This is a genomic window from Halorussus salinus (assembly GCF_004765815.2).
In the GTDB taxonomy this organism is placed as follows: Archaea; Halobacteriota; Halobacteria; order Halobacteriales; family Haladaptataceae; genus Halorussus; species Halorussus salinus.
Window position 1 is genome coordinate 1 of record NZ_SBIS02000007.1, and the last position, 109746, is coordinate 109746.

The 109746-nt window shown below is 67.0% G+C and carries 114 protein-coding genes (1 of these 114 only partly in view); 54 read left to right on the plus strand and 60 right to left on the minus strand.

Annotation, left to right across the window (positions count from 1 at the left end; translation table 11 throughout):
- Positions 1 to 721: RNA-guided endonuclease TnpB family protein (locus EPL00_RS13515; protein ID WP_162224221.1), on the plus strand; the 721-nt coding region annotated here is incomplete at its 5' end.
- A 50-nt stretch (positions 722 to 771) separates the two neighbouring features.
- Here EPL00_RS13515 and EPL00_RS13520 read toward each other — a convergent pair.
- A complete protein-coding gene (locus tag EPL00_RS13520; RefSeq protein WP_135853869.1) occupies positions 772 to 1080 on the minus strand; it encodes a hypothetical protein in 309 nt (102 codons plus the stop codon).
- A 98-nt stretch (positions 1081 to 1178) separates the two neighbouring features.
- Between EPL00_RS13520 and EPL00_RS13525 the strand changes: the two genes are divergently transcribed.
- Positions 1179 to 1952 carry an SDR family oxidoreductase gene (locus tag EPL00_RS13525; RefSeq protein ID WP_135853870.1) on the plus strand — a complete coding sequence of 258 codons (774 nt, stop codon included), beginning with the start codon at positions 1179 to 1181 and terminating at the stop codon, positions 1950 to 1952.
- 61 nt (positions 1953 to 2013) lie between these two features.
- Here the strand turns inward: EPL00_RS13525 and EPL00_RS13530 are convergent, their stop codons facing one another.
- Together EPL00_RS13530 and carA are read right to left on the minus strand one after the other, a co-directional pair.
- Positions 2014 to 2877, minus strand: coding sequence for an N-acetylmuramoyl-L-alanine amidase (locus EPL00_RS13530; protein WP_135853871.1), 864 nt, complete (start codon positions 2875 to 2877; stop codon positions 2014 to 2016).
- A 220-nt stretch (positions 2878 to 3097) separates the two neighbouring features.
- On the minus strand, positions 3098 to 4177 hold the full coding sequence (carA, locus tag EPL00_RS13535) for a glutamine-hydrolyzing carbamoyl-phosphate synthase small subunit (protein WP_135853872.1): 1080 nt from the start codon (positions 4175 to 4177) through the stop codon (positions 3098 to 3100).
- 102 nt (positions 4178 to 4279) lie between these two features.
- Between carA and EPL00_RS13540 the strand changes: the two genes are divergently transcribed.
- Together EPL00_RS13540 and EPL00_RS24060 are read left to right on the plus strand one after the other, a co-directional pair.
- Complete coding sequence (locus EPL00_RS13540; RefSeq protein ID WP_135853873.1) at positions 4280 to 4693, plus strand: Lrp/AsnC family transcriptional regulator; 414 nt, start codon at positions 4280 to 4282, stop codon at positions 4691 to 4693.
- A gap of 161 nt (positions 4694 to 4854) precedes the next feature.
- Entirely contained in the window at positions 4855 to 4983 is a 129-nt protein-coding gene (locus EPL00_RS24060) for a hypothetical protein (protein ID WP_274380998.1), read from the plus strand.
- Between the two features lie 160 nt (positions 4984 to 5143).
- Here EPL00_RS24060 and EPL00_RS13545 read toward each other — a convergent pair whose 3' ends face one another.
- Positions 5144 to 5929 (minus strand): PHP-associated domain-containing protein, encoded by a 786-nt coding sequence (locus EPL00_RS13545; protein WP_135853923.1) that lies wholly within the window; start codon positions 5927 to 5929, stop codon positions 5144 to 5146.
- A 55-nt stretch (positions 5930 to 5984) separates the two neighbouring features.
- Between EPL00_RS13545 and EPL00_RS13550 the strand changes: the two genes are divergently transcribed.
- Positions 5985 to 7064, plus strand: a complete 1080-nt coding sequence (locus EPL00_RS13550; RefSeq protein ID WP_135853874.1) for a diacylglycerol/lipid kinase family protein — start codon at positions 5985 to 5987, stop codon at positions 7062 to 7064.
- A gap of 109 nt (positions 7065 to 7173) precedes the next feature.
- Here the strand turns inward: EPL00_RS13550 and EPL00_RS13555 are convergent, their stop codons facing one another.
- Positions 7174 to 7395: a hypothetical protein gene (locus EPL00_RS13555; protein WP_135853875.1), complete on the minus strand. Its 222-nt coding sequence runs from the start codon at positions 7393 to 7395 to the stop codon at positions 7174 to 7176.
- Positions 7396 to 7532: 137 nt separating this feature from the next.
- Complete coding sequence (locus EPL00_RS13560) at positions 7533 to 8066, minus strand: DUF5815 family protein (protein WP_135853876.1); 534 nt, start codon at positions 8064 to 8066, stop codon at positions 7533 to 7535.
- Between the two features lie 350 nt (positions 8067 to 8416).
- On the opposite strand from EPL00_RS13560, the gene EPL00_RS13565 reads away from it, so the two are divergent.
- Together EPL00_RS13565 and EPL00_RS13570 are read left to right on the plus strand one after the other, a co-directional pair.
- Positions 8417 to 8668 (plus strand): antitoxin VapB family protein, encoded by a 252-nt coding sequence (locus tag EPL00_RS13565; protein WP_135853877.1) that lies wholly within the window; start codon positions 8417 to 8419, stop codon positions 8666 to 8668.
- Position 8669: 1 nt separating this feature from the next.
- Positions 8670 to 9062, plus strand: a complete 393-nt coding sequence (locus tag EPL00_RS13570) for a type II toxin-antitoxin system VapC family toxin (protein ID WP_135853878.1) — start codon at positions 8670 to 8672, stop codon at positions 9060 to 9062.
- A 1-nt stretch (position 9063) separates the two neighbouring features.
- Here EPL00_RS13570 and EPL00_RS13575 read toward each other — a convergent pair whose 3' ends face one another.
- The 3 genes from EPL00_RS13575 to EPL00_RS13585 form a co-directional block, all read right to left on the minus strand.
- On the minus strand, positions 9064 to 9477 hold the full coding sequence (locus tag EPL00_RS13575) for a DUF7124 domain-containing protein (protein WP_135853879.1): 414 nt from the start codon (positions 9475 to 9477) through the stop codon (positions 9064 to 9066).
- A 73-nt stretch (positions 9478 to 9550) separates the two neighbouring features.
- The gene (locus EPL00_RS13580) at positions 9551 to 9793 is read right to left on the minus strand and encodes a hypothetical protein (protein ID WP_135853880.1); all 243 of its coding nucleotides are present in this window, start codon (positions 9791 to 9793) and stop codon (positions 9551 to 9553) included.
- Between the two features lie 147 nt (positions 9794 to 9940).
- Complete coding sequence (locus tag EPL00_RS13585; RefSeq protein ID WP_135853881.1) at positions 9941 to 10177, minus strand: DUF7120 family protein; 237 nt, start codon at positions 10175 to 10177, stop codon at positions 9941 to 9943.
- 183 nt (positions 10178 to 10360) lie between these two features.
- Here EPL00_RS13585 and EPL00_RS13590 point away from each other — a divergent pair, with 183 nt between their 5' ends.
- Complete coding sequence (locus tag EPL00_RS13590) at positions 10361 to 10645, plus strand: hypothetical protein (RefSeq protein ID WP_135853882.1); 285 nt, start codon at positions 10361 to 10363, stop codon at positions 10643 to 10645.
- 75 nt (positions 10646 to 10720) lie between these two features.
- Here EPL00_RS13590 and EPL00_RS13595 read toward each other — a convergent pair whose 3' ends face one another.
- A complete protein-coding gene (locus EPL00_RS13595) occupies positions 10721 to 11962 on the minus strand; it encodes an NAD(P)/FAD-dependent oxidoreductase (protein ID WP_135853883.1) in 1242 nt (413 codons plus the stop codon).
- Positions 11963 to 12093: 131 nt separating this feature from the next.
- Between EPL00_RS13595 and EPL00_RS13600 the strand changes: the two genes are divergently transcribed.
- Together EPL00_RS13600 and EPL00_RS13605 are read left to right on the plus strand one after the other, a co-directional pair.
- Positions 12094 to 12684, plus strand: coding sequence for a DUF6149 family protein (locus EPL00_RS13600; RefSeq protein ID WP_135853884.1), 591 nt, complete (start codon positions 12094 to 12096; stop codon positions 12682 to 12684).
- Positions 12685 to 12813: 129 nt separating this feature from the next.
- Positions 12814 to 13209 (plus strand): hypothetical protein, encoded by a 396-nt coding sequence (locus EPL00_RS13605; protein ID WP_135853885.1) that lies wholly within the window; start codon positions 12814 to 12816, stop codon positions 13207 to 13209.
- A 101-nt stretch (positions 13210 to 13310) separates the two neighbouring features.
- On the opposite strand, the gene EPL00_RS13610 is transcribed toward EPL00_RS13605, so the two are convergent.
- Positions 13311 to 14147, minus strand: a complete 837-nt coding sequence (locus EPL00_RS13610) for a hypothetical protein (RefSeq protein WP_135853886.1) — start codon at positions 14145 to 14147, stop codon at positions 13311 to 13313.
- A gap of 115 nt (positions 14148 to 14262) precedes the next feature.
- Positions 14263 to 15645, minus strand: a complete 1383-nt coding sequence (locus EPL00_RS13615; protein ID WP_135853887.1) for an NAD(P)/FAD-dependent oxidoreductase — start codon at positions 15643 to 15645, stop codon at positions 14263 to 14265.
- A gap of 141 nt (positions 15646 to 15786) precedes the next feature.
- Here EPL00_RS13615 and EPL00_RS13620 point away from each other — a divergent pair, with 141 nt between their 5' ends.
- Together EPL00_RS13620 and EPL00_RS13625 are read left to right on the plus strand one after the other, a co-directional pair.
- A complete protein-coding gene (locus EPL00_RS13620) occupies positions 15787 to 16230 on the plus strand; it encodes a hypothetical protein (protein ID WP_135853888.1) in 444 nt (147 codons plus the stop codon).
- A 46-nt stretch (positions 16231 to 16276) separates the two neighbouring features.
- Positions 16277 to 16678 carry a hypothetical protein gene (locus tag EPL00_RS13625; protein WP_135853889.1) on the plus strand — a complete coding sequence of 134 codons (402 nt, stop codon included), beginning with the start codon at positions 16277 to 16279 and terminating at the stop codon, positions 16676 to 16678.
- Between the two features lie 143 nt (positions 16679 to 16821).
- Here EPL00_RS13625 and EPL00_RS13630 read toward each other — a convergent pair whose 3' ends face one another.
- Entirely contained in the window at positions 16822 to 17052 is a 231-nt protein-coding gene (locus EPL00_RS13630) for an Lrp/AsnC ligand binding domain-containing protein (RefSeq protein WP_135853890.1), read from the minus strand.
- Between the two features lie 119 nt (positions 17053 to 17171).
- On the opposite strand from EPL00_RS13630, the gene EPL00_RS13635 reads away from it, so the two are divergent.
- Positions 17172 to 17822: a helix-turn-helix domain-containing protein gene (locus tag EPL00_RS13635; RefSeq protein ID WP_135853891.1), complete on the plus strand. Its 651-nt coding sequence runs from the start codon at positions 17172 to 17174 to the stop codon at positions 17820 to 17822.
- 137 nt (positions 17823 to 17959) lie between these two features.
- Entirely contained in the window at positions 17960 to 18625 is a 666-nt protein-coding gene (locus EPL00_RS13640; protein WP_135853892.1) for a helix-turn-helix domain-containing protein, read from the plus strand.
- A 30-nt stretch (positions 18626 to 18655) separates the two neighbouring features.
- Here the strand turns inward: EPL00_RS13640 and EPL00_RS13645 are convergent, their stop codons facing one another.
- From EPL00_RS13645 to EPL00_RS13670, 6 genes are all read right to left on the minus strand, one after another.
- The gene (locus EPL00_RS13645) at positions 18656 to 20182 is read right to left on the minus strand and encodes a TrkH family potassium uptake protein (protein WP_135853893.1); all 1527 of its coding nucleotides are present in this window, start codon (positions 20180 to 20182) and stop codon (positions 18656 to 18658) included.
- A 71-nt stretch (positions 20183 to 20253) separates the two neighbouring features.
- A complete protein-coding gene (gene trkA, locus EPL00_RS13650; RefSeq protein WP_135853894.1) occupies positions 20254 to 21597 on the minus strand; it encodes a Trk system potassium transporter TrkA in 1344 nt (447 codons plus the stop codon).
- Between the two features lie 217 nt (positions 21598 to 21814).
- Positions 21815 to 22609 (minus strand): hypothetical protein, encoded by a 795-nt coding sequence (locus tag EPL00_RS13655; protein WP_135853895.1) that lies wholly within the window; start codon positions 22607 to 22609, stop codon positions 21815 to 21817.
- Between the two features lie 115 nt (positions 22610 to 22724).
- Positions 22725 to 23360 (minus strand): hypothetical protein, encoded by a 636-nt coding sequence (locus EPL00_RS13660; RefSeq protein WP_135853896.1) that lies wholly within the window; start codon positions 23358 to 23360, stop codon positions 22725 to 22727.
- Between the two features lie 221 nt (positions 23361 to 23581).
- Positions 23582 to 25162, minus strand: coding sequence for a TrkH family potassium uptake protein (locus EPL00_RS13665; protein ID WP_135853897.1), 1581 nt, complete (start codon positions 25160 to 25162; stop codon positions 23582 to 23584).
- 138 nt (positions 25163 to 25300) lie between these two features.
- A complete protein-coding gene (locus EPL00_RS13670) occupies positions 25301 to 26113 on the minus strand; it encodes a TrmB family transcriptional regulator (protein WP_135853898.1) in 813 nt (270 codons plus the stop codon).
- A gap of 186 nt (positions 26114 to 26299) precedes the next feature.
- Between EPL00_RS13670 and EPL00_RS13675 the strand changes: the two genes are divergently transcribed.
- Positions 26300 to 27061: a class I SAM-dependent methyltransferase gene (locus EPL00_RS13675; protein ID WP_135853899.1), complete on the plus strand. Its 762-nt coding sequence runs from the start codon at positions 26300 to 26302 to the stop codon at positions 27059 to 27061.
- Positions 27062 to 27111: 50 nt separating this feature from the next.
- Here the strand turns inward: EPL00_RS13675 and EPL00_RS13680 are convergent, their stop codons facing one another.
- The 5 genes from EPL00_RS13680 to EPL00_RS13700 all read right to left on the minus strand — a co-directional run bounded on the left by EPL00_RS13680 (position 27112) and on the right by EPL00_RS13700 (position 35384).
- Positions 27112 to 28767 carry an Hvo_1808 family surface protein gene (locus tag EPL00_RS13680; protein WP_135853900.1) on the minus strand — a complete coding sequence of 552 codons (1656 nt, stop codon included), beginning with the start codon at positions 28765 to 28767 and terminating at the stop codon, positions 27112 to 27114.
- 111 nt (positions 28768 to 28878) lie between these two features.
- Positions 28879 to 30171: an erythromycin esterase family protein gene (locus tag EPL00_RS13685; protein ID WP_162224222.1), complete on the minus strand. Its 1293-nt coding sequence runs from the start codon at positions 30169 to 30171 to the stop codon at positions 28879 to 28881.
- Between the two features lie 79 nt (positions 30172 to 30250).
- A complete protein-coding gene (locus EPL00_RS13690) occupies positions 30251 to 31024 on the minus strand; it encodes an ABC transporter permease (RefSeq protein ID WP_135853902.1) in 774 nt (257 codons plus the stop codon).
- Positions 31017 to 32048 (minus strand): ABC transporter ATP-binding protein, encoded by a 1032-nt coding sequence (locus tag EPL00_RS13695; protein ID WP_238398206.1) that lies wholly within the window; start codon positions 32046 to 32048, stop codon positions 31017 to 31019. Before EPL00_RS13695 ends, EPL00_RS13690 begins: the two co-directional genes overlap by 8 nt.
- Positions 32049 to 32162: 114 nt before the next feature.
- On the minus strand, positions 32163 to 35384 hold the full coding sequence (locus EPL00_RS13700) for a type 2 lanthipeptide synthetase LanM family protein (RefSeq protein WP_135853903.1): 3222 nt from the start codon (positions 35382 to 35384) through the stop codon (positions 32163 to 32165).
- Positions 35385 to 35692: 308 nt separating this feature from the next.
- On the opposite strand from EPL00_RS13700, the gene EPL00_RS24065 reads away from it, so the two are divergent.
- The gene (locus EPL00_RS24065) at positions 35693 to 35827 is read left to right on the plus strand and encodes a hypothetical protein (protein ID WP_274380999.1); all 135 of its coding nucleotides are present in this window, start codon (positions 35693 to 35695) and stop codon (positions 35825 to 35827) included.
- Between the two features lie 193 nt (positions 35828 to 36020).
- A complete protein-coding gene (locus EPL00_RS13705; RefSeq protein ID WP_135853904.1) occupies positions 36021 to 37448 on the plus strand; it encodes a right-handed parallel beta-helix repeat-containing protein in 1428 nt (475 codons plus the stop codon).
- A gap of 57 nt (positions 37449 to 37505) precedes the next feature.
- Here EPL00_RS13705 and EPL00_RS13710 read toward each other — a convergent pair whose 3' ends face one another.
- The 3 genes from EPL00_RS13710 to EPL00_RS13720 form a co-directional block, all read right to left on the minus strand.
- Positions 37506 to 37721, minus strand: coding sequence for a helix-turn-helix transcriptional regulator (locus EPL00_RS13710; RefSeq protein ID WP_135853905.1), 216 nt, complete (start codon positions 37719 to 37721; stop codon positions 37506 to 37508).
- Entirely contained in the window at positions 37718 to 38137 is a 420-nt protein-coding gene (locus tag EPL00_RS13715; RefSeq protein WP_238398207.1) for a DUF2178 domain-containing protein, read from the minus strand. Before EPL00_RS13715 ends, EPL00_RS13710 begins: the two co-directional genes overlap by 4 nt.
- A gap of 177 nt (positions 38138 to 38314) precedes the next feature.
- Positions 38315 to 40144 carry a DUF255 domain-containing protein gene (locus tag EPL00_RS13720; RefSeq protein ID WP_135853906.1) on the minus strand — a complete coding sequence of 610 codons (1830 nt, stop codon included), beginning with the start codon at positions 40142 to 40144 and terminating at the stop codon, positions 38315 to 38317.
- A gap of 403 nt (positions 40145 to 40547) precedes the next feature.
- On the opposite strand from EPL00_RS13720, the gene EPL00_RS13725 reads away from it, so the two are divergent.
- The 5 genes from EPL00_RS13725 (at position 40548) to EPL00_RS13745 (ending at position 45942) form a co-directional block, all read left to right on the plus strand.
- On the plus strand, positions 40548 to 41117 hold the full coding sequence (locus EPL00_RS13725; protein WP_135853907.1) for a DnaJ domain-containing protein: 570 nt from the start codon (positions 40548 to 40550) through the stop codon (positions 41115 to 41117).
- Between the two features lie 119 nt (positions 41118 to 41236).
- Positions 41237 to 42730 carry a BGTF surface domain-containing protein gene (locus tag EPL00_RS13730; RefSeq protein ID WP_135853908.1) on the plus strand — a complete coding sequence of 498 codons (1494 nt, stop codon included), beginning with the start codon at positions 41237 to 41239 and terminating at the stop codon, positions 42728 to 42730.
- A 63-nt stretch (positions 42731 to 42793) separates the two neighbouring features.
- Positions 42794 to 43822 carry a restriction endonuclease gene (locus EPL00_RS13735; RefSeq protein WP_135853909.1) on the plus strand — a complete coding sequence of 343 codons (1029 nt, stop codon included), beginning with the start codon at positions 42794 to 42796 and terminating at the stop codon, positions 43820 to 43822.
- 124 nt (positions 43823 to 43946) lie between these two features.
- The gene (locus tag EPL00_RS13740) at positions 43947 to 45617 is read left to right on the plus strand and encodes a GTPBP1 family GTP-binding protein (RefSeq protein ID WP_135853910.1); all 1671 of its coding nucleotides are present in this window, start codon (positions 43947 to 43949) and stop codon (positions 45615 to 45617) included.
- Positions 45604 to 45942 carry a hypothetical protein gene (locus EPL00_RS13745; protein WP_135853911.1) on the plus strand — a complete coding sequence of 113 codons (339 nt, stop codon included), beginning with the start codon at positions 45604 to 45606 and terminating at the stop codon, positions 45940 to 45942. The genes EPL00_RS13740 and EPL00_RS13745 overlap by 14 nt, the downstream gene beginning before the upstream one ends.
- Here EPL00_RS13745 and EPL00_RS13750 read toward each other — a convergent pair whose 3' ends face one another.
- On the minus strand, positions 45943 to 46323 hold the full coding sequence (locus EPL00_RS13750; protein ID WP_135853912.1) for a MarR family transcriptional regulator: 381 nt from the start codon (positions 46321 to 46323) through the stop codon (positions 45943 to 45945).
- A 115-nt stretch (positions 46324 to 46438) separates the two neighbouring features.
- Here EPL00_RS13750 and EPL00_RS13755 point away from each other — a divergent pair, with 115 nt between their 5' ends.
- Positions 46439 to 46789, plus strand: coding sequence for a hypothetical protein (locus EPL00_RS13755; protein WP_135853913.1), 351 nt, complete (start codon positions 46439 to 46441; stop codon positions 46787 to 46789).
- Positions 46790 to 46827: 38 nt separating this feature from the next.
- On the opposite strand, the gene EPL00_RS13760 is transcribed toward EPL00_RS13755, so the two are convergent.
- On the minus strand, positions 46828 to 47571 hold the full coding sequence (locus EPL00_RS13760; RefSeq protein ID WP_135853914.1) for an HAD family hydrolase: 744 nt from the start codon (positions 47569 to 47571) through the stop codon (positions 46828 to 46830).
- Positions 47572 to 47741: 170 nt separating this feature from the next.
- Here EPL00_RS13760 and EPL00_RS13765 point away from each other — a divergent pair, with 170 nt between their 5' ends.
- From EPL00_RS13765 to EPL00_RS13780, 4 genes are all read left to right on the plus strand, one after another.
- Positions 47742 to 48659 carry a coiled-coil domain-containing protein gene (locus EPL00_RS13765; protein WP_135853915.1) on the plus strand — a complete coding sequence of 306 codons (918 nt, stop codon included), beginning with the start codon at positions 47742 to 47744 and terminating at the stop codon, positions 48657 to 48659.
- A complete protein-coding gene (locus tag EPL00_RS23825; RefSeq protein WP_238398208.1) occupies positions 48656 to 49432 on the plus strand; it encodes a hypothetical protein in 777 nt (258 codons plus the stop codon). The genes EPL00_RS13765 and EPL00_RS23825 overlap by 4 nt, the downstream gene beginning before the upstream one ends.
- A 52-nt stretch (positions 49433 to 49484) precedes the next feature.
- Positions 49485 to 50000, plus strand: a complete 516-nt coding sequence (locus EPL00_RS13775) for a DedA family protein (RefSeq protein ID WP_135853916.1) — start codon at positions 49485 to 49487, stop codon at positions 49998 to 50000.
- Positions 50001 to 50081: 81 nt separating this feature from the next.
- Positions 50082 to 50411, plus strand: coding sequence for a transcription factor S (locus EPL00_RS13780; RefSeq protein WP_135853917.1), 330 nt, complete (start codon positions 50082 to 50084; stop codon positions 50409 to 50411).
- 36 nt (positions 50412 to 50447) lie between these two features.
- Here the strand turns inward: EPL00_RS13780 and EPL00_RS13785 are convergent, their stop codons facing one another.
- The gene (locus EPL00_RS13785) at positions 50448 to 50834 is read right to left on the minus strand and encodes a DCC1-like thiol-disulfide oxidoreductase family protein (protein ID WP_135853918.1); all 387 of its coding nucleotides are present in this window, start codon (positions 50832 to 50834) and stop codon (positions 50448 to 50450) included.
- Between the two features lie 203 nt (positions 50835 to 51037).
- Between EPL00_RS13785 and EPL00_RS13790 the strand changes: the two genes are divergently transcribed.
- Positions 51038 to 52048 (plus strand): hypothetical protein, encoded by a 1011-nt coding sequence (locus tag EPL00_RS13790; RefSeq protein WP_162224223.1) that lies wholly within the window; start codon positions 51038 to 51040, stop codon positions 52046 to 52048.
- Here the strand turns inward: EPL00_RS13790 and EPL00_RS13795 are convergent, their stop codons facing one another.
- Complete coding sequence (locus EPL00_RS13795; protein WP_135853920.1) at positions 52049 to 53572, minus strand: RAD55 family ATPase; 1524 nt, start codon at positions 53570 to 53572, stop codon at positions 52049 to 52051.
- 217 nt (positions 53573 to 53789) lie between these two features.
- On the opposite strand from EPL00_RS13795, the gene ppc reads away from it, so the two are divergent.
- A complete protein-coding gene (gene ppc, locus EPL00_RS13800) occupies positions 53790 to 56483 on the plus strand; it encodes a phosphoenolpyruvate carboxylase (protein WP_135853921.1) in 2694 nt (897 codons plus the stop codon).
- 295 nt (positions 56484 to 56778) lie between these two features.
- Here ppc and EPL00_RS13805 read toward each other — a convergent pair whose 3' ends face one another.
- Positions 56779 to 58371, minus strand: coding sequence for a methyl-accepting chemotaxis protein (locus EPL00_RS13805; RefSeq protein ID WP_135853831.1), 1593 nt, complete (start codon positions 58369 to 58371; stop codon positions 56779 to 56781).
- A 237-nt stretch (positions 58372 to 58608) separates the two neighbouring features.
- On the opposite strand from EPL00_RS13805, the gene EPL00_RS13810 reads away from it, so the two are divergent.
- Positions 58609 to 59229 (plus strand): hypothetical protein, encoded by a 621-nt coding sequence (locus tag EPL00_RS13810; RefSeq protein ID WP_135853830.1) that lies wholly within the window; start codon positions 58609 to 58611, stop codon positions 59227 to 59229.
- A 125-nt stretch (positions 59230 to 59354) separates the two neighbouring features.
- Here EPL00_RS13810 and EPL00_RS13815 read toward each other — a convergent pair whose 3' ends face one another.
- The 3 genes from EPL00_RS13815 to EPL00_RS13825 all read right to left on the minus strand — a co-directional run bounded on the left by EPL00_RS13815 (position 59355) and on the right by EPL00_RS13825 (position 61705).
- Positions 59355 to 59813: a phosphate-starvation-inducible PsiE family protein gene (locus EPL00_RS13815; protein ID WP_135853829.1), complete on the minus strand. Its 459-nt coding sequence runs from the start codon at positions 59811 to 59813 to the stop codon at positions 59355 to 59357.
- A gap of 752 nt (positions 59814 to 60565) precedes the next feature.
- Complete coding sequence (locus EPL00_RS13820) at positions 60566 to 60883, minus strand: cupin domain-containing protein (protein WP_135853828.1); 318 nt, start codon at positions 60881 to 60883, stop codon at positions 60566 to 60568.
- Between the two features lie 603 nt (positions 60884 to 61486).
- Positions 61487 to 61705, minus strand: a complete 219-nt coding sequence (locus EPL00_RS13825) for a hypothetical protein (protein ID WP_135853827.1) — start codon at positions 61703 to 61705, stop codon at positions 61487 to 61489.
- Positions 61706 to 61822: 117 nt separating this feature from the next.
- Here EPL00_RS13825 and EPL00_RS13830 point away from each other — a divergent pair, with 117 nt between their 5' ends.
- Complete coding sequence (locus EPL00_RS13830; RefSeq protein ID WP_135853826.1) at positions 61823 to 62518, plus strand: MBL fold metallo-hydrolase; 696 nt, start codon at positions 61823 to 61825, stop codon at positions 62516 to 62518.
- Between the two features lie 108 nt (positions 62519 to 62626).
- Positions 62627 to 63250 (plus strand): class I SAM-dependent methyltransferase, encoded by a 624-nt coding sequence (locus EPL00_RS13835; RefSeq protein ID WP_135853825.1) that lies wholly within the window; start codon positions 62627 to 62629, stop codon positions 63248 to 63250.
- A gap of 8 nt (positions 63251 to 63258) precedes the next feature.
- On the opposite strand, the gene EPL00_RS13840 is transcribed toward EPL00_RS13835, so the two are convergent.
- From EPL00_RS13840 to EPL00_RS13850, 3 genes are read right to left on the minus strand one after another with little or no spacing between them, the layout of a single operon-like run.
- Positions 63259 to 63579, minus strand: a complete 321-nt coding sequence (locus EPL00_RS13840; protein WP_135853824.1) for a DUF7126 family protein — start codon at positions 63577 to 63579, stop codon at positions 63259 to 63261.
- 1 nt (position 63580) lies between these two features.
- A complete protein-coding gene (guaA, locus tag EPL00_RS13845) occupies positions 63581 to 64498 on the minus strand; it encodes a glutamine-hydrolyzing GMP synthase (RefSeq protein ID WP_135853823.1) in 918 nt (305 codons plus the stop codon).
- Positions 64498 to 66180, minus strand: coding sequence for a glutamine hydrolyzing CTP synthase (locus EPL00_RS13850; RefSeq protein WP_135853822.1), 1683 nt, complete (start codon positions 66178 to 66180; stop codon positions 64498 to 64500). Before EPL00_RS13850 ends, guaA begins: the two co-directional genes overlap by 1 nt.
- A gap of 214 nt (positions 66181 to 66394) precedes the next feature.
- Between EPL00_RS13850 and EPL00_RS13855 the strand changes: the two genes are divergently transcribed.
- Positions 66395 to 67501: a S1C family serine protease gene (locus tag EPL00_RS13855; RefSeq protein ID WP_135853821.1), complete on the plus strand. Its 1107-nt coding sequence runs from the start codon at positions 66395 to 66397 to the stop codon at positions 67499 to 67501.
- A 7-nt stretch (positions 67502 to 67508) separates the two neighbouring features.
- On the opposite strand, the gene EPL00_RS13860 is transcribed toward EPL00_RS13855, so the two are convergent.
- Positions 67509 to 68135: an alpha/beta hydrolase gene (locus EPL00_RS13860; protein ID WP_135853820.1), complete on the minus strand. Its 627-nt coding sequence runs from the start codon at positions 68133 to 68135 to the stop codon at positions 67509 to 67511.
- 150 nt (positions 68136 to 68285) lie between these two features.
- On the opposite strand from EPL00_RS13860, the gene EPL00_RS13865 reads away from it, so the two are divergent.
- Positions 68286 to 69125: a PspA/IM30 family protein gene (locus tag EPL00_RS13865; protein WP_135853819.1), complete on the plus strand. Its 840-nt coding sequence runs from the start codon at positions 68286 to 68288 to the stop codon at positions 69123 to 69125.
- On the opposite strand, the gene EPL00_RS13870 is transcribed toward EPL00_RS13865, so the two are convergent.
- A complete protein-coding gene (locus tag EPL00_RS13870; protein WP_135853818.1) occupies positions 69122 to 70471 on the minus strand; it encodes a hypothetical protein in 1350 nt (449 codons plus the stop codon). The genes EPL00_RS13865 and EPL00_RS13870 overlap by 4 nt on opposite strands.
- 201 nt (positions 70472 to 70672) lie before the next feature.
- Between EPL00_RS13870 and EPL00_RS13875 the strand changes: the two genes are divergently transcribed.
- The 5 genes from EPL00_RS13875 to EPL00_RS13895 all read left to right on the plus strand — a co-directional run bounded on the left by EPL00_RS13875 (position 70673) and on the right by EPL00_RS13895 (position 74787).
- Positions 70673 to 71677 (plus strand): hypothetical protein, encoded by a 1005-nt coding sequence (locus tag EPL00_RS13875; RefSeq protein WP_135853866.1) that lies wholly within the window; start codon positions 70673 to 70675, stop codon positions 71675 to 71677.
- Between the two features lie 349 nt (positions 71678 to 72026).
- Positions 72027 to 72470, plus strand: a complete 444-nt coding sequence (locus EPL00_RS13880; protein WP_135853817.1) for a desampylase — start codon at positions 72027 to 72029, stop codon at positions 72468 to 72470.
- Between the two features lie 61 nt (positions 72471 to 72531).
- Positions 72532 to 73578, plus strand: coding sequence for a zinc-binding dehydrogenase (locus EPL00_RS13885; RefSeq protein WP_135853816.1), 1047 nt, complete (start codon positions 72532 to 72534; stop codon positions 73576 to 73578).
- Positions 73575 to 73922: a hypothetical protein gene (locus EPL00_RS13890; RefSeq protein WP_135853815.1), complete on the plus strand. Its 348-nt coding sequence runs from the start codon at positions 73575 to 73577 to the stop codon at positions 73920 to 73922. The genes EPL00_RS13885 and EPL00_RS13890 overlap by 4 nt, the downstream gene beginning before the upstream one ends.
- A 214-nt stretch (positions 73923 to 74136) precedes the next feature.
- Entirely contained in the window at positions 74137 to 74787 is a 651-nt protein-coding gene (locus tag EPL00_RS13895) for a MogA/MoaB family molybdenum cofactor biosynthesis protein (RefSeq protein ID WP_135853814.1), read from the plus strand.
- A gap of 18 nt (positions 74788 to 74805) precedes the next feature.
- Here EPL00_RS13895 and EPL00_RS13900 read toward each other — a convergent pair whose 3' ends face one another.
- Together EPL00_RS13900 and EPL00_RS13905 are read right to left on the minus strand one after the other, a co-directional pair.
- Positions 74806 to 75393: an NUDIX hydrolase gene (locus EPL00_RS13900; protein WP_135853813.1), complete on the minus strand. Its 588-nt coding sequence runs from the start codon at positions 75391 to 75393 to the stop codon at positions 74806 to 74808.
- A 51-nt stretch (positions 75394 to 75444) separates the two neighbouring features.
- Positions 75445 to 75735 (minus strand): hypothetical protein, encoded by a 291-nt coding sequence (locus EPL00_RS13905; protein WP_135853812.1) that lies wholly within the window; start codon positions 75733 to 75735, stop codon positions 75445 to 75447.
- A gap of 209 nt (positions 75736 to 75944) precedes the next feature.
- Here EPL00_RS13905 and carB point away from each other — a divergent pair, with 209 nt between their 5' ends.
- Positions 75945 to 79295, plus strand: coding sequence for a carbamoyl-phosphate synthase large subunit (carB, locus tag EPL00_RS13910; protein ID WP_135853811.1), 3351 nt, complete (start codon positions 75945 to 75947; stop codon positions 79293 to 79295).
- Between the two features lie 33 nt (positions 79296 to 79328).
- Here carB and EPL00_RS13915 read toward each other — a convergent pair whose 3' ends face one another.
- Together EPL00_RS13915 and EPL00_RS13920 are read right to left on the minus strand one after the other, a co-directional pair.
- Entirely contained in the window at positions 79329 to 79604 is a 276-nt protein-coding gene (locus EPL00_RS13915) for a hypothetical protein (protein ID WP_135853810.1), read from the minus strand.
- A gap of 56 nt (positions 79605 to 79660) precedes the next feature.
- Complete coding sequence (locus EPL00_RS13920; RefSeq protein WP_135853809.1) at positions 79661 to 80017, minus strand: DUF5802 family protein; 357 nt, start codon at positions 80015 to 80017, stop codon at positions 79661 to 79663.
- 200 nt (positions 80018 to 80217) lie between these two features.
- On the opposite strand from EPL00_RS13920, the gene EPL00_RS13925 reads away from it, so the two are divergent.
- From EPL00_RS13925 to EPL00_RS13935, 3 genes are all read left to right on the plus strand, one after another.
- Positions 80218 to 80865 carry a DUF1405 domain-containing protein gene (locus EPL00_RS13925; protein WP_135853808.1) on the plus strand — a complete coding sequence of 216 codons (648 nt, stop codon included), beginning with the start codon at positions 80218 to 80220 and terminating at the stop codon, positions 80863 to 80865.
- 115 nt (positions 80866 to 80980) lie between these two features.
- Complete coding sequence (locus EPL00_RS13930; protein WP_135853807.1) at positions 80981 to 82153, plus strand: DUF7096 domain-containing protein; 1173 nt, start codon at positions 80981 to 80983, stop codon at positions 82151 to 82153.
- Between the two features lie 118 nt (positions 82154 to 82271).
- Positions 82272 to 83081: an ArsR/SmtB family transcription factor gene (locus tag EPL00_RS13935; RefSeq protein WP_135853806.1), complete on the plus strand. Its 810-nt coding sequence runs from the start codon at positions 82272 to 82274 to the stop codon at positions 83079 to 83081.
- Positions 83082 to 83185: 104 nt separating this feature from the next.
- On the opposite strand, the gene EPL00_RS13940 is transcribed toward EPL00_RS13935, so the two are convergent.
- Positions 83186 to 83668, minus strand: coding sequence for a hypothetical protein (locus EPL00_RS13940; protein WP_135853805.1), 483 nt, complete (start codon positions 83666 to 83668; stop codon positions 83186 to 83188).
- A 121-nt stretch (positions 83669 to 83789) separates the two neighbouring features.
- Between EPL00_RS13940 and gatD the strand changes: the two genes are divergently transcribed.
- The gene (gene gatD / locus EPL00_RS13945) at positions 83790 to 85037 is read left to right on the plus strand and encodes a Glu-tRNA(Gln) amidotransferase subunit GatD (RefSeq protein ID WP_135853804.1); all 1248 of its coding nucleotides are present in this window, start codon (positions 83790 to 83792) and stop codon (positions 85035 to 85037) included.
- 1 nt (position 85038) lies between these two features.
- Complete coding sequence (locus tag EPL00_RS13950) at positions 85039 to 86019, plus strand: GNAT family N-acetyltransferase (protein WP_135853803.1); 981 nt, start codon at positions 85039 to 85041, stop codon at positions 86017 to 86019.
- Between the two features lie 32 nt (positions 86020 to 86051).
- Here EPL00_RS13950 and EPL00_RS13955 read toward each other — a convergent pair whose 3' ends face one another.
- The 4 genes from EPL00_RS13955 to EPL00_RS13970 form a co-directional block, all read right to left on the minus strand.
- A complete protein-coding gene (locus EPL00_RS13955) occupies positions 86052 to 87329 on the minus strand; it encodes a hypothetical protein (RefSeq protein ID WP_135853802.1) in 1278 nt (425 codons plus the stop codon).
- A gap of 114 nt (positions 87330 to 87443) precedes the next feature.
- On the minus strand, positions 87444 to 87716 hold the full coding sequence (locus EPL00_RS13960) for a ubiquitin-like small modifier protein 1 (protein ID WP_135853865.1): 273 nt from the start codon (positions 87714 to 87716) through the stop codon (positions 87444 to 87446).
- Positions 87717 to 87991: 275 nt separating this feature from the next.
- The gene (locus EPL00_RS13965; RefSeq protein ID WP_135853801.1) at positions 87992 to 89263 is read right to left on the minus strand and encodes a cation:proton antiporter regulatory subunit; all 1272 of its coding nucleotides are present in this window, start codon (positions 89261 to 89263) and stop codon (positions 87992 to 87994) included.
- Positions 89260 to 90510: a potassium channel family protein gene (locus EPL00_RS13970; RefSeq protein WP_135853800.1), complete on the minus strand. Its 1251-nt coding sequence runs from the start codon at positions 90508 to 90510 to the stop codon at positions 89260 to 89262. The genes EPL00_RS13965 and EPL00_RS13970 overlap by 4 nt, the downstream gene beginning before the upstream one ends.
- Before the next feature lie 162 nt (positions 90511 to 90672).
- On the opposite strand from EPL00_RS13970, the gene EPL00_RS13975 reads away from it, so the two are divergent.
- A complete protein-coding gene (locus tag EPL00_RS13975) occupies positions 90673 to 91842 on the plus strand; it encodes an NAD-binding protein (RefSeq protein ID WP_135853799.1) in 1170 nt (389 codons plus the stop codon).
- Between the two features lies 1 nt (position 91843).
- On the opposite strand, the gene EPL00_RS13980 is transcribed toward EPL00_RS13975, so the two are convergent.
- The 5 genes from EPL00_RS13980 to EPL00_RS14000 all read right to left on the minus strand — a co-directional run bounded on the left by EPL00_RS13980 (position 91844) and on the right by EPL00_RS14000 (position 96765).
- Positions 91844 to 93355 (minus strand): HPP family protein, encoded by a 1512-nt coding sequence (locus tag EPL00_RS13980; RefSeq protein ID WP_135853798.1) that lies wholly within the window; start codon positions 93353 to 93355, stop codon positions 91844 to 91846.
- Between the two features lie 328 nt (positions 93356 to 93683).
- Positions 93684 to 94415: a nucleoside phosphorylase gene (locus EPL00_RS13985; protein ID WP_135853797.1), complete on the minus strand. Its 732-nt coding sequence runs from the start codon at positions 94413 to 94415 to the stop codon at positions 93684 to 93686.
- 58 nt (positions 94416 to 94473) lie between these two features.
- Positions 94474 to 94896, minus strand: coding sequence for a winged helix-turn-helix domain-containing protein (locus EPL00_RS13990; RefSeq protein WP_135853796.1), 423 nt, complete (start codon positions 94894 to 94896; stop codon positions 94474 to 94476).
- Between the two features lie 14 nt (positions 94897 to 94910).
- Complete coding sequence (locus EPL00_RS13995) at positions 94911 to 95819, minus strand: carbohydrate kinase family protein (protein WP_135853795.1); 909 nt, start codon at positions 95817 to 95819, stop codon at positions 94911 to 94913.
- 139 nt (positions 95820 to 95958) lie between these two features.
- Positions 95959 to 96765, minus strand: coding sequence for a DUF63 family protein (locus tag EPL00_RS14000; RefSeq protein ID WP_135853794.1), 807 nt, complete (start codon positions 96763 to 96765; stop codon positions 95959 to 95961).
- 94 nt (positions 96766 to 96859) lie between these two features.
- On the opposite strand from EPL00_RS14000, the gene EPL00_RS14005 reads away from it, so the two are divergent.
- Positions 96860 to 97774 (plus strand): hypothetical protein, encoded by a 915-nt coding sequence (locus tag EPL00_RS14005; RefSeq protein ID WP_135853793.1) that lies wholly within the window; start codon positions 96860 to 96862, stop codon positions 97772 to 97774.
- Here the strand turns inward: EPL00_RS14005 and EPL00_RS14010 are convergent.
- Complete coding sequence (locus tag EPL00_RS14010) at positions 97744 to 98373, minus strand: DUF7553 family protein (protein ID WP_135853792.1); 630 nt, start codon at positions 98371 to 98373, stop codon at positions 97744 to 97746. The genes EPL00_RS14005 and EPL00_RS14010 overlap by 31 nt on opposite strands.
- Positions 98374 to 98438: 65 nt before the next feature.
- On the opposite strand from EPL00_RS14010, the gene EPL00_RS14015 reads away from it, so the two are divergent.
- Together EPL00_RS14015 and tgtA are read left to right on the plus strand one after the other, a co-directional pair.
- Complete coding sequence (locus tag EPL00_RS14015; protein ID WP_135853791.1) at positions 98439 to 98999, plus strand: NUDIX hydrolase; 561 nt, start codon at positions 98439 to 98441, stop codon at positions 98997 to 98999.
- A 361-nt stretch (positions 99000 to 99360) separates the two neighbouring features.
- Positions 99361 to 100836, plus strand: coding sequence for a tRNA guanosine(15) transglycosylase TgtA (gene tgtA, locus EPL00_RS14020; RefSeq protein WP_135853790.1), 1476 nt, complete (start codon positions 99361 to 99363; stop codon positions 100834 to 100836).
- Between the two features lie 4 nt (positions 100837 to 100840).
- On the opposite strand, the gene EPL00_RS14025 is transcribed toward tgtA, so the two are convergent.
- On the minus strand, positions 100841 to 101212 hold the full coding sequence (locus EPL00_RS14025; RefSeq protein ID WP_135853789.1) for a hypothetical protein: 372 nt from the start codon (positions 101210 to 101212) through the stop codon (positions 100841 to 100843).
- A gap of 121 nt (positions 101213 to 101333) precedes the next feature.
- Between EPL00_RS14025 and EPL00_RS14030 the strand changes: the two genes are divergently transcribed.
- Together EPL00_RS14030 and arcS are read left to right on the plus strand one after the other, a co-directional pair.
- Positions 101334 to 102017, plus strand: a complete 684-nt coding sequence (locus tag EPL00_RS14030) for a helix-turn-helix domain-containing protein (protein WP_135853788.1) — start codon at positions 101334 to 101336, stop codon at positions 102015 to 102017.
- Between the two features lie 45 nt (positions 102018 to 102062).
- Entirely contained in the window at positions 102063 to 103814 is a 1752-nt protein-coding gene (arcS, locus tag EPL00_RS14035; RefSeq protein ID WP_135853787.1) for an archaeosine synthase subunit alpha, read from the plus strand.
- Between the two features lies 1 nt (position 103815).
- Here arcS and EPL00_RS14040 read toward each other — a convergent pair whose 3' ends face one another.
- Positions 103816 to 104694, minus strand: a complete 879-nt coding sequence (locus tag EPL00_RS14040) for a GIDE domain-containing protein (RefSeq protein WP_135853786.1) — start codon at positions 104692 to 104694, stop codon at positions 103816 to 103818.
- A 100-nt stretch (positions 104695 to 104794) separates the two neighbouring features.
- Positions 104795 to 105859: an iron transporter gene (locus EPL00_RS14045; protein WP_135853785.1), complete on the minus strand. Its 1065-nt coding sequence runs from the start codon at positions 105857 to 105859 to the stop codon at positions 104795 to 104797.
- Between the two features lie 310 nt (positions 105860 to 106169).
- Between EPL00_RS14045 and EPL00_RS14050 the strand changes: the two genes are divergently transcribed.
- On the plus strand, positions 106170 to 107012 hold the full coding sequence (locus EPL00_RS14050) for a GNAT family N-acetyltransferase (protein WP_135853784.1): 843 nt from the start codon (positions 106170 to 106172) through the stop codon (positions 107010 to 107012).
- Between the two features lie 36 nt (positions 107013 to 107048).
- On the opposite strand, the gene EPL00_RS14055 is transcribed toward EPL00_RS14050, so the two are convergent.
- Entirely contained in the window at positions 107049 to 108305 is a 1257-nt protein-coding gene (locus tag EPL00_RS14055; RefSeq protein ID WP_135853783.1) for a hypothetical protein, read from the minus strand.
- Positions 108306 to 108767, minus strand: a complete 462-nt coding sequence (locus tag EPL00_RS14060; protein ID WP_135853782.1) for a MoaD/ThiS family protein — start codon at positions 108765 to 108767, stop codon at positions 108306 to 108308. It lies immediately after the preceding gene.
- Between the two features lie 154 nt (positions 108768 to 108921).
- Here EPL00_RS14060 and EPL00_RS14065 point away from each other — a divergent pair, with 154 nt between their 5' ends.
- Together EPL00_RS14065 and EPL00_RS14070 are read left to right on the plus strand one after the other, a co-directional pair.
- The gene (locus tag EPL00_RS14065; protein ID WP_135853781.1) at positions 108922 to 109302 is read left to right on the plus strand and encodes a hypothetical protein; all 381 of its coding nucleotides are present in this window, start codon (positions 108922 to 108924) and stop codon (positions 109300 to 109302) included.
- Positions 109299 to 109746: the 5' portion of a hypothetical protein gene (locus tag EPL00_RS14070; RefSeq protein ID WP_162224224.1), read on the plus strand. 98 nt of this gene lie beyond the right edge of the window; only the first 448 of its 546 coding nucleotides appear in the window; the start codon lies at positions 109299 to 109301; its stop codon lies beyond the right edge, outside the window. Before EPL00_RS14065 ends, EPL00_RS14070 begins: the two co-directional genes overlap by 4 nt.

A 109746-nucleotide genomic window follows, 5' to 3' on the forward strand; every position in this document is an offset into this window, starting at 1 on the left:
AGACATCGGAGAAACCGCCCTCATCACGGGCTGTGCCCTCAAGGATGGTTCTCCGACTGACCCGTTCGTGTGTAGCGGAAGCAGAGCGAAGCATCTCCGCAAAGAGATGCACACAACCCTGAAACGACTCCAAGAGCGTGACGCATCCGAGTGGCGGATTGAAGACCGCTTCTCGCACTACCAGAACGCGCTCACCGACATCGTGGAGAAAGCGTCTCGGCACGCCGTCGAGTACGCCAAACGGTTCGATAACCCGGTGTTGGTGATGGAGGATTTGACGTACATCCGTGAACGGCTCGACTACGGGAAGTACATGAACCGTCGGCTTCACTCGTGGGCGTTCGCCCGACTGCAAGGACGCATCGAGGACAAGGCGGCGGAAGCAGGTATCCCGGTCGAGTACGTGAATCCGGCGTACACGTCCCAGACGTGCCACTCGTGCCACCGTATCGGTCGGCGGGACTCGCAGGCCGAGTTCCGGTGTCCAAACGACGACTGCCACGTTTCGACGTTTCAGGCCGACATCAACGCTTCCGCGAACATCGCACGACGGATTGACCCGTGGGGAGAGAGCGTCCCGCTTGACAAGGCGGAACGCGATGACTCACCTCGGGATGGGAGCGGTTGTGACACCGCCACGACTCACCGTGAGAAGAGCGCACCCGCGCAGATGACGCTCACGGCCTACGAAGAGTCGAAACCCTCTGCCAGCGACGACTAACTGGTATTCCCCATGCGTGGGAAGCCTCGCCGTTTACGGCGAGGAGGATGTCACTCGCCGCGGCCGGATACGTCGCTGGCCCTCGGCACGTCGTCGGTTCGATTCTCGTCGTCTCGCTTCCGTGGGTCCCGGCTATCGGTCGTCCGCGCGTCACGGCCATCTGTCGTTCGCCCGCGGCCGTCGGTTTCCGGTGGGCCACCGTCGTCCGGCGTGCTACCGTTGTCCGGCGGGCCGTCGCCGCCGGACTCGAAGCGACCGTCGTATCGCTCCCGGCCGAAGAAGCCCCGGAGCGCCATCGTCGTGCCGACGTAGGAGGCCGCGACGAGGACGAGGAACCCGAACAGCAGTTCGAGGAGCATCGTCTCACCCCTCCACCTCCGCGAATGTAAATTCGACGGAGGGCGGCCGCGAGACGAACGCCGGAGCGCCTTTGGCGACGCGGGCCGTCGCCGTTCGCATGGGGGAGACAGATTCGTTCGCCGACCGCATCGACCGCGTGCTGGTCGCTGGCGCGACCGGGGGTACCGGCCGGGAGATTCTGCGCGTGCTGAAAGCGACCGACCTCGAAGTCGTCGGCCTGACGCGCTCGCTGGACAGTCGCGGGGAACTCCTCGCTCGCGGGGCCGACGAGGCAGTCGTCGGCGACCTGCTGGAGGCCCGCGACGCCGCGCGCGCCGTGCGGAGCTGTGACGCCGTGCTGTGTGCGGTCGGGACCGGACCGTCGCTCGACCCGTTGTTGGGCAAACCGCTCGTGGACGGTGAAGGCGTCCGGAACCTCGTGAACGCGGCCGTCGCGGCCGACTGCGAGGAGTTCGTCTTCGAGAGTTCCATCGGCGTCGGCGACTCGGCGTCGGGGATGCCCGCGCCGTTCCGGTTCGCGATAGCGCCCATCCTGCGCGCGAAGAACGACGCCGAGGCCGCGCTCCGGTCGTCGGGCCTGCGATACACGATTCTACGACCCGGCGGGCTGACCGACGGACCGGCGACCGGCGACGTGCTGGTCGGCGAGGGCGGCGCGACCGTCGGCGGGTCGATTCCTCGCGCCGACGTGGCCCGACTGATGGTCGCGGCGCTCTCGACGCCCGACGCCGCGAACCGGACCTTCGAGGTCGTCGCGCGCTCGGGGGTCCGCGGGACTCCTCGTGGACTGGTCGAACTCGACTGGACGTATCCCGACGACCTCGAACCCGTGGAGATAGACATCGACGACGAGGCCCGAGACGAAGCGTAGTAGCGTCTCAAGCGGTAGAAAACGGAGTGCAATCGAAGCCCGAGGAGCCGACCCGTCGGCCTCAGATGGCGTTCGAGGCGTGGAAGCGGTCGACCGACCAGCCGGTGACGCCATTGTCGTACTCTATCTTCCACCACGTGTAGCCGTCTTCCGTGATGTAGCCGTCCTGCACGTAGCCGACTTCGCCGACCGGGTTGGTGTGGACGACGTTGTCGCCGATGGCGGGGTCGCTCCGGACGTTGACGCTGGCAGTGGTGACGACGCCCTCGCCGATGCCGAAGCGCGTGCCGAGCGTGGTGCCCTGCACGTAGTTCATGTAGGTGCCCCAGTCCCACGTCGAACCGGGGTCGGTGTGGCTGTTCCAGCCGCAGTCGTTGGGGTCTGGCACCTGATGATGGCCGATGATGCCGCCGACGCCGTCGTAGGGGTCGCAGGGCGCGACGCCCGACGGGCGAGTGAGGGGGATGTTGAACTTGTCCGCGAGGTAGCGCACCGTCTTCGCCGACGAGCGGTAGAGCGCGTCGGTGAACGTCGTCTGGTCGGTGTACCCCTCGTGTTCGAAGCCCAGCGACGTGTCGTTGTACCCGCCGTTCCCGGCGTGCCAACCGATGTCGTCGCGGTTGAGCATCTTCGTAATCTCGCCCGTGCCGTCGTTCTCGATGACGTAGTGAGTACTCACGTTCGAGGCGGGGTCCTTGAACCAGCTGATGGTCCCCTCGTAACTGCCTTCGGTGACGTGGAGGATTATCCAGCGTACGTCCGAGGGACCGCGGTTGGCCGCGCTGTAGTTGCTGGGGTCCGCGGCCTCCCACCGCATGTCGGGTTGGGGAGAGTACGCGCTCGCGGAGTTCGATGCGCCGAGGAGACCTCCCGTCGCCGCCGCGGAACCGGCGAGCTTCAGGAAGCGTCGTCGTGACGGTGCCATTGCGTTCACGTATATTTACTACGAACAAAAATAATTTTTGGCTAGACGTAGTCGAAAAATACGGAGAGCTTCGTTCTTCGGCGACGCGTCGCCGAACGCCCGTGGCAGGCGACGCTACCCGGAGCCTATCGGTCGAGGAGTCGAGCGTCGAGAGAACGGCGGAAACGACGAGAATAGCACAAACGGCGAAAGCGATGGAACCGGCGGAGGCTCCCGAGCGTCAGTCGGCCGCGACGGGGGTTCGACGCTCGTCGGTCGCCATCTCGACGACGTTATCGAAGAACCCGAGCGTGTCGTGCGGACCGGGGTTGGCCTCGGGGTGGTACTGGCGAGTCAGGACTTGCAGGTCGTCGCTCTCCAGTCCCTCGGCGGTGTCGTCGTTGACGTTGACCTGCGTCACGTCGAGTTCCGGGCCGGGGTCGGCGACGGTGTAGCCGTGGTTCTGGGTCGTCATGACCACCTTGTCCGAGCGCAGGTCCCGGACCGGTTGGTTGACCCCGCGGTGGCCGAACGCCATCTTCTCGGTGGTGCCGCCGAGCGCGCGGGCGACGATTTGCTGGCCGAGACAGATGCCAGCCAGCGGGACCTCGCCGACGAACTCCGAGACGAGCGACTGGGCGGCCTCGAAGTTCGCGGGGTCGCCCGGACCGTTCGACACGAAGAGTACGTCGGGTTCGAGGTCGGCGACCTCCTCGGGCGTCACGTCGTAAGGCAGAACGTGGACCGTCGCGTCGCGTTCGAGCAGCGACTCCACGATGGAGCCTTTCGCGCCACAGTCCACCAGCGCCACGTCGGGACCGTCGCCCGCTCCGTCGGGAGAGTGGGTCTCGTGTTGGGTGACGCTGACCTGCGAGCCGATGTCCGTGTGGTCGCTCATGCCCGGACAGTCCGCGAGCGCCTCCTTGGCCTTCTCGGGGGAAGCGTCGGGACCCGCCGAGATGCCGCACTTCATCGCGCCGCCCTCTCGAATCTGGCCCACGAGGTCGCGGGTGTCGAGTTCGTCCACCGCGGGGACGCCCTCGCTTTCGAGCCATTGGGCCACGTCGTCGGTGAGTTCGCGCGCGACGACGGCGCGGGGGTGGACCCGCTCGTCCTCGAAGCGTTCCTCTCGGACGCCGTAGTTTCCGATGAGCGGGTACGAGAACGTGAGGACCTGCTCCTCGTAAGAGGGGTCGGTCAGGCTCTCCTCGTAGCCGGTGTACGCGGTCGTGAATACCAGTTCGCCGTGGGACGTGCCCGGAGCGCGACAGCGCGCCTCCACGACGCTGCCGCCTTCCAGTGCGACGTATGCGGCCGACATTACGAGATTCATACGGAATCCCCCGTGATAAACCTTGCTTTCGTAGCGAGATTACGAATTTCGTAATCTCCAAGTGGGTCCCCCGTCTACCTTCGCATCTCTATGGACGAACTCGACCGTGAAATCCTCTCCATCCTGCGACGAGACGCCAGAAAACCGTACACGGAGATCGCCGAGGAGGTCGGTACCAGCGAGGGAACCGTCCGCAACCGCGTCGAGCGCATGACCGACGAGGGCGTCATCGAGCGGTTCACCGTCGCCACCCGGACCGGAAACGTGAAGGCGATGATAGAACTCGACGTGGCGGTGGACGTGAACACCTCCGACCTCGGCGCGCGCGTCGCCGACTGGGAGCAGGTGGACTTCGTGTGGCAGGTCTCGGGCGAGGAGGACATCGTGCTGGTCGTGGACGCGGCCGACACCCAGAGCGTCAACCAACTCATCACGAAGGCCCGCGAGTTGGAGGAGGTCGTCAACACGAAGACGCGCCTGATTCTGGACGAGAAACTGGGATAATCGAAAGAGCGGCCTCGTTGAAATCCGCTGCTGCGGAGAGGATGGAATGCCGATGCGCAATTTAGAGCGTGTATTGGGCAACACAGTGAATCGACCTACTGCTTTCGTTGAGACGGACAAACGACCGAATTGTTTTGCAGACAAACGACGAAGCGACTGATATGAACGACCCGACCCCACCCGTCCCCGAACGATTCGACGATATGCACTGGAGTATGATGATATTCTGCCTCCTCCTCTTCGCCGTACTCGTGGTATTTTGGGCATCTGTTCTTCTCGCAATGATTTAATGGCGACTGACCCTCTCCCCCTAAGTTCGCACCACGAATTGCGCTCGCCATCTCCTAACAGAACTAAACGGCTTCAACAGAGCCGAACGAGTACAAACCGGGTTCGACGGTCGAATCGCCCCGTTACGAAAATCGGATTCGGGAACGCGCCAGCGGTCGGTCACTTCGGCGGCTTACCGACGCCCGGCGTCTCCAGCCATTCGGGACTCTGGAGATACCCCTTCTCCTCGTGAACTCGCCGATAGAGCGACCGGAGCGCGCGATTGAACGGTCCGCGGTGGACCTTCGGGCTGACCCGGCCGTCGCGGATGGCCGCGGCGACCGATTCGGGCGTTAGGTCCTCGGCCTCGATTTCGGTGTAGGCCCGACCGACCTCGACGGGGTAGTGGGCGTCGCTCCCGCCGACCAGCGGCAGGTCGTGGCGGTCGGCGAGTTTCCGGACCCACTCCTCGGTTCGGGGGTGCTTGCCGTTGACCTCGATGGCGTCGAAGTCGGCATCGACCTCCCGGACGGTGCTGTTGCGATACGGGTGGGCGACGATGGCCGCACACCCCCTGTCGTGGGCGAGTTCGACGGCCTCCTCGGGCGAGAGGTCGCCCGGTTCGGTCCGAGCTGGCGGGTCGGGACCGACCACGAGGACGTGGCCGTGGGTCGTCGTCACCTCGATGCCGGGTATCGTCGCGGCGAACAGTCCGCCCTCGCCTCGTCGCCCTTCGTCCGGTTCGCTCCGTCCCGGTTTACCTCCGCGCGGTCCGGCCTTTCCCGGTTCACCCCCGTCGAAGTCGAACGCCCGGTAGTAGTCGTGGTTGGTCGTCGCTACCCCGTCCAAGCCTCGCAACGCGGCGGCCCCCGACAACAGTCTGACCCCCACCGGGTCGTAGTAGTCGGCGAGCCGCTCGTGCCCGTGGAAGAACCGCGTGTGGGCGTGTAAATCGACTTCGTACACGACGGTCATTAATAGCCGGTAGACCTTTGACTTTCTGCCCCCAATAACGTGTCGTATGGCCGAGATTTGGGGGGTACTCGCAGGCCGAGACGCCAGTTCCGACACCCGTCGAGGAGGGCGCGTCGTCGCCGACGACCGAGCGGAGCGGGGCCGACTCCTCGCGGACGGCGGCATCCGGGGCGACCGGATACTCGTACTCAACCCCGTCAGCGGGAACGGCGACCACCGCGAGGAGGTCCGGCGGTTGGCCGACCGGGCGGGGTTCACCGTGCTGGAGACCCACGCGAGCGGCGAGGCCGTCGCCTTCGGCCGACTCGCGGCGGCGGCCGGGGCCGAGTTCGTGGTCGCGGCGGGCGGCGACGGGACCGTCAACGAGGTGGCCCGCGGACTCGACGCCGCCGACGCGCTGGGCGAGGTGACGTTCGGCGTCGTCCCGACCGGTACGGGCAACAACTTCGCCGGGAACCTCGGCATCGAGAGCGTCGAACACGCCTTCGAACTCCTCGCGGACGGCGAACGGCGGCGCATCGACGTGGCGACCGCGACGGAGGGTGAGACGGGACCAGAAAACGAGACCGAACCCGAGGACGAGGAGGCCGCGGAACTCTTTTTGAACTCCTGCATCGCGGGGCTAACCGCCGAGGCCAGCGCCTCGACCTCGCCGGAACTCAAGGACAGACTCGGCGTGCTGGCCTACGTCGTCACCGGACTCCGGACGGTCCGGGAGTTCGACGCGCTTCCGCTCGCGGTCGAGGCGGACTGTCCCGGCACCGAGAAGACGTGGACCGGCGACGCAGTGATGGTCCTCGTCGGTAACGCCCGCCGGTTCCCCACCGAAGGCCGCTCGCAGGCCAACTGCGAGGACGGCCTGCTGGAGGTGACCATCATCGAGCGGATGCCGCCCGCCGACCTGCTACAGGAGGCCGCGGTCCACCGCCTGTTCGGCGACGAGACCGAACACGTCACTACCTTGCTCGCGTCGGAACTGCGGGTGGACGTGCGCCGGGACGACCCGGTCGGGTTCAGTTTCGACGGCGAGACCGCCGAGTACGACTCGTTGACGATGGAGACCCGTGAGCGGGCGGTCGAGATTCCGGTCGGCGAGGGCTACGAACCCGACCCGGAACCGAAGTGACGCGTGGCGGCCGAAGTGACGCGTGGCGGCCGAAGTGACGCGTGGCGGCCGAAGTGACGCGTGGCGGCCGAAGTGACGCGTGGCGGCCGAAGTGACGGGGTCGTCGGAGTCAGGCGTCGAGTCGATACCGATACGGCGACGACTCGACGACGGTCACGTCGCCGCGCCGGGCGCGTCGCCCGAGGACGGTGGCGACGCGGTGGGCGCTCTCGAACGATTCGCCGCGGGCGTCGAGCAACTGGAGGATTTCGCGCGCCGTCAACGGCTCGTCGGTGTCGGTCTCGGCGAGGACGGTCCGAATCCGGTCGTACTCCCTCGCGGACTGGGCCATGTGTCTGTCCGTTCGTGGGGGAGACACGCACTTAACGCTCAGTCAGACGAGCGTCCGACGATTGGGCGTCCGATGAATGGATATCGGCTAAGTAGGCGTCTGCCGATTTGCGAGTCGGGGTCCGGGCGAACGCCTAGTCAGGCCGCCGTGTCGTGCGGGCCGGAGAAGTCGCGTTCGCGGCGGTACTGCTCGACGAACTCCGACACGTCGAAATCGAGCATGTCGTCTTCGAACTGGGCCATCGCCGAGTCGTCGTCGGCGTGGCTGACGGCGTGTTCCATCAGTTCCACGACGAGTTCCACGACGATTTCGTGGAGTCGCCGGGAGTCGAAGTCGGTCACCCAGACCAGTGCGTAGCCCACGTCTTGGTCGTCCTCGACGTTCTCGCTGACGACCTCGCCGGGGAACTCCTCCAACACGACGCCCATCACGTGGGCGGTGCCGAACTCGCCGAGGTCGTCGTCGGTGTCGATGGTCGCCCGGAGAACGTCAACGAGGAACTCGGGGACGAACCGGGAGGGCGGATGCACGTCGGTCACGACGGCGTGACTCGCCCCGCAGTCACAGTCGTACTCCCGCATCCCCATGTCGAGGTCGTGGACGTAGACCGACTCGCCGCACGGGAGGTCGAGTTCCGCTCCGCGACCGCCCGGAACGCGCGGTTCTGCCATGCGATTGCGTTGGAGTTTCGCGCGTTTAAACGCCGCGACTCGGCGCTCGCTCCGTTTCGCGACCGCGATTCGTGTCCGGCAAAGATTCAAGTACGAGTCCGGGACAACCTCGGCCCGACAACAGCATGGCGAAACGAATCTGCATCTCCCGGAAAGCCCACGAACGACTAAAGGCGTACAGGGACGACGGCGAGACGTTCTCGGAGGCGATTCTCCGGGTTACGACGGACTAACCGAAGGTTGAAATACAAACGGGCGACCAACTCGGCCTGCGATGAACGGAGCCGATACACGCCGATGGCATTCGAACCGGGAAAAGACTGAAAGTTCGCGCACACGACTCTTCAGCCGTGTCTAAGAGCGTCCGTCTCTCCGAGGAGGCCTACGAGCGGTTAGAGACACTGCGACGGGAGGACGAAACGGTCTCGGATGTCGTCCTCCGCCTCGCTGGCGAACAGTCGCTCCTCGAACTCGCGGGTATCCTATCCGACGAACAAGCCGACGCGCTCGAAACCGCCGTCGAAGAGCGCCGACGCCGACGACGCGGCGAGCTCGAATCCATCACCGACGAGATGCGGACCGACGAGACGAGGACGCGATAGCGTGCTGTTCGATACCGCGTTTCTCATCGACCTCATGCGGGGCGACGAGGCCGCCGTCGAACGAATGTGTGAACTGGAATCGCAGTTCGTTCGCCAGCGTATCTCGGCGATGACGCTGTTCGAGTTGTACTACGGCGTCGCACGCTCGAACCAACCCGACGACGAGCGCGAGACGGTCGAGAAGGTCCTCGAAACGAAACCGGTACAGCCAGCCGACACCGCCGTCATGCGGCGCGCGGGTCGCGTCTCCGGCGAACTAGAAAACGACGGGACACCGGTCGCGGACGGAGACGTAATCATCGGTGCGACCGCACTGACGGTAGACGAAGCCGTGTTGACGAGAAATCTCGCCGATTTCGAGCGAATGCCCGGAGTGACCGTCGAGACGTACTGACTCAGGGCCAGTCGTCGCGCTGGTCCTCGTCGGGTTCGTCGTCCTCCTCGTCCGCCTCGCTGGCCAGTTGCCACTCGGCGGCCTCGGCGGCGTCGCCGATGTCGAGGAACTCCCACTCGTGGTCGTCGGCGAGGTCGCGGTCCTCGTCGGTCGTGCCGACGAAGACGTGGCGGTCGGTGTCGAACTGCTCGCGGACGCTCTCTAAGCTCTCGCCTTTCCCCTTCGGGCCGGAGAAGAAGTCCTGTCGGATGCGGTTCTTCCGGGTGAAGTTGGTGACGACGTAGGTCGGCTTGTCCGAGACCACGCCGACGTACTTGCTCCACCTGCGCGCGTCGTCGAACACCGCGCCGGGTTCGGCCAGTCGCTCCAGCGCCGAGAGTTCGAAGGCGAGGGTCATCTCGCCGCTTCCGTTCATATCTCCTACTCGGCCGGTGGCGGGCAAAACGGCTTCGGTACGGAGTCGCGCACTGCCATCCGAAAGAATCAGCTCACGCGAGTTCGATTCGCAGGTATTCCGAGAACACGACGACCGGTTCGTCGGCGAGTTCGGTCGCGACTTCGGGCGTGACGGCGGCCGAGCCACTCCTGTCGTGTTCGGCGAGCAACTGCTGGACCTCCTCGGAGAGTTCGTCGAAGTGCCGGACAGGGGCACCCGCCGGGAGCGTCGTCGCGGGGCGAACGCGGACGGTCCGCCCGTCGCTGTCGGTTCCGGAAATCGTGTTCGAGGACATTGTGTTACACGATACCAAATGCCGTGGAGTATGTTAAACCTTCTGGTGGTCGGAACTTACAGGTCCGACGGGTAGATATTCCACGTGCGGAGCAGATACGAAGGCAGCTCGAAAAATACGGCGCGCTCGACGGCCGACGGCGGGGTTTCAGAAGCGGTAGCCTTCGTCTTCGTCGCCGAGCGAGCGCTCGGTGGTCTCCATCATCTCGTCGGCGAACTCCATCTCGTCGCGGGTGTCGCTCTCCATCGTGGTCTGGTACTCCTTGATGCCGAGCGAGAGTACCTCTTCGAGGGCCTCTTGGCGGTCCACGAACTCGTCTTGGGTGACGAGCTGGTCGATCTGCATGTCCACGTCGTCCGACAGAGAGATTTCGAGTTGGGGCATGTACGTCCGGTAGCGGTTCCAGCCACTACAACGTTTGGTTGCCCCGACGTTCGGCCGCGAACTGCCGCGAACGGGGCGACGAGGCCGTCTCGGTCAACGAGAATCGGTACACTCGACCGACGAGGAGCGACGCGCTCGACGGACGGCGACCAAGGCTTTGGGCGTCCGGAGCCTGTTTCGTGTATGGCCAGCGTTGACGCGCATCTCCGGGACCTCGCGTCGCTCGCAGACGAACGACTCGACGAACGGACCGGTTCCGCGCCCGAGGAACACGAGTATCGCGAGGCGTTCGAGGAGCTACGCGCGCTCGGCGGCGAGTCGGCGGTGGACCGACTCGCCGACGACCTGAAGCGGTCGCTCCGGAAGTCAGAAACCCTACCACAGGAGCAGTCGGTGCGGTCGCTGGGCCGGGATATCTGCGAGGAGAACGGTATCGAAATTCCCGACGACTCGTGGTTCGCGCGGTGAGCGAACTCGTCCGGCCGGGGCGAGTCGGGGAAGCGACGAGACGAGCGGTGTCGAGTCCGAGTGTGGCGAAGCGCGCTACTGTTCCTGCGGAATCGCCAGCTCTTCGGGGTCGAAGTCCTTCTCCAGCAGGGTCTCCTTCTGGTCGGCGACTTCGGCCTCTTGGCGGATGAGGTCCTTGTACTTGCCCTGCGGGGCGATGTCGCCGATGAGGACGCCGCCCACGAGCTTGCCGTCCTTGAACGCGAGGCGACGCCACTCGGTGTCGCTGTACTTGCGTTCGCACTCGTCGTCGCCCAGCGTCGGGAAGCCGAAGCTGAGGAACGGGAAGTCGAAGTGGGTGATGGAGTACGACGACACCCAGCGGAACGACTCGGTTTCGTCGTCGGCGACCATGTTCTTCGCGGCGATCTGGCCCTGCTCTTTCGCACTGCCCCACGAGCCGTTCTGGGCGTACTCGTCGAGGATGGTGTCGTAGTAGCGGGTGATGTCACCGGCCGCGTAGATGTCCTCGACGTTGGTCTGCATGTACTCGTCCACGACGATGCCGCTGTCCTCCTCGATGCCGGTGCCTTGGAGGTACTCGGTGTTGAAGTTCAGGCCGATGGCGACGCCGACGAACTCGCTGTCGTACTCCTCGCCGTTGGCGTCCACCGTCGAGACGACCTGTCCGTCGTCGTCGGTCCGGAACTCCTCGACGCCGCTTTCGAGGACGGGTTCGACGCCCTTCTCTTCGAGCGCGTCGTGGATGATTTCCGCGCCGTCGAGGCTCAGGCCGTAGCGCCACCAGCGGTTGCCCCGCATGATGTACTTGGCGTCCACGTCTTGGGCGGCACAGACCGCCGCGAGGTCGATACCGAGGAGACCCGCACCGACGACGACGCCGGTGTCGGCCGCGTCGGCGTTCTCCTGAATCTTCCGGGCGTCTTGGAACGTCCAGAAGTGGTGGACGCCCTCGGCGTCGCTGTTCTCGACCGGAAGCTGGGTCGGCGTCCCGCCCGTGGCGACCAGCAACTTGTCGTACTCGAACGTGCCGCTGTCGTGGGTGTGGACCTCGTGTGCGTCGGGGTCCACGTCGGTCACGAACGTGTTGAGTTCGAGGTCGATGTCCCGCTCGGCGTACCAGTCTTCCTCGTGGATGGAGATGGGCGCTTCGGGCAGCTTTCCTTTGGCGAACTCTTTGATGAGGATGCGGTTGTACAGCGCCTCACCTTCGTCTGTGATTACGGATACGTCGGCGTCGGGGGCCTCCTCGCGGATGGTCTCGGCCGCGGAACTGCCCGCGATACCGTCACCGATTATCACGTACGACTCGCTCATAGCCGAATCTTCATCTTCGGGGTTAAAGTCGGTTGCTATCTCGGTATTGTGCCAGACATTCACGAACAACGTCTGTGGGAGTCACTAGCAGACAGACGAGCTTTTGAACGAGGCGTCCTAACCACCGTTCGATGAAGATAAACCAGAACGTCCGCCATTTCGCCTCGCGGAAGGCGCTGGAGTTGCCGGTCGTCTCCGACATCGTGAAGGAGAAGCTCGTGGACCTGCACACGCGCATCTTCCTCGAAAAAGCCGACGAGGCCCACCGCGAGGAGCGCCGGGAGCGACTCGACGCCTTCTTCGACGCGACGATGGACACCTATCTCGCCGCGCTCCAGCAGGGCGCACCCGAGGCCGAGGCCCGCGAGATAACCCACATCCAAGCCAACTTCGATTTCTACAACCACGGCTGGACCGAGATGATGGAGTTCCCCAGCGACGAGTTGGACGACCACTACGACCGCTACCGGGAGTTCTTCGATCGCCACGGCATCGCCATCGAGGACCCGCTCGGCGAGTTCCTACCCGCGGGCGGCATCCCGGACGCGCCCTCAACGCCCGAGAAGTTGGACGAACCGGAACACCCCTACGCCGAGGGCGGCTTCGCCGACGACGTGTACGTGCAGGGTCCCGACGGAGAGATTCAAGTCGGCGGACAGGACGAACCCGCCGACGTAGACGTGACGGACGCGCCCGGCGTGGACGAGGACGCCGAAGCGTAGTCCGACCGACTGCCGACGGAGATTCCCGATTTTTGTTCACCCCACCGATATTGAAAGAACGCTACATTTCACGTCCTTTAGATTTTGTTTCGTCTTCTCGGAGAAGATGTAGAGAAACGATTATAACAGGTGAGTAAATTGTGGGAATCGAACCCGATGGCTGGATTCGAAATCGAAGCCGACCGAACGGAGAACCGACTGCACATGGAGCTACGCGGGTCGCTGGACCAAGCGCAGGCCGAGGAGGCCGTCGAAACCGTCGAACGGGAGGCCGCCAAACTCTCGCCGGGGTTCGACGTTGTGAACGACATCTCGGAGTTCAAGCCCCTCTCCCAAGACGTGGCCGACACTATCGCGGACGGTAAGGAGATTCTGGCGGCCAACGACGCCGCGGCGCTCGTGCGCGTCACGGGCGATTCCGCGCTGGGCGACATGCAGTTCAGTCGCGTCGGCGGCGACGAGGGTTACGAAGTCACGAAGGCCGAGACCGTCGAGGAAGCGGAAGCGAAGCTCGGCGACCGGTAAGTTGCCGCTCGAACCGACGATACTTTTTGCTCGACCGTCTGCACGTCACTACCGACTACTTCCACGAAAATTCGGCGGGTCGGACTTCCTTCGAGAAGGCCTCACGCTTCGCTTTCTTCGTCGTCTTCCCCCTCGCCCGTCGCCTCGTCGGCCGCATCTCTGGCGGTCGATTCGGCCTCCTCGACTCTCTCCTCTGCCTCGTCCGCGGTGTCGGCGGCCTGCTGCATGTCGTCGGAGACTTCCTGCCCGCTCTCCTGTACGCGGTCGGCGGCCGTCTCGCCGCGCTCTCGGACCTGCTCCGCGGCGGCTTCGCCGCCTTCCTGCACGCGGTCGGCGGCCGTCTCGCTCCCCTCCTCGATTCGGTCCGCGGCCTCTCCGGCGGCGGCCTCGGTTCGCTGGGCGGCCTCGCCCGAGCGGACGGCCGTCCGGTCGGCGACCTCCCGGACCCGGTCGGTCGCGCGGCCCACGGTTTCGCCGACCGACCCGGACTGTCTTCGCACCGCGTAGCCGACTCCGAGGGCGATACCGAGCAGGAACAGTTTCGAGAGGGTGCCCCGACCGTCGCTCTCGCCCGCGCGCTCTGTGCGGTCGCCGGTCGTCAGTCGCTCGCCGTCGCGGTCTCCCCGCTCTCGGGCCTCTCGGTCGGTGGTCGCCCGGAGCGTCGCGCCGACCAGACTGCCGACGGCTTCCGTCGCTCGCCCGCGAGTCTCGGACCCACCGACTCCGTTCCCACGCGCCCCGCCGAGATAGTCGAGTACGGCACTCAGATCGACGAGAAGGAACGGTCGGACGGCCGGGCGGCCGTCCGAGGAGGTTCCGTCGGACTCCTCGGTCGCTTCCAGCAGGACTTCTACGACACGCACCAGCGGGTCGCGCACGCTGTCGTCGGTCGATTCCGTTCGCGCCGCTTCGGTCACGTCTGATAATCTGTTGCTCATCCTTGTCCCCTCCCGTTGGTAGGCGAAAATCGCTGAAAAGTATTCTGGGCGCTTTCCGGCCGCTGGGGCGCTTATCGGGCGATTTCGTCCCTCAGAGCGCCCTCCGATGCGGCAACTACTCCGGGCTGACGACTTCTTTGCGACCCGCGATTCTGTCGGCACACTCGTAGCCCGCGACGATGCCACCGTTCAGACTCCGCTCGGGGTACTGCGCTCTGCTGGCCATCCCGGCGTAGTAGAGTCCGTCGGCGACTTCTGCCGAGAGGTCGTAGGGGATGACCATGTCGAGGTAGCCCCGCTCGTAGATGGGCGCGGCGCGGGGGTTCTTCGCGAGGCGGAACTCCTCGACGTGCGAGCGGTCCCAGTCGGGGAACATCTCCTCGACGTGGCCGAGCCAGAGGTCCTCGACTTCCTCCTCGTCCATCTGCCAGAGGTCCTCGTCGTAGTCTTGGATGTAGCTGGCGACGTACAGCAGGTGGTCGCCGCCGTAGTTCTCGGGCGGCATGTAGTTGGTGTGTTCGATGAGCGCGCCGAAGGGCGCGTCGTGGGCGACGTTCAGCCAGTACGTGTCGGTTAGCTCCTCGTCCATCGTCACGAGCGCACAGACCGCGCCTTGGAAGTCGATGTCGCACTGGTAGCCACAGAGGTCTTCGAGGACGTTGGGCATCGCCGCGACGACCACGTCGTCTACCGCGTGGGTCTCGGTGGTCGCGCCACCGTCGGCCTCGGCGGCCTGAGTGTCGCCGGTCGCCTCCGGAGTATCCTCGACGGCCACGGTCATCTCGCTCACTCGGTCGTCTTCGAGGTCCAGACCCGTGACGCGGGCGTTGGTAGTGATGTTCTCCCGGCCCACCGCATCTACCAAGGCGTCGAGCAACTGGCCGAACCCGCCTTCGAGGTAGCCCAGCGGTTCGCCCCGCAACAGGTCGCGCTCGCCGCGGAACTTGATGCGTCCGAGGAGCCACGCCGCGCTCACGTCGTCTTTCCGGTCGCCGAACTTGGCGTCCAGCAGTGGCTCGAAGAATCCCTCGTAGACGCCGTGGGAGGTGTGTTCGCGCAGGAACTGCTCGATGGGCACGTCCTCGAAGTCCTCCAAGTTCTCGTACGTGTCGAACTTCGGAACCCCGCCGCGCACGTCTATCTCTTGGGTGAGCATCGTCAGCCGGAACTTGTCGTAGACGCTCATGTGGGGGTAGGCCAGAATCTCCCACGGCTTGTCCATCGGGTAGACGGTGCCGTCCCAGTAGTAAGCGTTCTTGCCGATGGGCCACTCCAACTGCTCGCCGAGTCCCAACTCGTCGATGAGGTCGATGATGGTCTCCTCGGAGGCCGAGAGGTGGTGGTAGAACTTCTCGACGGGGTCGCCCGCGGTCTCGTAGACCGCGGCGAGGCCGCCGATCTGGTCGCTCGCTTCGAATACCTGCACGTCGTGTCCGTGCTGCTGGAGGCGGTAGGCGGCCGCGAGACCCGCGATTCCCCCACCGACGACACCTTTCATACCTCCTCGTTCGCCGTGGCCGGGCAAAGGTCTTGTTGAAGCCGACGGGGTGTCGGTCGCCGGATAGCTCTCGAACGCGGTGAACTTCTCGCCTAGTCGCGTTCTGGCACCCTTTTTCAGCCCCGACCGCGTACCCCCGGTATGACCCGATTCGACGCCGCGACGCCCGAGGAGCGCCAGAAACTGTTCGCGGAGGGCGTCGTCGCCCACCGCGAGCGCGCGAGTCCCTTCGTCACGTTCGAGGCTCACGTCGGCGCGAGCGACGCCAGCGACGACGGCGAGACCCCCGAGTCGGACGCCGAGAGCGACGAGGACCCCGACGAGGCTCCGCCGTGGGTGCAGTTCGGCGACGGCACGCTCAACTTGGACTGCACCGACGCGGAGTTGGACGACCTCAAATCGCTCCTCGGCGAGTTCCCGGCGTTCAAGATAGACGACCTGACGCGCCCCGAGGAGGCCGAGGGCGTCAACGTTCGGGTGTCCGCGCTGGCGGACTCCAACCGAGTCGCCCAGTGCGTCGAGCGAATCTTCCGCGAGGTGTACGACCGACCCGACGAGTACCGGGTCTGGGTCGCTGCGGTCTGAGAGTTCTCCAGTACTTTTATTCTACGTGGCAAATTTTCGTAAACCAATGACCGTCGCCGATGACATGTGTTCGATTACGGTGGACCACGCAGACGAAAAACTCCGATACTTCGTCCGCGCGGACCCCGACGACGGCGACCCCGGTGAGGTCGATGTCCTGCATCTCCGCGAGGACCTCGATTGGACCGACCGCCGCCAGCGCGAGGTCGAGTCCGAACTCCTCGAACTCGTGGCCAGCGAGAGCTACGAGGAGTTGATGGGTGCCGAGAACGTCAACCAGATAATCAAGGTCGCCGACACGAAGATTCTGTTCACGGGGTTCGTGGACGACGAGGTGGTCATCGCCGCCTTCGAGCGGGGCATCCTCCCCGTCCTGCCGACGGTCGTGGCCGACTTCCGGGAGTACATGCGAAACAACGACGTGTCGTTCATCGCGCTGGACGCCTGAGGAGCCGGTAATCGTCACCGTCGGTCGAGGGTCGCCCAAATGCCCGCCGTCGGGACTCGCGCGGGATGGTACTCAGCTCATCGGGATGGAATTTCTATCCGGATGGAGCTTCGAGTGTAATCCGTCTGGATGTGCGTTCGATTTCAATCCATCTGGATGTACGTCCGCGTCGTCCCCACGTCTTCGATTTCGTGGACGCCAGCGGTAACGACTCTCTGGAGGTCGCGGACCGTCTCGCCCTCGATTTCGGCGATTACGTCGAAGTCTCCGGCGACGACGTGGGCCTCCGTGACGCCCGACAACTCGCGGAGGGCCGCGGTCACGTCTTCCGATGCTCCCGTCCCCGTGATGATAGCTACGTACGCACGGACCATGACCACCCGATACGACGACTGCCCTCAAAGCGTTGTCCCCGAGTCGAGCGACGAACCCGCCCGCCGTGTCCGATAATATCTGCCACACGAGGTTTCCGTGCGGAGGTCCAACCGGTCACATGAGCCTCGTCGCGGAGTTCTCGGTGCCGACGGACGACTTCGCACTCGACAGTGCGCTCGACGCCGTGCCCGAGATGCGAGTCGAAGTCGAGCGACTCGCGACTCACAGCAGGGAGTGGGTGATGCCGTTCGTCTGGGCGACGGGCGGCGACGTAGACGCCTTCGAGGAGGCGCTGGCCGACGACGAGACGGTCGCCGACGCGAGGACGCTCGACCGATTCGACGACGGGTCGCTCCTCGCCGTTCGGTGGGCCGAGACGGTCGAGTCGCTCGTGGACGCGATGACGGACCAGCACGCCGCAATCCAAGAGGCGATGGCCGACGACGAGTGGTTCCTCAGACTCCGGTTCGCCGAGGCGCGACACCTCTCGTCGTTCCGCGACCACTTCGGGTCGGACTTCGAACTCCACCGGAAGTACCGGACCAGCGAACCCAGAAGCGACGAGTTCGGCCTGACGACCCGACAGCGCGAGGTGCTGGTGGTCGCGTCCCAACTGGGCTACTTCGCGGTTCCGCGCTCGGCGACCGTCGAGGACATCGCCGACCGACTCGACATCTCGGCGAACTCCGTCTCCCAGCGACTCCGGCGCGCACACGACGCGTTGGTCCGCAACACGCTCCTCATCGACGGCCGAAAACGCCCCGACTGATACGTGGCATTAATATTAAAGCCGTGGTCTTACCTTGACGTTCTGTCAATCAACGAGACGATGACAGCGCTGTCACAGGCACGACGCGTAGGGACGACGAGGAGTCGCACGACACGGCGGGACAGCGGTTCGGGATTATGGGGGTAGTTACCGCGTTCGAGATAGCGGTCCCGGCGTCGGCGCTCGCGCTCGGCAGGACGTTCGAGCGCGCGCCCGACGCCACGGTCCGGTTGGAGCAGACGGTCGGCGGCCCCGACGACCGGGCCGCCACCTCGGCGTGGGTCTCCGGCGTCGAGGAGGACTCGCCCGCCGACCTCCTCGACGCCGACCCGACCGTCGCCGAGGTCCACCGCCTCGGAGCGGACGGCGACGCCGAACTCCTCGAACTCCGGTTCGAGGGTCCCATCTGCCGGTTCGCCGAGACCGTCTTCGACCGGGGCGGGGTGATACTCCGCGCGACCGCCGAGGGCGGCGTCTGGCAGATGCAGTTGCGGTTCGCCGACAGCGACGACGTGGCCGAGGTGTTCGACGACGAGTTCACCCGCGAGTTCGACGCGACCGTCACGCGACTGTACGGCTCGAACGACGCCCCGGCGGCGGATACCGGCCTGACCGAAAAGCAGGAGCAGGCGCTCGACGCGGCGTTCGACATGGGGTACTACAACATCCCGCGGACGGTGGACCTCCGGGGCGTCGGCGACCGACTCGGTATCTCCCGGCAGGCGGTCTCCGAGCGTCTGCGCCGGGGCCACGAGCTACTGGTCGCGGACCTCCTCGGTGAGAACGACGACGAGAGACAGTAAGCGGACGCGACGCTCGGACGGACTTCTATTTTACGACCGCCAGTACGCTGGCGTCAGCAAGACCAGCACGGGTAGGATTTCCAGACGGCCGATCCACATCAGGAACACCATGAACAGCTTCGAGGTCGCCGGGAACGGGATGTAGTTGTTCATCGGGCCGACGATACCGAAGCCCGGCCCGACGTTGCCGAGGGTGGCTGCGACCGCGCTCATCGCGTCGAGGGCCACCAAGTCCATCCCGGTGCGGGCCGCGTCGAAGTAGACGACCGCCCCCGCGACGAAGAAGATAAGCAGGTACAGCAGGGTGAACGCGTAGATACCGCGGACCGCGCGCTCGTCCAACGACCGGCCGCCGAGTCGGACCGGCCGGACCGCCTCGGGGTGGACCGTGGTGAACAACTCGCGCTTGATGGACTTGAGGATGACCAGCCAGCGCACGATTTTGACCGCGCCGCCGGTCGAACCCGCCGACCCGCCGACGAACAGCGCGACGAACAGGACGTACTGGGCGGGTTGGCCCCACGTGTTGAAGTCCATGCTGGCGTACCCCGTCGTCGTCACGAGCGAGACGACCTGAAACATCGCGTGGCGGGCCGACCGCTCCACCTCTCCGGCGACGGGACCGACGACGGCCTGCTCGGCGAGTCCGTCCGCGAACAGCAGGACCGCCACGACCGCCGAGAACACCGCCAGCACGCCGACGTAGAACCGGAACTCGTTGTCCTCGGCGAACATCTCGGCCTCGCCGTTGAGCGCGTGCCAGAACAGCGCGAAGTTGGTCCCGGCCGCGACCATGAACGGGATTATCAGCCACTGGACCGCCGCCGAGAAGAACTCGATGCTCCTCGCGGCGGGCGAGAACCCGCCGGTCGCCATCGTCGTGAACCCGTGGGCGACCGACTGATAGAGGGTCATGTTCGGCGCGAACCCGAGGAGGTGGAGGCCGAACAGGAGGCTCATCTCAAGCGCCGTGATGCCCAGATACGCCCGCCAGAGCGCCCGCGCGGTCTCGGCGATGCGCGGCGTGAGCTTCGTGATGCCGGGACCCGGAGCCTCGGCGTCCATCAGTTGCGCGCCACCGACCGACAACTCGGGCAGGATGGCCACCGCCAGCACGACGATGCCCATGCCGCCGAGCCACTGGGTCTGTTGTCGCCACATCATCAGCGCCCGCGAGTGGTCCTCGAAGCCGATGTTGCGCATCACAGTCGCTCCCGTGGTCGTGAAGCCGCTCATCGACTCGAAGAGAGCGTTGACCGGGTGGGCGACCGTTCCTTGTCCCGCGATGACGTACGGTGAGGCCCCGATAATCGACACCGCGAGCCACGTCAGCGCGACCATCAGGAAGCCCTCGCGCGCCCCGAGGTCGGGGTCGTCGTCTAACTGTTCGAGGCTCCACCCGACGCCGACCGCCAGCGCCATCGACGCGGCGAACGTCGTCACGCCCTCACCGTAGAAGACGGCCAGCGCGAGCGGGAACGCCATCGCCACCGCCAGCCACTTGACGACGGTGCCGACGAGGCTCGTACTCGCTCGCCAGTCTACCCGGACGTTCATCGCCGACTCACCCGTCGTGACATGGCTACGTTCTCGCTCCCGTCATGGCTATCTCGGTCGTCGTCTCCCCGTCATAATTTCTCCGATACCGCTTCGAGCGCCTCTCGGCCGACGAACGCGACGACGTGGTCGCCGGGTTCGATGACGGTGTCGCCTCGCGGGACGACGAACTGCTCGTCGCGCGTGATGGCACCGACGACGAACCCCTCGGGCAGGTCGGCGACCGCCTCGCTGATGGGTCGGCCGACGAGAATCGACTCGGCGTCCACCTCGACTTCGAGGACTTCCGCCTTGTCGTTCTCGATGAGCGCGACGTTCTCGGTGTGGAGTTCCCGCGTGAACCGCGTAATCTCCTCGGCGGTCACTTCGCGGGGGTTGACGCCCACGTCCACGCCGACCGTCTCGAAGACATCGACGTAGTCGCCACTCTCGACCACCGCGACGGTCCGGCGCGCGCCCAACTGCTTGGCCAGCACCGAGACCAACAGATTCTGCTCGTCGCTGTCGAGGGCCGCGACCACGGCGTCGGCCTCGTCCACGTGTTCGCGCGCGAGGAACTCGGCGTCGGTCGGGTCGTTCTCCATGACGACCGTGTCGGGCAACTCCTCGGCGAGTTGCCGGGCGCGGTCGGGGTCCTGCTCGATGAGCCGCGGGTGGAGTCCGCGCTCCTCGAGCAGTCTGGCGGTGTGGTAGCCGATTTCGCTCCCGCCGATGATGACCAAGTCCTCGTTTCCGGAGGGCGTCTCGCTCGGTGCGATTTCGCGGGCGAATCCTTGGACGCTCTCGGGACTCCCGATGACGACCACCCGGTCGTCTGCACGGATGAGCGTCTCTCCTCGGGGTATCTCCACGTCGCCGTTACGCAGGAGCGCGGCGAACGTCAGCGAGTCGAAGCGGTCGGCCTCCCGGACGGTCTGGTCGGCGACCGGACTGTCGGGACCGACCTCGAACTCCGCCATCTGGACGCGCCCGCCAGCGAACGGGTCCACGTCGCGGGCCGCCGGGAGTCCGATGACCCGGACGATGTCTTGGGCGGTCAGCAGGTTCGTACAGACCATGAAATCCACGCCGAAAGCCCGCCGGTCCTCGGCGTGTTGCCACGTTTCGAGGTAGTCTACGTTCTTGACCCGCGCGATGGTGAACGGGTCGTCTACGGTCTTGGCCGTCCCGCAGGCGACCAGATTCGTCTCGTCGCGGTCCGTACTCGCGATTATCATGTCGGTCCGCTCGACGCCCGCCTCTTCGAGCGTGTCGAGCGAGGTGCCGTCGCCCTCGATGGCCAGAACGTCGTGGGAGTAAGTCAGGGCGTCCACTCGTTCGCCGTCCACGTCCACCACGACGACTTCGTGGGCGTCCGCTAGACTCGCCGCGATGGACGAGCCGACCTCACCCGCTCCGATGATGATAACGTGCATCAGTAGCCTCCCTCATTCTTGCCGGTTTTTGCGAGGCCCACCGTATCACTATTTCCATTCAGTGACGAGCGCGGTCGGGTCACGGCCGAGTCGCGGCCGGTCGCGTGACCACCGAGAAATCTAGAAAAACGTTTCACAACGATATGTGATTCTTTTAGGGAGATATAGATACGGAAGAGCCGTCGGTCGTCCCGGTGCGGTCCGCGGGCGGGCCGCCCTACGCGACTCGCTCGACCACCGAGGTCGGAAGCCGAAGCGACTGACCGTCCACGACGAGGTTGTCGTAGTACAGGTCCAGCGTCGCCGGGTTCACCGCGTCGCCGTGGCCGACGCCGACCAGCACGAGGAGTGCGCCCTCCCCGAAGCGCCCGACCACGTCCCGGAAACTCCGGCCGTCGTAGCCCGATTCGAGGTCGGTGTACTCGAACCAGTCGCCGCCGGTGAGCCGAGCGCCCACGTCGAAGGTCCGCCACGACTCGCTCGGCGGGTCGCTCCCGTCGTCGCTGGTCAGGTACATCCCGTGTCGCCCGTCGTCGTTCTCGACCACCAGAAACGTCTCGTCGGGGGCGAGGCCGCCGCCGTCGTCCGGGTTGACGTTGTTCGCGCCCTCGTAGTAGTCGTAGCGGAGGTCGCCGACGCTCCCGAGGGTCGGCTCGCCGCTCGGCGCGGCTATCGACGCCGCGTAATCGACCGTCGAGTTCCCGTTCGACGTGACGTGAATCGGATTCTGATGGGACCCGTCCCGTACCTCGGACCCGCTCTCGACGGTCGCGGTGTACGACCCGTCGCCGTTCAGGTCGAACAGCGTGACCCCCGGCCGTAGCTCCGTATCGACCTGTTGAAGCGCCGCCGCCGCTCTCGACGGTCGCGCCACGGAGTTCGCGCCGTTCGCGTCCCGAACGTCTGCGTCGCCGCGCTTCGCCGCCCCGCTCCCGACGACCGCCCCGCCTCCGACCGCACCCACCGTCGCGGCGGCCGTCCAGCGGAGGACCGCCCGTCGCTCCCGGTTCATGACGATTGACACGACTCCCATCCGTTTATGTCTACTTCCCGATTCTCCCCGCGTCTCGACGCCGACGAGCGCGATACCGACGAGTGCGACGCCGAGGAGCGACGGGGAGTCACGGTTACTCCCCGTCCAGTCGGAGCGTCACTTCGAGCGGCCCGTCCGACCGGTCGAACGCGAGCGACCCGGAGTACCGGAAGTCGTCGCGCGCCTCGCCACCGGCCGCTCCTCGGACCGTGTTGCCGTCGATGTCGTCGCCGTCGTCCGCGAAGTCGCCCTTCTCGACGTGGCCGCTCACGCGGAACTTGTAGCGGACCGTCTCGCCCCTCGCTCGAATCGTGATGGTGTTGGGGAGGTCCCGGTCGTCGTTCGTCGTCTCCTCGAACAGGTCCCCGTCCACGAACACCTTCCCCGGCCCGTCGAGTCGCAGGTCGGTCGGGTCGCCGGTGAACAGCCAGCTGTCGCAACGCTCGTCGCTGACCGCGCCGCGCGCGGTGTTCTCGTCCACGATTTCGTCCCCGTCGTCGCTCTCGTAGGTCCCGCCGCGCTTCACCCGGCCGCTGACGCTGACCTCGTAGGAGAAGGTCTTCTCGCCCGCCGCACAGAAGGTAATCTCGCGCCAGCCGGTCGCGCCCGCGGTCCCGGCGACCCCGCCGCCCGCGAGACCCGCGGCCGCCGTCCCCTTCAACAGCGTCCGGCGGTCGAGACCGCCGGTCGAACTCGTCCGTCGGTTTTGCTCCTCGGATTGCTTGGTCATTGCTCGCACACCCCAGTCAATTCTCTGGAGCGCGACCCGTATCAACCCGGTCGCTCGTCAAGTCGGATTCGGTCGCCTTGCGGACGAGTTAACGGGGATTCACCGCGATTCGCGCGAGAAACGCGGTGTTTCTGAAATCAAGTCCGGGTGGACCGCGCGACACGCCCGATTTCTCGGAGCGGGGCGGTCGGGACGAGCGCCGCAGAGTCAACGTCGTCGAATCAGCGCCGCCAGTACGCGGGCGAGAGGACGACGAGGACCGAGAGAATCTCCAACCGGCCGATCCACATCAGAAACACCATGTAGAGTTTCGCGGCCGACGAGAACTTGAGGAAGCTGTTCATCGGGCCGACGATGCCCACGCCCGGTCCGACGTTGCCCAGCGTCGCGATGGACGCGCTCACCGCCTCGATAGCCGAGATGTCGAGCCCGATTCGGAGACTGTCGAGGTACAACAGCACTGCCGAGGCCGCGAAGATGGAGATGAATATCATCACGAACACCAAGACGCTGCTCACCAAGTCGTCGTCGGCCACGTCGTCGGCCACCCTGATGGGACGGACCGCTTCGGGGTGAACCGACGTGAAGACCTCGCGGGACATCGCCTTCCGAATCAGGTACCAGCGGATTATCTTGACCGACCCGGCCGCCGACCCGGCCGACCCGCCGAGGAACATCGCGAACAGGAGCGCGAGCTGGGTCGATTCGCCCCACGTGTTGAAGTCCATGCTGGCGTACCCGGTGGTCGTGACGATGGCCGCGGTCTGGAACGCCGCCTGCCGGAGCGCGTTCTCGAAGTCGCCCGCGAGCGGCGCGATTGCGGTCGGCACCTCCGCGAGTCCGGCACCGGTGAACAGCAACACCGTGAACAGCGCGGTGATAGCGCCCATCACGGCGAGATACGTTCGGAACTCCGCGTTGTGAGTCAGTCGCCGCGGCTCCCCCTCCGAGACGTACCAGAACAGTGCGAAGTTCGTCCCGGCGACGACCATGAAGAACGTAATCGCCCACTGGACGGCTGGCGAGAACGCTTCGGCGCTCCTCGCCTCGGGGGAGAATCCCCCGGTCGGGAGCGTGGTCAGCCCGTGAGCGACGGCGTTGTACAGGTCCATGTTCGGTGCCACTCCGGCGAGGTAGAGCCCGTAGTACACGCCCACTGCGGCAAGCGTGAACCACGCGTAGATGCCCCACAGCGCGCGGGCCGTGTCCTGAATCCGCGGCGTGAGCTTGTCGATGGACAGGCCGGGGGACTCCTCTCTGATGATTTGGGCACCGCCGACCGACAGCTCCGGGAGAATCGCCACCATCAGCACCAGTATCCCCATCCCGCCGAGCCACTGGGTCAACTGCCGCCACATGAGTATCGACCGCGAGTGGCGCTCGAACGATATCTCCCCGAGGACGGTCGAACCCGTGGTCGTGAACCCGCTCATGCTCTCGAACAGCGCGTTCACCGGGTGGGCGACCGTTCCCTGCCCCGCGATGAGGTACGGGAGCGTTCCGACGAGCGGGACGACGAACCACGTGAGACTCACGAACAGAAACGCCTCTCGGTGGCCGAGGTCCGGTTCCGAGTGCAACCCTTCGAGGGCCGCCCCCAGTCCGACCATCACGGCGGACGTTACCAGAAAGGGAACCGGACTCTCGCCGTAGTAGAGCGCGACGGCGGTCGGCAAGAGGGGCGTCACCGCGAGATACTTCAGTACCCGTCCGAGGAGCGCCAGACTAGACAGGTACCCGACAACATCGTCCAAATTCGATGTCCGGGTACCACCTACTGTCTCTAGAAGGTCGCGACTCATCTACGCGAAACCTCCGTTGGCTCGGTAATAAGAAGTTTGGCTTCCGAACGCGGTACTCGTCGCGGCGAGACCCGCTGACACGCCCCGAGGAGACCGTTCGCCGAACAGTCGCGCCGCGAGAAATCGACCCGCGAGTCGTCACGACCCGTCGAACGAGAGCGGTTCGGCGGCCTCCCAGCGGGGCGCGAACGTCTCGCGGACGCCCGCCGCGAACTCGGGGTCTTTCATGTCTATCATCGCGAACGCCTCGCCCGGATTCAGGGGATTCGCGACCTCGATGCAGACTTCCACGTCGTCGATGAGGTTGAACGTGCCCTGCAACTCCTCGGCGGTCCGGACCGCGAACTTCGGATGGTCCGAGAGCGTCTCGGTGTACCGCTGGCCGACGCTCGGGGGCAGGGTCTCCACCAGACTGGGCGTCATCAACAGCGAAATCTCGACGCCGCGGTCGAGCGCCGATTCGAGGTGCTGGGAGACGAGTTCGCCCACGTCGCCGATGTCGAACTGCGCCGACGAGTCGCCCGCGACCATCACGATTTGGTCGTCGGCCGCGTCGAGGCGTTCGACCAGCAGGTCGGTGGACTCCTCGGGACCGACCGCCGCGGTCCAGAAGCCCTCCTCGACCGGCTCGCCCGCGTCGAGTTCCTCGGTTAGCTCCTCGACTATCTCCTCGTACTGGTTGGCCTGCTCTTCGAGTTCTTCGAGTTTGTCGTCCAGCAAGCGATTGAGCGCGGTCTCGGGTTCGACCGCGACGTACTTCTTGGGACGACTCGCGCTCTGAGAGCGCGCGAGGTTGTGGGTCTCCAGACTGCTCAGTACGTCGTAGATGCGACCCATCGGTACCTCGCTCGCGCGCGATAGCTCCTTCGCGGTGGTCGGTCCCGCGTCCAACAGTGCCCGGTACGCCCGCGCCTCGTACTCCGAGAGTCCGAGGTCTCGTAGACTCGCCATGTAGGGGTTCAGACGCTCTGCCCTAATAAACTCTCGGACCGTTTTCAGTTGAAAGGGTGGAATCTCTCGCGATAGTCGGAGTCTCTCCTCCCGATTCGGGAAGCGGTTACCTACTCGCGTGGCGGGTCCTCCTCGGGAGAGACTCACGACCGAAGGTGTTAATATTATGGAATATCACGTCGCTTTATGAACGGTACGGGAGATTTTTACGACCCAATCGCGCCGGCGTACGATCCGCCCACGATAGTGACCGGCGAGGAGGAAATAGCCGAGGATGTCCGCTTCTACCGGGCGTTGGCTCGGGAAATCGACGGACCGACGTTAGAAGTCGGCGTCGGGACCGGACGTATCTACCTCGAACTGCTGGCCGACGGAATCGACATCGACGGCATCGACGTTTCGTCGGCGATGATAGACCAACTTCGTGAGTACGCCGCGTCCTGCGACCTCGACCCGTCGGTGTGGGTCGACGATTTGCTCACGTTCGCCCCCGAACGGGAGTACGACCTCGTGTACGCACCCGAGGAGATACTCAACTTCTTCCCGTCGATGGCAGACCAGCGGACGGCTCTCGAACGGGTCCACGACGCGCTCGCGCCGGACGGTCGGTTCGCCACCAACATGGGCGTCCCGCAGTTCGAGACCATCGCCGAGAACGACGGTCGAACCCTCGAACAGCACATCGAGGCGGACAGCGGCCACTACCGCATCGAGCGGACGGCACACTTGGAAGACGAGATAGAGCAGTTGGCTCGCATCGAACGCGAAGTCTACTGCGACGGGGAACTGGTGGGGGAGCGCGAGACGATGATGTCGCTCATCTCGAAGCGACAGTGCGAGTTACTGTTCGAACTCGCCGGGTTTAGCGACTGGCAGGTGTACGGCGGGTTCGAGCGCGACCCGCTGTCGTCGTCCGACCAAGAGATGGTGTGGGTAGTCGAGGCGTAGCGCACTGGCGGGGACGACCGACCGTCGGGGTGGCCGGTCGGACTCGTCGGTCACTCGTCGTCGCCGAGGAGCGCCCGGCCACCGACCACGGCCAACGCGGCGGCGACCAGCAGACCGGCGGCGATTAGCACCCCTGTCGTGCCCTCGGGCGGTCGAAGACTATTTGAGCCTCCGGACTTCGGGGCCGCACCGGCGCGTATCTCCGAGAGTTCCGCGACGCCGGGGGCGTTCACGAGAACGACGGTGCGCCCGGTCCGGTTGACGTAGTAGGCGTCGCCGAACGAATCCCGTTCCGGAATCCGGTAGGTGTTCGTCCGGTCCTCGACCGCGGAGGCATTGTAGTAGGTGAGAAGCTCCCTGTAGCCGCTAACGAACTCCTCGCTGTCGTTCGCCGTCTCGAACGACAGCTTCCAGACGTACCCCGTCTCACCGGTCTCGGTCGCGTACGGGTAGAGCCTGTCGTCCTCCCACCCCGAGGCGTAGGGGTTGTCGCCGTACCGGTACGGGTCGAGGCGGTCGAGACCGTCGCCAGCGGAGTTGTAGAAGGTGCGAACCGGAAGTACCGCGGGGTGCTGGCGGTTCGTGTCGAAGACCGTGTAGACGAACATCGTCGTGATTCCCGGCATCCCGACCGAGGCGTACTTCGGCTGGCCGGTTTCGACCTCGGGTATTCGCCAGTTTTCGTCGCTCGTGTCGGTGAAATCGACGGTCGTCGGCTTTTCTGCGGGATACGCCTCGGGGTTCATCACCTGTTTCGTACTCGTCGGCGGCTGGTCGTAGAGTTGGTTGACGGCGTTCCAGCCGCCCGTCTCCTCGACCGCGTGGACGAAGTTGGGACCGTCGTAGTACGGATAGCTGTTCAGGAGCGCCATCCCAACGTGAGGGTCGGCCGACCCGTCGTCCCGTTCGGGAGCGGTCACGCAGTCCCACTTCGACTCACACCGGTCGGCGTACTGCATCTGGACGTACTCGCTGTCGCCTTCTATGAGGCTGTTTATCGCGTTCTGAGACTCCGTGGTCCTGCGCAACTCGAAGGTCGCTAGCTCGAACCGGTCGGGGGCGTCGAACTGCTGGTTCTGAAGCACGTGGACGAGTTCGTGAGCCAGCAGTGGTTCGTTCAGCCTCGGACTTTCGGGGTCCTCGACGACGAACACCATCTCCTCGTCGGTCGGGCTGTAGTACCCTCGTGACCCGCCCGCGTTCGACTGAAGCACTTCGACGGCGTCGGTGTCTTCCCCGACCATCAGCAGCGCCTCCCACTTCGCGTTCTTGCGGAGGGTCTCCGCCTCTGTCGCGACGAACCGCTCGTCGATGCGCTGCTCGAACGCCTGCGGCGAGAGGAACTCGATGCTCGGCTCTCCTTCGAACTCCAGACCGCGGACGGTTTCGACCCGAGCCATGGACCGGGCCACGACGGCCTCCAATTCGGTCGCGTTCAGCCCGTCGGTACCGTCCACGGCGATGGGTTCGTCGTACCAGCACCCGTTCTCCCAGCCGAGTTCGTCGCTCTCGGGGTCGGGGCGTCTCGACCCGTCTGACGCGGGATTGCAGGCGTCCGCGTCGTCGATACGGGGCGCGCCGCCGACCGCCTCCGTCGCATCGACCTTCGGTGACGGACCCGACGCTTGGGTCGCCGCGACGCCGGGGGCGACGGCGAGGCCGACCGTCAGAACGACGAAGGCGAGGAGCGGAAAGATTCGACGCATTATCTGTTCGAGTATCTACCATTGTTATATAAAACATTTTATGTCCCGAAACCGCGGTGTTCCGGCGGGCGAGTCGGCCGATAGGTCCGGCCGTCTTCGGCGCTGGCGGCGTCACCCCCCGCCAACGGGATTCGAAGGAGTCGTCTCGGCGACGAATATTAGTCCGTCGAAGGCTCGCCGAGGAGCGACCGACGCGTAATTCTTCTCGGAGTCGCTGTGGTAGACCGCGCCGACGTTGTGCAGGCACGACTCGCGGTCGACCCACGCACTGACGGTCGGGTCTTCCGGAGGAGACGACAGGTCGAGAAAACAGACGCGCTCGTCGGTCGCGTCCAGAACTGCCGGGAGCGAGCCGTCTGGACCCGTCTCCATCGAGTGCGGACGAATCACCGGGTCGTCGTCCGACGTTGGGTCCGAGACGGCCACGAATGACCCCCGCCCGAACTCGAATCCGAGCGCGTAGTACTCGTCTCCGTACTCCCGGCGCAGGTGGTCGCCCATGGTCGTCGGCGACGTTGCCGTCCCGCCTTCGTCCCCGTGTCCGAACATCCCAGTTCCCGTCGTGACGTGGCCGTTGTGTGCCCAGAGTGCGAGACGCTCGCCGGGCGCGTGGTCGAGAATCCAGCGAACGTTCTCGGCCATGGCGGCGTCTCGCACGGCGTCGGGTGACGGATGGTCGTCGAGGAGTGCCGCCGTCGCGAACTCGTGGGCTTGTTCGATGAGTCTCCGGCGTCGTCGAGCCAGCCGCCACTCTCGGTCGCCGACCGCCGACCGGTAGGCCTCCTCGCGGCGCTCGAATCGCTCCGACAACTTCTCCCCGAGAGTCTTGGCGGCGAGTACTTGGTCGGGCGTACTCTCGCGGCCCTGTCCGAGCCAGTCGGCGTCCAACTCCGCGAAGTGAGGCCGGACCTCGTCGAGATAGTCGGGGTCGACCCGTTCGAGGAACGACCGCAGAGCCCGTGCCGGTCCCCGCGTCGACCGCAGGTCGAAACCGTACACCCGCACGCGCTCGGACCGGGGACGTTCCTCGTTGTACTCGCGGAGCCATTCGACGAGTTCGCACATCTCCTCGGTCGCACAGGTCCAGTAGGACAGCGCCTCGACGGCCGCCTCCGGACTCCCCTCACCGTCGACGACGTAGCGGTCGACCCGACGGGCCGCCCCGAAGTTCGCCTCCAGTCCGAGCGCCCGAAGGTCTCGTTCGGTCACCAAAAACTGGACGAGTCGGCGTTTCAAATCGAAGAACTCCTTCGTCCCGTGGGTCGCCTCACCGAGGGCGACGACGCGTCTCGTTGCGAGGGTCTCCCCGATCGACCGCAGGTCGTCGAGGGTATCGGCGTCCGGGCGCTCTAAGGGAACCACACACTCGCCGAGCCGCCCGGCGAGGTCGGCGATGTCCGTCACCGTCTCGGCCCTCGCGAGCCGTCGGCGCGACGGTGACGCCGGGTGTAGTGGCGGTGATTGGAGCAACGAGTTGTCATGGTCAGTAGTCGTCTAAGAGACCCCTCCTCCGTGCGTGGTGCTGTGCGAGGTGGAACGAGAGGTAGCCGATGAGTACGTAGACGACCGTGGTTGACGCCAAGATGGCGTGGTCCAGTAGGGAAAACTCGAGGAGACCCCGTCCGTTGGCCATCGCTTCGTGGAGCATCGCCGCGCCCTGTCCGACCGGGAGGAGTCGGGGCCAGAACTCGTCGGTCAGCGCCATCGAGATGATTCCGATGAACGCGAACTGTAGCATGGAGAACATCCCTCGAATCCGCTTGTAGACGAGCGCCACGCCCCCCAGAAGGAAACCGACGCCGATGGCGTGGAGGATAGTCAGCCCGAGGACCGGCACTATCGTGACCAAGTCGATAGTGAGGCTCTCGCCAGTCATCACGAGGATGAATCCGAGGGTGACGACGCTAATCACGATGCTGACGACCAGATTCGCCAAGACGGATGCCAGCATGACGACCGGGAAGGGGAACGGAGCGACGTACAACTGCTGGAGCGTGCCGTACTTGGCTTCGGTGTTTATCAGCCCCGAGAGGGTGTAGAAGGTGGCGAGTACGGTCGTCAGGAGAAAGTACCCGACGATGATGGCGTCGACGTTGCTCTCGAACCCCTCCGGTGCAATCGTTCGTCCGCCGACGAACACTAAGCCGAACACCATCAGGTACGTCGCCAGCGTTCCCAAGAAGTTCAAGGGGTAGCGACGGAGTTCGATGAGGGTTCGACTCGCGAAGCCGTACAAAAGGATAGGGTACTTATACATCGGTCGTGTCGTCGGTCGTCATTTCGAGGAACACGTCGCCGAGGTCGGGACGAATCGTCTCGAAGGTCCGGACGGTACAGTCTATCTCGCGGAGTTCGTCCGACAGCGAGTGAACGTCCTCGTCGTACGTTATCTCGAACTCGTGGACCTCGCCGTACTGGTCGTGGTCGGTAACGTCGAACCGGGACCGGAGGGTCTCGACGGTCGAGGAGGGGACGGGCGCGTCCAGTCTGATCCGATAGGCGGTGGTCCTGAAGAAGTCGAGCAGGTCGGCGACGGAGTCGTCGGCGATAACCCGTCCCTCTGAGAGAACGATTACCCTGTCGCAGATGTTCTGGATGACATCCATGTCGTGGCTGGTGAGAACGACCGTCAAATCCTGATCCGCGACGAGCGACCGGATTTCGTCTTGGAGTTTGAGCGATGTCTCGACATCCAGCCCGAGCGTCGGCTCGTCGAGCAGCGCGACCTCCGCGGCCCGAGAGAGCGTACTGGCGATTGCCACCTTCTGTTTCTGCCCGCGAGAGAGTTTCCGAACCGGCACGTTGGCCTTCTCCGCGAGGTCGAGTCGCTGGAGGAGGGCGTCGTGGCGGTCGCGGCGGTCGGAGGCCCGAACGCCGTTCAGCCGGGCGAAAAACTCCAAGTTCTCCCGGACGGTCAGCCGCCAGTAGGCGTCCCGAGACCCCTCGAACATCGCACCGACCCTCTCGTGGGTCCACGCGAGGTTCTCGTGGACTTCCCGGCCGCCGAGCGTGACGGTTCCGGAGTCGGGAACCAGCGTCCCTAGCATCGTCTTGAGAGTCGTCGTCTTTCCTGCTCCGTTCGGCCCGAGTACTCCGACGACGGAGCCGGGTTCGATCTCGAACGAGACGCCGTCGACGGCCGTCACGTCGCCGCCGCCGAAGGTCATCGTGAGGTCATCTACCGCGAACGCGGGGCCTTCGGCGGCCACCTCCTCGCGCTCGGCGGTCTCGGCCGAAGACTCGGAGTTCGATCGACGTTGCGTTTCCATAACGCTATCCATCGTTCAACGGGTACTTTCACCCACCCAGTAATAAATTGTTAACATGATGCGAACGTTTTCATCTGGCATCGTTCGCTGAGGGCGAGGGTCGCCCGCCGCTGGCCCCGACCCGAGTCACTCCAACAGCAGGACGCAGGGAAGCGACGGGTCCACCGTCCTGAGAAGGGAGTAACCGATTCCCGCCTCACCGCCGAAGAATCCGGGGTCGTACCAGTGTTCGGTACCCCACTGCGTCGAGAACCCGCCAGCATCGTCGGCCCGCCGGACGCAGGCCCCCGCGAGTCGCTCGGCGTCGCGGCGAAGCGTCGGTTCGTCCAAGGACCGGGCGGCCCGCAGGAGGAGTTCGACCCGGCCGAAGTTGCCACAACAGACGTGGTCGGCGGCGAACGCCGTCGTCGGGTCGATGCCCCGGAGCGCACGCCGGGCGTCCGCGAGACGTGCGTCGGTCGTGTCCACTGCGTCGGTTCCCAGTCTGGCGAGACCGATTCCGGTCCGGCCGTGACACCAAGCGTCCATCGAGTCCGTCTCGCTCGTCGGTCGGAGGTCCGGCCAGTTCGTGGTCTCCTCGTCGAAGCGACGGCGCTCGAACGCGAGGCTTTCGGCGGCGACGGTTCCGAACCGCGAGTCGCCGGTCGCCGATTCGAGTCGAGTCAACGCGTACGCGATGCCAGCGGTTCCGTGAGAGAACCCACAGACGGGGCGTCCGACCGACGCCGGTGCCCACGTCGGCACCCCGTCGCGGTGGGTCGCACTCTCCAACAGGTGGTCGCCAGCACGCCTCGCTCGGTCCAAGACCTCGTCGTCTCCGGTCGCTTCGTACAGCGAGACGAGTCCGAGTACGGCTCCGGCGCTTCCCTGTAGAACGTCGTACTGCTGGTCGGCGGCGATTCGCTCGTCGCCCAAGACGCCAGCGACCTGCTTCGCCCCGCGGAAATACTGCGAGTCGTCGAGCAGTTGTCCGACCTTCGTAAGCCCGTAGGCAATCGAGCCGAGACCCACGACCCCACCGACCGGACGCGGCGGGTAACGGGCGGATGTCGAGTCGTTCTCGAAGGTGTCGCTATCGAGGGCGTCGAGAATCGGGGCCACCGTCTCCCTCGCCAGACGCTCGTACCGCTCGTCGTCGAAGACTCGGGCGAGACCGGCGAGGAAGATGCCGATTCCGACTCGTCCGTCGTATAGCGCGTCGTCTATCGGAGCAACGTCGATTCCGCCGTCGGCCCCGACCCGCCGGAGGACCCAGACCGGGTCGCCGTCGTCACGTCGTGCGGTCGCCTCGATTCGGTCGAAGATACCCTCGGCGGTCTCCTCGACGAGCGTTTCGAAGTCCTCCCGACCGTCTCGTTCCGCTCGACCGTCTCGCCCGTGGTCGATTCGCGTCGTCTTCCCCGACCCGTGGGTCTCCACGTGGTCTCGGTACCCCCACCGGAGGTAGTCGCACTGTTCGTCGAGGTCGGTCCCGTCGAACGCCTCGATTCGGTCGCGTATCTGCTCCACCGGTGGCTGAACGAAGAAGTCGTCGAGAACGTGGTCGTCACCGTCGAGGAGGTCGGTACTCCGAAGTTCGGCGGTAAACCGAGGAGTACCGTACTCCCGAAGCGCGTCTCGCTCGGCCTCGTAGAGCGACCACACCGCCGGGTCTACGTCGTGGGCGACCACGAGTTTCGCCAGCACCTCCACTCGGGTCCCGAAGTTCAGTCCGTTTCGGAGGTGGTCGGCCGACCGCATCGCCGTGCGTATCCGGCCGTAGGCGACCGTCGGTCGGTACACGACTCGTACCCGTGCCTCTCTGTCGGTAAGCCGGTCTATCGGACCGCCCTCCGCCAGCATCGCGGCCTTGTTGTCGAGGACGAACCGGTACATCTCCTCGAACCCCCGAACGATGTCGTCAACGTGGGTCCGCGGCCCGACCACGGAACCGTCGTACACCGGCAGGTTCTCCCCCTCGCGGTCGGGGGTCGGCACGTTCTCCAAGTCCATCCGGTCGGTGTTGACGTTCGTGAACTGCTGGGTCTCGGCGTCGATACTGGCCTGATTCGTCGAGAAGCCAGCCATGTCGCCGACATCGCCGTCCGGAACGTGTCGGGGAACGACGCCGGTCCGAACCACGGTGTCCGCGACGACCTGAACGGCCTCGTTGATACGGCGCATCTCCGGCTTCGCGACGGGTTCCGTGACCGTCTCCAAGTCGATAGCCACGGGCTGGGACCCTACCGCGACGATGTTCTCCAAGTGCATGTCGGTCGCCGCGAACGCGTAGAACAGACACATCAACATCCCCGCCCGGCGGTAGTACTCGGCGGGACCCTCGGGGTCGGTACACGCCGCCGGACGGACCCACTCCATCCACGCGTACTCCTCTCGATAGAGTACTTCGAGCGTCTGCAGAGGTGGCAGGTCGCCCCGTTCGTTTATCCACTCGACCAACTCGTAGAAGCCGACGACGATGCCCGCGTTCCGGGGTTTGTACCCGACGGTCGTCCCCGACTCGAAGGCGACCCGGAAGACCGCCCGTCCGCCGTTGTGGTGGTCGCCGAGGACCTCGATACCGGTCACCGCTCCCACGTCCTCCCCGTCGGCGAAGGTCCGACCGAGTTGCGACGAGTCGCTGGCCACGCGAGCGGTGAACTCCTCGACTCTGGCGCGCCACTGCCGGAGGACCGTCACCAGCAACCGACCGAGAAACGAGTACTCCGAGAAGAACGACCGCAGACGCTCCGCGGTCGCCATCTCCTCGACGAACTCGTCGTAGTATCGGGTCGCGCCCGGCTCGGGCATCTCGTCGCCGAGCACTAAATCCGGGTTCTCGTTCGCCACGTGGGTCTTGAAGTCGATGAACAGTGCCCGCGACCAGAGTCCCGTTACCCGAGTCGCCAGCCACCCGAACAGGTCGGCTACCGCCGACGACGAGAGCGGACCGGCCGAGTCGAGGTCTACTCGTGTCCGGGCGTAGCCCACGACCGGCTCCACCAAGTCCCGAAAGGGTAGCTCACGGTCGGCCGCTATCTCGACCTCCGGCGACGGGTTCTCGACGACGAACGCGACCAACTCGTCGAGTTCCTCGACCCAGCCCGGAAGCGGTTCGTCGTCCGGCCACCCGGCGACGGCCATCCGGCGACGACACTCTTGCTCGTCCAGTCCGTCACGTTCGAGGCGGTCACCGAACGCCTCGCGGTCGCCGTTGGCGACGCGCTCGCGCCACTCATCGAGTTGCTCGTCCAACGACGCTGTGATATCTTCGTCGCGGTCGGTCGCGTCGGGGTCGCATCCGAGTCGCTCCTGAAGCGTCCGCGCGTCCCCGGCAATCGACTTCTTTTCTTCCGTAGAAAATACCATAACGAATCTTAGTGTATCTCGAAAAAGGCATACTGTAAAACAGTTTCGTTGTGATACAATTCGGGGTGACGCCGCGCCGCGACGAACGGGCCGTCGGCTACTACCACGTCGGCGTCGGCAATCGTGTCCGAAATCGGTCGGCTACGAATTTCAGCGTGGGGTTCTCATCTGCGGTGCTGTCGGTCCCGTCTTACTTTGCGCTACTATCTCTAGTCGTCCATCGAACAAACATGTGTGATTACATCAGTATAATCATAAATATAATTATAGAAAAATGTAAGTAATGCTCGGTATTTTACCTAAGTTGCATGTCGTCAGATAGCCTAAAAGATCAGATCGAAGCGGCATACGAACAGGACGAGCGACCCGTCGAAGCGGGAACCGAACAGGCTGGCCAGATGACCGTCGCCTTCTGTGGCGGTCACTACACCAACCTCGAATAGTTCCCCGACCGCGAAGACGATGAACTGCGGGCCTCCGGCCTCGACCAGCGGACTGCGACAGTAGGGGTCGGAGGTCGGATATAGCGATGGAACCCCGAGCGATTCTGACGTGCTTGCGACGCGCTATCGCCTTCTGACTCGATGTATCGGATTCGATAGGCTTTTGTACCTCTACGCTCGGCTTGGTTTAAGTATGGTAAGCAGAGCAGATAGGGTCGCCGTGACGGTACTTGCCGCCAGCGTCCTCCTCGGTCTCGTCGCGGGAGCGGGAGGTGTGGCGGGCGACCGACCCAACTCGTCGGGGACCGCCGAACCGCCCACGACATCCACGCTGGTGGTTGCCGAGAACGGGAGCGGCAGTTACGAGTCGATTCAAGCAGCAATCGACGCGGCGTCACCCGGCGCGACGGTCGAGGTCCGACCGGGAACGTACGACGAACGACTCGTGATAGACTCGTCGATTACGGTGGTGGCTCCCGACGGCGCGACGCTAAACGGGGAGGTCCTGCCGGGTGAGGCGACGGCGCTCACGATTTCTTCGGGGAGCGGAGCCGAACCGGTAATCGACGGACTGACCATCACCAACTACTACGACGCCGTCTCGGCCAACGATACTGCTGGCGGGTGGACGCTCCGCAACGTCACTATCCGGAACAATCGGAACGACGGCGTCATCGCCAACCGTGCGAGCGGCGAGTGGTCCATCCGCAACTCCACGATTCGGGAAAACGCCGACGAGGGGCTAGAGGCCGAGAACACCACCGGCGCGTGGACGATACGCGGGACGAGTATCGCGAAAAACGAGGACGACGGCATCGACGTGGATGGCGCGGACACCACCGGTGCGTGGACGATTCGGAACTCGACTATTCGCCGGAGCGGGGACGACGCCATCGACGCCGACGAGGCGCAGGGTGCGTGGATGGTCCGAAACACGGTCATCAGCAACAACCGGAACGGTATCCAGATAATCGACGGTTCCGGGGACTGGACAGTCGCCGACAGCATTATTCGTAACAATACCGGATACGGCGTCTACGCGGGGAGCGGCACAGGAGACTGGACGATTCGCCACACTCACTTCCTGTACAACGTGGTAACGAGCGTCCACGCCGCCGGAACCAGCGGCGACTGGGGGATTCGAAACACGACTATCCGCGATTCCAACGTCGGAGTCAACGCGAACTCCTCGACGGGCAACTGGACTATCAGTCGCTCCAGCATCCAGAACACGTCGGTTCCCAAGTTCGACTTGACCGGCGAGGGAACCGGCATCTACGCTCCCAACTCAACGGGGGCGTGGACGGTCCGGCGGTCGAACATCGACGACAACGCCGAACACGCCATCGACGCGACCGGTTCGGCTACCCGAGGAGACGCGACTCGCAACTGGTGGGGCGCAGCGGACGGGCCGAGCGAGGGCGACTGCGTCGGGAGCGTGGACTGTAGCGCCTCGCTCTCGTCGTCCGCTCGCGTCCCGGACCCGCCGACGATAGGTTCGGACGCCGACGCCGATGCCGTGTCCAGCGACGGCGGCATCGGACTACTCTCGTTCGTCGTAGTCGGCGCACTTGCGGCCGTCCTGATTACGCTGACCGTGCTGACTCGACGGTACACCTAAGTGCCCCGGAACTCCGACAACGAACACCGATTGTTCTCTCTGCTGGCACGTCGAACGTCACCCGCCCTCGCCGACCCCGTTGAGTTCCGGGTCGAACAAGTCCTCGATGCGGCAGTCGAAGTGGTCGGCCAACTTGAAGGCGAGTTCGATGGAGGGGTCGTACCGCTCGCGTTCGATGGCGTTTATCGTCTGGCGCGTCACGCCGACCGCCGCCGCGAGGTCGGCCTGACTGATGCCTTCGGCGTCCCGGCGCGCTCGAATTTCGTTCTTCATGAGCGAACGCGAAGGACGCCGTAGACGACCGCGAACAGTACGTAGACGCCGATGAAGCCGTAGAGGACGGGCCAGACCGCTTCGGGGAGCGCGTAGTCGCTGACCCGCGGGAGGAGTCGGCCCACCGACGCGGTAATCGCCAGTATCGGTGCGAGTAGCGTGAGCGTCCACCTGCTCGCGCGCTCTTCGAGCGCCTTGTCCCGTTCGTCGAACAGCGTCACCGAGGAGCCGTACAGGACGGCGAAGAACCCGACGACTGCGACCCAGTAGACGGCTTCGCTGACCAGCGGGTAGCCGAGTACCTCCCGGAGGAGCAGGGCGATGGCTACGCCCCCGAGGAGGATGCTGAACATCAGGCGACGGTACTTGCGTTGCTTCGCGAGGGGACTCCGGTCGGAGGTTCGTGTCTGTGTCATCGGTGGTGTAAAGCTCGCGTGGTGTAAAGCTCGCGTGTCGTAAAGCACGCTTTACAGTAAAGTAGACTTTACACTCGTACTTAAATCTATCGCTGGCCGAAAGTCCGGGATTTCGAGTCCTCTGTCGTGTGAAATACAGGGAAAATTGGGTCAGGAACTGCTATTCCGCCCGGTCGTCTACTCGGTCAGGTCCGCCACGCGCTCGCTTAGCTCCTCGGGCGTCGTCACCGGCTCGGAACGCTCGCCGTCCACGACGACCACGGCGCTTCCCTCCCCGACCTCATCGCGTACCGCAGCAGCGCCCGGAATCACGACCTTCTCGTGGTCGGCGACCCGCATCGCGGCACGGTGGAGGTCCGACCCGGCCTCGTCGGCGACTTCGACGACGAGCGGGTCCCGGCAGAGTCGCGCCGCCGCGGTGGCGTAGGCCGCGACCTGCACACCGAGGCGGTCGGCCGCGTCGGCGAACGCCGCGATGGCCTCCTCGGCGGCCTCCCGATAGCGGTTCTCGCCGGTGAGAATCGCGAGGTCGGTCAGCGCGTCGGCGAGTTCGGCGTTGTGGTCCAGCGGGCGCAGGGGTCGGTCCAGCAGGCCCGGTCCCTCGCGGGGGCCGTCCACGAACGCGCCGGACGGCGACGAGTCGCCGTCCGCGTCGGTCTCGCCTGCATCGGTCTCGCGCAACTCGGCCAGCGCGTAGTCGGCCACCTCCCGCGCCGCGTCGAGGTATCGCTCGTCGCCCGTGACCTGCCGGGCGGTCGTGAGTGCGGTCAGGAGGTGGCTCTGGTCCGCGAGGAGTCCGGTCTCGCTCTCCTCGGCGTCGCCCGCCGCCGCGGCGTCGAAGTGCGTGACCGCGCCCTCCTCGACCAGTTCGGTCAGCACGTAGTCGAGCGCGCGCTCGGCGTAGGTTCGGGCGCGCTCGTCGTCGGTGTAAGCGTAGTAGGTCAGGAGCGCGTCGGCCGCCATCGCGTTCCAGTCGGCGAAGGCGGTCGGGTCCACCGGGGGCGCGTCGGCGGCCTCGCGGTCGCTCGGCGCGAGGTCGTAGTAGTCGGGTTCGGTGTCGTCCGATTCCGGCGACTCGTCCGCGTCGGCCTCGTTCGCGTCGGCCTCGTTCGCGTCGGCCTCGTTCGCGTCGGCCTCGCCCTCGTCTCCGCTCTCCGGCACGTCCGGCGAGTCGCCGGGGGCCTGACTCCCCGCGAAGGCGTCGATGTCGCCGTTCCAAAGCGTCGTCGTCAGGTACTCGATGGCGCGCTCGGCCGGGGCGCGGTAGTCGTCGTCGCCGGTGTAGAGGTAGGCGTTGGCGAACGCCCGGACCAGCGCGGCGTTGGTCGAGAGCAGTTTCTCGTGGTGGACCTCCGACCAGTCGCGGCCCTCCGCGAACCGGAAGAAGCCGCCGTCGTAGTCGTCGGCGAGGTACTGGCTCACGGCTTGTAGCGTCCCGAGCGCCTGCTCGCGCTCGCGCTTCAGCGCGAACTCGACGGTCCGGGGGAGCGGGAACTTCTCGCTGTCGCCCCACCCGCCCCACTGCTCGTCGAACTTCTCGCCCAACTGCCCGGCGACCAACTGCTCGATTTCGGGGGATAGTTCGCCCGCGGGCGGGTCCTCCCGGAGGCTCCGCGGGATGCGCGCGGCCTCCTCGCCCTTGTGGCTCCAGAGGTCCCGGACGCGCTGGACGACCTGTCGCATCCCGTCGATGCCGAGGTAGGTCGCGCCCGTCAACAGGTCGCCGTCGGGCGTGCAGAAGACCGTCGAGGGGAACCCGCCCACGTTGTACCGCTCGCGGACCCGCGGCTGGCGGTCGATGTCCACCCGAACCGGCACGAACGAGTCGTTGACGTTCGCGGCGACCATCGGGTTGCTGTACGCCTCGCGGTCCATCTCGTGACACCACGAACACCACGTCGCCGACAGCGAGACGAGGACCGGCTTGTCTTCGTCGCGGGCCTCCTCGAAGGCGGCCGCGCCCCACTCGCGCCACTCGACTTTGGTCTCCTCGGCGCTTTCGTTCATTCTACGTCGGAGTTGGGAGCGGGTCGGGATGGGTCTTGCTATGTCGGCGTTTCGCGGTGACTTTGCGGTTGGTTCGGAGTTCGGTTCGTGATTTGGGGTGTCTCTTGGGCGATGCGAGTCGGTCAAGTTCACCTGTCGAGAGACAGGAAGAAGTTCCGAAAGAAGCTAGCTTCAGGCTTGAACATGGGAGTCTCCCGCCACCGCACAGCACCGCACCTCGTCCTCCCCAACCTCCTCACTCCCTCGTTTCACTCGGTCGTTCGTCCCTCGCGCGGTTGGCGCGTCGCCCACGGCGACGCGTCCGCACGCGCCGAGTCGGAATAGACATCCGAAACCCGACTAACCCCGCGAGCGAATCGCGCCGAGCGAGACGCTTACGGTCCCCCGCCACGAAGGGCGAGGCGTGCAGCAAGAGCGGCTCCTGTTCGGGTTGGCGGCGGTCCTCGCGGGCATCGCCACGCTCGAATTCGTGCTGGCGTTCGTCTACACGCCCGCGCTCCTCGCAATCGCGGTCCCCTTCGGGGTCGCCGCCTACCTCGTCTGGTACCACGCGAGCGGTCGGCTCCGCGAGCGCGTCGCGAGCGGGCGGGCCGGGAGCTACCGGCGCGCCGACTCCGAGACCGGCGGGTTCGGTGCCGGGCCGCGCGACTCTTTCTCGGGTCGCCGGGGGTTCGACGCCGACGGCGGCTTCGACGGCCGGGAGGCCCGTGGCCGACGCGCTCGCGGCGCGGCAGGTGGACGCGGCGAGCGAGGAGGCCGCGGGAGACGGCGCGCCCAAACCGTCGGCGACACCGGACCGACCCCTGCGGAGGCGTACCGCGTCCTCGACCTCGACAGGGACGCCGACGCCGACGACGTGCGACGAGCCTACCGCCGGAAGGTCAAGTCGGTCCACCCCGACCGCGAGACCGGCGACGAGGAGCAGTTCAAGCGTGTGAAGGAAGCCTACGAAGTGCTGAACGACCGGAACTGAGCCTCGGCGGTCCGAAATCTGCCTCGTCGGGGCGAAACTCCGCGACGGAACCGCCACGGCGCTTACCAATCGGATTTATTACGGATGGGTCACAACACGTCGCTAACTTTCGCTCCGCCATGTCAGCGAACTCCCCGTCCCGCGTCGTCGCCCTCGTCGCAGTCCTCCTCGTCGCCAGCGTCGTCCCGGCCCTCGCCACGAGCGGGACCGGGAACGCTACCGCGGCGAGCGTGTCGTTCACGCCGAGCGTCGTCTACGAGGAGCGCGGCGACGTGGCCAACATCACGGTCCAGACCAACGGCGGCGGCTACCTCAACATCGGGTCGCCCTCGGACGCGTTCTGGTTGCGAATAAAGGTTGGCGGCGGGAAGAAAAAGGTCAGGTTGGATACGTATCGCGCGGGAATGGCGAAGAGTCGTGAAGAAATGGAGAAAGCCATCTCCGGCGGTACGCTGATCGAGTTCGGTCTCTCGGACCTGAACAAACCGCTCGGTGCCGCCAAGTACACGATGAACGTCACGAGGAACGGCAACGAACTCGGCATCGGCGCGCTCGTCCTCGAAGAGCGCGGGACGTTCGGCGTCTCCACCCGAATCGCGCCCGACGGGGTCGGCGCGAAGGAGGTCTCCTCGAAGCAGGGCATGGAGAAACACGGAGTCGCACCCGGCGGCAAAGTCGCCTACGACGACTGGCTACTCGTCCACATCAACGCGACCGGTGTCAAGGGGGCGCTCGATGCGGCCATCCTGAGCGAGAACGACGACGTAATGCAGGTAAACTTCGTGCAGACGAGCACGCAACCGAACGCTGACCCTAACCGGTTCTACGGTGCAGAAGCCTCGCGCGTCTTCACCGTCGGCGACCGGGAGGGATTCTACCTCGCGGTGGACACGAGTAGCCACGGCATCGAACCCGGCGACGCGTACCGCGTCGAGTTCGTCGTTCCGAAGGAGAGTCCGCTGACGAAGAAGCGCGAGAACGTTTCGGCCAATATCAAAGTCGTGGACCGCCAAGTGGACCTGAATCGCAACGGACCGGGCGAGAAAATCGTCGTAGACGGGAAGACCACGATTCGCGGGAGTACGTCGCTGACGCCCGGTTCGACCATCAACATCTCGGCGCGCGACGACGACATCCCGCCGTTCCACATGGGTCGGACCGTCACGGTCACGAACGAGCGGACGTTCGAGACGACGTTCGACTTCTCGGACATCGAACCCGGCCGGGAGTTCGACATTCGGCTAGCGGACCAGAAGCGCACCGTTCCGGGAATCGTCGCCATCGAGGCGACGCCGACCGCGACGACGGCCGCACCCGACCCGACGACGACGGCGACACCGGACCCGACGACCACCGAGACCGCGACGCGGACGACCGCGCCGCCGGATACTGCGACCCAAACGACGAAGACAACCGCGGCGGGCCTGACGCAGGCCCCCGTAGACGCCACCTCGAAACCGCTGACCCAACGGGCGGTCGAGAACGCGAGCGACGCTGACGGCGCGAGCGACGGTGGCGGTGGCGGCGGTCTCGTCCCGGTCCCCGGATTCGGCCCGCTCGTCGGACTCGTCGCACTGCTGGCGGGTGGCCTCGTTGCCGCCCGCCGGAGGTAGGCGATGTTTTTTATACGGGGGCTGAGGATATGAAGGCGAACACGGTTCCCCCGCGGTGAAATCATGTTGCAGGGAATGGACCAATCGGAGTTCGGGCAGTTCGTTGCGGCCCTCTGGGAGCGTCAAGGCTGGCAGACGCAGGTCAAGAACGACGACGGGAAGACGTTCGTCGCGGTCCAACGACCGAACACGGGCGAGGAGGGCCTGTTGTGGGCGATTCCCGACGGCGAGGTTGGGGGCCAACAGGTCCAGCAGTTCGCCAAGGTGTGCCAGCAGTACGAGGTCTCCGAGTCGGCCATCGTCACCGCCGGGACCGTCTCGGACCACGCTGAGAAGGTCTCGCAGGGGTCGGGCGTCGAACTCCTCGACGGCGAGGGCGTCGCCCGCATCCTGAAACAGAAGGAGTGGACCGACCTCGCCGACGAGTACGGCGGCGGGGACGCCGGAAGAGAGGCCAGCAGTGGGTCCGACGACGCCGACTCCCCGCTCGACCAGTTGCGGGCGGTCGGCGACCGGATAGGGGCGAACCTCTCGGGCGCGCTCGGGGACACGTCCGTCCCGGTGAAACCCGCCCTCGCGGTCGTGGTCGTGGTCGCGCTACTGGCCGCGGGCCTCCTCTCGGGCGTCTCGATACCCTTCCTCGGCGGCGGTGGCGACGGCCCGGTCTCCGCCGAGTCGGTCTCGCCCGACAACAGCGCGACGACGCTCAGCGTCACGTGGAACGCCCGCGTCACCGACACCATCGACCCGAACGAGAGCGACGGGCAGGCGTATCCCGCACCGCGGGGCAAGCAGTTCGTCCTCGTCCGAATGGCCATCAACAACACCGGCGAGGAGAAGACCCAACTGACGAAGTCGGCGTTCAAGTTCCGGACCGACAACCGGACCTACGGCCAGCAACCGCTGGCCGACCACGAGGGGTTCATCGACTTCGCCATCTCGCCGAGGCAACGCTACACCGGGTGGTTGGTGTTCGCGGTGCCGGAGGGGTCGTCCGGAACCCTCGTCTACGACCAGAACGCGACCGGAACCCCCGTCACGGTCGAGTTTACGCGCGATTCGGACCTCGCGGTCACCGTCGCCCGACGGTAACATTCTTCCGCCTTCCCCCGATAACGAACTAATCCTGAGAGGCGTGTATTCGACGGATAACGTGGGTAACGTAGTCGTACGGACGCGGGCAAGGCTTTTGACGACTCCGCCCTAATTCCGTCACATGTGCCCGAACAGGGCCGCGTTGCAGCAGGCCCTCGACCGCGGCGAACAGGAGGGCGGCAGCGTCGAGTTCAAAGAACGACTTACTCGGGAACTGCACCTCGCGGACGGCCGGATGGAGAGTCTCGCGGCCCAACTCCGCCACCGCGTACTGTCCGGCGACGGCGAAGCGACCTACGTCGTCGGCGTGACCGACGACGGCGGCATCGCCGGAATCAGCCACGACGACTTCTCGGAGTCGATGGACGTGCTGAGTCTCCTCGCCGAGGAGGCCGGTGCCCACATCGAGGACGTACAGACGTGGGGCATCACCGACGGGACCGTCACAACCGAAGGCGAAGCCGAGGGTCTCGTCGGCGTCGCCACGGTTCGGGAGGGCGCGATGCTCGACACCGACAGCGAACACATCGTGGTCGGGACCGCGGGCCACGTCGACCACGGCAAGTCCACGCTGGTCGGGTCGCTCGTGACCGGACAGGCCGACGACGGCGAGGGCGGCACGCGCGGGTTCCTCGACGTGCAACCCCACGAGGTCGAGCGGGGCCTCTCGGCGGACCTCTCGTACGCCGTCTACGGTTTCGACGGCGAGGGGCCGGTCCGGATGGACAACCCCCACCGGAAGACCGACCGAGCGCGCGTGGTCGAGGAGTCCGACAAACTGGTCTCGTTCGTGGACACCGTGGGCCACGAGCCGTGGCTCCGGACCACGATTCGGGGGCTGGTCGGCCAGAAACTCGACTACGGCCTGCTGACCGTGGCCGCCGACGACGGGCCGACGAAGACCACCCGCGAGCATCTTGGCGTCCTGCTGGCGACCGAACTCCCGACCGTCGTCGCCATCACGAAGGCCGACGCCGTGGCACCCGAGCGCGTCGCCGAGGTCGAGCGCGAGGTCGAGCGCCTGCTCCGAGACGTTGACAAGACTCCTCTGCTGGTGGACCGCCACGGCGTGGACGCCGCAGTCGAGGAGATAAGCGAGAACGTCGTCCCGGTGCTGACGACCAGCGCGGTCACGATGGACGGACTGGACACGCTGGACGAGTTGTTCGAGCGCCTGCCCAAGACGACCGCCCAGTCGGGACCCTTCCGGATGTACATCGACCGGACCTACTCGGTGACGGGCGTCGGCGCGGTCGCCTCCGGCACCATCATGTCCGGCGAGGTCGAGGCGGGCGACGAGTTGCTGTTGGGACCGATGGCCGACGGCGCGTTCCGCGAGGTCGAAGTCCGGTCCATCGAGATGCACTACCACCGCGTGGACGAGGCGAAGGCGGGCCGCATCGTCGGCATCGCGCTGAAGGGCGTCCGCGAGGAGGACATCGAGCGCGGCATGGTTCTCCTCCCGGCGGACGCCGACCCCGAACCGGTCCGGGAGTTCGAGGCCGAGGTCGTCGTCCTCAACCACCCGACCAGAATCGACGACGGCTACGAGCCGGTCGTCCACCTCGAAACCGTCAGCGAGGCCGCGACGTTCCACCCCGAAGGCGGCCAACTCCTGCCGGGCGACTCGGGCAACACGACGGTCCGGTTCAAGTTCCGGCCCTACCTCGTCGAGGAGGGCCAACGCTTCGTCTTCCGCGAGGGGCAGAGCAAGGGCGTCGGCACGGTGAAAGCCGTGAACCCCGGCGAGGAGTCGGACTCGGACGCGGGCGACCGCAGTGAGGGCCAGTAGGAACGTGGACCGGAACCGACTCGTCACCACCGCCACGAAGGCGTTCGCGGCCGTCCTGTTCCTCCTCAGTGTCGCGGGACTCGTCGTCGCGGTCCGGACCGGCGAGGGAATCGTCTCGGCGCTGTTCGGGGTCTACCTGACCGGGCTTCTCGTCGGGGGAATCTTCCGGAACGCGATGGACACGCGCAACTGGCAGGTGGCCTTCTTCGCCGGGGTCGCTCTGTGGGGCGGTTACGAGTACGCCACGGCGGGCGACCTGTTCTCGCTGTTGCTCGCCGTATTGGGCGTCGTGATGGTCGCCGCGAACCTACTGGACCTCCGATGATCAGTCTTCTCGGTCGTCTCGGTCCGCGTCCGGATGTGACTCGTCTGGAGCGTGGACGGCCCACTCGTCGGGGTCCTCCTCGCCGAGGCGGTCGTTGAGTGCCGAAGTCGTCTGGAAGTAGTTACTGAAGGACGCGAGGCGCTGTTCGTCGTCGGTGATGGCCCAGTACGGACCCTTGTGACGAACGAGGGCACGGTCTTCCAGTCTCCCGAGAACGTTGCCGATGGAGTTCTTACTCACGCCGGTTTGTTCCGCGATTTCGGCGGGCTTGAACGCTCGGCTGTCGTTGTGAGCGAGAAATCGGAGGACGCGCTCGCCGTTCGTCAGGTCGGCGAGTTCGGTCTCGCTCTTCTCTTCGAACTCATCGATGTCGATGGACACGAACGTACGTACTGCACGTAACGTAATTACTGTTACTCCGTAACTATCGTACTCGGGGTACACACCGAACAGCGACCCACCGACGTTTTTCAGTCCGGCGTCCGCAGTCCCGGATGTGACCCGACGCTCGCCCTCCCGAGCGCAGTTCGACGTGACCCTCGTCGCCAAGGTGTTCGCCTCGCTCCTCTTCGCGGTCGCGCTGGCGGCCGCCGCGCTGTCGGTCCGCGAAGGCGGCATCGACGCGCTGGCGACCAGCGCGAGCAGTCTCTACATCACCGGCGTCCTCGCGGTCGGCGTCCTTCGCGACGCGACCGACACGCGCCGCTGGCGAGTGGCCTTCTTCGGTGGGATGGTCGGCTTCGGACTGGTCGAGTACGCGGCCTCCTCGGAGTGGTACAGCCTGCTGATGGTCGCGGCGGGCGCGGGGATGCTCGTGGCGGACGCGTTCGACCGGTTCTCCGAGTGACCCTCCTCCTGCGGTCGAAACCGGCGACCCCGAAGGCGTCAGTCTCCCGAGTACGCCCACTCCGTCAGCGACGACACCGAGGAGTCCGGCACCGGGTCCGGGTTCGCGGTCCGGTTCTCCTCGGCGGACACCCAGACCGAGCGCAGACCCGCCGCGTGAGCGCCCGCCACGTCCGACGACAGCGAGTCGCCGACGTGGACCGCGCGGTCCGGTTCGATGCCCAACTCCGAGAGGGCGACTTCGAAGGGTTCGGGGTCGGGCTTGGCGGCCGCGTCGTGGCCCGCGAACACGACCGTCTCGAAGCGGTGGGCCAGACCGGCCGCCTCCAACTTCGTGGCCTGCATCTCGGGCGGGCCGTTGGTCACGACGCCGAGGGCGTGGTCGGCCGCGAGCGCGTCCAGCGCCGCGGTCGCACCGGGAAGGCACTCGACGCGGGACTGGTCGCGCTCCTCGCGGAAGGCCTCGGCGACCGCCCGACCGCGTTCGGGGTCCAAACCGCTGTCGTCGGCGATTGCGGCGAAGCAGTTCGCCCGGCCCTCGGCGATGGAGACGCCGGGCGCGAGGTGGTCCTCGAACCGGTCGAAGTACTCGCTCACGTCGAAAAACGGGGCGACGCCCGCCGACTCGAAGGCGAGACCGAGGAGCCGTCCGGGCGACCGTTCGTACTCCACGAGTGTCCCGTCGAGGTCGAAGAGAACGGCGTCCGCGTCGGCGAGCGCGGGGCGGTCGGCGAGTGCGGAGTCGGCGGATGCGGGGTCGGCGAGCGGCGGGTCGTCGGCCATGCTCTCGGTAGCGACGAGAACCGCGGACCGAAAAACCGTGTCGGTCGCGGCCGACCGGGGTCGAGCCGCCTCGATTCGACCGACTGAACCTCGGCGACGAGTGTCAGCGACGGGACCGTTGTCGCTTCGGAGGCCAACCATTAAGTCGAGGCTGTGAGAATTCCGACCGAATGGCAGGCGAAGATGTCGGCGAGCCGTCGGGGGCGGACGACTCGCTGGAGGGGTGGCTCGACGCGAAGGCCGAGGAGCTAGGCGTGAGCCGCGAGGAACTCCTCGCTCGCCTCCGGAACGGCGACGCGCCCGAGGCCGTAGACGGCGAGGCGTTCGCGGCGCTCCAGCGGGAGTTCGGTGAGCGACTGTCGGCGACCCGCGAGGAGTTCGAGACCCAACTCGCGGAGGTCGAGGCCGACCTCGCCGACGCCGAGCAGGAGTTCGACGAGAAGATTCAGGACGTGCGCGAGCGGGTGGTACAGGTCAAACGCGAGACGGACGGGAAGGCCCCCGCCGACCACGACCACCCCGACCTGCGCGAGGAGACCGAAAGCGTGGCCGACCGCGCCGACCGACTGGCCGACGAACTCGACGCGCTCTCGGCGAGCGTCGAGGAACTGGACGAGCAGGTCCAGACCGGCTTCGACAACTACGAGGACGTACTCGAATACCTGACCGACGCGACCGACGACCTCGAAGCCAGACTGACCACGCTCGCGGAGGTCACCGTCGAGTTGCGCGACCAGACACGGACGCTGACCGCGCGCCACGCCGCCCGCGCGGCGGCCGACGAACTCGCCCATCTGGCCAACCGCCGGGGCGTCGAATCGGCCAAGTGCGGCCACTGCGGCGAGACGGTCCACGTCGGCCTGCTGGCCGAACCGAAGTGCCCCCACTGTGCCAGCACGTTCAGCGACGTGGAACCCAAGCAGGGGCTGTTCGGGTCGGCGAAACTCGTCGTCGGCGACCCGCCCGCGCTGGAGGGCGAGCGCGCCGACTGGGACCTCGGGGACGTGACCGAGACCGAGAATCGCGATGTCGAACGCCGCGATGTCGAGAGCGCCCTCGACGACGTTCTCGGCGAGGAGGACGGATGAGCGACGAGCGCGACGACCGAGACGGGTCGGAACGCGACGACCGAGCGCGACCGCCGGAGCGGGGCGACCGCGACCCCGACGAACCGCTCGGGGACCTCGCCGAGGAGGTCCGCCAGCGGACGGGAAGGCGGTCCCGGCGCGACGAGGCGTCCCCCGGACGCGACGGCGAGCGCCCCGACGGACGTGACGGCCGGGACCGCTCGGAGCGCGAGGGGCCGCTGGCCGACGTGGCCGCGGCGGTGGACGAGCGCCGTACCCGCAAGCGCGACGACGCCGACGCCTTCGAGTCGGTCGAGGTGGGCGAAGTGGACGGCGAGCGACTCTGGGAGGAGTTGGCCGCTGGCGGCGAGGGGGAGACGGCGTCGGCCCCGGCCGACCGGTCCGGCGACGCGGCAGTCTCGTCGGGGAGTACGTCCGATCCTTCGACAGACGCGGCGAACGCGACCGCGGCGGGCGCGACCACGGCGGACGCGACGAACGCGACCGCGGCGGAGTCGGCGGCGACGGACTCGCCTGCCGACTGGGTCGCGGACGAAGCCGACCGCGCCGCCGACCCCGCGGGCCGCGACGTGCGGACGATTCCGAAGACGACCTGTCACGGCTGTCCGCACTTCGGCGAGCCGCCGGAGTTGGCTTGCACGCACGAGGGCACCGACATTCTGGCGATGGTAGACTCCGACCACTTCCGGGTCGCCGACTGTCCGATGGTGGTAGACGGCGAGGAGGACATCGGAACCATCACCGACACGGACGGCGAGTCGGACGACTCGTGACTCGGGCAACTCCGGCCGACCGGGTTATCCGACCGGAGCGCGAACGCCGAGCGTGTTCGAGCATCTCGGAGAGACGGCGCTCCGACTGGTCGAGCAGTACGGCTACCTCGCGCTCGCCGTGTTCACGTTTCTAGAGGCGTCGATGCTCTTTCCGCTCCTGCCGAGCGAAGTGGTCGTGCCCGGCGCGGCGGCGCTCCTCGTCGCCGGTCCCGTCACGTTCGCGCTGTTCGCCGCCGCGGTGGTCGTCGGAACGACGGTCGGGAGCCTGTTCGCGTACCACGTCTTCGGCGAGCGCGGGCGCTCGGCGCTCTCGTCGCGCGGCGGGTCGCTCCGGGTCTCGGAGGAGCGAATCGAGCGCGCGACGGGATGGTTCCGGCGCTGGGGCGAGCATTCGGTCCTCTGGGGGCGGCTTCTGCCGGTCCTGCGCTCGGTGGTCTCGATTCCGGCGGGGCTGGCGGGGATGGCCCGCTGGAAGTTCACGCTCTACTCGGCGGTCGGCGCGCTCGCGTTCGCGGCGGTCGTGGCGGCGGCAGTCGAGACGGGCCTGAACCTGCTCGGTCTCGGGTGAAGAAATACTCGAATCGACGCGATTCGAAGACGGAGAAAATCGAACGTGGCCCTTATCAGTACCCGCGAGTTACCTCCGAGCATGCAATTCTGCGACGAATGCGGCTCCATGATGAAGTCGATGGGGTCGAAGATGGTCTGTACGAACGACGACTGTCAGGACACCACCGACAAGGACGAGGAGGTCGCCGCGGAGTTCGTCTCGACCGAGGAGCAGAGCGGCGACGAGGTCATCGAGACCTCCGAGGACGCCAACTTCGAGGGCAAGCCGACCGCCGACGACGTGACCTGCGACGAGTGCGGCCACGGCAAGGCGTGGTACACCATCAAGCAGACCGGCGCGGCCGACGAACCGCCGACGCGTTTCTTCAAGTGTCAAGAGTGTGGCCACCGCTGGCGGGAGTACAGCTAACCGCGGTCTCGCCGACGGTGGGCGGCGAGGGGGAACTCAGTACTCGCGGTCGTCGCGTCTCGCGGGCGGCGTCTTCGAGACCACGAATCCGAGTTCGCTCCGGTGGTCGGCGACCGTCCGATACGCCGATTCCCGGAACTCCTCGTAGTCCTCGAAGTTGCGGAGGAACCCGACCAGCGGCCCGAGACCGTCGCCGACGTTCGACCGGACCAGCGCCTGTTCCAGCGACTCGCCACAGGAGTAGACCTCGCCATCGGTCAGGAGGTGGGAACACTCCTCGTAGTCGTCGGGCAGGCGCGCGCGCTGGTCGTCGGTCAGGTTCGAGAACCCGACGATTTCGAAGTCCGACCGGCGCTCGAAGAAGTCGGCCCACCACGTACAGAAGCCACAGTCGTCGTCGTAGACGAGCGTCACGTCGCTCATACCGTGATAGACGAGCGTCGGGCAACTAATTCCTACTGGATTCGACCACTCCGAGCGTCGGTAACGCCGCGAGCAGAAGCGCCGAGCGTCCCGGCACGAGGCGACGATAGGTCGCGCTTTCCCCGCCTCTGCCGTCGAATAGAAACCTGATGTATGATTGTAGCGAACACCAAACTATAAATATCGCCGCTGGCTGTCTGACAGTGGATACAATGGGTGCGGACGTGACGGAACTCGTCGAGGCAGTGAAATCAGGTGACAGCACTGCCGACGTGGAGGCCATCGCGGACCACGAACTCCCGCCGGAGGTCACGGAACTCGTCGAGGAGTACGAGCGGTTCGACGGCACACGCGACCCCTTCCTCTGGAAGTGGTTTCACTGGCTGACCCCGCAGTTCACGTTCTCGTTCGTGCCCGACGAACACGTCGCCGACGCCCGGACGGCGAAGATGCTCGCTGGCGTCTTCATCACCATCGTCGACGACTTCTTGGAGAAAGACCACGACCGCGAGACGTTCGACGAGGCGGTGAAAATTCCCCACGCCGAGTACGAGGCCGACACCGACCGCGAGGAGGTCCAGACACGCCAACTCGAACTCGTCCGCGAGGTCTGGGCGACGCTGTGTGACGTACTGAAACGCGCCCCGCGGTCCGAGGAGTACTTCCCCCTACTGCGGTTCGACGCCGAGCAGGCGACCAACGCGGTCCACTACTCCTACCTGCTGGACAGATACCCCGAACTCGCAAACACCAGAGAGCTGACGGTCCACGAGTCGCACAACATCATGATGTTCGCGTACGCGGACATCGACCTGATGTTCGGGCCGACGTTCCCCCGGTCGGACCTCGCGACGCTCCGCCAGATGGTGTGGCAGGCCCAGATGATGGCCCGCATCGGCAACTGGATCGCCACGTGGGAACGCGAGGTCCACGAAATCGACTTCAGTTCCGGCCCGGTCGTCCACGCGCTGGAATCGGGGCTGCTGGACTACGACGAACTCGAACGGCTCCGGACCGACGCGGCGTTCCGCGAGACGGTCATCGAGGAGCTTCGGGACGCTGGCGTCGAAGCCGTCTTCTTCGAGCAGTGGCAGCGCCACTACGAGGAGTTGGAACGACTCGCCGCGGACCTCTCGGCCATCGACGCCACCTCGTACGTCGAGGGGATGGAGACGGTCCTCCAGTACTTCCTCCGGGCGAAGGGCAGAATCTGACTACTTGGTGGACTGGACGACCCGAACGAAGGGGGCCTCCTCGACGTGGTCCACGATGCCCATCGACTTGGTGGTCTCGGAGATGGACTTCTCGACCTGCACGTACTGGATGCCGTTCTCGTGTTTCCACGTCCGGAACATGTGCTGGGCGTCGTAGACGAAGAACTCCGCGAGGTTGGTCCCCATCGTGTCGGGGTTGTGGACGTACATCGCGGTGTCGTCGTCGAAGGCGATGTCCTCGCGCGCCCAGTAGTAGATTTCCCGGACCTGCGACGGCTCGAACCACCGGAGCAGGGCCTCGGTGTAGACCAGCGCCATCACGGGCAGGTCGCGTCGGTCGGTGATGTCGGCCAGCACGCGCTTGACGAAGTTCATCGAGAGCGTCTTGCTCTTGGCGACCAGTCGGCTGAGGAGGCCGCTCGACGAGACGGTGTAGACGTTCCGGTGGTCGCCGTAGGCGTTCCACGCGTTGAACGAGTCGAGGACGAACAGCGCGTTCGAGTCCAGCAGGTCGCCGATGTCCGCGTCGAGGGGAAGCATCGACTCGAAGCGGTCGGGCGTCAGCGACGGCGAGGGGACGAGCCAGATGCCCATCCCCGATTCGAGCGCGCTGGCGGCCGCGCCGACCACCAGTCCGTCTACGAACGCTCGCCCGTCGTGTTCGAAGAGGACGCCGCTCCCCTTGGTGATGCCGCCGCTGATTCGGTCCAGTCCCTCGAAGCCCGTCGAGATAACGTCGTCGCGGTCGGCCCCGGTTTCGTGGGTCCGGTTCTGGGGCGTCAGGAACACGCCGCTCTCGTCGATTCCGAGTTCGTACTCGCGGGTGTCGTGGTCGATGCCCCGCATCTTGAGGACCCGGAGGAACCGCCGGGAGTTACCCTCGACCTCGTTGCGGCGGAGTCGGACGACGCCGTGAGTCGAGAACTCCAACACCGTCTCGGGCGAGAGTCGGTCGCCCGACTCGTCGCCCGAGTCGCCCGCGGTCGATTCGGCGGTCAACAGCGAGGTCGCCCCGAAGTCGTCGGTGAACAGGCGCACGAGGTCGAGAATCGCCCGCTGGAAGAAATGGGAGTCGCTCTCGATGCCCGCGAGACTCGCGGTGCTGTCGAACACCACGCGGTCGCAGGGACCGAACCGCGAGAGGTACTCCTCGACGTACTGCATCTCGAAGGGGGCCGAGTACCCCTCGCCCAACACCTCCTCGTCGGTCGAGGTCTGCATCGTCAAGTTCTGCTCGCCCTCTTCGAGCGTGCGACCGGTGCGGGCGTGGAGGTGGACCAGCGTCAGGTTCGGGTGGTCCAACTCGAAGTCGAACTCCTCGAACGCCGAGCGCAACTCGTCGGCAGTCTGCTCGGTCGAGACGTAGAGACACTCCTCGCCGTCGTCCAGTCCCTGCTGGAGGAACTGCATGGCGAGCGTACTCTTGCCGACTCCCGGCCCACCGGACGCTAGAATCGACCGGTTCTCCGGAAACCCACCGTCGAGGATTCGGTCCAACACGTCGCTCCCCGTAGAGACTGGCATTTGTCGTGCGTTCTCGTCCTCCCGACTTGAACTTAACACTTTACTTCGCTCGATTCACCGGGAAACTTCGGTGAAATTGAAACGACGACGACGACTTTTCGATGGAAGACCGACGACACGTCGTCGGCTCCCGGCGGTGAGCAGAGTTTACTCGTCTTCGAGTGGCAATTTTCACGCCTTCCCGACGTTTTAGCCCCCGTAGCGCGTACCACGTGGTATGCAACTCCACGCCAGAGACGTGCGCCGGGACGTGCGGGAACTCGGCGCGCTCCTCGGAGACGTACTCGAAGCCCAGACCTCGGCGGAGGCGTTCGAGATAGTCGAATCCGTCCGGACCGAGGCCATCGACTACCGGCGCGGCGACGCCGAGAGTCGCGACGACTTGCGCGCGAACCTCGCGGACCTGCCGCCCGAGCGCGCCGGGGTCGTGGCGCGCGCGTTCGCCACTTACTTCGAACTCATCAACCTCGCCGAGGAGCGCGAACGCGTCCGGGCCGTCCGCGAGGGGTCCGAGGAGGGACCGCTCGCCGACAGCGTGGCCGAGGCCGCCCGACTCCTCGCCGAGAACGGGGCCGACGCAGAGGAGGTCCAGCGGGTCTTGGACGACGTGCTGGTCGAACCCACCTTCACCGCCCACCCGACCGAGGCCCGCCGGAAGACGGTGAAGGCGAAACTCCGGGCGGTCGCGGAGGCCATCGAGACGTTAGACGAGCGCAGGCTGACCGACCGCGAGGAGGAACTGGTCGAGCGCGATTTGGAGGCCGAAGTGACGAGCCTCTGGCAGACGCCGCAGGTCCGCCAGCGCAGGCCCGAAGTCACCGACGAGGCGCTGAACGTCCAGTGGTACCTCGAAAACACGCTGTTCGACGTGGTGGGTGACGCCTACGACGAACTGGAGCGCGCGCTCGGCGACGAGTTCGAGGACGTGGAGGTGCCCAAGCTCTTCGAGTTCCGGTCGTGGGCCGGGAGCGACCGGGACGGCAACCCCTACGTCACGCCCGACGTGACCGCCGAGACGCTGGAACGCCAGCGCGAGGTCGTCGTCTCGCGCTACCGCGAGGAGTGCAAGCGCCTCTCGGGGGTCCTGAGCCAAGACGACCGGAGCGTCGCGGTCGGCGACGACTTGCGAGAGCGACTGGAGGCCGACCGCGAGCGACTGCCGGGCGTCGCCGACGAGGCCCGAGAGCGGTACCCCGACGAACCGTACCGTCAGAAGCTGAAGCTGATGCGCGAACGCCTCGACCGCGTGGGCGACGTGCGTCCCGGCGGCTACGACGACGCCGACGAACTGCTGGCCGACGTGGACGCCTTGGCCGACAGCCTGCGCGAGAACGGCGCGGAGACGGTCGCGGAGGCCCGCGTGGACCCGCTCCGGCGGCGCGTCGCTACCTTCGGTCTCTCGCTGGCGAGCCTCGACCTGCGCGACCACCAGAAGAACCACACCGAGGCCGTCACCGAGGCGCTGGCCCGCGAAGGCATCGACTACGGCGAGATGGACGAAGACGAGCGCGTCGAGACGCTGACCGACGCCATCCTACAGGACGAACCCATCATCGACCTCGACGGGGGCGACGACCTCTCGGAGACGACCGAGCGCGTCCTCACGCTGTTCGACCGCACCGCCGACTGGCAGGTCGAGTACGGCGTCGAGGCCATCGACACCTACTGCATCAGCATGACCGAGGAGCCGAGTCACGTCCTCGAAGTCCTCTTCCTCGCGGACCAAGCCGGAGTCGTGGACCTGCCGGGCTACTCGGGGCTGGACGTGGTGCCCCTGCTGGAGACCGAGTCGGCGCTCTCGGGTGCCCGGCGCATCATGGGCACGCTGTTCGAGAACGAAGCCTACTCGGCCGCGGTGGAGGCCCGCGGCGGCACGCAGGAAATCATGCTGGGCTACTCGGATTCGAACAAGGAGAACGGCTTCCTCGCGGCCAACTGGAGCCTCTACCGCAACCAGAAGCGACTCGCGGACATCTGCGACGACCACGACGTGCGCCTGCGACTGTTCCACGGTCGGGGCGGCTCAATCTCGCGGGGCGGCGGCCCGATGAACGACGCCCTGCTGGCGCTCCCGAACGAGACGGTGACGGGCGAGGTCAAATTCACCGAGCAGGGCGAGGCCATCGCCGAGAAGTACGCCAACCCCAAAATCGCCGAGCGGAACCTCGAACAGATGCTCAACGCCCAGATCCGGGCGCGCCACGAGGCGGTCCGCGAACCGGTCGAGGAGGTCCCCGACGAGTGGGACGAAGCGATGGAGACGGCCGCGGACGCCGCCCGCGAGGCCTATCGCAATCTGCTGGAGACCGACGGCTTCGTCTCGTACTTCGAGGACGCGACGCCAATCGAGGTCATCGAGGAGTTGAACCTCGGCTCGCGCCCGGCCTCGCGGTCGGGCGAGCGCACGGTCGAGGACCTGCGGGCGATTCCGTGGGTGTTCTCGTGGACCCAAGCCCGGTGTATCCTGCCGGGGTGGTACTCGCTGGCCTCCGGGTTGGACGCCTACCTCGACTCCGAGGGTGACGTAGAAACCCTGCGCGAGATGTACGACGAGTGGCCGTTCTTCCGGACGATGGTGGACAACGCCGCCCTCGCGCTGGCCCGGACCGACCTCGACATCGCCGCGGAGTACGCCGACCTCGCGCCAAGCGACCGGCGCGAGCAGTTCTTCCCGGTCATCGAGTCGGAGTACGACCGCGCGGTCGAACTCGTGACCGACATCGCCGAACGCGACGGCCTGCTGACCCGCGAGTGGTTGGAGGAGAGTCTGGAGCGCCGCAACCCCTACGTGGACCCGCTGAACCTCCTCCAGACGAAACTCCTCTCCCAGTCGCACCTGACTCCCGAGGAGGAACGCACCCTGCGCCTGACGGTAAAGGGCATCGCGGCCGGGATGAAGAACACGGGGTAGTCGCGGTCGCAGTCGCGGTTGTGGTTGCTGGCGTTGCAGTTTGCGGTTGCAGTCGCGGTTGTGGTTGCTGGCGTTGCAGTTTGCGGTTGCAGTCGCGGTTGTGGTTGCTGGCGTTGCAGTTTGCGGTTGCAGTCGCGGTTGTGGTTGCTGGCGTTGCGGTCGCGGTTGCGGTTTTCAGCGGCTCAAGAATAGTGGTCGTCGCAGTTGCCGGTGCGGTCGAGACTTTTCAGATGATAGCCGTACTCGCAAAATAGGACGAAGCAGACGGAGAAAGCTCTCCCGCCGATAGATTGCCCTACAGTTTCGACACCGTGTCGTCGAGGTCGGTTATCATCATCACCTGCTCTTCGGTCGCGGCGGCGATGTTGTCCACCTCCTCGGAGACGCGGTCGGCCTTCTCGGCGGCGTCGTCTATCATGCTGGCGACCTCTTCCGTACTGGCGGCCTGCTGGTCGGTCGCGTCGGTAATCTCGCCCATCCCGGTCGCGGTTTCGGTCGCGGCGTCCACGATGCGCTCTAGCTTGTCGCCGGTCTGCTCGACCGCGTCAACCGTCTCGGAGATGGACCGCTCGCTCTCGCCGAGACTGTCGAGGGTACTCTGGGCGCGGTCCTCGATGCGTTCGACCATCGACTCGATTTCGGAGGCGCGGGTCTGGGACTCCTCGGCGAGGTTCTTGACCTCCTCGGCGACGACCGCGAAGCCGTCTCCGGCCTCGCCAGCGCGGGCCGCCTCGATGGAGGCGTTGAGCGCCAGCAGGTTGGTCTGGTCGGCCACGTCGTTTATCATGTCCACCGCGTCGCCGATTTCCTCCACGGCGTCCTGCAAGGCTTGGGCGTCCTCCACGATGCTCTCGCGGGCCTCGTCGGTGTCCTTGGTCGCCTCGATGGCGCGCTCGCCGAGTTCCTTGCCCTCCTCGGCGAGTTGCTGGGCCTCGCGGCTCTGCTCGCCGACCTCCTCGGCGCTGGCGGCTATCTCCTCGATGGTGGCGCTCTGCTTGGAGACCTCGGTGGCGATCTGGTTCATCCGGTCGGACTGCTCGTCGGTGAGTTGGCTGATTTCTTGGGCGCTCTGGTTCACGTCCTCCGACGAAGCGTCCAAGTCGGTCACGGTCGCCTGCGTCTTCTCGCCGATGGCCTCCGCGCGGTCGAGTCGCTGTTCCAGTCGCTCGTTCTCCTCGCGCAACTGCTCGACCTCCTCGCGGAGGTCCTCGTCCGCACCGCCGACCCCGTAGGCGTCGAGACCGACGCCCGCGTCGAGCGCCGACAGGCGCGCGAGCGACGCGACTTCCTCGAACGCCTCGCCGACGTGGGCCTCGACCTGCTCGACTACCACGTCGAGGTCGTCTCCGGCCGAGTCGTCGGCGACGACCGCTCCGCCGTCAGTCCGCTCCGCTCCCTGACGAGGGTCGCGGTCGTTCGACCGCTCGCCGCCGTCGGTGGCCGCCTCGCCGGACTCGTCGCCGTCGGCGGTCGGCGCGAGTTCCCGGACGGTCTCCTCGATGTCGGCCTCCAGTCGCTCCCGGAGCGCGGGCAGGACCGCCTCGACCCAGCGAGCGTGACTGGCGAGGTACGCCGACGGCGATAGCCCGAGGGCGTCGTGGGCCGCCCCGAAGCGCCCGCGCTCGGCGAACGCGTCGGCGTCGAACTCCGCCGCGGTCAGCGCCGTACCGAAGTCCGCGAGCGTCGCGGCCTGTTCGTCGTCCACGTCGTCGCGACTCTCGTACCCCGCGAGGAGCCTATCGACGATGGCTCCCTCGCGGTCGGCCAGCGAGAGGTTCGCGAGCGTCTCGGCGTCCGTCTGGTCGAACCCGACGAGCGCCTTCCGAGCGTCGAGTTCGTCCGGGGCGAGCGCGACCGAAGTGTCGTCCTCGGCGAATATTTCAGTCATTTTAGTCAATCACAAAATATATATCGAGGGACTTAAATCAATGCGATTTCCGGCGACGGGACGCCGAAGTTCGCGGCCCGAAGCGTGACAGACAGCGACGAGGCGGTCGTCCGAGGGCGACGCTCAGTCCCGCCGCTACAGATTTTGCCCGAAGCCGGGTACTCGAACCGACACGGGGCCGAGTGACGGCAACAACCGTTACAGGTGTCGGCGGCGTGTTTCGAAGCAGGTGGGGAGATGACCGAGAAACGACCATTTGACTTCGATAGACGGAGCTTTCTCAAGCAGAGTGTCGTCGGCGCGTTCGGCGTCGGCGGAGCGACGAGCAGTCTCACTGGTGGCGTGCGCGCCCAAGACGGAGGCGGCCAAGGGGGCGACACCGACGAGGAGGACCAAGACGGTTCTTTCTACGGTCGGCGGATGGTGCTTCAGTATCCCGACCGCCTCGGTGGAAACGTCCGCCAGAAGCTGATCATCATGACCGACCGGAAAGACCGAACTCCCGACCAGATTCAAGGAATAAACGAGGAGGCGGTCGCCCAGTGTAACTTCGGCGACGAGTGGCCCCCCGAGAACCTCAATATCTGGGAGGGCATCCTCGTCGATTGGAAGAACGCGGGTCGGACGGTCGGATTCTACGGCCGGAATCCGACGGTGAGAGCGACCCAACTGGTCGAGCGCGACACCATCTTCGTAGACGCACAGCCCTCCGACATCCCGCTCGGTACGCCGTTCGTTATCTCCCGGACCAACCGGTGTCCCGACGGGCTGTTGGGCGTCGAAGCCATCAAAGTGCCGGGAATCGACGTGAAGACCGGGCCGGGCGTGAGTACCGACGACGGGGCGGGAGATAACTGAACGCCAGACCGACGTGCCGACGCCGGTAGCCGCATCAGCTTCGTTCGGGCACCCCTTCGTGACCGTTCAAGGGGAAGTTGGCTCGTTCGAACGACGCGATACTCCGGGCGAACGAGGAGACCGAGTCACTCGACGGCCTCCTCGTCCTCGATTTGGCCGTGGACCACGTAGAACCCCACGAGTAGCGCCGCGAGGAGCAACGCGTAGACGCCCGCGATGGTGATGGCCTCGGTCGGAGAGTACTCGTCGGGCTTGAAGATGATAATCTGACGGACGACCGCGATGAGGCCCGCGTGGATGACCGCGATGACGACGCTCTGGGCCTCGACGTACGCCACGACGGTTTTGTAGAGTTCCACGACGACGAACAGATAGAGGACGATGTCGATGGCCGACCGAATCAGCGAGACGATGTCCGTGGGTTCGGTCGCGCCGAAGGTCGTCAGCGACGCGACGATGGTGATGCCGAGATTGACCACGCCCAACAGGAGCAAGACGACCAGAAACGCGGCGATGACCGTCTGGAGGAACGTCACCGACCCCTCCAGCCAGTCGGTGACGCGCGTTGCTTGCAACCGGTCCATTAGCGTACAACTCGTCCGCCCGCCGGAAGTGCGTTCTGCCCCCGAACCGCGGTTCACATCGGGAGACGCTCGCCAGCGCCGGTCTCGGCGTCAGTGATAAGGACATATTTAGGATTTCGTTCACTCTCTATACATTTGTTTACTAGTTGTAAGTATTGCTCCACACGAGGAGACCGCCGTTCTCGCCAAGGTTCAAGTACGAGAGCGCGACGACCCTCGCCCGGACGTTTCGTGCGGTCGGCCGGAGTCGGGGCCGGGGACCGCCAGTCCGACTAACCTGAGAGAGGGCTGAGCCAAGCGTCGCGGAGTCGCCTCCTCGGTAATCGAATTCAACCAGTTGCGAGCGGAATATCACGGTGCGAGGAGGACCCCACCGTTCGAGGGAGGACCCCCGTGCGAGCAGGAGCGACGCGTCCGGAGAGACCGTATCGCTCGTGCCGAAACGGTAACTGACGGCGACTGGCCGCACTGCACGGCGTCCGACCGCACTGCACGGCGTCCGACCGCACTGCACGGCGTCCGACCGCACCGTACAGTGACGGCGAGGTAGCCGACGCCACGGACCCCACCGCCCCGCGGGGCACCGCGCCGTGACCGCGAGCCTCACGCCTCCCCAGCCTCGCGGCCGCCTGAACGCGGCCGCTCCCTCGCGCGGCCGGGCGCGGCACGAGGCCGCGCCCCCACGCGCCGGTCGGACGAGTCGAGGGTGCGCGCTACGGAGCGGCCGCGTGAAAGCGGGCGACGCCGACCGGTCAGGACGGGAGCGGACAGAGGCTCGCGGTCAGCACCGCGCGCTCGTCGGTGTCGTTGCGCGCGCCGTGGACCTCGCCCCGCTCGTGGAGGACGACGCCGGGAGCCTCGACGGCCTCCTCGGTGTCGCCCTGAATCACCGTCACCGTTCCTTCGAGGACGTGGAAGACGTTGGTCGCGTCGGCGTGGTCGTGCGGAGAGAGTTCCGCGTCGGGGCCGAGCGCGAACGCCTTCACGAGTACGTCGTCTGTCACGGCCAGTTCTGCGTCGACGACCTGTCCCTCGTCGGGGTCGAGGTCCGGATAGCGGTCGAGTCCCATGCCACGGAGGACGGCGGGACAGGTCTTAAAACTCGGTCGAATCGACCGTCGGTCGTGGCCTCGGTCTCCGAGAAGCGGGGCGGGCGGGCGAGTCCGGTGGCGCAGTCGTGCCGGGTGTCGCCGAGTCGCGATTCGGCCGGTTACGGCCGAGTGCTGTCGCGGCCGGGTGGCGGAGCGCGGCCGCGCGGAGGGCGAATCGGAGAGTGCGGCGGTCGATGGGTGCGGATTCGTGTGCCTCTGAAACGAGCAGCGGCGAAGCGGTCGGCCGTCGCGCTGGCGGAAAACCGGGCCGGTGGGCGGGTCGGCCCGGCCGGGTGTGTTCGTCGCCGCTCGTCGTGCCGGGATGTGCGGTTGCGGTCGTCGTCGCACTGCCGGGAGCGGGACGGCAGTGCGCCGGTCGCAATGACCGCAATCGTCTCTATGCGGGCCTCCCACTTCAACCGCGATGACCGTCCAGATGGTTCAGACCCGTTCAGCGGCGCAGTGAACGGTCGTGAACTGTTCAACGGTGGCGTAGGGCACTCGAACGACTGTCGAGTGGCGTCGTAATTCGGCATTCGAGGAGTAGCGCGACCGCGGCGACGCGGGAACCGAGTCCGGCGACTACGTGCGATGGTCGCCGACGAAGCCGGTCGAGAACGCGATCCACGCCAGCACGCTCACGAACAGGATGGGCGGCAGGATAGCGAACCCCCAGAGCGGGTCGATGCCCCACGCCAGCAGGAGGATTACGTCCAACAGGCCCAACGCTAGAAACGGCAGGACGGCCAGTGCCGCCCGCTTGCGGTCTACTGACCCGGACGACGGGAAGCGGTTCTCCATGTCCGAACGAGAGGTCCCCACGGACAAAAAGCGTCCGCTCGGCGGCGGCACGGCGTCCGGTCGAGCGAACACGTCTGCGGGGACAGGGCTTTGAGGTATGCTGTCGTAGCACTCGCTATGGCGACTGCGACCCAACTCGAAGCCGAACCCGGCACCGAAGCGGGCGTCTGGTGGCTCGACCTCGGCGGCGTCAACGCCTACCTCGCCGACGACGACGGCGACCTCGTGTTGGTGGACGCCGGAACGCCGCGGGACGCCGCCGCCGTGCGCGACGGCATCCGCGAGGCGGGGTATCGGGTCTCGGACGTGGCCCGCGTCCTCGTCACCCACTACGACGTGGACCACGTCGGCGCGCTCTCGAAACTCGGTCTCGACGCGCCCGTCTACGTCGGTCGGGCCGACGCCGAGATACTGGCGGGCCAGCGCAAGCCGGACGCGCGCAATCACAAGGGTCTCCTGCAGCGCGTGACGAATCCCCTCGTCTCGGTCCCGGACCTCCCCATCCGGCCGGTCGAGGAGGGCGACGAAATCGGCGGGTTCACCGCCTACCACACGCCGGGTCACTCGCCGGGCCACGTGGTTTACGTCGCCGAGTCGCCGAGCGTGGCGTTTCTCGGCGATTTGGTCCGCGAAGAGGGCGGGCAATTAGAGGCGTCGCCGTGGGTCATCAGCTACGACACCGACGAAGTGGCCCGGAGCGTCCGGCGGTTGGCCGACGACGCGCCCGACTTCGAGGTGGCCGCGATGGGCCACGGCACGCCCATCATGCGCCGCGGGAGCGAGCGCCTGCGGGAGTTGGCCGAGCGGTTGTAGAGCGTCGGCCGAGCGGATGACGGTCGTCTGTAGGTCGGCCGTCGCCGACTGTCACTCGGACCCACACCGCCGCGAAACTTACGTGGTATCGACCAATCTGTCGAAGCGATGAGCGACAGAGACGCCGTTCGTCGGGCTTACGACGAGATGGCCGAGACCTACGCCGCCGAGCGGTCCGCGGAGGGTCGTGGGACCGAGATTCTGACCGAGTTCCTCGACGCGCTCCCGGAGCGCCCGCGACTCCTCGACGCCGGGTGCGGACAGGGAACGCCGGTCCTCGCTCGAATCGCGGAGTCGGGCGACCCGGTGGGGCTGGACTTCTCGCGCGAACAGTTGCGACTCGCTCGCGGGAACGTCCCCGACGCGCCGCTCGTCCGGGGCGACATGACCGCGCTCCCGTTCGAGAGCGACGCCTTCGACGCCGTGACCGCGTTCCACTCGCTGATTCACGTCCCCTCGGGCGACCACGAGGCGGTCCTCGCGGAGTTCGCGCGCGTCCTCCGGCCCGGCGGGCGCGTCCTCCTGACGGAGGGCGTCGAGGAGTGGTCCGGCCAGAACCCCGACTGGCTCGACAGCGGCGTCGAGATGCGGTGGGACATCGCGGGAGCCGAGGCCACGAAATCCCAACTGGCCGACGCTGGGTTCGCGGTCGAAGACGAGTGGCTGGTCGTGGACGAACTGGCCGACGACGAAGTGCGGAAGCCGTTCCTCGAAGCGCGATTAGAAGAGTGAGACTGCCTTCAGGCGGCCAATTCCTCGGCCACCGCCTCGGCCGAGAGGAGTTCCGGGTCCACGATGAGGTCGGCCTGCCCGCGGGCGAAGTCCGGCAGGTCGTCGGCGGTGTAGACGACGACGTGCAGGTCGTCGTTGAGGTCCTTGGCGACCGGGATGCCGGTCGCGCTCTCGGTCTCGGTTAGGACGAGCGCGTCGGCCTCGACGACCCCCGCGTCTTCGAGTGCGGGGCGGTTCGCAACGTCTTCGATGCGCGTCAGTTCGACGCCCTCGGCTTCGAGGGCGTCGCCCAGTCCGTCTCGGTCGGGTCCGACGAGGAGTACCTTCATCTTACTCGTACTCGATGGTCGCGGGCGGCTTGTGGGTCACGTCGTAGACCACCCGCGAGACGTTGTCGTTCTGTCCGGTGATGCGGCTCTGGATGCGCTGGAGCGTCTCCCAGTCGATTTCTTGGGCGCGGGCGGTCATCCCGTCGCGGCTCTCGACCGAGCGGACCGAGACCACGTAGCCGTGGACGCGGTTGTCGCCCTTGACGCCCGTGGCCTTCCCGAGGACCGCGGCGAACGCCTGCCACGGGTCGTACTCCTCCAGTTCCTCCTCGACCACGTGGGTCGCCTCGCGGGCGACTTCCAGCTTCTCGTCGGTGACTTCCCCGAGGATGCGGACCGCCAGTCCCGGACCGGGGAACGGCATGCGCTCGGCGATTATCTCTTCGAGGTCGAGCGCGCGGGCGACCTCCCGAACCTCGTCCTTGTAGAGGTCGCGCATCGGCTCCACGATGCCCTCGAAGTCCACCACGTCGGGCAGGCCGCCGACGTTGTGGTGGGACTTGATGGTGCCCTCGCTCTCGATGCGGTCGGGGTAGATGGTCCCCTGCACGAGGTATTGGGCGTCGGTCTCGTCGGCGACCGTCTCGAACTCCCGGATGAACTGCTCGCCGATGGCGTGGCGCTTCTCCTCGGGGTCGGTGACGCCCGCGAGTACGTCGAGGAAACGGTCTTTCGCATCCACGATGCGCAGACTGTCCATGTAGTCGAACGTCTCGCGAATCTCGTCGGTCTCGCCCTTCCGCATCAGGCCGGTATCGACGTAGACCGGCGTGAGTTGGTCGCCTAGCGCCTCGTAGGCCAGCGCGGCGGCCGTCGAGGAGTCCACGCCGCCAGACAGGGCGATGACCGCGTTTGCGTCGCCGACTGCTTCGCGAATCTCTGCTATCTTCTCGTCGATGAATTCGTCGGTGTTGACCATCAGGCTTCGACCTCCTCTGGGGGTTCGGTTTCGGTATCCGTATCGGCGTCGGTCGTCGCGTCGGTTCGGTCGAGGACGGCCTCCAGCAGGCCGACGAACGGCGGACTCGCGCGGGTCGGCCGCGACCGGAACTCGGGGTGGAACTGCGTGCCGAGGAAGTACGGGTGGTCGGCCAGTTCCAGAATCTCCATCCGGTTGCCCGAGCGACCCGAGAACGCGAGGCCCGTCTCCTCGAACTGGTCGAAGTACTCGGGGTTGACCTCGTAGCGGTGGCGGTGGCGCTCGGTGCAAGAAGTGCCGCCGTAGATATCGGCCGCGAGGGTTCCCTCCTCGATGTCGGTCTCGTGGGCACCCAGTCGCATCGTCCCGCCGAGGTCTTCGAGGTCGTACTGCTCGGGCAGGAGGTCGATGACTGGATGCGGAGTGTCCTCGTCGATTTCCGCGGAGTGGGCACCCTCCAGTCCGAGGACGTTCCGGGCGTACTCCACGACCGCGAGTTGGAAGCCGAGACAGAGACCGAGGTACGGCACGCCGTTCTCGCGGGCGTACCGGATGGCCTCGATTTTGCCTCGCGTTCCCCGCGAGCCGAATCCGCCGGGGACGACGATGCCGTCGGCCTCGTAGAGACGGTCTTCGTGGTCTTCGGCCATCTTCTCGGAATCGACCCACCGGACGTTCACGTCCACGTTCTTCTCCAGTCCGGCGTGCTTGAGCGCCTCGTTGACCGACATGTAGGCGTCTTCGAGGTCGTACTTCCCGACCAGCGCGATTTCGACTTCGCCGTGGGTGTCTTGGGTGACGAGGTTCCGCCACGTGTTGTCGCGTTCCTCCGGCGGCAGGGCGTCGTCGGCGAGTTCGAACCGGTCCATCACGTACTCGTCCAGCCCTTCCTCCTCGACCATCAGCGGGACGTGGTAGATGTCCTCCACGTCGGGGTTCGAGAAGACGGCGTCGGTCGGCACGTCGCAGAACAGCGCGATTTTCTCCTTGGTCGAGGCGTCGAGTTCGTCCTCGCAACGCCCCACCAGAATGTCGGGTTGGAGACCGATAGAGCGCAGTTCCTTCACCGAGTGTTGGGTCGGCTTGGTCTTCTGCTCGCCGTTCTTCGAGTAGGGGACCAAGGTGACGTGGGTCAGCAGGAAGTCCTCCTCGTCCTCCTCGTGGGCGAACTGACGGAGGGCTTCGAGAAACGGCATGCCCTCGATGTCGCCCACCGTGCCCCCGACCTCCACGATACACACGTCGTGGCCCTCGGCGGCCTCCCGAACCCGGCGCTTGATGTCGTCGGTGACGTGGGGAATAATCTGGACGGTCTTGCCCAGATAGTCGCCCGCGCGCTCCTTCTCAATGACGTGCTGGTAGGTCTTGCCCGTGGTGACGTTGTGGTCGAACGTCATGTCCACGTCGAGGAACCGCTCGTAGTTCCCCAAGTCCAAGTCCACCTCGCCGCCGTCCTTGAGGACGTACACCTCGCCGTGCTGGAAGGGGTTCATCGTCCCCGCGTCCACGTTGAGATAGGGGTCGATTTTGACCGCGGTCACGTCGAACCCGGCGTTGGCCAGCAGGCGGCCGGTGCTGGCGGCGGTGATGCCCTTGCCGAGTCCCGACATGACGCCCCCGGTGACGAAAATGAACTTGTTCCCGAGGGAGGGGTCGTAATCGGTTTCCGGTTCTGTCGGCATACTGGGTGTCGGCGGGCGCTGTTCAAAACGATTTCGGAGCGCGCAAGCAGCGCCAGAGGGTGACACGATTAGCGGCGGTCTCGCCGGTGGTGTTCGTCTCACCAGCGTCGCTCGTCCCGCCAGCGTCGCCTCTCGACTGGGGGTGGTCGTCAACGCGACGCTCGAACCGACCGCTATCCCAACCTTCTTTGTCGGATAGTGGGAGGAGCGACCGATGAAATCGACTCGCAGGCGACTCCTCGGCGCACTGGCGACGGCGGCGACCGCCAGCGTCGCCGGGTGTTCGAGCGACTCGCCGCCGACCGCGGACAGTTCCGAGGGAACGACGACCGCGCAACCGGAGGGCAAACCGGTCCGCGACGCCTCTGAGACGACCACCGCCGACGCCGATAGCGTCTACACCCGCGTCTACCGGGAGACCTCCGACTCGGTGGCGCTGATTCGTACGCCCCGCGGCTCGCAGGGGTCGGGCTTCCTCTACGACGAGCGCCACTTCGTCACCAACTACCACGTCGTCGGCGAGGCCGACCGAGTGAGCGTCCAGTTCGACGACACCCGCTCGCGGGTCGGCCGCGTCGTCGGCCGGGATCCCCGAAGCGACCTCGCGGTCGTCGAGGTGGACGCCCCCGAGGAGGTCGCACCGCTGGACCTCCTCGACTCCGAACCGGTCATCGGCACCCGCGTCGCGGTCGTCGGAAGCCCGTACGGACTCCGCGGGTCGCTGACCTCGGGCATCGTCAGCGGCGTTGACCGACAGGTGCCGAGTCCCGCGGGCGACTACAAGATTCCCAACGCCATCCAGACCGACGCGCCCGTCAACCCCGGCAACTCCGGCGGCCCGCTCGTCAACCTCTCGGGCGAGGTGCTGGGCGTCGTCAACTCGGGCGGCGGCGACAACATCGCGTTCGCCATCTCCGCGCCGCTCGTCCGGCGCGTCGTCCCCGCGCTCGTCGCCGACGGCGAGTACGACCACCCCTACCTCGGTGCCCAGACCACGACCGTCACGGAACTGGTCGCGCGGGCGAACGACTTCCCGACCGCCGAGGGCGTCCTCGTCGTGAACGTCCCCTCCGACGTTCCGGCCGCGGGCCAACTCCGACCGTGTACGCGCGTCGAGCGCGTCGAAGGGTTCCGCGTCCCGGTCGGCGGCGACGCCCTCCTCGCCATCGACGGGACGGCGATTCGCTCGGACAAAGACCTCCACGCCTACCTCGCGCTCGAAGCGAGTCCCGACGACACCCTCTCGGTCCGGGTGCGCCGCGACGGGGGCGTGACCACGGTGCCGGTCGAAATCGGCGAGCGTCCCGCGCTGGTCGCGTGAAACGCGCTCAGAGTTCCCGAATCAGGAACTCGCTCACCGACTCGGCGACCTTCTCGTGCTGGCCGACGAAGAAGTGGTCGGCGCTCATCTCGACGGTCTCGTGACCTAGCTCCTCGGCGCGCTCGACCAGCGGCCGCCAGTCGGCGGTGTCGTCGCGGGTCCCGTAGACAACCTGCACCGGCCCGGTCACGTCGGCCAGCGTCTCCGCGGCGTCCAAGTCGTCGGCCAGCCGCGAGGCGGGCGCGAGGAGGGCCACGGCGTCGGGTTGGGGGTCGGTCGTCGCGGCCGCGAGCGTCGCTATCGCGCCGCCGAAACTGAACCCGAAGACGCCCACCCGGTCGTACCGCTCGCGCGCCCACCGGAGGGCGTTGCGGGCGTCCTCGCGCTCGCCGTACCCCTCGTCCCAGTCGCCGTAGTCGAAGCGCAGGCAGGCGACTCCTGCGCTGGTGAGGGCGTCGCTGACCGCGACGAGGCGCTTGTCGCCGCGGTGGCCGCGGTGCTGTGGGTGCGGCGGGCACGCGACGACGACCGCTTCGGGGTCGGCGGACTCGGCGTCGTCCGGGTCGGCGTCGGGTGCGTCGAGAGTGGCGCGAACGTCCCGCGCGCCGGGAATCGGTAGCTCCTCGGAGTTCATGTCCGACTCCTTGTCGGAGGATTCCCATAAGGGTTGCAACTCTCGCGGAGAGAGACCACCGCGTTCGCTCCGAGCGAAAACGTCGCTCGTCCGTCAGACGACTGTTGGAGAGGTGAGGATTTTAAGGGTCAGGTCACGAAAGAGGGTTACATGGGAGTGCTTTCACGCATGTCGTACGTCGTCCGGTCGAAGATAAACGCCGTCCTCAACCGGGCCGAGGACCCCTCCGAGACGCTCGATTACTCCTACGAGCAGATGCGCGACGAGTTACAAGAGGTCAAGCAGGGTATCGCCGACCTGACGACCCAGAAGAAGCGCCTCGAAATGCAGAAGCGGCGCTTAGAGGAGAACGTCGAGAAGCACAACGAGCAGGCTCGTCAGGCCGTCGAACAGGACCGCGAGGACCTCGCTCGGCGCGCGCTGGAGAAGAAAAAGCAGAAGATGAACCAGATCGAGGACTTGGAAGGCCAGATCGCCAGCCTCCAGAACACCCAAGACAACCTCGTCGAGAAGAAAGACGAACTCCAGAACCGCATCGAGGAGTTCCGCACGAAGAAAGAGAGCATGAAGGCCCGCTACGAGGCCGCCGAGGCACAGACGCGCGTCTCGGAGGCCATGACGGGCGCTGGCGACGAGATGGAGGACGTGGGTCGAGCCATCGAGCGCGCCGAGGAGCGCACCGAGGACATGGAGGCCCGTTCCGAGGCGATGGACGAGTTGCAGGAGTCGGGCGTCTTCGAGGACGCGCTGTCGGACAAGGACAGCCTCGACCGCGAACTCGAAGAGGTCCGGACCTCCGGCGAAGTGGACGCGGAGCTAGAGACGCTCAAGACCGAGATGGGCAAGGGGTCGAGCGATTCGGGCGGCGACAGCGAGGCCGAACCCGCGGACCTCGACGCGGAACTCGAAACCGAAGTCGAGACCGAGAGTGGTGACGAGGACATCGAAGCCGAACTGGAAGAGCTGAAAGACGACGACGAGAGCAACTAAGCAGTCGCGGTCGTTTCTCTCGGCGAGTCGGTCGTCGCCGCGGCGAGTCGCTCGGCGGTCCCCGCTCTCTCCGCCGCGGTGATACGGACCGTCGCACCGTCGCGTTCTATCACGTAGTGCATCCCCGGAGCCTCGTCGCTGGCCGGGACGAACAGGGTGTCCGACTCGCTACTCGCTCGGGCACCGTTCGCGTCCAGCATCTCGCGCCACGCCGCGACGAACTCGCGGGCCTCCGTTTCGGACTCCCACGCCGTCACCCAGTGGGTCGCCGGGCCGGTCGCGCCCGCCGCGGCGTAGTAGTACATCCGGTCGTCGGCCCACCCCTCGGCGGCGTCGGCCGCGCGAGCGAACGAGAGACCGTTCATCCGGAGCGCGTGGCGGACCACCAACTCGCCCACCGTGTCGGTGTGGTACCGGGTCAGATTCCGGTCGTCCGGGATTTCGGGGTCCGCGGGCAACCGGACACCGGGGACCTCCTCGCCGGGGTGCAGGAGTTCGGCGGTCGAGTTCGGCGGTGCCTCGATGGCGGCCGACCGGTCGGCGGGCGAACTTCCGGCTAACTCGTAGAACTCGTAGCCGTAGTAGTAGGGCGTCCCGGCGACGCTGTGGGGCCACGCCGCCCGCGCCAGCGTCCGGTTGTACTCGGCCACCGAGTAGTCGCTGTCGTCGTAGCGGTCGAAGTACTGTTCGGTCACCCACATCGCGTCGCCCTCCACGATTGCGGTGGTGACGAGCCGCGAGTCGGTCGTCCACCGGTCGAACTCCGACTGGAACTGCCGACGCGAGGGGGTTATCAGGTCGTGTTGAAACTGGAGCGCGTGAACGAACTCGTGGGCCAGCACCGCCTCTTGGGAGACGCCGTGTTCCGCGAGAGCCTCGTCGTCGAGCAGGTAGATGTGAACCGCGGCCTGTCGCTGGACCGTGTAGCCCAGCGGTTGGCGACGCTCGGTCGAAGCGTTCGAGTACAGTTGCAGGGTCTGTGCGCCGACCGGTCGGATGGCCCCGAACGAGTCGCGCACGTCGTAGGGCGGTCCCTCCTCGGCGTCGTACTCGTGGAGCGTGATGCCCTGCGTGGCCTGTAGGCCGCGTAGCTCCTCGACCCGGCGCAACACGGTGGCCGGGTCGTAGTCGGGGTCGAACTCCTCGGTCTCGATTTCGACCGTCTCGTTGTCCTCGGTCGGCTGGCTCTGCGCTCCGTTACCGTCCGCTACCGGGTCGTCCACGTTCGCACCGTCCGGCTCCGCCACGTCGGTCGCGCCCGCAGTCCGGTCGCCTGCGGTCGGGGCCGCGCCCGCGAGGACGAGCGCGGCCACCAGCGCGAGGGCGAGCCGGGTCGAATGTGGCATGTCAGCACACACGGGGCGGAAGGGCAAAAGGCCCGCGGGTATTTTCCGTGGAGGGCGCGTAGGCGAACGCACATGTCGGAAGGCGGAACGGCAGGGAGCGACGGCGGGTCAGGAAGCGACGACGGGTCGGGAAGCGACGACGAGCCGAGGAGTCGGTCGGACGGCGGCGGGTCCGACGGCGATTCCCAGCCAAGCGACACGATGCGGGCGCGGGCCGACGAGAGCAGTTGGAAGCTCTGGGTGCTGATGGAGGCGAATCGGTGGGTCGTCGCGGGCGTGTTGCTCGTCGGCGTGTTCGCCGCGCTGGTCGTCATCGGCGTGTTGGACCCCTCGCCGCTCCAGCAGTCGGTCGCCGCCTCGGACCCCAACGAGACGCTGTTTCAGGCGTTCGTCACCGCCATCATCACGGGCGTCACGCTGGTCGTGACGCTGAACCAGTTGGTCCTCTCCCAAGAACTCGGCCCGGTCGGCGACCAGCGCGGCCGGATGGAGGGCGCGATGGAGTTCCGCGAGGACGTGGAGAGCGTCCTCGACAGCCCCGTCAGCCCGCCCGAACCCGCCGCCTTCCTACAGGCGCTCATCGACGAGACCTGTTCGCGGGCCAACGACCTCGCCGACGCGGTGGACGACAACCGCGACGAGGAGTTGCGCGACGACATCCGGAGCTACGTGGACGCGCTCGAAGAGAACGCCAACGAGGTGAGCGACGAACTGGACGACGCCCAGTTCGGGAGCTACGACCTGCTGTCGGCGGTGTTGGACTTCAACTACTCGTGGAAGATATTCGTCGCGCGACGCCTCCACAACGAACACGACGACGCGCTGACCGACGAGACGCGCGAGGCCTTCGACGACTTGGAGGAGGTCCTGAAGTTCTTCGGCCCGGCGCGCGAACACTTCAAGACGCTCTACTTCCAGTGGGAACTGGTCAACCTCTCGCGGGCGATGCTCTACTCGGCGGTCCCGGCGCTGGTCGTGGTCGCCTCGATGATCGTCTACTACGACGCGAAGGCGGTGCCGGGCGCGACGCTGGGCATCAGCAACGACGTTCTCCTGACGAGTTTCGCCACGTCGATAGCCATCGTGCCGTTCATGCTCCTGCTGTCGTACATCCTGCGCATCGCCACGGTGGCCAAGCGGACGCTCTCCATCGGCCCGTTCGTCCTCCGGGACGTGGAGCGGAGCGACGAACTGGACTTCGAGTAGCGCGACGCTAACGGGTTGTCCGAGTGCCCTCCTCGACTTTCCCTCCGGCGCGCGCTGGCGCGTCGCTATGGGCGACGCGCCAACCGCGCGAGGGACGAGTATCGCAGGCCGTAGGCCGAGAAACGCAAGAGGCTGGGGAGGAGTGAGGCCGATACGGTGCTGTGCTGTCGCGGTGCGGTATGATAGGCTCAAACTTGAAGCCGACTCACCTGACGTGTTTCAGGTCCGCGAGCCGCGAGGTCGAAGCTAGTGTCACCGATTCGTCCGACTCCGGAGACCCGGCGTCGAGACCGGCGACATCGACGCCCCGAACTCCACGAGCCAGCACTTTTCCCCGGAGAAGCCCAACGTGAGAGCGAACCCCGTGCCGACGCTCTGCATCCCCGAGGAGGTCCGCGACGAACTCGTCTCCCACGCACGCGAGGGCGCGCCCGAGGAGGTCTGCGGTCTCCTCGGCGGAGCGCGCGACGGAGACGACCACCGCGTCGAGACCCGCCACCCGGCCGAGAACGTCGCCGAGACCCCCGAGACGCGGTACGAAATCGACCCGCGCGAGCAACTCGACCTGCTGGAACGAGTCGAGGACGCCGGACGCGAGGTGGTCGGATTCTACCACTCCCACCCGCAGGGTCCGGCCGACCCGAGCGCGACCGACGCCGAACTGGCGACGTGGCCCGGTCGGTCGTACGTCATCGTCTCGCTCGGCGACACCGACGCCCCCGAAGTAACGTCGTGGCGGTGGACCGGCGAGGAGTTCGTCGCCGAGGACGTGCGGGTCGTCGCCGACCGGTAGCTCGCTCCGTTCGCGGCCGCGTCGAGGAACAGTTTTACCCCGCGAAGCCCACCTGTGGGGTATGAAGGCCGTCCAGTTCAGCGACCACGGGGACCGAAGCGTCATCGACTACGGCGAGTTCCCGGACCCGACGCCGGACCGCGACGAGGTACTGGTGGACGTGAAGGCGGGCGCGCTCAATCACCTCGACGTGTGGACGCGCAAGGGCTTGCCGGGGTTGGACTTGGAGATGCCCCACGTGCCGGGGAGCGACGGCGCGGGCGTCGTCCTCGAAGTCGGCGAGGACGTGACCCGGTTCGAGCCGGGCGACCGCGTGGCGCTCTCGGCGGGCGTCTCGTGTGGCAAGTGCGAGTTCTGCCGCGACGGCGAGTACACGATGTGCGTGAAGTTCCACGTCATCGGCGAACACGTCCCCGGCGTCCACGGCGAGCGCGCCGCGATTCCCGAGGCGAACCTCGTGGAAGTGCCCTCGGGCGTCGATTGGGAGACCGCCGCGGCCGCGCCGCTGGTTTTCCAGACCGCGTGGCGGATGCTCCTCAATCGCGGCGACCTCTCGCCCGGCGAGGACGTGCTGGTCCTCGGAGCCTCGGGCGGCGTCGGCCACGCCGCGGTCCAAATCGCCGACTACGCCGGGGCGAACGTCTACGCGACGGCCTCCTCGGACGAGAAGTTGGAGTACGCCGAGGAGGTCGGGGCCGACCACGTAATCAACTACGAGGCCGAGGACTTCGCGGCCCAAATCCGTGACCTGACCGGCAAGCGCGGCGTCGATATGGTCGTGGACCACGTGGGCGCGGCGACGTGGCGCGACTCGCTGGCGAGTCTGGCCAAGGGCGGCCGGATAGTGACCTGCGGCGCGACCACGGGCGGCACGCCCGACACCGACATCAACCGCATCTTCTGGAACCAGTTGAAAGTCATCGGCTCCACGATGGCCAACCCCGGCGAGGTGGACGACGTGCTGGAACTGGTCTGGGACGGCACCTTCGAGCCGCGAATCCGGGAGGTTCTGCCGATGAGCGAGACGGCCCGCGCCCACGAGATGCTCGAAGAGCGCGAGGGCTTCGGAAAGGTCGTGGTCGTCCCCGACAGCGAGTACGACCGATGACCGAAGACACCTACACTCACCGACCGGGGAGCGTCGACGACGAGCGCGGCGGACGCGCGAGCGGCGGGAGCGACGACGACGGAGGAATCGGCGGCGACCGCGACGACCCCTACGACGGCGACCCCGACCACCCCGCCGCGCCCGTCGAGCGCGGCCAAGAGGAGTGGGACTGGCGCGGGTGGGTGCTGGTCGGCGTCATGGCGCTCTGCTTCGTCGTGATTCCGGCGACGATTTGGATTCTGCCGCCGGTTCGACCGTTCCGGTTCGCCTACCTCGTGTTGCCGATGATTCCGGCGTTGCTCCTCGGTGCGACCGCGGTCTGGTCGGCCCAGCGGTCGGGGTGAGAACGGTCGTCGGCCCGTAGACAATCTTGCAGAATCGTCTAAGAACGCCATACATTTCTTTGCGGGCGCGATTTCGGGTGTTCGCGGGCGAACGGTCGCACTGCTGGCTCGACGGCGGCGCGACCGCGACGGGCGGGGCGCGAAATCGACAGCGAACCGGACAGAATCGCAGTGGCGGCGTTGATTTAAGTCGTCGTCTGCCAAATAGTCGCACATGGTCGATTTCCAGTCACGCGACACGCGGCGACACGACGACGACGAGGAGGACGAGAGCCAGTCCAGCCAGTCGAACGACGAGGAGACGCCGACCGACGAGGCGGGTCACGACGACTCGTCCCACGACCACGACCACGGCCACGACGACCACGACCACCACTCCCACGACGTGGAGTCGCTCGGCGCGGCGGTCGTGACCGTCTCGTCGTCCCGCAGTCTCTCGGACGACCCCTCGGGCGACGCCATCGTCGCGGGCCTCGAAGACGCGGGCCACAAGGTCGTGAGCCGCGACCTCATCGGCGACGACTACGACGGCGTGCAGGGGTCGGTCAACGCGCTGGTCGGCCGCGACGACGTGGACGTGGTGGTGACGACCGGCGGAACCGGCGTGACGCCCGACGACGTGACCATCGAAGCGGTCGGCCAGCTGTTCGACAAGGAACTGCCCGGCTTCGGCGAGTTGTTCCGACTCCTCTCCCACGAGGAGATCGGGACCAAGGTCGTCGGCACGCGCGCGACGGCGGGCGTCGTGGACGGCGTGGTCGTCTTCTGCCTGCCGGGGAGTGAGAACGCCGCGAGACTGGGCGTCGAGCGGATTATCGTGGAGGAAGCGGGGCACCTCGCCGGGTTGGCGGGGCGCGAAGAATAGGACCTACTCGACGGACGACTACTCGAAGTCCCGCCGCATCGCAATCTCGAACCACGGGCACAGGCGCAGTTGACGGTACCACTCGGGATGCTCGTGCAGGCGCTCGTAGGGCACCCACATCAGGCCCGCGACTTCCTCCTCGTCGGGGTCGAGCGACAGGTCGTCCAGCGTCACCTTCAGCACGGCACAGACCTCGTGTTCGACGCCCGCGTTCTCGAAGTAGCGTTTGTACTCGAAGCGGTCGGTCACGCGCAGGTCGTCGTACTGGTCGGGCGAGACGCCCAGTTCTTCCTCCAGTCGCTGGCGGGTGGCCTCCTCTTGGCTCTGGCCCTCGACGGGGTGAGAGGCGACGGTGCCGTCCCACCACGTCCCCCAGAGGCGCTTGCCGGGCGCGCGCTGGGCCAGCAAGATGTTGCCGTCGCCGTCGAACACGAGCGTCGTGAACGCCCGGTGGCGGATGCCGTCGCCGGTGTGGGCGTCGAGGCGGTTGACCGTCTCCTCGGGGTTGTCGTCGGCATCGACTGCGACGACGTGCTGGCGTGCGTTTGCGTGGCGGTCCTCCGGCGTCGGCGTGCTGGCGTCAGCCGCCGTGTCGTCGGCGCTCATTGGACTCTGCTTCTCGGGGATAGGTAAAACCCTCTTCGATAAGTCGCGGGTTCAGACGAGTCCGCCCAATCGCTCGAACGCGCCGCGTCGGTCGCCACCCCACGTCTTCCGGACGACGTTCCCCGGTGCCTTGACCAGCGGCGGGCCGTCGTCGCCCTCGCGCTCGTACCGGACGACGACCGAAATCGCGTTGCCGACCGCCTCGGCTTCGATTTCCCCGATTCCTAGACACCCGGTCTCGGGGTCCTCCGCGTAAGTAAGCTCCTCGCCGGTGACCGAGAGGGACTCGTCTAGCTCCACGAGTTGCAGTCTGTCGCGAATCTCGTCGGCGTCCGCGGCCATACCGTCACACACGGTATCGTCCCACAAGGTACTTGCCCGCGCTTTCGCGACCCGAAACGGCCGCGAGGAGCTACCTGACCCGCGCGACGGGGCGCTCGGCGGCGCGGCGACCTCCTCGCCGTCCGGAATACGAATTTCGAAATCGAATTCCGAGACTCGTAATTCATCGTCGGATTTATTACGATGAGCGAACTTCGGTCTATCAACAGATGACCGACGACACCGCAGGCGACGGACGCACCATCCTGCTCATCGGTAGCGGACCGATTCAGATCGGACAGGCCGCAGAGTTCGACTACTCCGGCGCGCAGGCCTGCCGCGCGCTTCAGGAGGAGGGCGCGCGAGTCGTGCTGGTCAACTCGAACCCCGCGACCATCATGACCGACCCCGAGATGGCCGACGAGGTGTACATCGAACCCATCACGACGGAGGCCATCGCCGAGATAATCCGGAAGGAGAACCCCGACGGCGTCATTGCGGGCCTCGGCGGCCAGACCGGGCTGAACGTCACCGCCGAACTCTCCGAGGAGGGCGTCCTCGAAGAGTACGACGTGGACATCATGGGCACGCCGCTGGACACCATCTACGCCACCGAGGACCGGGACCTCTTCCGCCAGCGGATGCGCGAGTTGGGCCAACCGGTCGCGCGCTCGACCACCATCACGCTGGACGACGACGAGGAGGTCTCGGCCATCACCGAGGACGACCTCGAAGAGCGCGTCGAGGCCGCCGTCGAGGAGGTCGGCGGTCTCCCCGTCATCGCTCGCACCACCTACACCCTCGGCGGGTCGGGGTCCGGCGTGGTCGAGGAGATGGACGAACTTCTCGTCCGCGTCCGGAAGGGCCTGCGCCTCTCGCGCAACGGCGAGGTCCTGATTACCGAGTCCATCTCCGGGTGGGTCGAACTGGAGTACGAGGTGATGCGCGACGCGGGCGACTCGTGTATCATCATCTGCAACATGGAGAACATCGACCCGATGGGCATCCACACGGGCGAATCGACGGTCGTGACGCCCTCGCAGGTCATCCCCGACGACGGGCACCAAGAGATGCGCGACGCCGCCTTGGAGGTCATCCGCGACCTCGGGATTCAGGGCGGGTGTAATATCCAGTTCGCGTGGCGCGACGACGGCACCCCCGGCGGCGAGTACCGCGTCGTGGAGGTCAACCCCCGCGTCTCCCGGTCGTCCGCGCTCGCCTCGAAGGCGACGGGCTACCCCATCGCCCGCGTCACCGCGAAGGTCGCGCTCGGCAAGCGCCTCCACGAAATCGAGAACGAGATTACCGGCCAGACCACCGCGGCGTTCGAGCCGGCAATCGACTACGTGGTCACGAAGGTCCCGCGCTGGCCCAAGGACAAGTTCGGCGACGTGGACTTCGAGCTGGGCACCGCGATGAAGTCCACCGGCGAGGCGATGGCCATCGGCCGCACCTTCGAGGAGTCCCTGCTCAAAGCCCTTCGCTCCTCGGAGTACGACCCCGACGTTGACTGGGCGGACGTGGACGACGACGCTCTCGAAACCGACTACCTCCGGTCGCCGACGCCCGACCGCCCCTACGCGATGTTCGAGGCGTTCGAGCGCGGCTACACCGTCGAGGAGGTCGTTGACCTCACGGACATCAAAGAGTGGTACGTCGAGCGGTTCCAGAACGTCGCCGAGGCCGCGGTCGCCGCCCAAGACGGCGACTTCGAGACCGCCGCCGAGCGCGGCTTTACCGACCACGAGATAACCGCCATCGCTGGCGGCGAGTTCGAGGACACCCACTCGTCGTGGATTCCCGACGAGAGCGCGGGTGGCGCGGCGGCGGACGCCAGCGAGGCGTCGGCCGGGTCGGCCGACGCCTCCGAGAAATCGACCGACGGGTCGGGCGTCGCCGTCGAAGACGTGGAGGCGACCGCCCCCGACCGCGACTTCAAGCAGGTGGACACCTGCGCGGGCGAGTTCGCCGCCTCGACGCCGTACTACTACTCCTCGCGCAGACCCGGCGCGGGACTCGGCCGCGACGAGGTGCAGGTCGATAGGGACGTAGAGAGCGTCGTCGTGGTCGGCGGCGGTCCCATCCGCATCGGGCAGGGCGTCGAGTTCGACTACTGCTCGGTCCACGCGGTCCGCGCCCTGCGCGAGCAGGGCATCGAGGCCCACGTCGTGAACAACAACCCCGAGACGGTCTCGACGGACTACGACACCTCCGACGGCCTGTTCTTCGAACCGATTACCGCCGAGGAGGTCGCCGACGTAATCGAGACGACCAACGCCGACGGCGTGATGGTCCAGTTCGGCGGCCAGACCTCCGTGGACATCGGCGAACCGCTCGAAGCCGAACTCGCGCGCCGGGACCTCGACTGCGAGATTCTCGGCACTGCGGTCGAGGCGATGGACCTCGCGGAGGACCGCGACCGGTTCAACCGTCTGCTGGACGAGATGGGCATCAGCCAGCCGGAGGGCGGCTCCGCCACCAGCGAGGAGGAAGCCCTCGACCTCGCCCACGACATCGGCTACCCGGTCCTCGTGCGGCCCTCCTACGTCCTCGGCGGGCGTGCGATGGACGTGGTGTACGACGACGAGGAGTTGAAAGAGTACATCGAGGAGGCCGTCCGCGTCTCGCCGGACAAGCCCATCCTCGTGGACGAGTTCTTGGCTGATGCCGTGGAACTTGACGTGGACGCCGTATCCGACGGCGAGGACGTGCTGATCGGGGGAATCATGGAACACGTCGAATCGGCCGGGGTCCACTCGGGCGACTCGGCGTGCATGATTCCGACCCGCGCGCTGGACGACGACACGCTCGCTCGCGTCCGCGAGGTCGTCGAGAACATCGCGGTCGCGCTCGACACGGTGGGCCTGCTGAACGTCCAGTTGGCGGTACAGGGCGGCGAGGTGTACGTCCTCGAAGCGAACCCGCGCTCGTCGCGCACCGTCCCGTTCGTCTCGAAGGCGACCGGCGTCCCCATCGCCAAACTCGCCGCGAAGGTGATGGCTGGCGAGACACTGGCCGACCTCGACGTGCAGGAGCAGGTGCCCGAGCAGGTCAGCGTCAAGGAGGTCGTCCTGCCCTTCGACCGCCTGCCGGGGAGCGACCCGCGCCTCGGCCCGGAGATGAAATCGACCGGCGAGGTCATGGGCACCGCCGACACCTTCGGGAAGGCCTACGACAAGGCCCAAGACTCGACGGGCAAGCCGATTCCCGACGCGGGCACCGCCTTGGTGGACCTCACAGACGAGTTCGGCGAGTACTTCAGCACCGACGAGTTCGGCGAGTACTTCGAGGTCGTCACACCCGAGGAGTTCGAGGCCGAGGAGGGAGCCGACGGGACGGAAACCCACGAGACCGAGGCGTGGGCCGACCACGCGAAACAGGCGGTCGTAGCGGGCGACATCGACTGCATCGTCTCGCGCAACCGCGACCTGCTGGAGACCGCGGTCGAGGAGGAGATCACGTACTTCTCGACGGAGGCGAGCGCCGCGGCCGCGCTGGAAGCCCTCGACGCGAGGAACGAACCCCTCGACGTGGAACCGGTCGGCGACCGCCCCAAGCAGGTCCGCGACTGGGGTAAGTAGGAGCGACGGCGAGGAGCGACGACGAACGCGACCTCAGAGCGCGGCGAGGACGACCCCGCCGCCCGCCACGAGCGCCGCCAGCGCGTACCACGGTTCGCGCCGGAGCGTCCGCTGTGCGGCCGGAATCTTCCCGGTGTACTTCAGGCCGAGCGCAATCGCCACGAAGGTGGCGGTGACGCCGACCGCGACTTCGGTCCGGCCGATATCGTGGGCGTACCCCGCGAGGAGGCCGACGACTGCGCCGAGAATCGTGGCGTGAAGCTCCGTGTAAGTGAAGGCGTTGTCGCTCCCGAGGACCGGTTTTCCCATGCACGAACGTAGGCGGTCCGGGCGTTAAATTTGTTTTCGCGGGTGTAGAATTATGGTCACGTCCCGACGCCCGGTAGCTCCGCCTGATACTGGAGGAGTTGGTCGGCGCGCTCGGCCTTCGCGAGCAGGACCTCCTTGAGCTTCGGCGGGTTCCGGATGTCGGTGTCGTCCAGAAGCTCCTCGGGAAGCGCCAGCGTCCCCTCGGGGACGCCCTCGTCGCCAGAGACCGCGACGTGGCGGTTGTCGATCTTCATCACCAGCGGACTGTCGAGCCGTTCGATGCCCTCGCCCGACGTGTAGAGCTGTTCGTTTATCTGTTCGTGCTGGTCGCGCCGAATCGCCGCGCGGTCGCCCCCGAACGGTTCGACGTAGAGCCGCCCGAGGTAGTAGCCGCTGGAGAACTCTGCGAACATGTGACAAGCTATCGTATATCCTACTCGCACATGAATCTTGCGCCAAGATTTATATAGTAGCGCAAAGCTACTTTTTAATACCCTTCGACTTTACTTCGTCGGCCGCGTCGAGATGTCACTTTCGGGCGTCCGGCACCCGGCGGCCTTTCGCTCTCGACCGTCCTAAAAGACCTATGGCGCTGGCGCTCCGCCGTGTCGGTATGACGAGTCCGGAGCGCGTCGCGCGGCAGTTCCTCGAAGACGGGCCGAACCTCGCGTGGCTCATCGCGGTCAACGTGTTGGCGACGCTGGTCGGCGTCCAGTTCTACGTCGAGACCCTGCCCGAGGTGCCGGTGTACCTCTGGCCGTTCTACGCCGACTCGCCCGCCGCGCTCTTTCTCGTGACGCTCTCGTTGACCACGCTCCTGCCGAACCTCGGGCGTCGCGCCGCCGACGCTCCTCGGAATCGCGCGCTGGCGTACCTCCACACGCTGGCGTTCGCGTGGCTGGTCAAGTACGGCCTCTGGACGTTCGTCTCGCTGAATCTGGGCTTCTCGGCGTACTTCGGCCCGCCGTGGAACCCGGACGCCTTCTGGGCCTACTGGTTCATCGTCGTGACCCACCTCGGGTTCGTGGTCGAGGCCGCGCTCCTGCCGTACTACGGCGCGACGACCCGCGGCGCGCTGGCAACCGCCCTCCTCGCCCTGCTAGCGAACGACGTTATCGACTACGTGCTGGGTCTGCACCCGCCGCTCCGGTACGAACCCGACCTGCTGTTGCCGGTCGCGACCGTCGCGCTCTCTGCGCTGGCGGTTGGAGGTGCCGCTCGGGCCTTCGACCGACTGCCGGATTCTTCCCGGCGCTCTTAAATCGGTTCTCCTCCGATTTTAAACTCTAAGCATTCTTCTGTGCCCTCGAAATCGAATCGTGAACAGAACGAACGAATGTCGGCCTTTTTAAGCTGGGGCTGTAAAGGTCGAACCAATGAGCCCCTACCGAGCCGTCTTGTTGGCGCTGTTCGTCGTCGGAGGTGCGCTGGTCGCCGCCGTTCCCACCGGTGCGACGGCTCCCGCCTCCGAAGGGACGACTCACGCCGCCGACGCGCCGACGCCCGAAGTCGCCGAGCCGACCCGAGTCGGTGGTGGCCTCACGGACGCTCAGCCGACTTCCGTCGCGGCCGACGCGACTGCCGCGAACGACACGAGTACCGCGAACGACACGACCGCCAACTCGTCGTTGGGCACGGACATCTCGTCGTTCATGCAGTCGAGCGCCGCCGAGGTCGGCGGTGCCGTCGAGACCGGCATGTGGAGCGCGGCGTTCAACGCCACGGACAACGAGTCGGTTCGCGCCGAACTGGTCGAGACCAAGACCTCGGACCTCCGGGAGGAGTTGGCCGATCTCCGAGAACGCCGCGCCGAACTCGTCGCCGAGCGCGAGGCGGGTAACCTCAGCCGGACCGCGTACAAAGCGAAGGTCAGCCGCCTCGTCGGCGAGATAAACGCCCTCCGGTCGGCCATCGACTCGACGACGAACCGCGCCGAGAGCGTGAACGCGAACGTCGAGACGCTCGGGAGCCTCCGGAGCGAGACCGACAACCTGACCAGCCCGGAAATCGCAGCGGTCGCCCGGAACGTGACCGGCGTCGGCGTCGGGAACGGCCAGCGCGGCCCGCCGAGCGGCGTCGGCGAAGGCAACGGAAACGGTGTCGGAGAGGGGAACGGAAACGGTGTCGGTGCTGGAAACGGCAATGGTGCTGGAGAGGGGAACGGCGTCGGCGAAGGCAACGGGAACGGCGTCGGTGCGGGCAACGGAAACGACGCCGCGAGTGCCGCCGAGGAGGCCGCCAACGGGACGACGCCGGGCGAGGCTGGAGAGGGTAACGCCGCTGGCAACGGCGCGGCGAACGGAAACGGGAACCCCGGAGAGAGCGGTGCGAACGGCGACGACGCCGGAAAGAGCAAGGGCCTCTCGGACGCCGGGAACGAAACCGGCGTCGGGAACGGTAACAGCCCTAACGGGACGGACGGTACCCGCGGCCAGCCGAGCGGCGCGGACGACTCACCGACGACTACCCCCGAGTTCGTGAACCGCGTCTCCACGGCGCTCGTCGCCGGGACCGGTTCTCTCGCAGACGGCGGCTTCACCGCCTTCTAATCAGTTCTCCGAGGAGACCGACGCCGCCGCAGTGACGCGATTTCGGAATCTCCTCGGGACGCTAGCTCCGGACCGAAAGACACGCTTTTGAGCGCGCGACGCGTAACCCCGACACCGAATGGACTCCGCCGAGTTGCTCGACATCCTCGGGAACGAGAACCGCAGGCGCATCCTCCGATTACTCTCGCGTAAACCCTGCTACGTCACCGAAATCAGCGAGTATCTCGGCGTCAGTCCGAAGGCGGTCATCGACCACCTCCGGAAGCTCGAAGACGCCGGACTCATCGAGAGTCGGACCGACGACCAGCGCCGCAAGTACTTCAGCATCTCGCGCAACCTCCGCCTCGAAGTGAGCGTCTCGCCCTACGAGTTCGGGGTCAAGAGCGCCTACCCCGCGAGCGTGAACCTCGACGCCAGCAGGTGGCGCTACGTCTCGCTCAACGTCCAACTCGACGCCACGGAGGACGACGACACGGCGGATACCGACGAGACGGACGCCGACGAACTGGAGGCCGACGCACCCGACGCCTTCGAGACCGACGAAATCGAGGAGTCCCCCGAGCGCGACGGCGGCGACACCGACGGCGACGAGACCAGCGACGACGAGACGGTCGCGCGCGCTACCGACCTCGCCTCGGAACTCGACGAACTCCGGCAACTCCAGCGCGAACTCTCGCTGGCCCAGCGGTGGGTCCACGGCCGACTCGCCGACGTGCAGGACCGCCTCGGCGACGCCCTCGACGGCGAGACCGAGAGCAGACTCCTCGCGGAGGTACTCGTGGCCGTGGCGGGCGGCGCGACGAGCGTCGGGGACGTGAGCAGAGCCGTCGAGGCCCCCGAACGCGTCGTAGAGGGGTCGCTGAACGAACTCGCGGAGAGCGGGTTTCTGGAGCGCGACGAGGACGGCGAGTGGCGACTGGCCGAATAGGGCGGTGAGTGGCAATCGACAGAACAGGACGGTGAGTGGCGACTGGCCGAACGAGTCGGCGAGTGGCAGTCAGCGGAGGAGAAGCGGGCGAACCGGTCTCGTTCTCAGATGTCCGCGGTCAGACCGTTTCTTAAATCGCCGCCGAAGTACGCGCCGAGCGCGCCAGCCAGCAGGCCGGTGCCAGCGCCGAACACCGCCAGCGGGAGGCCCGCGTCGCCGAACGCCGTCAGCGCCAAGTTCCCGAGGAGTGCGGTCAGTCCCGCCGCGACCGCGCCCGCGGCGGCCGATTCGAGGAGCGTTGAGCGTTCGACGGCGAGTCCGAGGAGAAAGGCACCGGCGAAGACGCCGACGAGTCCCGCGAGGTTGTCCACGAACGGGAGCGGAACGAAGGCGTTCCCGGCGAACATCCCGCCGCCCAACAGGGCGAGCGCGACGAGGAAGAGTTTGGGCGAGAAGATGCTTCCCGCACGGTGTTTGGCGCGCTGGACGAACGACGAGTCGGTCTCCTGTTCGGCGTCGTCTTGGAGGGTCTCGGTGAGGTCGTCCGCGAACGAGTCGCGGGTGCGCTGGTCGGAGCGCTGGGGCATACGGGAGTGTGAGACGGCCGAGGTAATGGGTCTTTCCGTGACTACGGACCTACGGACATCGAACGCGGGCCCCACGCGCCGAAAAGATGGTTTCAAGTCCGCCCCGCCGGTACTCGGAGGTATGAATCCCGGCGACCGCGTCCGCGTCCAGCGGGCCGACCAGACCTACGAGGGCGTACTGCTTCCCTCCTCGACGAGTCAGAACCTCGTCGTCAAGTTAGAGGGCGGTTACAACGTCGGCATCGACCGCGCAGACGCCGACGTGGACGTACTCGAAAACGACGTGTACGACATCGAATCCGGAGACACCGACGACGAGTCGGCCGTCGAGTTCGACCCCGACCTGCCGACTATCTCGCTCATCTCGACCGGCGGGACCATCGCCTCGACGGTGGACTACCGGACCGGCGCGGTCACGGCGCAGTTCGACGCCGAGGACGTGCTTCGGGCCGTCCCGGACCTCGCGGGCCGGGCGAACTACCGGGGCCGCGTCGTCGCCAACATCCTGTCGGAGAACATGACCCCCGAGGTGTGGGTGGACCTCGCCGAGGCGGTCCGCGAGGAGATAGCAGAAGGCGCGGACGGCGTGGTCGTGATGCACGGCACCGACACGATGCAGTTCACCGCGTCGGCGCTCTCCTTCATGCTCGACACGCCGGTCCCGGTCGTGTTCACCGGGAGTCAGCGGTCGGCCGACCGGCCCTCGTCGGACAACGTGATGAACGCGGTCTGTGCCGTCGAGGCCGCCAAGGCCGACGCCGCGGAGGTCATGGTCTGCATGCACGCCTCGGAGTCGGACGACGCCTGCGCGCTCCACCGCGGCACCCGCGTCCGGAAGAACCACACCTCGCGGCGCGACGCCTTCGAGACGGTCGGCGCGAAACCCCTCGGGGAGGTCGCGTACGGCGGCGGCGAGACCGAAGTGAGCTTCCGGCGGGAGTACGCCGAGCGCGGCGAGGAGGACCTGTCGCTGTCGCCGGACCTCGAATCCGACGTGGAACTGCTGAAGTTCACCCCCGGCATGGACGAGTCAGCCCTCGACGTGGCGGACGGCAAGGCCGGTCTCGTCCTCGAAGGCACCGGACTGGGCCACGTCCACTCCGACTGGGCCGACCGCATCGGCGAGTTGGTCGATTCGGGCACCACGGTCGTCATGACCAGCCAGTGTCTCGACGGCCGGGTCTGCGACCGGGTGTACGACACCGGTCGGGACCTGCTGGACGCGGGCGTCGTGGAGGGCGAGGACATGCTCCCCGGCACCGCGAAGGTCAAGCTGATGTGGGCGCTGGCCAACAGCGACGACCCCGAGACCGCGGTCCGGACCCCCATCGCGGGCGAGATAACCGAGCGGTCGGTCCCGTGGGAGTGAGATGACGGGCGCGAGTAGCGAGCAGTCCGAGCGGAGCGAGCGAGCGGGCGTCGAAGTCCGCGAGGCGCGCCACGACGACTACGAGGAGGTCGCGGCGTTCACGCAAAACACGTGGCCCGAGCGCGACGGCGGCGACTACATCCCCGACATCTATCACGACTGGATAGATGGCGAGGAGAGACACACCGCGGTCGCGGTCGTGGACGGCGAGGTCGCCGGACTCGCCCAGACGGTCCTCCTCTCGGACTGGGAGGCGTGGAATCAGGGCCTACGCGTCAATCCGGAGTTCCGCGGCCGAGGAGTCAGCGTCGCCGTCACCGAGCAACTGTTCGAGTGGGCGCGCCAGCAGGGCGCGACCGTGGCCCGGAACATGGTGTTCAGTTGGAACGTCGCCGGACTGGGCCAGTCGCGGGCGACGGGCTACGACCCCGTGACCGAGTTCCGGTGGGTCCATCCGGATCCGGACCGCGCGGGCGATGCCGGAGACCACGACGCCGAAATCACGGCGGACCCCCGAGCCGCGTGGCGCTACTGGACCGACAGCGAGGCCCGCGACGAACTGCGAGGACTCGCCTTGGACCCCGACGAGTCGTGGGCGCTCTCGGAGTTGACGCGCGGCGACCTCCGGGCGGCGGCCGACGACGGCGGCCTGTTCGTCGTCCAGAACGAGGGGACTCGCGGGTTCGCCCACCGAATCCGGCAGTACGAGCGTCCGGCGGCGGACGCGGACGACGCCGATAGCACCGCCGAGGAGACCCCCGAGACCGAGCGGTGGGTCGAGTACGGCGTCGGCGCGTGGGCCAACGCCGAGAGCGCGGCCGCGCTGTTCGACGCGATAGCCCGCGACGCCGCCGAACTGGATGCCGACCGGACGCGCGTGCTGGTTCCGGAGTCGCCCCGGTTCGTCAGCGACGCCGCGCTCTGCCGGGTCGAAGTCGCCGACGAACCCGACTTCGTTCTCGGCGCGGACTTGACCAGCTAGCGATTCGGCTCCCGCGAGCAGGGTCGCCCGGTTCAGTCGTCGTCGGCCGGTTGCTCGTCGGGTTTCTCGCCGTCTTCGTCGGCGACCTTCTCCTCGGGCGGTTCGTCGTCGCCGTCGGCAGGGGTGCCCTCGGCCCGGTCCTCGTCGCCGCTGTCGGAGGGCGTCGGCACGCTCGTCTCGGCGACTTCCACCTCGTCGTCCCAGTCGAACTCGTCGAGTTCGTCGCTCTGTCGCAGGACGAAGGGTCCGGACGCCAGCGTCTGGAGCGTCACCGTCATCGCGCGGAGGACGTACGAGGTGAGGACGACGTACGGCGCGAGCGCGATGGTGTACGAGAACGTCGTGAACAGCGTGAGCGCGTTCATACTGAGTTCGCTCGACATCAGCCGCAGTTCCTCTATCGGGATGAACTTGGGTGAGTGAATCGCCAGCATCACGTACGAGATGTAGACGATGGTCGGGAGCGAGACGTACAGCAGTCGCGCCGACAGGCGAGAGAACTCCCGCTTGTAGTACAGCGACTTGAAGTACTCCCGGCCGGTGGCGAACACCTTCAGCGTCTCCACGAGGTCGTCGATGGCCTGCTGTTGGTCGTCGCTCAGGCAGTGGCCGTACTTGCGCTTGAATCGCCGGGCGACGTGGAGTTGCCACGAGTAGTCGTAGTCCAATCCCGCCAGTAGAACCTTGAACGACCCGAACTTCGACCCCGAGAGCGTGTGGCCCGCTCGCTCTGCCTCCTTGCTCACCTCCTCGGAGAATATCTTGGCCTCCTCGGCGAACTCGTCGCTGTCGCCCTCCTCGGCGATGGAGGCGATGCCCTCGGCCTGCCGGTCGATGACCTTCAGAATCGTCCGAAGGAACTCGGCGGGCCGGGCCGGACTCACGTCCGATTCGATGAACTCCTCAATCTGGCCGCGGTAGCGCACCGACGCGTCGATGCGCTCGCGCTGGGTCTCGATGTCGGTTATCTCCTCGGAGAGGACGATGGAGTTGATAGAGACGACGATGGAAACCAGCAGGATGGACCCGCTCAACAGGGCGCTGAACAGCGTCTGGACGGTCGAAGTGTTCTCCAGCAGTTCGGTGATGTTCCACGGCCTAACGAAGGAACTGAGCATCAGAACGCCGAACACGCCCAAGAGTAACGCCGTCGCCACCCACATCCGCTTGCCTCGGAGGAGTATCCACTGCCGGACGCGTTGGAACGGCGAACTCGGCGCTTCTCGACCCCCCGGAATCAGTTCGTCGAGCGAGTGGCCGTCCGAATTCCCGTTTCCGAACGAATCGCTGTCGGACTCCCCAGTCCCCATTCTCACGGTCCATACGGGAAGGCGAGGTTAAGGCCTTCTGGCACCCTCGTGAGACGCGGCCTACCGTCGCGTAGGTGGTGCCTGACGCGGCAATCGTCGCGGAGAAGGGGACGGCTACCCGCCGCTGACCGGCGGGAACAGCGCGAGTTCGTCGCCCGCGTCGAGTTCGGTGTCGAGTCCGTCGTCGGCGCGGACGTTCGTCCCGTTCCGGAGGACGTTGATGTGGTCGCGCAGTTCGCCGTCGTCGTAGATGCGCTCCTCTAAGCCGGGACGGGCGGCGACCAGCGCCGCGAGCGCGTCGCCGACTGTCTCGCCGGGTTCGGTCTCGACTTCGACCTCCTTCCCGCCAGCGATTTCGGCGAGGTCCGCGAACAGCTTCCACTCCATGCGCGGGGCTTGGTCGCGGGCGGCCTTTGTTCCATCGCTCTCGGGAGGACTGCGCTCGGTCCGCGCCCGAATCGAGGAGCGTCGGTGATGGAGCGGCCGCGACAGTGGACCGCACTGCGACGACGAACCGTCCAGTCCCCGAACCGTACCGATGCCGACGCCAATCACGACCGCACCGCAACCGCACAGCGCCGCACGCGCCGAAGCGAAGAACTGGGATTAAAGAAACCTACTCCTGTCTAAAGAATTCCTATAGACGCTGTAAAGACGCATTTTCATTTTCGTGACCGGTCGTCCTTCCGAACTGCGACCGTCTCGTCGGTCGCGCTCGCGTCGCCCGCCGCGGCCTCGACCTTCCGGAGGAGGTCCGGGCGGGCGACGAGGTAGAGCGTGTCGCCGGGTTCGAGGAGGCGGTCGTCGGCGGGAATCGTCTCGATGCCGTCGGCGGTCCGGACCGCGACCACCGTCGCGTCGAGGCTCCCGACCGGCGCGCCGACCAGCGGACTCTCGGCGGCGAGCGCGACCACGCCGACCGTCTCGTCGGCCGCCCGGAGGCGCGCGGAGAACTCCCGGTCGGCGCTCGGTTCGGACGGAAGCGTGACCAGTCGGTAGGCGGCGTCGGGGTCGAGCGCGGCCGCGGCGTCGGCGTCGAGCGCCAGCGTCGCCACGTCGCCGACCGTCGCCCGGAGTTCCGCGGTGGCGACCCGTCGCGGGCCGGAGTCGTCGGGCGACTCGTCGCTCGCCGCCGAATCCGACTCGTCGCCGTCCGCTGGCGAGTCGGCGGCGCTCGCGGTCGCCGACTGCTCGCCGCGCCGCCAGACCTGCACGAGGTCGCCCGCGCTCGCGCTGAACGCGGGGTCGGCCCGGACCGCGACCGCGACCGTGCCCGGCGCGAGCGTCGGGCCGAGACCGACCGCCCGGCCGCCCGCCGCGAGGTACTCGACGGTCCCGTCGTCGGCCAGTTCCACGTCCACGTGGCCGACGCCGTAGTCGTCGCGGAGTCGCGCGACGAGGCGCTCGCGGAGTTCGGCGACCGTCAGTCCGCGCGGGAACCGCAGCGATTCCCCGGCCAACTCGTCTTCGGTCTCGGCGTCGAGCGGTTCGTAGCCGTCGATGTCGCCGATGTCGTCGGGGAGTTCGACCGTGACGAACCGGCCGACCGACTCGACCAGTCGGCTCACGTCGCCCTCGAACTCGCGGCCGCCAGCCAGCGAGAAGGCGTCGGCGACGAACCGCGCACCCGACCGCGCTCCGATTGCGGCACCGCCCGCCCCGAGGAGGAACGCCGCGACGTTGACGGCCACGACCTCGGGCGGCGGCACCGTCTCGCCCGTGCCGAGGAACTGCCGGAGCGCGGTCGTGGTGTTGAGCCACCCGCCGACGACGGCGAGTCCGACCAGCACCGCGAGTCCTTCTGGTATCTCCTCGTGAGCGACCGACCGGTAGAGGAGGCCGACCCCGGTCGCCACGCCGCCCGCGAGGAGGGTGAGTCCGACGAGGCGCGCGAGCGCGAGTGCCGGGCGCTCGACCGACGCGACGAGGCTCACGCCGCCACCTCCTCGAACGGGTCCAACGACCCGCGGTCGCCGACGACGAACAGCAGGTCCCCACCCGCGAGACGGGTCCCGCCCCGCGGCGCGACCGTCCAGTCGTCGCCCCGGCGGAGCGCCAGCACCGCGACGCCGTACGTCTCGCGGAGGGTCGTCTCGCCGAGCGTCGCGCCGTCGAGCGGTCCGCCGGTCGCCAGTTCGACCCGTCGGACGCGCTTGCCGTCGCGGCGCAATAGCGACAGCAACTCGAACTCCCGGCGGGTCCCGCGGGCCAGCACCCGAATCGCGGTCTCGTCGGCACCGACGAGGGTCTCGGCGTCGCGGCGCGGAACCGCGACCGTCACTCGGCCGTCGCCGCCCGTCGTCTGTCCCGCCGACGCGCTCGCGACCCGAGGCCGGGCGGTCGCGTCCTCGCCGGAATCGGGAGTCTCCTCGGCGGCGGCGCTGGAAGCGGTCCCGACTGGGGTCGAACCGGTCGCGTCCGTCCGGGCGCTCAGTACCGTCCCGGTCACGTCGCCGCGGGGCGTCGAAATCGTTACCTCGTCCTTGCGAGCGAGACCGGTCGGTACCAGCGTCTCGACGGAGACGGCGCGCTTGCCCGCCGGAACGCGCCGGGAGAGCGCGCCGACCGGCGGGGCCGCGCTCACGGTCGCCCGGCCCCGCGGGTCGATGCTCACCGCGACCGCCGCGAGGTCGTAGTCGGTCCGGAGTCGGTCCGAGAGTCTGGTCTCCAACTCCGAGAGCGGGAGGTCGGCAGGGAACGTCCACTCGCCGTCCCGAATCGTCGCCCGGAGGTCGTCGGGGAGCGGCGGGTACCCCTCCACGTCGCCGACCTCACCCGTCGTCCGCACGCGAATCTGGCCGAAGCGTCCGACGCGCTCTATCGCGTCGGCCGAGAGGCCCCGCTCGCGAAGCCCCCTGAGCGTGAGTCGCCGGGGGAACTCCGCGCCCATCCGGTCGCCCTGCGCGTGGGCGTACAGCGTCGCCATCATCACGACCAGCGCCGACACCAGCGCGGGCGGCGAGGTGATAAACTGCGGGTCCAGCAGTCCGAGGAGACCGCCCTGTACGCCCGCGATGGCGACGCCGAAGACGAGGACGCCGAACCCCGGAATCGTGACGCCGGTGAAGTACTTGAACGTGAACCCGAGCGACCACGCCACGAGCGCGGGCACGACCGCGGTGAGGACGCCGACGTAGAGGCCGACGAGGAGGTCCACGACGAGAGCGAGACCGGGAGCCATGCGTATGCTTTCGGTCAGACGCACGACCCTGATAGAACTACCGACACCGGCGAACGCCCCATCGACACGAGACGCGGGCGTCGATGTGCCGGTGTCGGTGCGTCGGTGGCGGCCTGCCGGTTTTCCGACTGTTTATCAGCGAAGACGCCGAGAGGTACGGCTATGGAGGTTTCGTGGCGGAAGCAAGTCGGCGTGCGACTCGTCGTGACGCTGACGTTCGCGGTCGCGCTCCTCTCGATAGCCACCGGCGTCTCCAGCATCGGCTTCACCGCGGCGTCGGCCCGGAACCTCTTCGGCGGCGGCATCCCCGAGTGGGCACAGGAGACCGCCGGGTTCACCGGCACCGTCACCGGCTTCCTGATGCTCGTCAGCGCGTTCGGGATGCGCCGGGGGTTGCGCGCGGCGTGGTACTCGGTCGTCCTCCTGCTCCCGCTGACGGCGGTGCAGGGGCTGGTCCAGTCGAGTCCCTACTCCCTCCCGCTGGTCGTCGTCTCGCTGGCGTCGCTCCCCGCGGTCCTGCGGAGTCGCCGCCGGTTCGACCGCGACGCGGACCTCACGACCTCACAACTGGCCGCGCTGGCCGCGCTCGCGGGCGTACAGGTGTACGGAACCGTGGGCACGTACGCCCTCGCGGACCACTTCCCGAACGTGGAGACGCCGCTGGACGCCTTCTACTACACGCTCGTTACGTCCAGTACCGTCGGCTACGGCGACCTCACGCCCGCCACCCAGACCGGTCGCCTGTTCGGCATGACTGTGGTCGTGTTCGGCACCGCGAGTTTCGCCGTCGCGCTGGCCTCCCTGCTCGGTCCCGCCATCGAAGCCCGCCTCGCCTCCGCACTCGGAAGAATGACAGAAGCACAACTCGAACTACTCGAAGACCACGTGGTCGTCCTCGGCTACGGCGACCTGACCGAACCGATTCTGAACGAACTCGACGGACAGGCGGAGTTCGTCGTCGTGACGCCAGACCCACAGCGCGTGGGCGAACTCTCGGACCGCGACTACAAGGTGTTGAAGGCCGACCCGAGCGACGAGGAGCCCCTCCAGCGGGTCGCCATCGGCGAGGCGCGCGCGGTCGTCGCGGCGACGAACAACGACGCCGAGGACGCGCTCGCGGTGCTGACCGCCCGCCAACTCAACCCGGACGTGCGCATCGTCGCGGCCGCGACCGACCGCGAGAACGTGGACAAACTCCGGCGCGCGGGCGCGGATTCGGTTATCAGTCCGGCGACCATCGGCGGCCACCTGCTGGTGCGCTCGGCGCTCGGGAGCGACGGAATGGAGACCGTCGCCGACCGACTCTCCGGCGAGTCCCCGCGGTCGAACTGACTCAGCCGCGGTGGACGATGGCCACGTCGCAGTCCAACTCGTGGATGCGCTCGAACGTCGGCGGCGAGACGAACCGCGAGGCCGCCGACCGGTCGGTACTCGCGCCCATGATGGTCAAGTCGTAGTAGTCGTCGTTGGCCGACAGGAACGACTCGATGGACGACCGCGAGACTCTGGTCTCGAAGGAGCCTTCGAAGGCCTCCACGAGATTCGCCAGCGTCGTCTCGGCCGCGCGGCGCTCGTCCTCCCGGTCGATGCAGGTACAGACGCTGACCCGGCCCGACTTGCCCGCGACCCGTCGCGCGAACTCTATCATCGCGTGGGCGGTGTCGCCCGCGCGCCGGACCGGCACTAGCACGCGCTTCCACCGCTCGCGCGAATCGTCGGTCGGCCGGAACGCCACGGCGTCCACGTCGCCCCGGAACAGCCCGCGGACGAACGGCGAGAGACCGCCGTTCCGCTCCTCGTAGGGCGCGACCACGAGGTCGCAGTTGGTCTCGCGGGCGGTCTTCAGCACGGTCCGCGAGCGGTCGGGACCGTCGCCGACCACGACCACCTCGCAGGGGACCCCGACCTTCGTCTCGATGCGTCGGGCCTCGGCTTCCAACCGTTGGGCCGACTCGTCGGCGACCTGCACCTCCTCGGTCTCCACGTCGTCGGTCTCGGCGACCGCGGCGTCCACGAGTCGCGTCTCCGTCTCCCTCTCGTCGGTCGGTACCGTCATCGTGCGCTCGGCCTCCTCGACGGCCTCCTCGTCCACCACGTCCAGCAGGACGACCTTCCCGGCGTCGTGGGCCGCGGCGAGTCGCGCGGCGAACATCGCCGTCGAGCGGTCGCCCTCCGCGCCCATCGGGACGAGAACGTGGTCGTCGCCCTTCGTAGACTGGTAGAGGTAGCGCGACCGCCGCTCGTAGAACTGCTCGCGCCAGACGTGGAACGCCCCGGCGACGATGGTGCTGGCGACGAACACTGACCCCACGTACTGGAGGAAGAACGCTCGGACCGACCCCGGCGCGCCGAACGCCGGAGCGATGAGCGCGAGTAGCGCGGTCGAGAACGCCGAGGGCTCCTCGAAGTCCAGCGCCCACGTCACCCCGCCGGTGAGGAAGATGGCCATCGCGGCTTCGACCGGCGAGACGAACAGCCGCCCCGCGGCGATGGGGTCGTGGAGCGGGGAGTGGACCCCGACCCAGATGGCCAGCGTCCCGCAGAGCGCCCCGGTCGTGAGTCCGCCCACGAACTTGGTCGGCGAGGCGTAGGTCCCCTCAGGGTCGGCAAACAGCGTGTAGGTCCCCGACGCCAGCGGCGGGAAGAGGACGAACGGCAGGACTTCTAGCGAGTTCGAGATGGCGGTCACGAGCGCGATGAGAAGCGGAATCAGAAGCAGAACCGAGAGGTGAATCAGGTTCGCGGTGTGTTCTATCCACCGCCGGAACTCCCGAATCTCCCGGCGCTCGAACCGCCGGACCCGCCGGAGAGCGCCGAGATACCGCGCGCGCAGACCGTCGAGCATGGATTATCGACACGTCTGCCGCGCCGGTTCAAGTATCTGTTTGCTCGTCGCGGGGTCGTGCGACGGGAACGCGCTCGATTCGACGCTCCACCGGCGGACGCTCGGCCGACCAACCGGACCGTCTGGGTGGACTGAAAGGGGCCGCCCGCTCGCGGCCGAAGGCCGTGGTCGTCTGGCCGACCACTATCCGAGACGAACCGGAGGTGAGTCGAGGATATGTCGGCCAGCGACCGCGAGCGGGCGGGGGCTTTCTACGACTTCTTCCTGACGTGAAATCCCGAAGCACCAGACGGTCGTCGAAACTGCAAAACAGACGACGTTCAGCGACTCACTCGGCCAAATCGACCACGGCGTCCAGCGTAATCAGAATCGCGCGCTCGACGTTGTTCTTGGCCTTCTCCGGTAGCTCGTCGTCGTCGGTCTCGCCCTTCTGGGTGCCCTCCACGAGGTTTCCGTCCACGGTACAGATGGCTCCCGCGCGCATGTCGCGTCGCCGCGTCAGCGAGAAGACCGCCGCGGCCTCCATCTCGACCGAGAGGAGACCGGCCTCCTCCCAGTCTTCGACGTACTCGTCGGTCTCTGCGTAGAAGGCGTCGTCGCTGGCGATGGGTCCGACGTGGACCTCCTCGTCGTTCGCTTCCGCCGAATCCACGAGCGAGGAGAGTACGTCGTAGTCGGGCACCGCGGGGTAGGACACGTCCTCGTAGCGTTTGCTGGTGCCCTCGTTCTTCGCCGCGCCGGTGGCGATAATCATGTCGCCGATTTCGATGCCCGACTGGAGCGCGCCCGTGGTGCCGACCCGAATCACGGTCTCGACGCCGACTTCGTGAAGCTCCTCGACGGCGATTGCGGCGGAGGGACAACCGATACCGGTCGAACAGACGGTGAGGTCGGTGCCCTCGTAGGTCGCGTTGACCACCTTGTACTCGCGGTTCTCGGCGACGACCTCGGAGCTATCGCAGAGGTTCGCGATGCGGTCCACGCGGCCGGGGTCGCCGGGGATGAGCGCGATGTCGTTCACGTCGCCCGCTTCGACGAGGAGATGGGGCTGTTTCGCCATGTGCGTCGTTTCCGGCGAGAGCGAGATAAAGCGTACGGGTTCGCCTCGAAAACGGGAGTCACGCGTAGCGGTCGAGCGTGTCCCACTCCCCGTCGAGGAGGTCACCGATACCGTCTTCGAGCAGTCCTTCGCCCAAACTGCTCGCCCGATAGTACGAGTACACGCCGTCGGTCTCCGGTTCGTTCCGTAGCCAATTCTGTGCGAGGCCGACCGCGACTAACTCCTCTAAACTCGACTGTACGCGGTCTTCGTCTACGTCGAGGAGTTCGGCGAGTTCCGAACTGTCCGCGCTTCCCTCCTCGGTCAGTGCGTAGAGGAGGCGAAACTGCGTTTCGTCGGCGAGCGCGGCCTGCATGGCGAGGTAGTCGTCCAGTTCGAGAACGCTCTCCTCGGGCAGAATCCGGTTCGGGTCCGCCCGCTCGGGGCGAGAATCGAGTTCGGTCATCGGTGTGTCGCCGTTCCAGCCGACGACTGTAGTCACTTTCGACTACGGAGTCAGAACTGCCCGTCGAGAAACGCTTCGACCTCCGCGAACGACGGGGCGGTCCGCGCGCCTTCGTCCATCGCGGCCAAGGCACCGCAGGCGTTGGCGAACTCCAGCGCGCGCTCGTAGTCCGCGCTCGGGTCCACGACCCCGCCGTCGCGCAACAGCACCGCGAGGAGGCCCGCCGCGAAGGCGTCGCCCGCGCCCGTGGTGTCCACCGCGTCGGCGTCGAAGCCCGGATGGTCGAACGACCCGCTCGGGGTGTCTATCTGCGCGCCGTCCTCGCCGCGCTTGACGACGACGACACGCCCGTGGAGTTCCGACGAGGGGTGTTCGAGGTCGCTGTCGAGTAGCGCGCGGGCCTCGCGGTCGTTGAGAAACACCACGTCGGAGTAGGCCAGCGCCTCGCCGAAGTCCCGCTCGGCGAGTCTCCGTCCGGGGTCGAAGCTCACGCTGACGCCCGCGTCGGTCGCGGTCCGGGCCAGCGCGGCCGCGGTGTCGGGCCGCTGGCTGGTCAGGTGGAGGTGGTCGGCGCTCGCGACGAACTCGGGGTCCACGTCCGCGGGCGTGACCTCCTCGTTCGCGCCGTCGTTTCCGAGGACCATGACCTCGCCCTCCTCGTCCACGACGAGATACTTGGTCGTCGTCTCGTGGTCCTCGACCTCTAGCAGGTGCGAGCAGTCTACCCCCGCGGCCCGCAACTCCCGGCGGACGAACTCGCCGGTGTCGTCGGTGCCGACGCTCCCGACGAGTCCCGCGTCGAACTCCATGCCCGCCAAGGCGACGGCGACGTTGGCGGCGCTCCCGCCGCCCGACCGACACTGGGAGTCGATGCGGGCCTCGCCGTCGGGTTTCGGGAGGGCGTCTACGTGGAGCGTCACGTCCCAGTTGACGTGTCCGGCGGTGACTACCTCGACCATGGCTGGCGACTGCGGCGGCGATTAGCGAACGACATACCGCCACGGTATGCACCCGGCCGTCAAAACGCTGGTGGGACTGACGCACCGTCGATTGGACGAACTCCGGAAGGCACGGAATCCCGAGACCGCGAACCCCCGCTCACCCCGTCACCATGAACAACAAGAGGTTGTGCGCGCCCGGCCCCAAGCCGACCGCGGCGACCGCACCCAAGAGGAGAAAGCCCTCGCGGGGGTCCTCCCGAACGAAGTCCGCGAACAGGAGGACCACGGCCTCCGCGATGGCGAGTTTCACGACGACGAACAGCCACCCGACGCCGAGGAGGTCGGCGGTCGGAAGCGAGGCCGCCACGTCGAGGACCGCCCGCGAGACCGGCGTCCGCTCGCCGAATCCCAGCAGGTCCACGCCCACGGCGGTCGAGACCGCGTCGAGCGAGTGGCCGAACAGCGCCAGCGCGCCCGTCGCGCCGGTCGCCGCAGTCACGCTCGGATGCGACCACCGCGTCGCGGCCCACAGAATCCCGGCGAGCAGCAACGCCAGCACGAGTCCGGCCAGCGGCCAGAAGAGCCGAAGCCCCGTCGCCGAACCGCGAGCGAGCGCGTAGGCGACGACCGCGCTCGCGGCCAGCACGCCGACCGCGACCACCGGACGCTCGGGGTCCGTGGCGGCGTGAATCCCGGCGAGCCAGACGACTCCGGCGACGACGAACGTCGAGAGGTAGACCGAGGGCGTGCCCAGCAGGGGAGCGACCGCTTCCGGCACCCACTGGAGGACGAACAGCGCGTGGAGGCTCGACCCCACGACGACCCACGGCGCGAGCGCGAGGACGATACGGTCGGAGACGTGCGGGTCCGACCGGGCGAGCGCCCCGCCGACCAGCGCCACCGCCGCCAGCAGGCCGACGAGATACGGGAGCGGCGGGAGCGCGAACCCCTCTGGAAGCACCATGCCCGATACGGCGAATCGAGAGGCCGAAAGGCTTGCGGTACGCGCGACGGCCGAACGACAGAAAGCACTTATCGGAACCGGGGGTATCGCCGCTATGCGACGACGCGCCCTCCTCGCGCTCGCTGGCTCCTCGCTCGCCGGGGCCGCGGGCTGTCTCTCCGGGTCGTCCGGCGACCCGACAACCGACGAAACGACGACCGACGCCGCGAACCGAACGCCCGACGGGACGACCGAGACGATAGGGACCGCAACCGAGACCACGACCGAAACCGCGGCGGCGGCCAGCGTCTCGGTGGATTTCGACGCGCTCCAGCCCGGACTCGTCTCGATGAACACGCCCGACTCCATCGCGGTCCACCCCGCCGACGGTCGGTACCTTCTCCTCGACGTGTCGGTCGAGAGCGGCCCGGTCCCGCTCCGCGACGAGTTCTCCCTCCGGTTCGCCGGACGCGACCACGCGCCACTTTCGAACGACGCGACCGACCGCGTCTGGCGCTTCTACGGGAGCGAACTACGCTACCGGTCGGAGACCGGTGAGGGACTGCTCGTCTTCGAACTCCCCGAATCCGCGGCGGACGACTCGACGGCTGTCCTGACGTGGCCCGGTGGCGAGTGGCGACCCGACGCGGGCGTCCGGCGACGACTCGCCGCGCCGGAGCCGTCGTTTTCCGTCTCGGTCGAGATTCCGGAGACGATTCAGGTCTCGGAGTCGCCGACGATTCGAGCCACCGTCGAGAACCAGAGCGACGTGCCGGGGCGGTTCGTCGCCGGACTGAACCGTTCCGGACCGATGGTCGCGTACACACCCATCGAGCGCGTCTCCCTCCTCGTCCCCGCGGGCGAGACGAGGGCGTGGGAGCTGACCGACGACTCCATCGCGACCGACGGAATCCAGCGGTACGTCGGCGACGACGACTCCGACATGACCTACCACTTCGTCCGGGCCGACGAGCGGGTCAGTCGGGACGTGCGATACGTTCAGGCCGCGTCCACGACCGACACCGCGTAGCGGGTCGCGTCGCCGGGCACGTCCACGTCTATCTCCATTCGACCCTCGGTCCCGGCCGCCACGTCGAACGCCGGACCGCGGGCCGACCCGACCTCCTCGCCAGCCTCGTCGTAGAACCGGACTATCGGCGCTACCTCGGCGTCGTCGCCGCTGTTGGCCACCGTGGCCGTCAGCGTGACCTCGCCGACCGGGAGCGGTTCGTCGGTTTCGGAGCGCTCGGCCTCCGGCTCCTCGTGCTGGCGGACGCCCGAGTCCACGACGAGGAGGTCCTCGTCGCTCTCGCCGAGCGACTCCCGGTAGATGTGGAGCCGGTTGCGAGCCGACCGGACCGCACGGGTCGCCTCGTCGTCGTCCAGTTGCTCCTCGACCCGGAGCAGTTGGTTGTCCATCTCGTCCACGACGCCTTCGCGGTCGGCCCGGTCGCGCTCGCCGAAGGCGTCGAGGCGGTCGCGCACCGTCTCGAAGTCGTCGTCCACGTCGGCGTCTGCCTCGTCTCGCGCGCGCCGCAGGTCGTCTCGAACGTTGACAATCGGTGGTATCGAAGCCACGGTCTCCCCCGACGCGACTCCGAGCGCGACGGGGAAGTGTTCTCCGGCCACGGCGGTACTCCTCGGCGAGCGGCGATAGCGAAGCACCTTTTGGACGGCTGAACCGAAAAGCAGGTATGACCGACGACCCGCTCGCGTGGGAGACCCTCGACTCGACAGTGGCGTACTCCTGTCCCGGCTTCGACGTGCGAAACGAGGAGGTCCGCCTCCCGGACGGCACCGAGACCGACTTCGACTACCTCGACGAGTCCCCGAGCGTGGTCGTCCTCCCGTTCACGCCCGAAGGCGAGGTGGTCGTCATCGAGGAGTGGCGACAGGCGGTCCGGCGAGTGAACCGGAGCCTCCCGGTCGGCGGGATGGAACCCGAGGACGACGACCGCGTGGCGGCGGCCCGCCGCGAACTCCGCGAGGAGACCGGCCACGAGGCCGAGTCCGTAGAGTTTCTGACCAGCGTCGAACCCGCGAACGGGATTGCGAACTCGCGGTTGCACTTCTTCGTGGCCCGCGGGTGTACCCCGACCGCCGAACAGGAGTTGGACCACAACGAGTCGATTCGCGTCGAGACGACCACGGTTGACGAGTTGCGCGAGCATATCGCGGAACGGGAGACTCGGGACGGCCGAACGACGTTGGGACTGCTCTACTACGAGGCGTTCGGGACCGAATCGGACGAGTAGGGAGGGCTATCGAGTTCGGCTGTTGGGTCTGGCGACCTTCTGGAATTAGTGAAAAGCGAAGAGAGCTAGCTTCAGGCTTGAACCTATCATACCGCTAACCGCGACCGCACCGCAACTCACCGCACTGCACCGCACTGCACCGCACTGCACCGCACTGCACCGCGAGGACCACATCCTCCCCACCCGATTGCGCTACTCGCTTCGCTGTGTTGCTCATCCCTCGCGCGGTTGGCGCGACACGGAGGTCGCGCCAGCACGCGCCGGTCGGAAGTGTAGTTCGGCGTGAAAGTGTGGTTCGGCGCGAAAGCCCGGACGCGCGATAACGGAACCCTTACCCCCTCCATCCCGCTATCCCAACTCAATGACCAGAGACAGCTTCGAGATACGCGACCAAGACGGTCTCGGTCGCATCGGGGAGCTTTCGGTCCCGCGAGCGGGCGTGACCGTCGAGACGCCCGCGCTCCTGCCGGTCGTCAACCCCCACGTCCGGACCGTCGAACCCGCCCGGATGCAGTCGGAGTTCGGCGCGGACATCCTCATCACGAACTCCTACATCTTCTACGGGAGCGACGACTACCGCGAGGAGGCACTGGACCGTGGCCTCCACGACGTACTCGACTTCGACGGGGCCATCATGACCGACTCGGGGTCGTTCCAGTTGGCCGAGTACGGCGAAATCGACGTGACGACGCCCGAAATCCTCCGGTTCCAGCACGACATCGGGAGCGACATCGGGACCCCGGTTGACATCCCGACCCCGCCGGACGTGCCCCGCCAGCAGGCCGAAGACGAACTGGCGACCACCCAAGATCGAATGGAAGTCGCCGAAGGCGTGGACGTGGGCGACATGCTCGTCAACGCGCCCGTGCAGGGTTCGACCTACCCCGACCTGCGCGAGGAGGCCGGTCGCCACGCCGAGGCCACCGACTTAGACGTGTTCCCGGTCGGTGCGGTCGTTCCGCTGATGAACGACTACCGGTACGCCGACATGGTGGACGTGGTGGCCGGGGCCAAGCGCGGGCTGGGCACCGACGCGCCGGTCCACCTGTTCGGCGCGGGCCACCCGATGATGTTCGCGCTGGCGGTGGCGATGGGCTGTGACCTCTTCGACTCGGCGGCCTACGCCCTCTACGCCCGCGACGACCGCTACCTGACGGTTCGGGGTACCGAGCAACTGGACAACCTCGATTACTTCCCCTGCTCGTGTCCCGTCTGCGCCGACCACACCCCCGAGGAGTTGCGCGGGTTCGGCGACCGAGACCGCGAGGAGTTACTGGCCGAACACAACCTCCACGTCACGTTCCAAGAGATTCGGACCATCAAGCAGGCCCTGCGCGCCGGGAACCTGTTGGAACTGGTCGAGACTCGCGCCCGCGCTCACCCCGCGATGCTCGACGGGTATCGCGCGCTGGTCGGCCACGCCGACCAACTGGAGCGCGAGGACTCGGCGTCGAAGGGTGCTTTCTTCTACCTCTCGGGCGAGAGCGCGCGCCGCCCCGAGGTCGTCCGCCACCAGAGTCGCTTGGACCGCATCGCGCTCTCGCCCGGCGACGACGTTCTCCTCTCGGAGGGCGGCGCGAGCGACCGCTACGACGAGTCGTGGCGCGTCGTTCCGCCGTTCGGTCCCTTCCCGCGGGATCTCTCGGAGACCTACCCCCTGACCGCCGAGGTCCCCGAACAGATGGACGCCGAGGGGTACCGGTCGGCCGCCGAAGGGGTGGCGCGACTCGTGGCCGCGAATCCCGAAGTCGAGTTCACGCTGGCCCACCACGACTGGCCCGAGAGCGCGCTCGTCCCGGTGCCCGAGCGCGTGGACGTGGTAGACCTCTCGGAGTAGTCGGTCACTCGGAAGCGGCGTTCTCTCGGACCGCGACGACCATCACCCCGACCATCCCGCCGAGGAGAAAGCTATCGACCACGATGGTCGGTGGATCGAGTTGCCACATCGCTACCGCCATCACGGGCACGAACCCGAAGACGACGGCGGCGCGACCGAGGAGACCGATGGACCTGAACCACGCGCCGACTCGCTGGCCGAACCGACTGGCCGCGACCGGACCCGCCGCCATCGCCCACGAGACGACGCCGAGAACGAGCCACGGCCACGAGACGGTTCCGGACTCGTAGAGACCGATGGCAGGCGAGAGTGCAACGAGGGCGAGCAGGGCGAGCGACCACTTGAACGAGCGTCCGCGAGACCTGTCGGCGTTCACGTTCGGGGATTCTCCAGTCAATCCGATATCATTTCCGGTCCGTCTTCCCGCTTCTCCACCACCCGACACTGGCAAGCAGTCGGCTACAATCCATATCAGTCGGTCTCTCGTACGAGCGACCATGAGTACCATCGCGCAACTCGGGATTCCGGCCGAGGAGTTCGCGCTCCGGGAGACCCTCTCGCGGGTCCCCGACGTGACCGTCGAGGCCGAGCGCGTCGTCGCCCACGACGACGAGCGCGTGATGCCGTTCGTCTGGGCCGCGGGCGAGGACTTGGCGGCGTTCGAGGACGCGCTCGCGGAGGACTCGTCGGTCGAGAACGAGCGACGCCTCACCGACCTGCCCGACGGTCGATTCTACCAAATGGAGTGGGTCGAGTCGGTCGAGGTCTTGCTCCACTCGATGACCGAACACGGGGCCGCGGTGCTGAAGGCCCGCGGGCAGGACGGCCGGTGGCACCTCCGCATCCTCTTTTCAGACCGGGCGGCGGTCTCCCAGACTCACGCGTTCTGTCGGGAGCGAGACGTGGCGGCCGACGTAGAGCAGATTCACGACCTCGACGGCAGGGACGGCGGCGGCCAGCACGGCCTGACGGCCGAGCAGTACGAGGCGGTCACGACCGCGCTCGAAACCGGCTACTACGAGGTCCCGCGAGGGTCGTCGGCCCGCGATTTGGCCGCCGACCTCGACATCTCCCATCAGGCTCTCTCCGAGCGACTGCGCCGGGGCCACGGCAACCTCGTCGCCAACGCGCTGACTGTTGACGCCGTGCGAGAGGGCGACGACGAACTCGCCACGGAGTAGGCCCGTCTCGCAAGATAGTTGCCCCTCGGCCCCCGACCCGAAAGCATGACCGACTACTTCGAGGTCCACGAGCGCGACGGCGCGGCCCGCGTCGCCGAGTTGCGACTCGCGGACTCGGTGACGACGCCCGCTATCGCCGAGGAGTTTCTCGCCGACGCCGGGAGCCTCTGGACGGCCGACCGGGAGGTTCCCGAGGGGAGCGACGACGAACTCACGGTTCTGCCCCATCGAGGGTTCCCGAGCGGGACCGACGACGAGGTGATGGACTCGTTCGCGCCCGAGTACCCCGACGTGGACTACCCGAGTGCGGCAGTCGTCGCGCCAGAGACCGCCGACGACTTCGGCGCGGACGCCTACGTCCTCTCGGGTGCGCAGGGGTTCGTCGGCCACGGCGCGGGATTCCGCGAAGCCATCGTGGAGACCCGCGAGAAGATTCCGGCCGACAGCGCGCTCTACCTGCCGGGGGTCGCCACGCCCGCGAACGTCTCCTCGCTAGTCTACGCCGGCGTCGATTTGGTGGACGCCGACGCCGCGGTCGTCGCCGGAACCGAGGGGAAGTATCTGACTTCGGAGGGGACTCACTACCTCGAAGACCTCTCGGAACTCCCCTGTGCGTGCCCGGCCTGCCAGAAGTCGGTCTCGGAGTTCACCCGACAGGACTGCGCCCGGCACAACGAGAACGCCCTGAAGGCCGAACTCGGCGTCGTCCGCGAGCGAATCCGGGCGGGGCGACTCCGGGACTACATCGAGGGACAGGCCCGCCACGAGCAGTGGCTCACCGCCGCGTTCCGCGAGTTCGACCAGCAGTGGAGCTACCTCGAACAGCGCACGCCGCTCATCCGGGACGCCGAACTCTCCGCGGCGACCGAGGACACCCTCCAGCGCGTCGAGATAAAGCGGTTCGCCGACCGGGTGACGACCCGTTATCGCTCGCGGTTCGACAATCCGCTCGTGCTGGTGCCCTGCTCGGCCGCCAAGCCCTACAGCGACTCCCAGAGCCACGGCCAGTTCCACGACGCCATCCAGTTCCGCGCTCACACGGTGTCGATGACCTCGCCCATCGGCGTCGTCCCCCAAGAACTCGAACTGACCTACCCGGCTCAGCACTACGACTCGGTGGTCACGGGTCGCTGGTCCGAGGACGAGAAGCAGTTCGTCGCCGAGGTCCTGCGCCGGTATCTCGAACGGAACGACTACCCGCGCGTGATTGCACACGTCCCGCCGGAGGGCTACCGCGACGTGTGCGAGCGCGTCGAGGAGCAACTCGGGATGGAGTTCGAGTACACCGTTTCGGACCACCCGACGACGACCGAATCGCTCGGCAACCTGATGCGGACCCTCGACGGCGAACTCAAGTACGGCAAGCGCGAGCGCCAGCACAACACGGTCCGGGGAATCGCGGACTACCAGTTCGGCGCTGGCGCGGGCGACGACCTCTTCGGCGACATCCAGACCGAAGCGCGCTACCCCAAGTTGCGCGTTCACGACTCGGCGGGCGAGCAGTTGGCCGCGATGGTACCCCAGTACGGCGTCCTCTCGTTCACCCTTGCGGGCGCTCGTCGGTGGGTCGAGTCCGACGCGCCGACCAAGCGCGTGGAAATCGACAACTTCGCTCCGCACGGGAGCGTCCTCGCGCCGGGCGTCGTGGACGCCGACGACGACGTGCGCGTCGGCGACGAGGTAGTCGTCGAAGGTCCGAAAGCCTTCGCCGTCGGTCGCGCGGAGATGTCCGGTCCCGAGATGGCCGAGAGTACGCGCGGTATCGCCACCACGGTCCGCCACGTCGAGGAGAAGTAGGTCAAAGGTAGACGGCGTATCCGACGAGCGAAGCGAACGCGAGGAGGACCAGCGGGACGGCGTACAGTCGCGTTCGGTACGCCCGTCGATGCTTCGCGCGGAGTTCCGACGGCGACGCCCGAGTGACGACCGGGTCCACGGCGTCGGTTCCCTCGACGGTTACTCGTTTGTCTCGGCCACCGACGACTCGCCCGACGACCGTCAGCGAATCACCCGCCCGCATCACCGACTCTCGGAACCGGACCGTTCCCGTCGGCGTTCGCACCTTGCGCAGTAATCGACCGAGAGCGCCCTGCGACCGACTGTCGTCGTTCTGGACTCCAACTTTCGCGCCGAGGTCCGCGTACTCCCGTGGCCAGTCCGCCGTCGGGTGTACTTCGTCTTCGAACGTTTCGCCTTCGAGCGCGAGCGGAACGGAACCGAGGACCGAATCCCGCTTCGACCCGGCGACTTGTCCGAGTTTGTCCTGTGTGGTCAACTGCTGGTCGGTACTGATTCCTTCGAGTACGACCTCTTCGCGTTCTCCCGAGAGGACGACCGCTCCCGCGTCGATACCGACTCCCTCCTCCGACCAATGCACGTTGATATTGAACGTGCCGTATCGGCGGCACGTCGAAACCTGCCAGAACGCCACTACACACTCCTCGGACTGGAGTGGCGAGGTTACTCGGTCACTCGCGTCGTCCAATCGCCCGGATAGCATCACGATGTCTCCGTCCGTGGCCTCGCTCGATGATTCCGCGTGGAGACTGTCGTACTCCCGATATTTCGTCCGGTTCTGCCACCCTCGATAGAGGATAGGAGTCGCAAATAACATGAGCATCGCAAAAACCAGCAAACCGCTCCCGACGGCACCCGCGACAGTCGAGCCGGTTCCCATACTCCGTGACTGTCGCGCAGTCGTTATAGTCCTTTTATATTTAGCCTCGGCACCGAACGATACTCCCGCCCGACTCCGAACGGCGTCGGCGCGTCGGCGACTACAGCGTCAGCGTCGCCTCGTCCATCCCGAAGAACGCCATCTCGTAGCCCTCGTGGCGGGCGGTCTGCGGAGGTGCATCGACCGAAATCGTCAGTTCGTCGCCCGACTCGACGCTCGGGACGGCCGCGCCGTAGTGGTAGTCTACGTCCGGGTCGATGGCCGACCGGAGCGCGCCGTCGTGTAGCGTCTCGCCGCCGCGTTTCAGCGTCGCCGACACCGACATCAGCGGCACGACCATGCGGTTGTACGGCGACCGAGGAGACACCGCGAGGTACGTCTCGGTCTCGTCGCCGCCGAAGGGCGTCGCGTCCGACAGCGTGGTGACGACGAACGGGACCTCGCCGACGGTGGCGGTCCCCCGGCCGGTTCCGGGGAGCGCGTCGGGTTTCGGGACCCGCGTACTCGGCATCATCTCCATCTGCATGGGGTCTACCGCTCCCTTCGTGCCCTCCTTCTCGGGGGGCACGTCGTGGTACGCGATGTCGCTCAGTTTCGACTCCTCGAAGTCGAGTTCGAAGTCGAACGACTCCTCGCCCTCGTTGTCGGCCAGCGCGCCGGTCCGGCGGGCCGTGGGCGCACCGATGCTGACCTCGACTCGGTAGGTTCCGTCGCCGCCCAACTGGACGTTGTCGCCGAAGTGAAAGCCCATCCGCTGGGAGAGCATCGGCCACGGTTTCAGTCGCGTGACCTCCTCGCCGCCCTGCGTGACGCTCACTTGCGGGTTGATGTCCGGTGGCACGATGCCGGTCTCGGACTCCCAGACGACCGGCATCAGGTGGAGCGAGTCGGCGTCTTTCACCTCGACTTTCTTCCGGCGGTCGCCCGTCACCAGCCAGAAGGCGTGGGGGCTGATGTACGTCAGGGCACACTCGTAGTTCCCGCTTCGGTTCGTTCCGACCGTCTCCATCCCGCCGTAGTGAGTCGGGACGTAGACGGCATCCGGGCGCTCCTCGACGGGGAGGAGTTCGCTGGACGACCCGCTGTCCAGAAGCCCGCCCATACAGCCAGCGAGTCCGGCGAGCGTTCCGGCACCCGCCGCCCCGAGGAGGTCACGCCGACGCATCGGCGACCTCCCGGCCGGTGGGGGCGCTGGGCGCAGTCTCGCTGGCGATGGCCACCGTAGGCTCGAAGAAGTTTCGCCGTCGTGTCGCTCCAGTATCTCCCGTCATCTGATTACTTAAATTTTGAGAGGGAACGATTTTTGATAGCTTTTTCGGACGCGTACCGAAACGACCGCATCGACGCACGTCCCGTCGAATCCGAGCGCGGGGAGAACCGAGCGTCGAAGGGAGTGCCTCCCGTTTCGTACTCGGTGCGTACGCTCGCGTATCGCCGCAATAACCATGATGGTTCGCGGCGTACTCGTCGGCGACATGGCGACACCGCAACTGGAGTTCGACAGCGACGTGGCGAGTCGCATCTACCGGTACGTAGAACGCCACGGGTCGGCGACCCGCGAGGAGGTCCGCGACGAGGTTCGAGTCTCGGAGGCCGCCGAGTCGAAGCCCGCGCGGTCGGGTACCGAACCGTCGGCCCGCCTGCCGGTCCCGGAGTTCAACGAGCGCGTGGACGCGCTGAAGGCCGAGGGCCACCTCACCGAGCGCGAGGGCAGACTCGCGGTCGAACCCGACGCGGAGGCCGACACCCACGAGACCGACGACTTCGCCTACGAGGTCCGGCCCGCCCGCGAGAGCGACCGCGAGGCGGTCGCGGCCCTCATCCGGGAGGTGGCCGACGAGGGAGCCATCGTCGTGGACGAGGGGGTGGCCGACGCGATAGAGCGCGACGGCGCGCTGATTCGGCGCAACGACCGCGAGTCCCGGATGGTGTTCGTCGCCGAGCGAGTCGGCGACGAGGGCGACGAGAGCGATGCCGACCGCGACGAGGGCGAGCGCCACGCCGACCGCGAAATAGTCGGGTGGGTGTACCTCCGAGGGTTCGAACTCCTCGCGCGGGAACACACCGCCGAGTTGACCGTCGGGGTCGCGCCCGAGTACCGCGAGCGGGGTATCGGGGGAACACTACTGGAACGCGGAATGGCATGGGCCGACTCGGAAGACTGCATCAAGGTGTACCAGAGCCTCCCGGCGACCAACGACGACGCCCTCGAACTGCTGGACGACCACGGCTGGACCCGCGAGGCGACCCGCGCCGACCACTACAAGGTCGGGGGCGACCTCGTGGACGAAGTGCAGATGGCCAAGCGACTGGACTGACGCGAAGTCGCGCTACGAGCGCGCCCTGCCTCGATTTTATCGCTCGGCGAAGACGCCCAAAATCAGTCCTGCGAACGCGAGCGCGCCGACGAGCGCACTCGCGCGACCGGCGAGGAGTCCCGTTTCCACGCCCGCGAGCGCGCCGCCGAGTTCCGCCAGCAGGCCGCCCGCGACGAGCGCGACAGAGGCGAGCGCGGTCCGGTCGGACGCGCCGGGGAACGTCCCGACCGTCGGCGGGTAGAACTGGTAGGTCGCGCCGACTATCGTCAGTCCGAGGAATCCGAGGACGTTGAGTCGGAAGTGGACCGCGGTCAGGTCGGGCGCGACTCCGATGCTTCCGAACGCGAACCCGACCCCGAGCGCGACGCCGCAGACGCCCGCCGCGACGCCAGCGAGGACGGCGTAGAAACCGACCCGGCGGCGCTCGGAGCGCGCAAACAGGACGGCGTAGGCCGCCGCGAACCCGACGACGGCGAGGGCTTCGACGGCGGCCCCGACCCTGAACAGCGGCGGCCGGTAGAGACCCGCCGCGAGGAGCGCCGGACCGACCGCGCCCCCGAGCAGGACGACCCCGACCAGCGACCGCGGCGGCGACGCGACCAAAAATCTGGGAAACAGGCGGAACCCCACCGCGAAGACGAGGAGCGCCGCGGTGCCCGCCGCCAGCAGGTGGGCGGTGCGGGCCGCCGCCAGCGTCTCGAACCCGGTCAGCGCCTCGAAGCCGAGGAGTCCGACCGGGAGCGACCCGGCGTCGCCACCGTGGAGCGCGAGGGTGGCCCAACTCCCGGCGACGAGGTACGCGAGGACGACCGGCACGAAGGCGTTCGACAAGCGGTCCACTCCTCGGCGGTGCGATTCGGTGTCGCTCGTGCCGGTTTCGCGGCCGGTCGGATTGTCGCGGAGGGTCCACGCGAGCGCCGCGACGAAGACCGCGACGCCCGCGCACCACGAGAGCGCGCCGACGGGGGCGACGACTTCCGGAACTCCGGAGAGGGGCGCGAGCGCGAGGCAGACCGCGCCGCCGACGGTCAGCGGGAACTGGACCACCGGCGCGCGCGGAACGGCGAGCGACCGGTCGAAGTACGACGGCACGAGCGAGTAGGCCTTCCCGAAGACGGTGTGGAGGACGAAGCCGTAGACCGCGAGGGTGACGTGGGTTCGATGGGGGAGCGCGGCGATGGGAGACACCGCGGGAAGCACGTCCGCGAGCGCGACGACCTGCCACGCGACCAGAAAGACCGCGCTCGCGGCGACGAACCGCCGCGCCCAGCGGGACACGATACCTGCGCTCATTCAACAACAGAAGATGAACGGGTAGCACAGTCCCACTCGGTCGCCGTCGCGCAGGGTTGTGTCGAGTCCCGCGAGGTGTTCGTTGAACTGGCCGTTGACCAGCACGCGGGCGTAGGTCCGAGTCTGCTCGCCCTCGGGATTCTTGCGCCACGTGCCGGGCAACTCGTCGGGCGGGTCGGCCCACCCGCGCGTGGTCGCCTCGTCCTCGGTCTCCGCGAGCAAGAGGTCTTTCACGTCGTACTCCTCGAAGAACGCGTCGAGGAACGCGCGGAGCGTGGTCCCCTCGAAGGAGACCGAGAGCTTCGGTTCGCCGACCGCGGTCCGGACGTGGCCCGTGCAACGGACCTCGACGGTGGTCTCGGGAGCGTCGCCCGTGGTTCGGCGCTCGTCGGCCTCCTCGCGGGAGTCGGCGGGTTTGCGCTCGGCGGCGGTCTCCTCGGCGGTCCGTGCGTCGCTCTGCATGGTCGAACCTACGCGCTCCGGCGTGGAATAGCTCTCCTCGAACATGTTCGGCCGGGACGTTGCCCCGGCCGCGGTGCGGTCTCGTAGGCGTCGGCGATAGTGCTTCGACTCCGACGACCGTAGCTATTTCAGCCACGAAGCCAAATCCGCGGGTATGGACGAAATTTCGTTGACGATTCCCGACGCCATCGTCGAGTCACTGCCCGCAGACGGCGACGACGCCGCGAAGGACATGCGACGCGCGGTCGAGGGCTGGGAACAACGCCTGAATCGAGTCGTCGCCGAGGAGGACGACGAAGCCGCGGCGGGCGCGGTGGTGGACGCGCTCGAACGCTTCGAGAGCCGGTGGGAGCAGTACGACGACTTCGTGGCCGAGTTGCGGGCGTGGGGCCAATCGCCCATCTACGCAATGGCGTGGCGCGACCTGATGGGCGCGCTGATGCGTCAACTGTACGACCACGAGGACCTCGGCGAGCGCATCGACCGCGAGCGCCACGCGCGCCTCGTCAGCGACGGTATCCGACCCGGCCGATGAGGACGGCGAGCGACGAACGCACCCACGCCATGACCGACGACGACGCCGACCGGTTCGACCGCGACGCGGACCCCCTCGACCGAGTTCGCCGGGCGAAAGCCCGCCAACACAGCGACCGCTGGCTCGACGGCGGGGCGGTCGCGGCCGGGGCGCTCGTCGCGGTCGTGCCGCAGGTCGGTCCCGCGCTGGCGGTCGCCGTCGGGGTCCCCTCGTCGGTCGCGACCGCGTTCACGGCGGCGACGCTCCTGACGGTCCCGCTCGGGGGCTACGTCGCGGGCTACCTCGGCGGCACCGGGAAGGAGTCGGGCGCGCGCCACGGCGTCGCGGCCGTCGTCGGCGGGACGCTCGCCGCGGCGGCCACGGGGTTGGGTCTCGCGGGCGAGGAGATGGCGGAACTCGCCAGCGGCGTCTCGGTCTCGCTCGCGCTCGTCGGCGTCACGGCGG

Bases quoted from the DNA above. Each gene is read 5' to 3' on its own strand.
- EPL00_RS13760 (WP_135853914.1), bottom strand. From the start codon at position 47,571: ATGGCCGACGACCCGCCGCTCGCCGACCCCGCATCCGCCGACTCCGCA.
- EPL00_RS13765 (WP_135853915.1), top strand. From the start codon at position 47,742: ATGGCAGGCGAAGATGTCGGCGAGCCGTCGGGGGCGGACGACTCGCTG.
- EPL00_RS13985 (WP_135853797.1), bottom strand. From the start codon at position 94,415: ATGGCGAAACAGCCCCATCTCCTCGTCGAAGCGGGCGACGTGAACGAC.
- EPL00_RS13885 (WP_135853816.1), top strand. From the start codon at position 72,532: ATGAAGGCCGTCCAGTTCAGCGACCACGGGGACCGAAGCGTCATCGAC.
- EPL00_RS13700 (WP_135853903.1), bottom strand. From the start codon at position 35,384: ATGGTATTTTCTACGGAAGAAAAGAAGTCGATTGCCGGGGACGCGCGG.
- EPL00_RS13905 (WP_135853812.1), bottom strand. From the start codon at position 75,735: ATGGCCGCGGACGCCGACGAGATTCGCGACAGACTGCAACTCGTGGAG.
- carB (WP_135853811.1), top strand. From the start codon at position 75,945: ATGACCGACGACACCGCAGGCGACGGACGCACCATCCTGCTCATCGGT.
- EPL00_RS13555 (WP_135853875.1), bottom strand. From the start codon at position 7,395: ATGGCCCAGTCCGCGAGGGAGTACGACCGGATTCGGACCGTCCTCGCC.
- EPL00_RS13705 (WP_135853904.1), top strand. From the start codon at position 36,021: ATGGTAAGCAGAGCAGATAGGGTCGCCGTGACGGTACTTGCCGCCAGC.
- carA (WP_135853872.1), bottom strand. From the start codon at position 4,177: ATGTCGGCCGCATACGTCGCACTGGAAGGCGGCAGCGTCGTGGAGGCG.
- EPL00_RS13530 (WP_135853871.1), bottom strand. From the start codon at position 2,877: ATGGCACCGTCACGACGACGCTTCCTGAAGCTCGCCGGTTCCGCGGCG.
- EPL00_RS13955 (WP_135853802.1), bottom strand. From the start codon at position 87,329: ATGGGGACTGGGGAGTCCGACAGCGATTCGTTCGGAAACGGGAATTCG.
- EPL00_RS13830 (WP_135853826.1), top strand. From the start codon at position 61,823: ATGGCGACTGCGACCCAACTCGAAGCCGAACCCGGCACCGAAGCGGGC.
- EPL00_RS13550 (WP_135853874.1), top strand. From the start codon at position 5,985: ATGGCCGAGATTTGGGGGGTACTCGCAGGCCGAGACGCCAGTTCCGAC.
- EPL00_RS13740 (WP_135853910.1), top strand. From the start codon at position 43,947: ATGTGCCCGAACAGGGCCGCGTTGCAGCAGGCCCTCGACCGCGGCGAA.
- EPL00_RS13630 (WP_135853890.1), bottom strand. From the start codon at position 17,052: ATGGTCCGTGCGTACGTAGCTATCATCACGGGGACGGGAGCATCGGAA.
- EPL00_RS14045 (WP_135853785.1), bottom strand. From the start codon at position 105,859: ATGCGTCGGCGTGACCTCCTCGGGGCGGCGGGTGCCGGAACGCTCGCC.
- gatD (WP_135853804.1), top strand. From the start codon at position 83,790: ATGAATCCCGGCGACCGCGTCCGCGTCCAGCGGGCCGACCAGACCTAC.
- EPL00_RS13525 (WP_135853870.1), top strand. From the start codon at position 1,179: ATGGGGGAGACAGATTCGTTCGCCGACCGCATCGACCGCGTGCTGGTC.
- EPL00_RS13660 (WP_135853896.1), bottom strand. From the start codon at position 23,360: ATGACCAAGCAATCCGAGGAGCAAAACCGACGGACGAGTTCGACCGGC.
- EPL00_RS13710 (WP_135853905.1), bottom strand. From the start codon at position 37,721: ATGAAGAACGAAATTCGAGCGCGCCGGGACGCCGAAGGCATCAGTCAG.
- EPL00_RS14060 (WP_135853782.1), bottom strand. From the start codon at position 108,767: ATGCAGAGCGACGCACGGACCGCCGAGGAGACCGCCGCCGAGCGCAAA.
- EPL00_RS13560 (WP_135853876.1), bottom strand. From the start codon at position 8,066: ATGGCAGAACCGCGCGTTCCGGGCGGTCGCGGAGCGGAACTCGACCTC.
- EPL00_RS13825 (WP_135853827.1), bottom strand. From the start codon at position 61,705: ATGGAGAACCGCTTCCCGTCGTCCGGGTCAGTAGACCGCAAGCGGGCG.
- EPL00_RS13900 (WP_135853813.1), bottom strand. From the start codon at position 75,393: ATGAGCGCCGACGACACGGCGGCTGACGCCAGCACGCCGACGCCGGAG.
- EPL00_RS13795 (WP_135853920.1), bottom strand. From the start codon at position 53,572: ATGCCAGTCTCTACGGGGAGCGACGTGTTGGACCGAATCCTCGACGGT.
- EPL00_RS13895 (WP_135853814.1), top strand. From the start codon at position 74,137: ATGGTCGATTTCCAGTCACGCGACACGCGGCGACACGACGACGACGAG.
- EPL00_RS13870 (WP_135853818.1), bottom strand. From the start codon at position 70,471: ATGCCACATTCGACCCGGCTCGCCCTCGCGCTGGTGGCCGCGCTCGTC.
- EPL00_RS13520 (WP_135853869.1), bottom strand. From the start codon at position 1,080: ATGCTCCTCGAACTGCTGTTCGGGTTCCTCGTCCTCGTCGCGGCCTCC.
- EPL00_RS13980 (WP_135853798.1), bottom strand. From the start codon at position 93,355: ATGCTCGACGGTCTGCGCGCGCGGTATCTCGGCGCTCTCCGGCGGGTC.
- EPL00_RS24060 (WP_274380998.1), top strand. From the start codon at position 4,855: ATGAACGACCCGACCCCACCCGTCCCCGAACGATTCGACGATATGCAC.
- EPL00_RS13675 (WP_135853899.1), top strand. From the start codon at position 26,300: ATGAACGGTACGGGAGATTTTTACGACCCAATCGCGCCGGCGTACGAT.
- EPL00_RS14050 (WP_135853784.1), top strand. From the start codon at position 106,170: ATGGCGACACCGCAACTGGAGTTCGACAGCGACGTGGCGAGTCGCATC.
- EPL00_RS13610 (WP_135853886.1), bottom strand. From the start codon at position 14,147: ATGAGCAACAGATTATCAGACGTGACCGAAGCGGCGCGAACGGAATCG.
- EPL00_RS13815 (WP_135853829.1), bottom strand. From the start codon at position 59,813: ATGGACCGGTTGCAAGCAACGCGCGTCACCGACTGGCTGGAGGGGTCG.
- EPL00_RS13735 (WP_135853909.1), top strand. From the start codon at position 42,794: ATGTTGCAGGGAATGGACCAATCGGAGTTCGGGCAGTTCGTTGCGGCC.
- EPL00_RS13695 (WP_238398206.1), bottom strand. From the start codon at position 32,048: ATGGATAGCGTTATGGAAACGCAACGTCGATCGAACTCCGAGTCTTCG.
- EPL00_RS14005 (WP_135853793.1), top strand. From the start codon at position 96,860: ATGCGACGACGCGCCCTCCTCGCGCTCGCTGGCTCCTCGCTCGCCGGG.
- guaA (WP_135853823.1), bottom strand. From the start codon at position 64,498: ATGGTCAACACCGACGAATTCATCGACGAGAAGATAGCAGAGATTCGC.
- EPL00_RS13575 (WP_135853879.1), bottom strand. From the start codon at position 9,477: ATGAACGGAAGCGGCGAGATGACCCTCGCCTTCGAACTCTCGGCGCTG.
- EPL00_RS13600 (WP_135853884.1), top strand. From the start codon at position 12,094: ATGAAGATAAACCAGAACGTCCGCCATTTCGCCTCGCGGAAGGCGCTG.
- EPL00_RS13840 (WP_135853824.1), bottom strand. From the start codon at position 63,579: ATGAAGGTACTCCTCGTCGGACCCGACCGAGACGGACTGGGCGACGCC.
- EPL00_RS14040 (WP_135853786.1), bottom strand. From the start codon at position 104,694: ATGGGAACCGGCTCGACTGTCGCGGGTGCCGTCGGGAGCGGTTTGCTG.
- EPL00_RS13785 (WP_135853918.1), bottom strand. From the start codon at position 50,834: ATGAGCGACGTGACGCTCGTCTACGACGACGACTGTGGCTTCTGTACG.
- arcS (WP_135853787.1), top strand. From the start codon at position 102,063: ATGACCGACTACTTCGAGGTCCACGAGCGCGACGGCGCGGCCCGCGTC.
- EPL00_RS13860 (WP_135853820.1), bottom strand. From the start codon at position 68,135: ATGAACTCCGAGGAGCTACCGATTCCCGGCGCGCGGGACGTTCGCGCC.
- EPL00_RS14055 (WP_135853783.1), bottom strand. From the start codon at position 108,305: ATGAGCGCAGGTATCGTGTCCCGCTGGGCGCGGCGGTTCGTCGCCGCG.
- EPL00_RS13615 (WP_135853887.1), bottom strand. From the start codon at position 15,645: ATGAAAGGTGTCGTCGGTGGGGGAATCGCGGGTCTCGCGGCCGCCTAC.
- EPL00_RS13920 (WP_135853809.1), bottom strand. From the start codon at position 80,017: ATGTTCGCAGAGTTCTCCAGCGGCTACTACCTCGGGCGGCTCTACGTC.
- EPL00_RS13805 (WP_135853831.1), bottom strand. From the start codon at position 58,371: ATGACTGAAATATTCGCCGAGGACGACACTTCGGTCGCGCTCGCCCCG.
- trkA (WP_135853894.1), bottom strand. From the start codon at position 21,597: ATGCACGTTATCATCATCGGAGCGGGTGAGGTCGGCTCGTCCATCGCG.
- EPL00_RS24065 (WP_274380999.1), top strand. From the start codon at position 35,693: ATGTCGTCAGATAGCCTAAAAGATCAGATCGAAGCGGCATACGAACAG.
- EPL00_RS13995 (WP_135853795.1), bottom strand. From the start codon at position 95,819: ATGGTCGAGGTAGTCACCGCCGGACACGTCAACTGGGACGTGACGCTC.
- EPL00_RS13730 (WP_135853908.1), top strand. From the start codon at position 41,237: ATGTCAGCGAACTCCCCGTCCCGCGTCGTCGCCCTCGTCGCAGTCCTC.
- EPL00_RS13915 (WP_135853810.1), bottom strand. From the start codon at position 79,604: ATGGGAAAACCGGTCCTCGGGAGCGACAACGCCTTCACTTACACGGAG.
- EPL00_RS13940 (WP_135853805.1), bottom strand. From the start codon at position 83,668: ATGCCCCAGCGCTCCGACCAGCGCACCCGCGACTCGTTCGCGGACGAC.
- EPL00_RS13680 (WP_135853900.1), bottom strand. From the start codon at position 28,767: ATGCGTCGAATCTTTCCGCTCCTCGCCTTCGTCGTTCTGACGGTCGGC.
- EPL00_RS13875 (WP_135853866.1), top strand. From the start codon at position 70,673: ATGCGGGCGCGGGCCGACGAGAGCAGTTGGAAGCTCTGGGTGCTGATG.
- EPL00_RS13625 (WP_135853889.1), top strand. From the start codon at position 16,277: ATGACCGTCGCCGATGACATGTGTTCGATTACGGTGGACCACGCAGAC.
- EPL00_RS14000 (WP_135853794.1), bottom strand. From the start codon at position 96,765: ATGGTGCTTCCAGAGGGGTTCGCGCTCCCGCCGCTCCCGTATCTCGTC.
- EPL00_RS13620 (WP_135853888.1), top strand. From the start codon at position 15,787: ATGACCCGATTCGACGCCGCGACGCCCGAGGAGCGCCAGAAACTGTTC.
- EPL00_RS14065 (WP_135853781.1), top strand. From the start codon at position 108,922: ATGGACGAAATTTCGTTGACGATTCCCGACGCCATCGTCGAGTCACTG.
- EPL00_RS13690 (WP_135853902.1), bottom strand. From the start codon at position 31,024: ATGTATAAGTACCCTATCCTTTTGTACGGCTTCGCGAGTCGAACCCTC.
- EPL00_RS13855 (WP_135853821.1), top strand. From the start codon at position 66,395: ATGAAATCGACTCGCAGGCGACTCCTCGGCGCACTGGCGACGGCGGCG.
- EPL00_RS13930 (WP_135853807.1), top strand. From the start codon at position 80,981: ATGAGCCCCTACCGAGCCGTCTTGTTGGCGCTGTTCGTCGTCGGAGGT.
- EPL00_RS13655 (WP_135853895.1), bottom strand. From the start codon at position 22,609: ATGAACCGGGAGCGACGGGCGGTCCTCCGCTGGACGGCCGCCGCGACG.
- EPL00_RS13850 (WP_135853822.1), bottom strand. From the start codon at position 66,180: ATGCCGACAGAACCGGAAACCGATTACGACCCCTCCCTCGGGAACAAG.
- EPL00_RS13865 (WP_135853819.1), top strand. From the start codon at position 68,286: ATGGGAGTGCTTTCACGCATGTCGTACGTCGTCCGGTCGAAGATAAAC.
- EPL00_RS13595 (WP_135853883.1), bottom strand. From the start codon at position 11,962: ATGAGCGAGTCGTACGTGATAATCGGTGACGGTATCGCGGGCAGTTCC.
- EPL00_RS13640 (WP_135853892.1), top strand. From the start codon at position 17,960: ATGGGGGTAGTTACCGCGTTCGAGATAGCGGTCCCGGCGTCGGCGCTC.
- EPL00_RS13645 (WP_135853893.1), bottom strand. From the start codon at position 20,182: ATGAACGTCCGGGTAGACTGGCGAGCGAGTACGAGCCTCGTCGGCACC.
- EPL00_RS13585 (WP_135853881.1), bottom strand. From the start codon at position 10,177: ATGCCCCAACTCGAAATCTCTCTGTCGGACGACGTGGACATGCAGATC.
- EPL00_RS13890 (WP_135853815.1), top strand. From the start codon at position 73,575: ATGACCGAAGACACCTACACTCACCGACCGGGGAGCGTCGACGACGAG.
- EPL00_RS14015 (WP_135853791.1), top strand. From the start codon at position 98,439: ATGACCGACGACCCGCTCGCGTGGGAGACCCTCGACTCGACAGTGGCG.
- EPL00_RS13970 (WP_135853800.1), bottom strand. From the start codon at position 90,510: ATGGCTCCCGGTCTCGCTCTCGTCGTGGACCTCCTCGTCGGCCTCTAC.
- EPL00_RS13670 (WP_135853898.1), bottom strand. From the start codon at position 26,113: ATGGCGAGTCTACGAGACCTCGGACTCTCGGAGTACGAGGCGCGGGCG.
- EPL00_RS13975 (WP_135853799.1), top strand. From the start codon at position 90,673: ATGGAGGTTTCGTGGCGGAAGCAAGTCGGCGTGCGACTCGTCGTGACG.
- ppc (WP_135853921.1), top strand. From the start codon at position 53,790: ATGCAACTCCACGCCAGAGACGTGCGCCGGGACGTGCGGGAACTCGGC.
- EPL00_RS23825 (WP_238398208.1), top strand. From the start codon at position 48,656: ATGAGCGACGAGCGCGACGACCGAGACGGGTCGGAACGCGACGACCGA.
- EPL00_RS13835 (WP_135853825.1), top strand. From the start codon at position 62,627: ATGAGCGACAGAGACGCCGTTCGTCGGGCTTACGACGAGATGGCCGAG.
- EPL00_RS13590 (WP_135853882.1), top strand. From the start codon at position 10,361: ATGGCCAGCGTTGACGCGCATCTCCGGGACCTCGCGTCGCTCGCAGAC.
- EPL00_RS13810 (WP_135853830.1), top strand. From the start codon at position 58,609: ATGACCGAGAAACGACCATTTGACTTCGATAGACGGAGCTTTCTCAAG.
- EPL00_RS13935 (WP_135853806.1), top strand. From the start codon at position 82,272: ATGGACTCCGCCGAGTTGCTCGACATCCTCGGGAACGAGAACCGCAGG.
- EPL00_RS13950 (WP_135853803.1), top strand. From the start codon at position 85,039: ATGACGGGCGCGAGTAGCGAGCAGTCCGAGCGGAGCGAGCGAGCGGGC.
- EPL00_RS13580 (WP_135853880.1), bottom strand. From the start codon at position 9,793: ATGTCCTCGAACACGATTTCCGGAACCGACAGCGACGGGCGGACCGTC.
- EPL00_RS13720 (WP_135853906.1), bottom strand. From the start codon at position 40,144: ATGAACGAAAGCGCCGAGGAGACCAAAGTCGAGTGGCGCGAGTGGGGC.
- EPL00_RS13635 (WP_135853891.1), top strand. From the start codon at position 17,172: ATGAGCCTCGTCGCGGAGTTCTCGGTGCCGACGGACGACTTCGCACTC.
- EPL00_RS14030 (WP_135853788.1), top strand. From the start codon at position 101,334: ATGAGTACCATCGCGCAACTCGGGATTCCGGCCGAGGAGTTCGCGCTC.
- EPL00_RS13715 (WP_238398207.1), bottom strand. From the start codon at position 38,137: ATGACACAGACACGAACCTCCGACCGGAGTCCCCTCGCGAAGCAACGC.
- EPL00_RS13820 (WP_135853828.1), bottom strand. From the start codon at position 60,883: ATGGGACTCGACCGCTATCCGGACCTCGACCCCGACGAGGGACAGGTC.
- EPL00_RS13665 (WP_135853897.1), bottom strand. From the start codon at position 25,162: ATGAGTCGCGACCTTCTAGAGACAGTAGGTGGTACCCGGACATCGAAT.
- EPL00_RS13960 (WP_135853865.1), bottom strand. From the start codon at position 87,716: ATGGAGTGGAAGCTGTTCGCGGACCTCGCCGAAATCGCTGGCGGGAAG.
- EPL00_RS13925 (WP_135853808.1), top strand. From the start codon at position 80,218: ATGACGAGTCCGGAGCGCGTCGCGCGGCAGTTCCTCGAAGACGGGCCG.
- EPL00_RS13780 (WP_135853917.1), top strand. From the start codon at position 50,082: ATGCAATTCTGCGACGAATGCGGCTCCATGATGAAGTCGATGGGGTCG.
- tgtA (WP_135853790.1), top strand. From the start codon at position 99,361: ATGACCAGAGACAGCTTCGAGATACGCGACCAAGACGGTCTCGGTCGC.
- EPL00_RS13540 (WP_135853873.1), top strand. From the start codon at position 4,280: ATGGACGAACTCGACCGTGAAATCCTCTCCATCCTGCGACGAGACGCC.